This is a genomic window from Rhizobium aethiopicum (assembly GCF_900094625.1).
GTDB lineage: Bacteria > Pseudomonadota > Alphaproteobacteria > Rhizobiales > Rhizobiaceae > Rhizobium > Rhizobium aethiopicum.
This window is the reverse complement of record NZ_FMAJ01000003.1, coordinates 111,714-223,368: the sequence shown is the minus strand read 5'-3', so window position 1 is coordinate 223,368 and position 111,655 is coordinate 111,714. Positions and strand designations below refer to the sequence as shown.

Below are 111,655 nucleotides of genomic sequence, written 5' to 3'. Positions count from 1 at the left end.
GCTTTCGGCGCCCGGCCGGGCATGGTTGGAGACCTCGTAGGCCGGCATGCCCTCGCGGGCCGTGATCTCCTGCGTCGCCTCGTAGAGCAGGGCCGATTGCTCGCCATCCGGCACGATCAGCTTGCCTGATTTGTGCAGGCCGTAGAAGGGCGTGCCTTCCTCGATGGTGAGCTGATAAAGCGAAAGATGATCAACCGCATAGGAGATCGCCTCTTTCAGTTCCTTTTCCCATTCCTCGACCGTCTGGTCCGGGCGGGCATAGATGAGATCGAAGGACATGCGCGGGAAGATGTCTCGCGCCAGCCGGATCGCCTTCAGCGCGTCGGCGACATCATGCAGCCGGCCGAGGAATTTCAGATCCTGGTCGTTCAGCGCCTGCACGCCGAGCGAGACACGATTGACGCCGGCCGTGCGGTAGCCGCGGAAGCGCTCGGCCTCGACGCTCGACGGATTGGCCTCCATGGTGATTTCGATGCCGGCAGGCACATGCCAGTGCCGCGCGATGCCGTCGAGAATGGCCGAGACCGTTTCCGGCTTCATCAGCGAAGGCGTGCCGCCGCCGAGGAAGATGCTCGTCACCGTCTTCGGCCCGCTGAGGGCCCGCACTGCCGCCATCTCCTTCAGGAAGGCCGATGTAAAGCGCTCCTGATCCACCGGTTGATGGCGCACATGACTGTTGAAGTCGCAATAGGGACACTTCGCCGCGCAGAAGGGCCAATGCACGTAGACGCCGAAGCCGGGCTCGCCGGTATCGGGCAAGAGCGCCGCATCGCGCGAGAGGCTTGGCGTATCAAAATTGCCCACGGACAGACCTTATGCCTCCAAGCAGGTTTCGACAAAAAGCTTGAAGGCGCGGGCCCGGTGCGACAGTGCCTGCGGCTTGCCGACGTTCCAGCCGTGTTTTTCCTCGCCGCTCATCTCGCCGAAGGTCACCCCGTAACCTTCTGGCTGGAAGACCGGATCATAGCCGAAGCCCTGCGTGCCGCGCGGCGGCCAGACGACAGTGCCTTCTACCTCGCCGCGGAAAAGTTCCGTATGACCGTCCGGCCAGGCAAGGCAGAGCACGCTGACGAAACGCGCTCCGCGTTCTTCGGGCGTCGTCGCGCCGGCGTCCTGCAGCGCCTTTTCCACCTTGGCCATCGCCATGTCGAAATCACGCGTGCCGTCGGCCTTCTCCGCCCAGTTGGCGGTATAGACGCCGGGATCGCCGCCGAGCGCGTCGACAACCAGCCCGGAATCGTCGGACAGCGCCGGCAGGCCGGCGGCATTGGCCGAGGCGACGGCCTTGATCGTCGCATTCTCCTCGAAGCTCGTGCCGGTCTCGTCGGGCTCGACGAAATTCAGCTCGGCCGCCGATTTGGCGGTGAAACCGAGCGGCCCGATCAATTCCTGGATTTCGCGGATCTTGCCGGCATTGTGACTGGCGACGACGATGGTCTTCGTTTCGAGCTTGCGCATTCAGCTATCCTGTTCGATACCCCAAATTCTAGCCTCCGCGCATTCCAGGCTGTTGCCGGCTGGATCGCGGAAATAGATCGAGCGGCCGCCATTCGGCCAGTGCACTTCGGATTCGATCGCGACGCCGGCCGACTTCAGCCGTTCGGCCATCGCATCGATATTGGGGCCGGAAACCCGGAAGCAGGCATGGCCCTCGCCAGTCGTGCCGTGCGGTGGCACCTGCAGCGCGTCGGGGGCGGGCGGTTTTACTGTTTCCTCGGGATTGAAGATCAAGAGAACCCCTGGTCCGCAGCGGAAAAAGACATGCCGGTTGCTGGCGCGGGTGATCTTCTCAAGCCCGAGCACGTTTTCGTAGAACGCCTCGGCCCGGTCGAGATCGCGCGCGTAGAGCGCCGTCTCCAGCATGCCTTCCAGCATCGGGTTCATCCCGCAATCGCCTCTTTCTGCAGGGCGACGAGTTCGCCGATGCCGTTCTTGGCAAGATGCATCAGCGAGGTGAATTCCTCTTCGCTGAACGGCATGCCTTCGGCCGTGCCCTGGATCTCGACGATGCCGCCGGCGCCGGTCATGACGAAATTCGCATCGGTCTCGGCCGAGGAATCTTCGAGGTAGTCGAGATCGATGACCGGCTGGCTGGCGAAAACGCCACAGGAAATGGCGGCGACATGATCCTTCAGGACCCGGTCGACCTTGATCATGTTGCGGCTTTCCATCCATTTCAGGCAGTCGTAAAGCGCGATCCAGCCGCCGGTGATCGAGGCCGTCCGCGTGCCGCCATCGGCCTGGATGACGTCGCAATCGAGCGTGATCTGCTTTTCGCCGAGCGCCTGCAGATCGACGACGGCGCGCAGCGACCGGCCGATCAGCCGTTGGATCTCCTGCGTGCGGCCGCCCTGCTTGCCGGCGGCGGCTTCACGCTTCATGCGCTCGCCGGTCGCCCGCGGCAGCATGCCGTATTCGGCCGTGACCCAGCCCTTGCCGGTGTTGCGCAGCCATGGCGGCGTCTTTTCCTCGAGGCTTGCGGTGCAGAGCACATGCGTATCGCCGAATTTCACCAGGCATGAGCCTTCTGCGTGCTTGGAAAAATTGCGCTCGAACGAGACCTTGCGCATCTGGTCGGTTTTTCTGCCTGAAGGCCGCATTCTCATCTCCTGGAGTTGTTGACCGCTTCTACGATTGGCGGCGCCCATTTGCAAATTCCCTTTTGCCACGGGTGCGAGTTTGACTATATTTTCGGGAGCATCATCAGTGTGGGTTTGAAAAGGTTCATGGGCATCAGGTCGACGTCGGTTTCGGATGCCGTCGCTGCGCTGGACGAGCGCTCCAGGGAAATTTTCCGCCGCATCGTCGAAGGTTATCTCGACAGCGGCGAGCCGCTCGGCTCGCGCAATCTGTCGCGCCTGCTGCCGATGTCGCTCTCGCCGGCATCGGTGCGTAACGTCATGAGCGATCTCGAGGAGCTCGGCCTCATCTATTCGCCGCATGTCAGCGCCGGCCGGCTGCCGACCCAGATCGGCCTGCGTTTCTTCGTCGACGCCTTCATGCAGGTCGGCGATCTCTCCGCCGAGGAACGCGCCAATATTGACCGCCAGGTGCGGGCCGAAAGCGGCGGCAACCCGGTTGAATCGATGATGAACGAGGCAAGCCGCATGCTCTCCGGCATCTCGCGCGGCGCCGGCCTCGTCATCACCTCGAAGAGCGATCCGGTGCTCAAGCATGTCGAGTTCATCCGGCTCGAGCCGACCAAGGCGCTCGCCGTGCTCGTCGGCGATCACGACCAGGTGGAAAATCGCATTATCGAATTGCCGGCGGGCGTCACCTCTTCGCAGCTGACGGAGGCGGCGAATTTCCTCAATGCACACATGTCCGGCCAGACGCTGCCGGAACTGCGCAAGCAATTAAGCCGGCTGAAGGATGACGTCCGTCACGAACTCGATGCCCTCTCGCGCGATCTCGTCGAGCGTGGCGTCGCCGTCTGGGCCGGCAGCCCGGACGAGGGAAAGCCTGCCCAGCTGATCATCCGCGGCCGCGCCAATCTGCTCGAAGGCCTCGCCGGCGCCGAAGATCTCGACCGGCTGCGCATGCTGTTCGACGATCTCGAAAAGAAGGACAGCCTGATCGAGCTTCTCAATCTCGCCGAAAGCGGTTCGGGCGTGCGCATCTTCATCGGTTCGGAAAATAAGCTCTTCTCGCTGTCCGGTTCCTCGCTCATCGTTGCGCCCTATCGCGACGAGGACGACCGGATCGTCGGCGCCGTCGGCGTCATCGGGCCGACGCGGCTCAATTATTCCCGCATCGTGCCGATGGTGGATTACACCGCCCAGCTCGTCTCCCGCCTGTCGCGCAATCCGCTTTGACGCCACGCTGCCGAAGATCGCGGAATTTTCGCTTCTTCGTCACGCAGACTTGATTTTTTTTGGTCAAACCTCGATATCGGGCGCATCTGAAGACACCAACCGGAGACCGTCATGACCGATGAAACGACGAAAAACGGACCTGACGCAACTGCGGCCGATGCCGCAGCCGACGCCGCCGCCTACGTCGAGACTGAAGCCGCCGAGCAACAGGAGGTAAGCCAGCCGGACCCGCTCGAGCTTGTCAAGGCCGAGAACGCCGAGCTGCGCGATCGCTACCTGCGTCTTGCTGCCGAAATGGATAATCTGCGCCGCCGCACCGAGCGCGAGGTCAAGGACGCCAAATCCTATTCGGTCGCCGGCTTCGCGCGTGACATGCTCGCCGTCTCCGACAATCTGCGCCGGGCACTGGACGCCATCTCTCCGGAGGCCAAGGCCGCGGCTGATGCCGGCCTCACCACGCTGATCGAGGGCGTCGAGATGACCGAGCGCTCAATGCTCTCGGCGCTTGAGCGCCATGGCGTTCGCAAGCTGGAGCCGGTCGGTCAGAAATTCGATCCGAATTTCCATCAGGCAATGTTCGAGGTGCCGAACCCCGAAGTGCCGAACAATACCGTCGTCCAGGTCGTGCAGGCCGGCTTCACCATCGGCGAGCGCGTATTGCGCCCGGCCATGGTCGGCGTCGCCAAGGGCGGCCCGAAGCCGGTCGAGGCCGAAACCAATTCCGTCTTCGACGAGAAGGACGCCTGAGGTCGTTTTTCCCTCCGTCTCGGAGACGAAAGAGAAAGATCAGATGCGGGCGAAGCGTTCGATCAACAGATCGAAGAAACCGTCCGCATCGACATGGCGCATCACCTTGGCATTGCGCTTGCGGTCGGTCACATGCCACCAGTCGACGACGGTCATGCCGACGGTGAGTTCGGACTCGACCTCGATTTCGACATTGCAATCCCGGCCTTGGAAGAGCTCCGGCTTCAGGAGATAGGCGACGACCGTCGGGTCGTGCAGCGGCCCGCCGTCGGAGCCGTATTTCTCGATGTCGAATCGTTCGAAGAACTCCAGCATTTCGACCATGGCCTTAACAGGCGCCGTGCCGATCTCGGCCATGCGCTTGACCCGGTCCTTGCGGGTCAGCAGCTGGTGCGTCACGTCAAGCGGCATCATCACGATCGGGACGCCGGAACGGAACACGATGTCGGCTGCCTCGGGGTCGACATAGATGTTGAATTCGGCCGCCGGCGTGATGTTGCCGCCCTCGAAAAAGCCGCCGCCCATCATCACCAGCTCGCGGATGCGGGGGACGATGTCGGGCGCCTGGCGGAACGCCATGCCGATATTGGTGAGGGGGCCGAGCGTGCAGAGTGTCACCATCCCTTCCGGCTCGCGGCGCAGCGTCTCGATAATGAAGTCGACGGAATGGCCGGGCTGCAGCGCCATTGTCGGCTCGGGCAGATCAGGGCCGTCGAGTCCGGTCTTGCCGTGCACATGTTCTGCCGTCACCAGCTTGCGGACGATCGGCGCGTCGGCACCGGCGAAAACCTTGACGTCGGCGCGGCCGCAGAGCTCGCAGACGATGCGCGCGTTGCGGCTGGTGAGAGACAGCGGCACGTTGCCGGCGACCGTCGTAACCCCCAGCACCTCGAGCTCGTCCGGGCTGCCGAAGGCGAGCATGATCGCAGCCGCGTCGTCCTGCCCCGGATCCGTGTCGATGATGATTTTTCTCACGCTTGTCATTCCGATCGTCCCATCCTCGCCATGTCAGTTGCCGCGGCAGGCAGCATTTCTTCATCTCCCGTCACAAATCGGCACATTCGGCGCGGGCATGTTTTGATGCGAGGCAGCCGGGCCATTGTCAAGCAAGGAGGCGGGCGCCGCCATTTTTAAATTTGAGAGGTGTTGAAGATCGGGGGTCGGCCGCGCCTTGCAGCGCCGGGCGCATGTCCCCATATTAGCGGCATCCGGATGCTGCGCTTGAGGTCCGGGATGGTCGCTTGCATCAAGGACTTGAAAAGAGATGAGCCGCATTACCCCTTTCGCCAGCCCTCTGCTTCTGGGCTTCGACGCCATGGAAAAGACGCTTGAGCGCATTTCCAAGGCGAGCGACGGATACCCGCCTTACAACATCGAACGCATCGCGGCCGATAGCGGTGCCCCGGAACGTCTGCGCATCACGCTTGCCGTCGCCGGCTTCAGCGAGGAGGAACTTGATATCTCCACCGAGGAGAATCAGCTTGTGATCCGCGGCCGCCAGCTGGATCAGGGCGAGCGAGACTATCTTTATCGCGGCATCGCCTCCCGCCAGTTCCAGCGGACTTTCGTTCTTGCCGACGGCATGCAGGTGCTCGGCGCCGGCCTCAAGAACGGTCTGCTCTCGGTCGATCTAATTCGTCCGGAACCCGCGCGCATGGTCAAGAAAATTAACATTTCGGTCTCACAGTAGCACAACGGTTTGTCGAACCGTTGGTCCCTTCTCCCGGAGGAACAGGAATGTTGATGAAAGAAGCCACGTCTCACTTGACCAAATCCGAGCTTGCCCACATCGGCAACGGCGAGGTCGCCTACATCAGGAAAATGCGCACCGAAGAGGTTGCCAAGTGTTTTCCCGAGGCGCCGGATATCGATCCGAACGTCGATCTATGGGCACTTTTCGGCGCCGACGGCACGCCGATCCTTTTGACGGACAACCGCTCCAGCACCTTCTTCAAGGCTGCCGAAGACGAATTGAAGACGGTCAGCCTGCACTGACCGTCCAATAACGCCTGTCGCATTTCGCTGCTCTCGCGGTGCGCGGTCGTTTAGCCGATTGGCGGTGATCGCGACGGATGTCGCGACATAGCTCGCCTTAACAGGTTATGAAAACGAAATGCCATCAGGCATTTGCAGCGATGCTGCTTCGGCATAATCTGATCGTCGTAGGTGCCGTGCGTACGGCGTCACGATCGCCCTTCAACACCTTCCAGCGCCGAATTCAGATCTTCTTGAAGGTCAGATAGGCCGAGGAGCGGCCCTCGCGGCGCGCCTTTGCCTCGTAACGCGTGCTCGGCCAGCCCTGATAGGGCGTCAGCCAGTCCGCCGCATTTTCTGCCAGCCAGTCGAAGCCGCCATGGTCGCGGCATTTGATCAGCGCCCAGTTCACATAGGTGTCGATGTCGGAGGCGAAGCAGAACAGGCCGCCTGGCTTCAGCACGCGATGAAAGCGGTCGAGATTGGTCTTCGAGACGAAGCGGCGTTTCCAGTGCTTCCGTTTCGGCCAGGGATCCGGATAGAGCAGGTCGATCTGGTCGAGCGCGCCGTCCGGCAGCCAGTCGAGCAGTTGCGTCGCATCGTCATTGTAGACGCGGATATTCGAGGCACCCGTCTCGCCGACGCGGGACAGAAGCTTCTGCATTGAATTGACGAAGGGTTCGACGCCGATGAAGCCGGTCGAAGGCGCCTCTAGCGCGCGGTGCATCAGATGCTCGCCGCCGCCGAAACCGATTTCCAGCCGCAATGTCTTGACCGGAACCGGGAAGAGCGATGTCAGCGGCTCCGGGGGAGCCGCCGAGAGATCGATGAGGAATGCCGGGAGCAGGCTGGTGAGTGTTTCGGCCTGCTGTTCGCGCAGGGCCTTTCCCTTGCGGCGACCGAAAAAGGCTTCGGTCGCCCGGCCCCGGCGTTCCATATCCGTCATGCAGCAGCCTTGGTCTTGACGGCTTCCTTGAGCGCCTTGACGAGGTCGGTGCGCTCCCAGGAGAACGAGCCATCGCGGCCGGCCTTGCGGCCGAAATGACCATAGGCCGAGGTCTTGGCGTAGATCGGCTTGTTGAGGTCGAGGTGACGGCGGATGCCGGACGGCGACAGGTCCATGTTCTCGCGGATTGCCGCTTCTACCTGATCCTCGGAAACGCCCTTGCCGGTGCCGTGCAGGTCGACATAGATCGACAGCGGCTGAGCGACGCCGATCGCATAGGAGAGCTGGATCGTGCAGCGGTCGGCAAGGCCGGCGGCGACAACGTTCTTGGCGAGGTAGCGGGCGGCATAAGCGGCCGAACGGTCGACCTTCGTCGTGTCCTTGCCGGAGAATGCACCGCCACCATGCGGAGCAGCACCGCCATAGGTATCGACGATGATCTTGCGGCCGGTCAGGCCCGCATCGCCGTCCGGTCCGCCGATGACGAACTTGCCGGTCGGATTGATGTACCACTTGCAATCGTCGGCAATCTTCAATTCGCCGAGCGCTTCGCGGATATAGGGTTCGACGACGGCACGGACCTTCTTGGAGTCCCAGCTCTCGTCGAGGTGCTGGGTCGAAAGTACGATCGAGGTCGCTTCCGACGGCCTGCCGTCAAGGTAGCGTACGGTCACCTGGCTCTTGGCGTCGGGGCCGAGCTTGGCGACCTCGCCGTCGCCCTTCTTGCGGGCGGCAGCAAGCAGTTGCAGGATCTTGTGGGAATAATAGATCGGAGCCGGCATCAGGTCCGGCGTTTCCTTGCAGGCGTAACCGAACATGATGCCCTGGTCGCCGGCGCCCTCGTCGCCCTGCTGATCGGCGGCGCTGTCGACGCCCTGGGCGATGTCGGCCGACTGCGAGTGCAGAAGCACGTCGATCTTCGCCTTCTTCCAGTGGAAGCCGTCCTGCTCGTAGCCGATATCCTTGATGGCGCGGCGGGCGGCAGCCTTGAACTTCGACGGGTTGATGACGTCCTTGCCGTCCTTGTCCTTCTTCATCAGGCTCGGCGGCAGGCGGACCTCGCCGGCAATGACGACGCGGTTGGTCGTCGCCAGCGTTTCGCAGGCAATGCGCACGCCCCACGGATTGACGCCGGTCTTGGCCGCTTCGCGGTAGACCAGGTCAACGATCTCGTCGGAGATGCGGTCACACACTTTGTCCGGGTGACCTTCGGCAACAGATTCGCTGGTAAAGAGATAATTCGCGCGCATTCCGGGATTCCCCTCAAAGAATAAAAGCCAGCTAGTAGGTACTCAGTTCGGGCGCCGATGACAAGCGCACAAGGACATAAATATATCTTTATATCTGCGGCGAAATGACAAATTTTGCCTCAAAAACGCAAAAAAGGCGGCCTTTCGACCGCCTTTCCATTCTGCAACGGGAGCTGGATCAGTCAGCGTCGGCTTCGGCAGCGAGCGCCTTTACCAGTTCCACGACCTTGCGGCGAACCTTGGGGTCGGAAATTTTGACGAAGGCGCGGTTGAGCTGCAGACCCTCCGAGGAGGAGAGGAAGTCGACGACGTAATTCGAGCTGGAGGCTTCCGCCATGCCGCCGATGGCGCCGGAATGTTCGCCCGGCGCATCCTCGAAGAAGAAGGAGACCGGCACATTGAGGATGCTCGAGATGTTCTGCAGACGGCTTGCGCCGACGCGGTTGGTGCCCTTCTCATATTTCTGGATCTGCTGGAAGGTGATGCCGAGACTTTCGCCAAGCTTCTCCTGGCTCATGCCCAACATCGTTCGGCGAAGACGAATGCGGCTGCCAACATGGATATCGATCGGATTAGGCTTCTTCTTGTTTTCTATCATGGTCGTGCCCTAGCTACGAATTTCAACTGTTTCTAACCGGCATGCCCCTGATCCATCCCAAAACGCCACGTTGTAAGCAGCGGGAACCCGCCGATAAACATACGTTAAGAACGCCGATTGATACCACTATGCAATTTTAGGGGTTTTTGGTCAATTCAACCCCGAAATAAAACCTCCGCGTGAAACTAGCGCAATCAAAATCAGCAGGGCTTCGGTCAACCAGAAGTATGTCTGATGGGGGTATGTTGTTCCGAACCCATTGCCGAGCCCATCAACAGTTGCATCAATAAAGCCGGTCTCACCAAGATCGAGGCCCGCGATAATTTCCCCATGGGCGTTCACCAGCGCTGAAATGCCGTTGTTGGCATCGCGAATCAGCGGCAGGCCGGTCTCGATTGCCCGCACGCGGGCCTGCTGGAAATGTTGATAGGGCCCGGGCGTGATGCCGAACCAGGCGTCGTTGGTGATATTGAGGATCGCATTCGCATCACTTATGTCGCCGGTCATCTCGCCCGGAAAGATGATCTCGTAGCAGATCAGCGGATAGAGATTGAGCCCGCCGGGCAGCGCCAGCAGGTGCCGGCTTGCGGCGGCCGAAAATCCGCCCGGGATCTCGACGACGTTCTGGATGCCGAATTCGGTCAGCATGTCCTCAAAAGGCAGATATTCGCCGAACGGCACGAGATGCACCTTATCGGAGGCGGCGATGATCTGGCCGCGGCCGTCGATCACGTAGATGGAATTGTAGTAGCGCACCGGTGTGCCCGGCCCCATCTCCTCGGCTCGCACGGCGCCGGCGATCAGGAACTGGTTGTCGTCGAGCGTATCGGCGATCCGCGTCAGCGCATCCTGGTTGTCCGTCAGGATGAAGGGGATGGAGGTTTCCGGCCAGACGATGATGTCGGGCTTGCGTCCGCCATTCCTGGGCGCTTCGGTCGAAAGCTTCAGATGCGTTTCGAAAATCGCATTTCGGTCGGCGTCATTGTCCATCTTCGCCGCCTGGTCGATGGCCGGCTGCACCAGCCGCACCACCGGCCGCTTGTCTGCGGGCAATGGGTCGGGCCGCGGCGCGAGATAAAGCGCATAGGCGCCGTAACCGAGATGGGCGGCAAACAGCAGGGCGGCGAGCGCGATACCCGGCTTCGCGCCCTGCCGCGTCCCGATAAGGGCTGGCGCGGAAAAGACGAAGACGGCAAGCGCCGTCACCCCCATCGCGCCGATCACATGCGCCGACTGCATCATCAGCGGAACGGGCATAATCCCGTAGCCGACGGCGTTCCAGGGAAAGCCGGTGAAGATCACGCCTCGAAGCCATTCCATCAGGCCGAAACTTGCGGCAAGTGCGGCGATCCGTCCCATGCCGTCGGACCAGACGATTCGGGCAAGGGCGGTCGCCAGCCCGTAGAAGATCGCAAGACAGGCCGGCAGTCCGAGGACTGCCAAGGGCAGGGCCCAGGCAAAATCCTCCTGATCGACCAGCAACGCATGGCCAAGCCACCAGAGGCCGGCGACGAAATAGCCGAGGCCGAACAGCCAACCGACGGCAAAGGCCGGCCATAGCCTGCCGATCAGGCCGCTTTCAGGAGAAGCCGCCGCGCCGTCGATCAGCCAGACGAGCAGCGTGAAGGAGAGGAACATCGCCGCGAAAAAGCCGAAAGGCGGCAGCGCCAGTACGGCGAATGCCCCGGCGGCGACGGCTAGCAACGACCGTTTGATCCCCCAGACGAGGATAACCCTGTCCGCAAGCCGCTCCATGCGCACTCCCATCAAACCGCGAATCAACCCATTCGCAGTCTTTCAAAAAAGCGGCTCTTTGTCCCGTTACGCATCGGCCCGAATATCGGAATGATGTGCGGGTGATCCGCTAGTTTGCGGTCGATTCGGCAGGCCGGTCGTCGCTCGCTTCGGAGCCGGGCGTGATGTCGCCAGCCTCCTTGGCGCGACGGCGGATCGCGTGGCGCTTGCGGGTGATGCGCAGCCGCTTGATGCGGCGCGGATCGGCGTCGAGGATGTGGAACTCGAAATTCGGCAGGGCCTGGACCACTTCGCCGCGCACGGGGATGCGGCCGAGCGCGGAGAAAATCAGCCCGCCGAGCGTATCGACCTCATCGACCTGTTCGCTGATGTCGAAATCCGGTCCGATCGCTTCGGCGATCTCTTCCAGCTCGACGCGGGCATCGGCGACGAAGACGTCTTCAGCGACGCGCTTGAACATCACCTCTTCGTCGTCATGTTCATCATCGATGTCGCCGACCACCATCTCGACGATGTCCTCGTGCGAGGCGAGACCGTCGGTGCCGCCATATTCGTCGATGACGAGCGCCATCTGCGTGCGGTTCACCTGCATGCGGCGCAGGAGGTCGGAGGCCAGCATCGACGGCGGCACGAACAGGATCTTGCGGATGATGCCGGCCTCGGCCAGCGTCTTCTGCAGGTCGACCCGGGCAAGATCGAAATTCGGCTTGACCGAACGCGGCGGCTTCTGGATGTGTTCGGGCGCGACTTCGATCGCCGGCCCTGCAACGGCCGGCTTTGCCGGGCCGCGGCGTTTGTTGCGCGCCTGCTTGGCGACATAGGAGAGCAGGTCGCGGATATGCACCATGCCGCGCGGATCGTCGAGCGTATCGGCATAGACGGGCATGCGCGAGCGGCCGGATTCCTCGAAAAGGATCATCAGCTCGCCGATTGTGATGTTCTGGTCCACCGCCTCGATATCGGCGCGTGGCACCATCACGTCGGCGACGCGCACTTCGCGAAAGCGCAGGATATTGTGCAGCATTGCCCGTTCGTCGGGCGAAAAGGCGTCGTCGCCGGCCGCATCGGTCATCAGCGCGTCGGCAAGGTCCTCGCGCAGCCGCGAGCCCTGTTGCGGGCGGAGAATGCGGGCGGCGCGCGACCAGAAGGATTGGGATCGGCCGGATGGCCGACTACTACTGCCCGCCTCGTCAGAAGAAGAGGATGGCTCGGAGTCCTTGGCGTCTGCCGCCGGCTTCGTCGTAAAGTCGCTCATGGTTCCATTTTAAGGTCTTGACCCTCATAGGGATCAGATAGGCCGAGCTGCGCCAAAATGCGAGTCTCCAGCCCCTCCATAATTTCGGCTTCGGCATTATTCATATGGTCGTAGCCGAGAAGATGCAAGAAACCATGGACCAGAAGATGGGTCAGGTGATCGTCGAAACTCTTTTCGAGCTCATGGGCTTCGCGCTCCACCGTCTCCCGGGCGATGATGATGTCGCCGAGCATCGGACCGGGCATCTTGCCGGGTTGAACCGGAAAGGCGGGAAAGGAGAGCACGTTGGTCGCCTTGTCCTTGCCGCGCCACTCGGCGTTGATGTCCTGGATCGAGGCATCGTCGGTGAAAACAAGCGAGACCTCGGGCGGCATCTTCGGAAAGGGCTGCTTCTCGCTGTCGCTGAGATAAACCACCGCCGCGCCGAGGACGCGCTCGCAAAAGACCAGCAGCGTCTCCTCGCCCGGCCAGCCGATATTCTCGATGCTGATCTGGATGTCGAGTTCGGCCATCAGTCCTGCCGGCCGATTTCTTCGGCTTCGACAAGATAGGTGGCGTCATAGGCTCTGACGATGCGGCCGACCAGCGGGTGGCGTACGACGTCGGTATCCTTGAAGCGCACGATCGAGATGCCCTCGACGCCGTTCAGCAGTTCCAGGGCTTCGACGAGGCCGGATTTGACGCCGCGCGGCAGGTCGATCTGACTCGGGTCGCCGGTCACGATCATGCGGGCATTTTCGCCGAGACGTGTCAGGAACATCTTCATCTGCATCGACGTCGTATTCTGCGCCTCGTCGAGGATGATGGCGGCGTTGGCGAGCGTGCGGCCGCGCATGAAGGCCAGCGGCGCAATTTCGATGACGCCGGCGGTGATCGCCCGGTCGACCTTGTCTGCCGGGATCATGTCGTAAAGTGCGTCATAGAGCGGACGAAGATAGGGATCGACCTTTTCCTTCATGTCGCCGGGCAGGAAGCCGAGGCGCTCGCCGGCCTCGACCGCCGGGCGCGACAGGATGATCTTCTCCACCGCGCCGCGCTCCAGCAGCTGGGCGGCATGCGCGACGGCGAGATAGGTCTTGCCGGTGCCGGCCGGGCCGACGCCGAAGACGAGTTCGGCGCGTTCGAGCGCCCTGATATAGGCGTCCTGAGTCGGCGTGCGTGCGATGATCGTCTTCTTGCGCGTCGAGATCTGCGCCATCGTCAGCTTGGCCTTGCGCTCCATGGTGGGAAGGCTGAGCTGATCGTCGGCGGCGACCGCCATGCGGATTGCTCCCTCGACGTCGGATCGTTCCACGCTGCCGCCTTTCTGAAGCTTTTCATAGAGATAATCGAGCGTGCGCCGCGCTTGGTTGGTGGTGACGACATCACCCGAGATGACGACGGAATTGCCGCGCGCCCGCGCATCGATATTCAGCCGCTCCTCGAGCAGCTTGAGGTTCTGGTCGAACTGGCCGAAAAGTTCGCTGGCGAACCGATTGTTCTCGAACGTCAGGACGAAGTGATTGGTGTCGCTCGGCGGGCGGGGGTGGCGCGGTGAAGAAGAAACCAATTCTTGTCCGTTCAAGCGGTCGGGCTCCTTGGGTTAGACCGCAGCCTCTGCGCGTTCGGCAAACAGGCTGTTCGTTCCGGTTCCGGTGATTCGCACTTTGATAATGTCACCGATTTGCGATGCTTTTGCATCAACATTCACGGATTGAAGCCAGGGCGAGCGTCCGATCAGTTGGCCGGGCATGCGGCCGGGCTTTTCGAGCAGCAGATCGATCTCCTTGCCGATGCAGGATTCGGCAAATTCCTGCTGCTGCTTCAGAAGAAGCGCTTGCAGGCGTTCCAGCCGTTCTGCCTTGATCTCTTCCGGCACCTGGTCCTTCAGTTCCGCGCCGGGCGTACCCGGCCGAGTAGAGTATTTGAACGAGAAGGCCTGCGCATAGCGAACCTCCGCCACAAGTCCGAGTGTATCCTCAAAATCGGCATCTGTCTCCCCCGGAAAACCGGTGATGAAATCGCCCGATAGCGCAATGTCGGGCCGCACCGCGCGGATGCGCCCGATCAAAGCGAGATATTCGGCCGCCGTGTGGCGCCGGTTCATCGCTTTGAGGATCCTGTCGGAGCCCGATTGCACCGGCAGGTGCAGATAGGGCATCAGCGCCCTCAGGTCGCGATGGGCCTCGATCAGCCGGTCGTCCATGTCGCGCGGGTGGCTTGTGGTATAACGCAGCCGGGCAAGGCCGGGGATCTCGGCAAGGCGGTAGAGGAGGTCGCCGAGGCTCCACGCCTCGCCGCCGGGTCCTGCGCCATGCCAGGCATTGACGTTCTGGCCAAGCAGGGTGATTTCGCGCACGCCCCCCTCGACCAGCTTTTCGGCCTCCTCGACGATCTGGGAAACCGGCCGCGACACTTCCGAACCGCGCGTATAGGGCACGACGCAGAAGGTGCAGAACTTGTCGCAGCCCTCCTGCACCGTCAGGAAGGCGGTGACGCCGCGGGCGCGGATCTTGCGGCTCTCGGCAATCGGCAGATGCTCGAACTTATCCTCGATCGCATATTCCGTATCGACGATGCGCTGGCCCTCCTTGGCCCGGCGCAGCGCCTCCGGCAGGCGGTGGTAGGTCTGCGGGCCGATGACGACGTCGACGGCCGGTGCGCGGCGCAGGATCTCCTCGCCTTCGGCCTGGGCGACGCAGCCGGCAACGCCGATCATCATCTCCCGGCCGTCCGCCGCCTTCTTCTTTTTCATCTCGCGCAGCCGTCCGAGCGCCGAATAAACCTTCTCGGCCGCCTTCTCTCTTATATGGCAGGTGTTGAGGAGGACGAGGTCAGCCTCTTCCATATCTTCCGTCGGCTCGTAACCGTCGCGGGCGAGCGCATCGCTCATGCGTGTGGAATCGTAGACGTTCATCTGGCAGCCGTAGGTCTTGATGAAGACTTTGCGGCTGTTGCTGCCATCGCGGAGAGAAACCTCCGGGGCCTGAAGAAGGGCGCTGTCCTGTGTCATGGCGCGCTATTTAGTGGTTTTTGCCGCCCGAGAAAATCGAAATCTTGTTTTCGAGCAAGTCCAGCAAAAATGTGCAGCGGATTTGTGCGGAAACAATGAGATGGAGCATTCCCGCAATTCGAAGAAAAACGGAAAGGCTTCAGGAGATTTCACGCCCGCGCAGGCAGCTGTTGAGCAGGTTGCGGATGCGGAGAGCGATCGTCGCACTCACTTCCTTGCGCTTGGTGTCGGCGCGGTATTCTACCGCCTCGCCGAAGGAAACCTCCGCATCGATGGCACCGCATCGCACGATATCGATAAGGTGCGGCAGGAGCTCGATATCGCCCGGCCAGGCAGCGAGCGGGCGATGATAGCGCCCCATGGCGATACCGTGCACCCGGGTGTAGGCGATAGCCACCGGCTGCACCACGACCGTTCCGGTCGGCGAAGTGGGCACGGCCATCGCAGCTGCGCCGAACAGAGAGGACTTGACGTCCAGCAGCCGGTTGCCGTCCGACGTCGTCCCCTCGGGAAAGAGCACGACGATCTCGCCGTTGGCCATGCGCCCGGCGATCTCGTTCGCCTGATGGCCGGTCTTGCGCTTTTCCTCACGCACGACGAAAACGCTTTTCTGCAGTTTGGCGAGCGTGCCGAAGATCGGCCAGTCGCGCACCTCGATCTTGGCGATAAAGGCGACGTCGGCAACGGCCGACATCACCATGATGTCCATCCAGGAGGAATGGTTGGAACAGAGCATCAGCGGCCGGCGGTTTTCCAGCCTGCCGGTCACGCGGACGCGAATGCCGAGGCAATAGCAGACGATGCGATGCCAGACGCGCGGAAGCCAACGGCGCAACCGCCAGTCGAAGTGCAGCGCCAGCACCTGCAGCGGCACGAGTACGATGCTGACGGCCAGGATGACGACCGCAGCAGAGGCGATGCGCAGCCAGGCGATCAAATGCGGCACTCCGGGGCTGCCATCGCTTCAGAGATCTTCCTTCTTCAATGGAATGCCGTAGAGCTCCAGGCGGTGGTCGACCAGCTGGAAGCCGTGCTCGCGGGCGATACGCTCCTGCAGCGCCTCGATCTCCGGCGAGCGGAATTCGATGACCGTGCCGGTCTTCAGGTCGATGAGGTGATCGTGATGTTCTTCCGGCACCGTTTCGTAGCGCGAGCGCCCGTCGCGGAAGTCGTGGCGGGCAATGATGCCGGCATCCTCGAACAGCTTGACGGTGCGATAGACAGTCGAGATCGAGATCTTCGCGTCGACCTTCACCGATCGGCGGTAAAGCTCTTCGACGTCGGGATGGTCTTCCGAATCCTCGAGGATGCGCGCGATCACGCGGCGCTGTTCGGTCATGCGCATGCCGCGTTCGACGCAAAGCTCCTCAAGGGTCTTGGCTACATCGGTCATGGCCGCCTCTAGAGATATTCGTGTTTCGACAATGCCTGCGCTGCCATTGCGCCGGGCCGCATGTCATCTCTCCGCCAGGGAACTATCGAAGAACGCGCTTCATGACAAGCGCCGTGGAAAGGGCGCCGTTTTCCTGTTTGTAATAGCCCTGGCGCTCGCCGACTTTTTCAAAGCCGAGCTTGCGATAGAGGCCGAGAGCCGCCGTATTGCCGTTGTCGACCTCGAGAAACATGGTCTCGCCGCCACGCGCCCGCGCCTCGCGCATCGCTGCCTGCATCAGCCGCCAGCCGAGCCCGGAGCGGGCGACCTTCGCCTGCACCGCAACGGTCAGGATTTCGGCCTCGCCGGCGACTTGGCGGGCAAGGATAAAGCCGGGCAGGGGTTTTTTCAGGATGGCATTGGTCTGCCGCGCGACAAAGCCGAACACGGTTTCCTGCGAAAGCAGACTGTGGAATTCGCCGTCGCCCCACGGCCGGGCGAAACGCTCGCCGTGCAGGACGGCGACGTCGCGGCAATCCTCGCGCTCCATGGCGATGATTTCGAATTCCGGCTTCAGCGTCAGATAGGCTTCCAGCATGGTCACACTCGTCGCGCAATCGCATATCCGGCCTGCGGCTTGGCATCCGGTCCGCGCAGATAAAGGGGCTTCGGCTTTCCGGCATCGGCCGAGGCGGCAGCGCCGAGGCGCGCCACCACCGAAATCGGAAAGACATTGACGTGATCGCCATCGGCGCCGGCCTTCAGCAGCGACGTTGCCGAACCGGTGATCTCGCCGTCGAAGCCGGCGGCGAAAGCCTGGGCCTCGGCGACGCTTGCCGCCCGTGGCGCATCGAGCGGCGCGCCGTCGGCCGCAAAGGACTGGAGATAGATTTCGTCGCGCTTGGCGTCCATCGCCGCCAGCACCGCGCGGCCGGGCGTCTTTTCGCGCTGGGCTGATGCCATCACCTCGAGCGTAGTGACGCCGACGACAGGCACATTGAGGGAAAGCGCGAAACCGCGGGCTGCGGCAACGCCGACGCGGATACCGGTGAAGGAGCCGGGGCCGACCGTGACGGCAAGGCGGTCGATATCGGACAGCGCCATTCCCGCCTGCGTGAGTGCGCGGTCGACAATACCAATCAGATGTTCAGCGTGCCCCTTGCCGATCATGTCCGATGCCTCCCCCAGCACCGTATTCCTGCCGCTGTCATAGACGGCGGCAGCGCAATCCACACCTGCGGTGTCGAGCGCCAGAACGATCATGCCATCAATTTCCGAATAAACTGTTGTCGCATAACCATAAACCCGCCCAGCAGAACCTGACATGAACGCCGGGACGAATTCGAGATTTTAAGCGGCAATCACTTCCTGCACTTCGGGAACGAAATGGCGCAGCAGGTTCTGAACGCCGTGCTTCAGCGTCGCCGTCGAAGACGGGCAGCCGGAGCAGGAACCTTTCATGTTCAGATAGACCTTGCCGTCCTTGAAGCCGCGGAAGGTGATATCGCCGCCGTCCTGGGCGACGGCTGGGCGCACGCGTGTTTCCAGAAGCTCCTTGATGGTCAGCACGATCGATTCGTCGCCTTCATCAAAGAACTCATCGCCGGCATCGGCGTCCTCGGAAAGGATGGAGGCATCGCCCATGACCGGTTTGCCGGACATGAAATGCTCCATGATCGAGCCAAGGATAGCCGGCTTAAGATGCTGCCACTCGGCATTGTCTTTGGAGACGGAAATGAAATCATAGCCAAAATAGACGCCGGTGACGCCTGGAATTTCGAACAGGCGGGCGGCGAGCGGCGAGGCCTCGGCCTCTTCCGCGCTGCGGAACTCGGCGGTGCCGTTTTCCATGACGACCTTGCCCGGCAGGAATTTCTGCGTGGCGGGGTTCGGCGTGGCTTCGGTCTGAATGAACATCTGGTTCTCCATGCGGCAGGCGCGAGACCTCGGCCGTCTTTAGAATTCTTCAAAAGAAGATAAGCCCATTGCCTGATCTAATCAAGAGACTTGCACTCAAGAAATAGGCTCAGCAGAGGGCGTCGATTTCCTCGTTGGTCAGCGTATCCGGCAGTACGGTCACGGGAATCGGAAACGCCGCCCCACGTCCGGCGACCGACGAAACCAGCGGTCCCGGACCCTCTTTCGCCGAGCCGGCGGCCAGAACGAGGATGGCCACATCGCGGTCTTCCTCGATCACGGCGTTGATCTGCTCGGCCGCACTGCCTTCGCGGATGACGACCTCAGGCTCGATGCCGATCGTCTCTCGCACGATCTGGGCGATCTTTGCGACGATTGCCTCGGCCTCCTCGCGCGCCTCGGCCCGCATGATCTCCTCGACGCCGAGCCATTGCTGGAAATCGCCGTTGGGGATCACATAGAGCAGCACAAGGCCGCCATTGGAATTTTTCGCGCGCCGGCCGGCATAATGAACGGCGCGCTGGCATTCGGGTGTCCCGTCGATCACTGCCATGAACTTGCGGCGATGACCTTCGAGCCGTGAGAGTCGCTTCGATACCATGGCGCGGACTCTGACACCCGAAGCGGAAAAATTGCAAGCGCAGTTTTTCGCGCCTCTGCCTCTGAGCAAGATCCGCCTCTCACCCGAAGCCAGAAGCGAATATGCGTCTCAGTAAAGGAAGCCGATGACGTCGCGCACCTGGCTCATCGTCGCCTCGGCTCGGGCTCTCGCCCGTTCGCCGCCATTGCGCAGGATCGCATCGATATGGCTGGTATCGGCCATCAACCGGCGCATCTCGCCGGTGATCGGCGCCAGCACATGGATGGCGAGATCGACCAGCGCCGGCTTGAAGACGGAGAATTGCTGGCCGCCGAATTCGGCCAGCACCTCTGCCTTCGATTTGTCGGCGAGCGCCGCATAGATCGCCACCAGATTGTCGGCTTCCGGCCGGCCCTGCAGTCCGTCGACCTCGCTCGGCAAGCCGTCCGGATCAGTCTTGGCTTTGCGGATCTTCTTCGAGATCGCCTCCTCGTCGTCCATCAGATTGATGCGCGAAAGGTCGGAGGGATCGGACTTTGACATTTTCTTGGTGCCGTCGCGCAGCGACATGACGCGCGGCGCCGGTCCGCCGATCAGCGGTTCGACCATCGGGAAATAGGCATGCACCGGCTCGTCGCCGACGGTGATGTCGATGCCGTAGCCGCTCTTGCGAATATGCTCGGCATAATCGAGGTTGAACTTCATCGCGATGTCGCGGGCAAGCTCCAGATGCTGCTTCTGGTCCTCGCCAACCGGCACATGGGTGGCGCGGTAGACGAGAATGTCGGCAGCCATCAGGCTCGGATAGGCGTAGAGACCGAGCGAAGCCTGCTCGCGGTCCTTGCCTGCCTTGTCCTTGAACTGCGTCATGCGGTTCATCCAGCCAATGCGGGCGACGCAATTGAAGATCCAGGCAAGTTCCGCATGCTGCGGAACGGCCGACTGGTTGAAGACGATATGTTTTTCCGGATCGATGCCGGCGGCGATGAAGGCGGCGGCGATCGAGCGCGTCTGGCTCGGCATGTCCTCGTGCACCAGCTGGGCGGTGAGCGCATGCATGTCGACGACGCAATAGATGCAGTCATTGCCTTCCTGCAGCGCCACGAACCGGCGGATCGCGCCGAGATAGTTGCCGAGATGCAGATTGCCGGTCGGCTGCACGCCGGAGAATACGAGTTTCTTGAATTCGCTCATGTCGTCCTCAATAGGCTGGTGGAGGGCCTACAGCGCCGCGCGTCTTTTCAGACGCGCAAAGGACGCTGTAACATTTCGATTTGCTGCATAATTCCTAATTCGATTCCGGTTTAGGAATTATGCAGCGGGTTTCTTCGCCTATGTTGCTAACGCCGCGGCTTATGCACGGGCAACCCGCCGCAATCAAGGGGTTCAGGCTGCGGCATGCTGGATCAGATCGAAGGTGTTGCCATAGGGATCCGCAAAGACCGCGACCGTCCCGTAAACCTCATGCCGCGGCTCTTCCAGAAAGCGCACGCCGGCGCTGAGCATTGCGGCATGATCGCGCGCGAAATCGTCGGTCTTCAGGAAAAAGCCGACGCGACCGCCCGTCTGGTTGCCGATGGCCGCGCGCTGCGTCTCGTTTGCCGCCTGCGCCAGCAGAAAGGCGGCGCCATCCCCACCTTTCGGTTTCACGACCACCCACCGTTTGCCCTCTGGCTGCGGCTCGTCCTGAAGGCAGTCGAAACCGAGGCCATCGCAATAAAATGTCTTGGCACGCTCGTAATCGTCGACGACAAGGGTGACGAGGAATAGAGACTGAATCGTCATGCGGACCCCCTGGTTTGGATGTTTATTCCACCTAGAACGCGAGGAAGGCTCATTTTTAAGCCGAATTGATCAGCGCCTCTAGTTCAAATTGAGTATAAAATTTCACAGAAAAGCTTTTATTGAACTGAAAATCCTCGCCCGCGCGCTGGCGGCCGATCGGTCGCCAGGCTAACCGCCCGGAGGGGACCATGCACAACGTCAGTTTGCTCGCCATGGCAGGCCTTTTCGCCCTACAATCCGCAACCGGCGCCGTCGGTCAAGACAGCAAGAGGCCGGCGATTCATCTTTCCAAGCATGAGGCACGCCTTGCCTACACGGTCCAAACCGTCAGCGTCCGTGCCGGCTGTTTTCCCGCGCGTCTTCGCGCAGTCCTGTCACATATCGCCGCAAAGACCGGCCGCCGGCCGATGATAACCTCGGGCCACCGGCCGCATCCCCGCCGCCACGGCTCCCTGCACGGAAAATGCCTGGCTGCCGATATCAGGATCCCCGGCCTCTCGGAGAAAACGATCGTCGCTGCCGCAAGAAGCGCGCCCGGAATCGGCGGCATCGGCACCTATTGCAACGGCATCGTCCATGTCGATGTCGGGGCGCCGAGGCGATGGGTCGACTGCTGAGGAATCATTCGGCCCGCGTTTTACCATTCCGCTTTAAGGGTCGCCGATTGGGCGGCGGTGAGAAGACCTACCGCGACTGGCTCGATTGGTCGCTCCGGGGCGTCACCGCCACCCGTAGGAGGCGCATGAATAATTTTGTATCCTCATCAAGGCTGGAACCATTCCATTGCGCGTGTTTGATCCCATCCATTGCAGCCATCATGATATTGGCCAGTTGTACAGGCGAGGCCTGCAGCGGTTCGAGATCGATTTCCTTGGTTTCCGCGGCGGCATTCAGCGTCTGTGTCAGCATAGTCAATAGTCGTGCCCGCGCGTCGAGTGTGATATCCGCAGCCAAGGCCATATTGGCGGCAAACAGTTCTTCTGCATCGGAACTGTTGCCAAAAGGGGCGATTAATTCCCGCTGAAACACCGCTATGGCCATTTCCATGCGGTCAAAGGTGTTGTTTCGCTGTCCTGCCAGAGCCGCTGCCACCTTATCCAGTGCGCGAGTATGCGCTCGCATGGAACCGGCTCGGAAAAGCTCTTCCTTGCTGTTGAAGCTCAGATAGAGCGATGCTCGCGAAATTCCTGCGGCGCGCGCAATGTCGGCCATGGCAGTCTTGCGAAAGCCAAACCGCACGAACACAGGCAAGGCAGCATCCAGGATTTGGGAAATTTTTCGGTCATTCTGCGTCATTTGGACAGATTGTCATTTCGTGACCATGCTGTCAAAAGACGAGTAGACAAATAATGATTATCTGTCTAATGCGATAGCGGCGCATCGGTGCGCAATCAGGAGATACCCGTGAGTATCAAGTCAGATAATTCTAGTGATTCCACCGTACTGGTGACCGGCATTGGCGGATTTCTCGCTGGCCACATTGCCTTGCAATTGCTCAAGCAGGGGTATCGGGTCAGAGGAAGTCTGCGCCGTATCAGTACAAGCGCTGCGATAGTAACTCAGCTTGGAACGCACACCGACGGGCAACTGCAGAACCTGAGTTTGGTGCAGGCTGATCTTGACAGCGATGGCGGTTGGGCCGCGGCTGTCGAAGGGTGCGACTATGTCATTCATACCGCATCGCCTTTCCCTCCGGGATATCCCGAGAATGAAAATGCCCTGATCCGGACCGCCCGCGATGGTGCGTTGCGCGTGCTTCGCGAGGCGAATCGGGCACGAGTCAAACGTGTGGTTCTGACATCCTCCATAGCTGCCACCAACCATGGCGACGGGCAGGCGCCCTTTACCGAAGAGAATTGGACCGACCCGGAAAGCTCGCGGGCAACGCCCTATTACAAATCCAAGACGCTGACGGAGCGGGCTGCCTGGGCCTTTGCCCACGAAGTCGGTCTCGATCTGACCGTGATCAACCCAAGCGTGATCCTCGGGCCATTGCTTGGGCCGAATTTCGGGACGTCTGTTGGATTGATCCACCATTTGATGACCGGACGATTCAACGGTATCCCGCGTTTTGGCTTTTCCGTCGTGGATGTGCGCGATACCGCCGATGCCCACATTCGAGCGATGACCAATCCTGCTGCCGGCGGCCAACGGTTCATCATCGGTGGACGGTTTTTCTGGCTCAAGGAGCTGGTGGCTATTCTTGCCCATTCCTTTCCCGACCATGCTTCCCGTCTGCCGTCCGGCGACGTCTCTGACGAGATCGTCAGGGTCATGGCGCAATCCGACCCCAATGCACGAACTATTGTTCATGAGCTCAATCGCGATCTCAGTGTCAGTGCAGCAAAAGCCCACAGCGTCCTCGGGTGGCGCTCACGCCCAGAAGAGCAATGTATCCGCGCCAGCGCTCAAAGTCTCATCGACTTGGGATTGGTGCCGACCTAGCGCTTCGGAAAGCAAGATGCGGTAGATTCAAGTTAGAGCGATACCCGGCAACGCGACGGCCAGTGACTGCATCATGGTCGCCGCCTCTCCTGGGAAAATTGCATTGATCCTTAGCTTTCAATTGGAGAACGGACATGACCATCCCGACCGTAGACGCATCCTCACCGATCAGTGAGGCCAACCTTCTTCGCGAAACGGAGCGTGCGAGGCTGCGTGCCCTGGTGAACGCCGATATTGTTCGGGCGCATCAGCTTCATGCTCCGGACTTCCAGCTGATAACGCCAATCGGTGCCGCGCTTTCAAAGCAGGAATATCTTGGTGCGATCGCCTCCGGGCAGATCAAATACCTAGTCTGGCAGCCCACTGACATTGCCGTGCGCCTTTATGACGGGGTCGCCGTTCTTCGGTATCGTGCTCAGCTGGAGGTTGTCTTCGGCGGCCACAAAGTCGCCATCAACGACTACTGGCACACTGACACGTATGAGCGGCATGACGAACGATGGATGGTTGTCTGGTCGCAAGCCACAGCCATAAAGTAGTCAGCGTCACGGCGGTACGACCGGCCTCACCCGTCCTTTGCCGGCGCCGGCTTGCGGTTCAGATTGCGCCTTATCATGCCGAGATCCGCTCCACCGATGAGAAAGGCGGCGGCGAAATAGACAAGCATGGAGATCGCGATCAGCAGGCCCAGCGTTCCGATCTTGGTCAGAAGCGGCGCGCCGGAGGCAAGCCAGGGCGCAAAATACTGCTTGAGGAAGACGATGGCTGCCCCCATCACTGCAGCAGCGACGATCAACAGGACGGTGCGTTTTGCCAGCGCCCATTCCCATGTGAGATGGCCGCGGCGCAAAAGCGTGCTGAACAGCAGCACGGTGCTGATCCAGCCGGCGGTGGCTTCGGCAACGGCGATGCCGGGCGCGCCCATATAGGGGAAGAGGGTGAGCGCCGTGGCGCAATTGGTCGCAACCGCGATCGCCGAGAAGCGCATTGGCGTCTTGGTGTCCTCGCGCGCATAAAAGCCCGGCTGCAGCGCCTTGATCAGCACGAAGGCCGGCAGGCCGATGCCGTAGACCGCCAGGATCGAGCCGACAACTGCGGTGTTTTCCTGATGGAAGGCGCCGCGCTCGTAGAGCACGCGGATGATTTCGTCGGAGAGGATCCAGAGCGCGAAGGCGGCGGGGATCGTTAGGAACAGCACGAATTCGATCGAGCGGTTCTGCAGGTTTGCGGCCTCCCGCAGCGCCCCGCCCTTCAGTGCTCTGGCCAGTTCCGGCAGCAGCACGATGCCGACGGCGACGCCGACAACGCCGAGCGGCAGCTGATAGATGCGGTCGGCATATTGCAGCGCTGCGATTGCGCCGTCGCGGGAGGAGGCGATCGCCTGGCCGATCAGCTGGTTGATCTGGGTGATGCCGCCGGTGACGGCGGCCGGCACCGCGAGGATCAGCAGCCGCTTGACATTCGCAGTCATTTTCGGAAACCGGAAGCCGATGCTCATCCCGGCCGCCAGCACGCCGATATAGACAACGGCGAGCTGCAGCACACCGGCGGCAAGAACGCCCCAGGAGAGATACCAGGCCGTCGCCAGCGGATCGGCGCCGGTATAGAGCGCATAAAACAGCGCCCCGATCATCACCACGTTGAGGAAGACTGGAGCGATGGCGGCGGCGAAGAAATGATGCAGCGAATTCAGCATGCCGCTCATCATCGCCGTCAGCGACATGCACATCAGGTAGGGGAACATCACGGCCGCCATGCGGATGGTGATCGAGAATTTCTCGGGGTCGTCGGCAAAACCCGGCGCGATGATGAAGCGCACCAGGAGCGGCATCGAGAGCTCCATCACGATAGTGATGAGGAGCAGCACCGAAAACAGCACGCCGAAGACTTCTTCCGAAAAACGCTTGGCCCCTTCCGTGCCGTTCGCCTCGATCTCCTTGGCAAAGAGCGGCACGAAGGCGGCGTTAAAGGCGCCCTCGGCAAACAGCCGGCGAAAGAGGTTCGGAAAGCGGAAGGCGGCGTAGAAGACGTCCGCCATCGGCCCGGTGCCGAGTGCTGCCGCCATCAGCGTTTCACGGGCGAAGCCGAAGATACGGCTGCCGAGGGTGGCGCCGCCGACGGTCGCGAATTTTTTAACGAGGCTCATGCTTGCGGGCTCATGCGGGGGAATCGGCTTTCTTTTCGGCTGCGGGCGACGTCCGGGCGGTGGCGGCGGGTGCGATGATGCCCGACGGCATGCGCTCGCGCAGCTCGTCCTGCTCCTCGGCCATCACGGCCTTCATCCGGGCGGTGATATTGGCGCGCTTGCTGTCACCTGAAATCTTCTGGCCGACGAGGTCGGTGACATAGAAGGTGTCGATAACCTTCTCGCCGAAGGTGGTGATGCGCGCCGACTGGATGTCGAGTGACAGATCGGAGAGCACTGCTGTTATCTCCGACAAGAGGCCGGGCCGGTCGAGGCATTCCACCTCGATGACGGTGAACTTGTTCGACAGGCTGTTGGTGATGTTGACCGACGGGGGAATGACGAAGGCCTTGCTTTTCTTGCGGTTGCGTGCGCGCGTGGCGATGACCTCGGGCAGGCGCTTGCGGCCGGACAGCACGTCCTCGATCATCCGGCCGATCGTGGCGGCGCGGCGCAACTCATCGGCATCGTCGGCAAATTCGCGGCTGACATGAATCGTGTCGAGCGCACGTCCGTCCGATGTCGTGAAGATCTGTGCGTCAACGATGTTGGCGCCGGCCGCAGCACAGGCGCCGGCGATGACGGCAAGCAGGCGCGGATGGTCGGGCGACAGCACGGTGATTTCGGTGATGGCGTGGAAGCTGTCGGTGCGCACCATAGTGGCGAGCGCCTGGCCTGCCTTGTCGGCCTGGCGGATGAACTGGGCGTGGCGGAGCTGGTCTTCCAACGGTACAGAGAGCAGGTAGGGCTGGTAGTGCAGCTTGGTATAGGTGTTGCGGTCCTTCTGGCTCCAGTCGGAAAGCGCGCCGCGCAGCGCATCGGCGGCGGCATGGGCACGCTCCTTGCGCGAAACCTCGGAAAAGCCGCCGGCCAGCAGCAGCTCGGTTTCGTAATAGAGCGTACGCAGAAGCTGACCCTTCCAGCCGTTCCAGACGCCGGGGCCGACGGCGCGAATATCGCAGATCGTCAGGATCAGAAGCATCTTCAACCGGTCGAGCGACTGCACGCGGTCGGCGAAGTCGATGATGGTCTTGCGGTCGGTGAGGTCGCGGGTCTGCGCCACCATCGACATCGTCAGATGCTCCTCGATGAGCCAGACGACCAGTTCCGTCTGCTTCTGCGATAGGCCGAAGCGGGCGCAGAGCTTGCGGGCGACGCGGGCGCCGGCAATCGAATGATCCTCCTGGCGGCCCTTGGCGATGTCATGGAGCAGAACGGCGAGATAGAGGGCCTCGCGGTCCTCTACCCCGGAGATCAGCTTGTTGGCGAGCGGATGCAGATCCTCCGAGCGTGACTTGTCGATCTCGGAGAGAACCTCGACGGTGCGGATCAGATGCTCGTCGACGGTATAATGGTGATACATATTGAACTGCATCATCGCGACGATCTTGCCGAATTCGGGGATGAAACGGCCGAGCACGCCCGCTTCGTTCATCCGCCGTAGGATCAGCGCCGGGTCGCGCTTCGACGTCAGGATCGACATGAACAGGCGGTTCGCTTCGTCGTTTTCCCTGAGCCTGTTGTCGATCAGCGCGAGCGAACGGGTGACGCGTTTCAGCGCGTCCGGATGAAATTCCAGCCCGTTGATATCGGCGACGTGGAAGAGCCGGATGATGCTGACCGGATCGCGCTTGAAGACATCGGCGTTGGCGAGAGCGATGCGGCCGCGGTCTTCGACGAATTCGACGCTCCCTGCAATCTTGCGGTTGCGATGGGTGAAGCGGCTGATGACGCCGGTCAGGCCGGGGATTGACTTGGCCTGCTGGTCTTCGAGGGCGGCGCAGAGGATGCGGGTCAAATCGCCGACATCCTTGGCAACCAGGAAATAATGCTTCATGAAGCGCTCGACGGCCGAGAGGCCCGGGCGGGTGTGATAACCGAAGGCTTCGGCGATCTCGCGCTGGATGTCGAAGGACAGGCGCTCCTCTGCCTTGCCGGTCAGGAAGTGCATATGGCAGCGCACCGCCCAGAGAAAATCATCGGCTTTCTCAAGCAGCCGGTATTCGTGCTTCGACAAGACGCCGAGCTTGACCAGCTCCGCCTGGTCGCGCACATGGTAATAATATTTCGAGATCCAGAACAGCGTGTGCAGGTCGCGAAGCCCGCCCTTGCCCTCCTTGACATTCGGCTCGACGAGATAGCGCGTGTCGCCTGCCTTGCGGTGGCGCTCGTCGCGCTCGGCCAGTTTGGCGGCAATGAATTCGGGGCCGGTGCCGGTGACGATTTCCTTGTCGAAACGGGCCTCCAGCTCGGTTTCCAGCCGCTGCAGACCGCAGATATAGCGCATCTCAAGGATGGCGGTTCGGATCGTCATGTCTGACTTGGCAAGCGCGATGCATTCCTCCACCGTGCGGGTAGCATGGCCGACCTTGAAGCCCATGTCCCATAGCACGTAGAGCATGAACTCGACCGCCTTGTGCGTTTCCTCCGCCGGCCTCGGCAGGAACAGGAAGAGCAGGTCGATATCGGAGCCCGGCGCCAGCGTGTCGCGGCCGTAGCCGCCGACGGCGGTGACCGCGAACTTGTCCTTCTGCAGCGGAAAGATATGGGCGGTGGCGAAATTGTAGAGGACAGTGATGATCTGGTCCTGCAGCCAGGAAATCCGATAGGCGCAGTTGAGACCGCTGCCGTCGGCCGCAAGAGCCTCGCGCGCCTTCTGCCGGCCTTCCGTGCTGGCCTTTTTCAGCGCCGCCAGAAGATCCGCGCGCATGATGTCGGGCCGATTCCGATTGGCTTCGGCAACGGCGTCACACTGTTTCTGCAGCAGCCCGGCGTCGAGGATTTCCGAGAAATCGAGGTCGCGCATCGCTCTCACAGGGATGGTTTCCTGTTCATGACGGGCTGCCGGATCGGGGCTCGCCTCACGTTTCGTCTGCATGCGCTATAACCCCTTTGCCCGGCGATTGACACGGGCCTTCATATTGCAAGAACCTTTAAATTTGGCGAAATGGTGTTGCCATGCTGCGATGCCGGGCGCTTGTCGCAATCGGCGGCCTTTTGAAAAAGCCTCAGCCTGCGGCTTGCGCGCGCAGCAAATACAGCACCTGCCGGGTCTCGCGCAGGATCTCCTCGATCGTTGTCCTGTCACATTCGCGATAACCCGCCTTGGCGATCGACGTCCCGAGTTCCGAGATCATAGCGCAGGAGCGGGTGATTTTCAGCAGGCCGATCGGTGACGTCCAGCCGCGCGCATTGCGATCCTCGTCGGCGCGCCGCATCGTGTCGAGCATCGAGCAGATGAGCGAGAGGCGTTCGGTTTCGCGAACCAGCTTTTCCATGAACATCGCCCACGCGCTCCTATTTCAGCTTCTTCTTGAGGTCGTAGAGCGCGTCCATCGCCTCGCGCGGTGTCATGTCGTCGAGGCTCATTGCCTTCAATGCCTCCTCGACCTTGGACGGGCCGCGGGCCATGTCCTCGCGGCGCACCGCCACCTGAAAGAGCGGCAGATCGTCGATCAGCTGGCTCGCCGGGTTCTTGCGGTCGGCATCTTCGAGACGGGTGAGCACGTCGCGGGCCCGCGCCACGACAGAGGCCGGTAGCCCGGCAAGACGTGCGACCTGGATGCCGTAGGAGCGGTCGGCGGCACCTGGCCCGACCTCGTGCAGGAAGATCACGTCGCCGTCCCATTCCTTGACACGCATCGTGGCGTTCGATAGCCGGCCAAGCTTTTCCGACAGCACGGTCAGCTCGTGGAAATGCGTGGCGAACAGGCCGCGGCAGCGATTGGCCTCATGCAGGTGCTCGACGGCTGCCCAGGCGATCGACAGACCATCGAATGTGGCGGTGCCGCGGCCGATTTCGTCAAGGATGACGAGCGAGCGGTCGCTCGCCTGATTGAGGATCGCCGCCGTTTCCACCATCTCGACCATGAAGGTGGAGCGTCCACGCGCCAGATCGTCGGAGGCGCCGACGCGCGAGAAGAGCCGGTCGACGATGCCGATATGGGCCGATGTCGCCGGCACGAAGGAACCCATCTGCGCCAGGATCGCGATCAGCGCGTTCTGGCGCAGGAACGTCGATTTACCGCCCATGTTCGGGCCGGTCAGCAGCCAGATCGCCCCGTCCTTGTCGCCGGTCTTCGGCGAAAGATCGCAATTGTTGGCAACGAAGGGGCCGCCCGCCTGCCGGCGCAGCGCCTGCTCGACGACCGGGTGGCGCCCGCCTTCGATTGCAAACATCTTCGAGCCGTCGACCTGCGGGCGGCAATAGGCCTGCTCTTCGGCGAGAAGCGCCAGGCCTGCGGCGACGTCGATCACGGCAAGCGCCCGCGCACCCGATTTGATGGCTTCGGCCTGCGCCACGACGGCGGCCGTCATTCTGTCGAAGGCTTCGAGTTCGATCGTCAGCGCCCGATCGGCGGCATTGGCGATGCGGCTTTCGAGATCGGCAAGCTCGGTCGTGGTAAAGCGCATGGCGCTCGCCATCGTCTGGCGGTGGATGAATCGGGCCTTCGCCTCGGCCGTCTCGGTCATCGGAGCGGCACTGCCGGCAGTTACCTCGATGAAATAGCCGAGGATATTGTTGTGCTTGATTTTCAGCGACCGGATGCCGGTTTCCTCGGCATATTGCAATTGCAGCCCGGCAATCACGCGGCGCGACTGGTCGCGCAGTGCCCGGACCTCGTCGAGTTCGGCGCTGGCGCCGTCGCGCAGGAAGCCGCCGTCGCGCTTCAGCAGCGGCAATTCATCGGCGAGCGTCTCGGCAAGCAGGTTTTCGAGCCCCGCGGGAAGAGCCTGCAGCCCGGAGAGTGCTTGATCAAGCTCGTCCGGCAGCATCGCGCTTGCGAGCAGATCGGCAAGTCCGCCGGCCGCTTGCAGGCCCTGGCGTATCGCTGCCAGATCGCGCGGGCCGCCGCGGTCGAGCGCCAGGCGCGACAGCGCACGCGGCATGTCGGGCACATGTTTCAGCGTGTCGCGCAGCTTGCCGCAGAGCGATGGTTCGTCGATCAGAAAGCCGATCGAATCGAGCCGGGCATTGATGCGGGCAGGATCGGTCAGCGGCGACATCAGCCGCTCGGCCAGAAGCCGTGCGCCGCCGCCGGTGATGGTGCGGTCGATCGCCTTCAAGAGCGAACCGTTGCGGTCGCCGGACAGTGTGCGGGCAAGTTCCAGATTGGCGCGGGTGGCAGGGTCGATGAACAGTGTCGATGCCGCGCTTTCCCGCTCGGGCTTGCCGAGCGGCGGCCGCTCGGCGATCTGCGTCTTCTCGACATAAGCGACGGCGGCGGCGGCCGCCGCGAGCTCGGCGCGTGAGAACGTGCCGAAGCCGTCGAGTGTGGCGATGTTGAAATACCGGGCGATCCGGCCTTCGGCGCTGGCGCTGTCGAAGAGTACGGAAGGCTGCGGAACTGCGGTTCGGCCAAGCACGTCGAAGACCGGCTTGAGTTCTGGATCGTGGAAGATCGTATCGGGCAGGATGAGCTCACGCGGGTCGATGCGCAGGATATCGGCAAGCAGCCGCGTGGGTTCGGTCTCGGCTAGCCGGAAGACGCCGGTCGAAATATCGATCCAAGCAAGCGCCAGCAGCGGTTCGGCCCCGCCGCGAATGCGGGCGAGCGCCATCAGATAGTTGGATTCCGATGGCGAAAGCAGCTTTTCCTCGGTGATCGTGCCGGGGGTGACCAGGCGCACGACGTCACGCTTGACGACGGATTTGCCGCCGCGCTTCTTCGCTTCGGCCGGGTCCTCGACCTGCTCGCAGACGGCGACGCGGAAGCCGAGCGAGATCAGCTTCTGCAGATAGTCGTCGGCCGCATGCACGGGAACGCCGCACATCGGGATATCCTGGCCCATGTGCTGGCCGCGCTTCGTCAGGGTGATGCCGAGCGCGCGCGAGGCTTCCAGCGCATCCTCGAAGAACAGCTCGTAGAAATCGCCCATGCGATAGAAGAGCAGCGAACCCGGATTGTTCGCCTTGATCTCGATATATTGCTCCATCATCGGCGTCGCCGAGGCGCGGCTTTCCGCCGTGGCGAGTTCGGCAGCCGAAAAGGCTTCATTCCCAATGTCTATTCGTGCGTTCACGGAGGTGCAGTTTTTCCCAAAAAAACAGGTGCCAACCCTATCCGGGCGCCGCTATAGATGACAACTGCATTTGAGGAAGAGCGAAGCGTCGCCCACAGGACGTTGGAGGATTTATGCCCGATATCGATAAGAAGGACCGGCCGGTGACCTCGGTGACCGATCAGGAGGCGCTCGATTTTCACGCCATGGGCCGGCCCGGCAAGCTGGAGATCAACCCGACCAAGCCGATGGCGACGCAACGCGACCTCTCGCTCGCCTATTCCCCGGGCGTTGCCGTCCCGGTCAAGGCGATCGCCGCCGATCCGCAGACGGCCTATGATTATACCGCGCGCGGCAACATGGTTGCCGTCATTTCCAACGGCACTGCGATCCTCGGCCTCGGCAATCTCGGCGCGCTCGCCTCCAAGCCGGTGATGGAGGGCAAGTCGGTGCTGTTCAAGCGCTTTGCCGACGTCGATTCCATCGATCTCGAGATCGACACGGAAAATGTCGACGAGTTCATCAACTGCGTGCGCTTCCTCGGCCCCTCCTTCGGCGGCATCAATCTCGAAGATATCAAGGCGCCGGATTGTTTCGTCATCGAAAGCCGGCTGCGCGAGCTGATGGACATTCCCGTTTTCCATGACGACCAGCATGGCACGGCAATCATCGCCGCCGCCGGCCTGATCAACGCGCTGGAACTGACCGGCCGCGACCTGAAGACGACGAAACTCGTCTGCAACGGCGCCGGCGCTGCGGCGATCGCCTGCATCGAACTGATCAAGGCGATGGGGTTCGCGCCTGATAACATCATCCTCTGCGACACCAAGGGCGTCATCTACCAGGGCCGCACCGAGGGCATGAACCAGTGGAAATCGGCGCATGCGGCAAAGACCGACGCGCGCACGCTGGAAGAGGCGATGAACGGTGCGGATGTCATTTTCGGCCTGTCGCAGAAAGGCGCCTTCTCAGCCAAGATGATCCGCTCGATGGCCGACCGGCCGATCATCTTCGCCATGGCCAATCCCGATCCCGAGATCACGCCGGAGGAGGTCGCTCGCATCCGCGACGACGCCATTATGGCGACGGGCAGGTCGGACTACCCGAACCAGGTCAACAACGTCCTCGGCTTTCCCTATATCTTCCGCGGAGCCCTCGATGTGCGCGCCTCCACCATCAACGACGCGATGAAGATCGCCGCCGTCAAGGCGCTGGCGAACCTTGCCCGCGAGGACGTGCCCGACGATGTCGTTGCCGCCTACCAGGGCAACCGGCCGCGTTTCGGCGCGCAATATATCATTCCCGTTCCCTTCGATCCGCGGCTGATCTCGGCGATCCCTGTCGCTGTCGCCGAAGCCGCGATCGAAAGCGGCGTCGCCCGCAAGGTCATCACCGACATGGCCGGTTACGCCCGCGAGCTTTCGGCGCGGCGCGATCCGATCGCCTCGACGCTCGCCAGCCTTTACGAGCGTGTCCGCCGCCGCCCGAAGCGGATCGTCTTTGCCGAGGCCGAGGAAGAACAGGTGCTGCGCGCCGCCATGTCCTACGCCAACCAGCAGCTCGGCACCGCCATCCTGCTCGGCCGCGAGGATCTGATCCGGGCGACGGCGGAACGCGCCGGTATCGATCTCAACCGGCCCGGCTTCGAGATCGTCAATGCCCGCATCTCGACCCGCGTCGAGGCCTATATTGATTATCTCTATGCCAGGCTGCAGCGGCAGGGTTATCTCCATCGCGACGCTCAGCGGCTGATCCACAACGACCGAAACCACTTCGCCGCCACGATGGTGGCGCTCGGTGACGCCGACGGCATGGTGACGGGGATTACTCGTAACTATTCGACGGCGCTCGAGGACGTGCGCCGCTGCATCGACGAAAAGCCCGGCCATCGCGTTATCGGTGTGTCTCTGGCGCTCTGCCGCGGCCGCACGGTCTTCGTCGCCGATACGGCGGTGCACGATATGCCGACGGCCGAACAACTAGCCGATATCGCCGAAGAGGCCGCCGGTCTGGCCCGCCGCATGGGCTATCAGCCGCGCGTCGCCCTGCTTGCCTATTCCACCTTCGGCCATCCCTCCGGCGAACGCTCCGAGAGGGTGCGCGAAGCGGTGAAGATCCTCGACAGGCGCCGCGTCGATTTCGAATATGACGGCGAGATGGCGGCCGACGTCGCGTTGAACCGCAAGGTAATGGAGCAATATCCCTTCTGCCGCCTTTCCGGCCCTGCCAACGTGCTGGTGATGCCGGCCTTCCACTCGGCCTCGATCTCGACGAAGATGCTGCAGGAACTCGGCGGCTCCACCGTGATCGGCCCGATCCTGGTCGGCCTCGACAAGCCGGTGCAGATCACCTCGATGGGCGCCAAGGATTCCGACATCGTCAACATGGCGGCGATCGCCGCCTATGGCGGCTCGTAGGGCCATCTGCTGCATAGTGAGCTATTCAGTGACCGGGAGATCGGCGAGATCAGCCCCTCATCCGCCTGCCGGCACCTTCTCCCCGTAAACGGGGCGAAGGAAGCCTGCCGCGACGTCTCAGTTCATCGCAGATCTCTCATAGGGCACGTCCCCTCTCCCCATCATTACGGGGGTCCGAAGGACGGGTGGGAGACCCGTGGCTCGAGCCCGGCAAGGGTTAGGGTGAGGGCTGCCATTGGCGCCCACAGACGGCAGTGCGACGAAGCAGTCAGCTTGCGAAGCGGCCGGCGTCGGCGCCGTAATAGTTCAGGTAGCGGTCGGAAATGCTGGAGATCGGCAGCACGATCAGCACGTCGGTCGTATTAAAGGCGTGATCGATGACCGCGCTGGAGCCGACCATCGCGCCGAGGCGCAGATAACCCTTGATCAGCGGCGGCAGGGCCATCAGCGCCCGCTTCGGGTTGACGGCCTCGGCCGGCATCAGATCCATGTTGCGGGCGAGATGCGGCAGTGCGCCGACGGCCCATTCGTCCTTCGCCAGCACATTGTGGTAAAGGAAGGAGAGCGCCAGCGCGTGGCTTTCGAGATAGACGCCGGGGAAGGAGGCGCAACCGAACATCGCGCTCATGCCGTGCTTCAGGGCATAGGCCCAGTTGCCCTGCCACAGAAGCTCGACGGTGCGTTTGGTGCGGTATTCCGGCAGCACGCAGGAGCGCCCGAGTTCCATGAAACGTTTGTCGGGATGCTTGGCGAGGAGGCTCTCGATCTCGAACTCGGAAGCCGAGTAAAAACCGCCATTGGCCATGGCGATGTCCTGGCGCAGCAGCCGATAGGTGCCGACGATCTGATCTTCCGGATCGCCCTCGAGTGAGCGGTCGAGAACGAGAAGATGGTCGCAGAATGCATCATAGGCATCGAAGTCGCGCTCGCGACGCATCGCTTCCGGCGGCAGCTGCGCCTTCATTTCGTCGACGAAGACCCGGTAGCGCACGGCCTGGGCCGCATCGATCTCGCGTGCCGTGCGGGCAAGGCGGGTTTCCAGATTGCCGATGCGGCCGAGGATGTCGCCGTCCTTCTGCCCGGCAGCCGTCGACGGCCGTGCAGTCTCCGCGGTGACGTCACGATTGAGGATGTCAGTGGAGGACATGGCGATTCTCCCGTTGCCGGCTTATCGACGCCATAAAACACTTCTGTACGACAGGAAAGTGACATATTGCATTTCCCGGCGCAACAAGCCTGCCGGTCCCGACGCACCCTACCGCGCCTCCGCCCGGCGGGCGGAAAGTGCAGCGACCGCCTGAACTTCCGTCAGCAGCCGCACCGGGTCGACCGGTTTTACCATGACGCGGTTGGCGCCGTTGAGCAAGACCTGGCGGCGTGATTCGTCGCTCTTGTCGGCGGTGAGCACGATCACCGGCACCGGGGCGAGGTCGAGCCGCCTTTCGTGGCCGCGCAGCCGTCCGAGCATGTCGATGCCGTTGCCGCCGGGCATTGACAGGTCGCTGATGATGATGTCGGGCCGGGCATTCGCCTCGCCGAGGGCGCAGTCGAGCAGCGTTTCGAAATCCTCGACATGGTGCACCTTGTGTCCGCCCTTTTCCAGAACGACGCGCACCAGCATCGCATTGATCGGATCGTCCTCGCCGAGCAGGATGCGCAGCCCATGTGCGGCAACCGCCGTCTCGGCCATCGACGGGCCGAAACCCGGCTGGTTGTCGTTCAGCGCGTCGCGTTTCTCCATGCCGCGCATGCGCCCGCGCAGCACATCGATCAGCGACTGTTCGCGCAGAGGCCGGATGAGCCAGGCATCGAACAGGTCGAGCGGATGGGCGCTTCGCTCTTCCGGATTGACGAGCAGAACCTTGCGCAGCCCGAGCGCGGCGATTTCGGCGCGATCGGCGAGATGGGCTGAAAATTCGGCCGACATGCGATGGTCAACGATGATATCGGTCGGCCGGCGGCCGCCATTGGCCATCCCGAGTAGCCTTGCCCGCGCCGCCTCGCCGTCCCCGACGAGATGGCATATGCCGCCGAGCGCGGTGATCGTTTCGGCGATGGCGGTGCGCGCTGCACCGGCCGGCGCCAGGAGCACGACGCTGTTGCCGGCAAGCAGCGTGTTTCGCCGGTCGGGCCGCTCGCTGCCGATATCGACGGGGAAGCGGATGGAAAATGTGCTGCCCAGGCCCTTTTCGCTGGCCACCGTCAAGGCGCCGCCGAATTCGCGCATGATACGGGCGGAGATGGCGAGGCCGAGCCCGGTGCCGCTACTCTTGTCGGCAACGGTGCCGCCTTGCTCGAACTCGCCGAAAACCCGGGCCTGCTCCTCCGCCGTCATGCCTGGACCGCTGTCGGCCACGCTGATCAGGAGGTCGCCGGCGTCGAGCGAGACGCGGATGAAGACGCCGCCCACCTGAGTGAATTTCACCGCATTGCCGATGACGTTGAACAGGACTTGGCGCAACCGTGCCGCATCGAAGCTCATATTCTCCGGCACGTCGGAGGACACAGTGGCGCCGATCTCGATGCCCTTTTCATGCGCCCGGTGGGCGAGCATCTCGACGACGCTTTCAAGCAGCTTGCGCAACGATTCAGAGCGCGGGTGCAGCTCGAAGCGACCGACCTCGATGGTGGAAAAATCGAGCAGGTCCTCGACGAGCTGGGTCAGCGCGTGGCCGGATTGGCGGATATTCGCCAGATAGTTCTGCTGCTCCGGCGTCAGCCGCGTCTCCGCGATCAGGTGCGTCATGCCGAGGATGCCCGAAAGCGGCGTGCGCACTTCGTGGCTGACGGTGGCAAGCAGCCTGGATTTGGCGGCGCTGTTATACTCCGCCTTCTGGCGCGCCTCTTCACGGCTCTGGGCCATCAGCCGCTCTTCGGTGACATCGCGAGCAACGCTCTGCAGCAGCAGGCGGCCATTCGCCGGATCACGGGTCACGACGTCGCGCCAGAGGAAGATGCGCTGGCCTTCCGGCGTCGAAATCTCGACGTCGTAACAATGCGGGACGGGGCCCGGGCGGAAGGCAAGGCCGATTTCCTCGCAGCTGCGCCCTTCCGGATGCAGCCGCCCGGTCAGGCGGCGAAATGTGTCGTTGGCGGAGATGATGCGCCGGTCCATGGTGCGGCCGACGGTGATGTCGCCGAGCACGTCGTGCACGTCGGCGAACAGCTTTGCGCTATCGTTCCACTCCGGCCGCGACTGGCGGCGGGGCCGGTTCGACATGCGCCGGCGGACCATCAGGACAGCGTAGCTGGCAATCACCGCAAGGCCGAGAACGACCACGCCGCCCGACAGCAGCAGCGGATCGCCGGCATGGGCAAGCAGCATCAGGATCGTCGCGGCAAGGAGGCCGGCTCCGCCCAGCCAGTAGAACAGCAGACGCCGTGTCGGCGCCGGCCTTTGGCTTTCATCGGTTTTCGCAGGTGCAGCTGTGCGTGGTCGCGGGGAGGGCTGCCCCATCCGCTCCTGAAGCGGCCTGGCGGCGGGTCCGCCGAAGGCGGCGGACAATCTTTCCTGCAACTGTCCCAGGTTGTGCATGCTATCTGGATAACATGAGGCCCGTTCCGAATGCCTTCAGGAATTCGATAAGATTTTAGCGGCCGGCCTTTTTCGGCAGCATCAGTTCCTCGAGAATGACGCAACCGGCGCCGATGGTGATGAAACTGTCGGCGAGATTGAACACCGCAAAGGACCAGCTTTCGGTGTAAAAGAGGATGTAGTCGATCACATGCCCATAGGCGAAACGGTCGACGAGATTGCCGATCGCCCCGGCAATGATCAGCGCGTAACCGAGATGGGCGAGCCAGCGGTCGCTTGCCGTGCGGTACCACAGCCAGATGACGAAGGCGACGATGATGAGCCGCATGCCGACTATGAACCAGCCGTCCATGCCCGACAGCATCGAAAAGGCGACGCCGAGATTATAGGTGCGGTAGAGCGCCAGCATCGGAATGACGGGAACGGCTTCCTGCAGCGGCAGGTAATGATCGACGGCAATCTTGACGACCTGGTCGATGAGAACGGCGAAGAAGATGAAGAAGAGGATCGGTGCCGGGCGAGAAAACAGCGCCGGGCGTGCGTGCGTCGGTTCGGTCATTTGCCCTCGGCAAGTGAGAGGAGATGGCGGCGCGCCTCGAAAAGCATGACGGCGGTGGCGACGGCGAGGTTCAGCGAATCGGCGCGTCCTTGCTGGGGAATGCGGGCAAGCGCATCGGCTTCCCCGGCGAGCTGATCCGGCAGCCCGGATTGTTCGTTGCCCATCAGCAGCACTGTGGGCTTCTTCCGATAGTCGATCGTGCGGTAGTCGACCGCGCCGGCCAGATGGGTGGCGACGACGGAAACGCCGGCCGACTTCCGCCAGGCGAGGAATTCCTCCGCCGTCGCCCGCGCGAGCGGAACGGCGAAGACCGAGCCCATGGTCGCCCGCACGGTCTCCAGCGAGAAGGGATCGGTCGTCTCGCCGATCAGAATGATGCCGGACGCGCCGACGGCATCGACCGTGCGGATGATGGTGCCGAGATTGCCGGGATCGCGCACCCGGTCGAGCGCCACCCACGTCTCGCGCTCCTGCGGCCGGATGCCCTTGAGCGGCGTCCAGCGCTGCTCGAAAATGCCGACGACCATTTGCGGGTTGTCGCGCCGGGTGACCGAGGCAATCACCTTTTCGCTGACTTCGAGCACCAGCCCGCCCGAGGCGACGGTCCTTGCCGCCATCTGCTCGACCAGCGGCTTCCCCTTGGCGGCCTTCGCATAGACGAGCGTTCGGATCGTCCAGCCGAGCTCGATCGCATCGATGACGAGCTTCAGCCCTTCGGCGAGGAAAGTTCCGCTTTCCTCCCGCGACTTCTTGTTCGTCAGCGCCTTGATATCCTTGATGATCGGATTGGCGAGCGAAGTGACTTCCTTCACCTGGCCGACCCTGCGCGGTCCCTGATCGTGGAAGTCCTTGCTCATTTCGGCACCCAGCGGGAAAAGAGGGAGGTGGAAAGCGCGCGGCCCGGCGTCTTGCCATCGAGGCCCGCCTCGCGAATGACCAGCTCGCCGGATTCGACCGCGCCGCCGGCACCGCGCATGGTTTCGCGCATCAGCTCGTGGATCGAATAAAAGCTGGCGCGGATCGAATAGGCCGTCAGCACCAGGCCGGCCGCCCTCGGGGAGAGAATTTCGCGGCAGACATCGAGCATCAGCGGCAGATGCTCGAACAGATGCCAGACTTCGCCGTTCGGGCCTCGGCCGAATTTCGGCGGATCGGTGAGGATGATGTCATACTGGCTGCCGCGGCGTTCCTCGCGCAGGATGAATTTCATCGCATCCTCGCAGATCCAGCGGATCGGCAGCTTCTCCATGCGTCCGAGCGCCTGGTTTTCGCGCGCCCAGCCGATCGCCTTCTTCGACGCGTCGACATGGGTGACCTCGGCGCCCGCGGCGGCGGCGACCAGCGAGGCGACACCGGTATAACCGAAGAGGTTCAGCACCTTCAGCGGGCGGCCGGCCTTTTCAACCTGCTCTTTCATCCAGCTCCAGTGGACGATCTGCTCCGGAAAGACGCCGACGTGACGGAAGGAGGTGAAGCGGCCGAGGAAATCGACGCCGAGCAGGTTGAGCGGCCAGGTTTCGCCGAGTGCGGCCTTCGGGAAGCGCCAGCGGCCGGTGCCCTCCTCATCGGTGTCGCCGGTGAAGGCGGCATCGACCTTCTCCCAGATTTGCGGCGCCAGCGAAGGCCGCCACAGCGCCTGCGCTTCCGGGCGGACGATGCGATAGGGGCCGTATTGCTCGAGCTTTTGGCCGTCGCCGCTGTCGATCAGATGGAAATCGCCGGCTCCAAGCGATTCGAGGATGACCGGCACGCGCTCGAGCGGACGCTCGCCTGTTCGCATCGACAGCGGGCGGCTGACTATGGCCGCGGCGGCCGGGGTCTCGCGCACCGCCTCGCGGGCAGCGGCCGGCCGCGCGACCGGCTTCGCCGGCCGGCCGGCCCGATCGTCCCTGCGGCTTTCACCGGCGGGGCCGGAGGTCTTCTTCTGGCCCGGCCGGCGTTCTCTTTGTTTCAACGTGCTCTTCCGCGTCTCTGTCGGGGTATTCTTATAAGGCTGCGTTCTCGACGGTGCCCCTTGAATTATGCAGTAGCCTAGAAAAGCATGCCGGATCAACTGCGCCTTGGCGCTGGCGTTATATCAAGCCTCCGGGGCTCGTGCGCGCAGCCGATTATCATTACAGAGCTGTGGACGGCGGCGAGATGCAGGGGGCACCTCAGGATTACGTTAGAGATGCCGTACCGCCAATTCTATGCGCCGGTGGATCGCCAGCGCGCAGATAACATTCTCCTCCGGCTTGGCAAAGCGCTTTCCCGTTGGGATAAGATGGGCGAATCGCAGATGGGGCTATCGAATGGATTTCACCGGCGAAGAACTGATCGCCGCGCCGCGGGACGTCGTTTGGGCAGCGCTCAACGATCCGGAGATCATGCGCGGCTGCATTCCGGGCTGCAAGCACATCGAGCGGCTGTCGCCAAACGTGTTCGAGGCGACGATCAAGGTCAAATTCAGCCTGCTTTCCGCCACCTTCCATGGGCTGCTGACGCTTTCCAATGTCGATGCACCGAAGAGCTATACGCTGTCGGCCGAAGGAAAGGGCGGCATTGCCGGCTTCGCCAGGGGCAGCGCCGATATCGTCCTGGAGGAGAGAGGCGACGAGACCATCCTGCATTACCACGCCAGGGCCGAGCTCGGCGGCAAGCTCGCACAGCTCGGCGCACGTCTGCTCGATTCGACTTCGCAGAAGCTCGCCGTAGGGTTCTTTTCGGATTTCAATGCTGCCGTCGTCGCGAAGGCGGCCGGCTGACGCGGCCGGGCGCCCGGCTTTAGGCTTGGCGCAGGCGGCAGCTTGGTTTAAGTCGGCATCATGACATGGACCATCAGGCCGCCGCGGGCGGAAGACCAGGATATGCTCGCGGACATCTATCTTTCCGTGCGGCGCCAGACATTCGTCTGGGTTGATCCCGGAAATTTCCACCGCGAGGATTTTTCCGCTCATACCAATGGTGAGACGATCTTCGTCTGCGAGCATTCCGATGGCAGCCTTGCCGGCTTCCTGTCGCTGTGGCCGGCGGACGACTTCATTCACATGCTATATATAAGGCCGGAATTGCAGGGTCTCGGTGCCGGCACGGCGCTACTCCGGGCGTTGCCGGAGTGGCCGCAACATAAGTATCGGCTGAAGTGCCTGGTGAAGAACCGCCGGGCGAAGGCCTTCTACCTTTCCCACGGTTTTGCGGTGACCGGCAACGGCACGTCGCCGGAAGGCGATTATGAGGAGCTGAGCTTCTTTCCGCTTTGACGCGCCGTTGAGGCGATCTTACCGCGACGGCAGCTGGCCGGCGATGTCCTCTGCGCGGGTTCTGTGGCGGTCGGCCTCGCCCTGCCAGCGAATTGCTTCCTTGGCCTCGGTGCGGGCGCGCTTGCGGTGTTTGCCCTGGGTGAACCAGGTCGCGGCCGAGCCGATCAGCATGCCTGCTATCAGCGCGATGAACAGGAAGACGAAGAAGGGTGCGGAAACCGCAAGGACCGGATCGTCGGGCCGGAACGGATTGAAGGCGAGCGTGACGCTCTGCCGGTTGGCGACGCAGAAGACGATGAGGATGACGCCGAGCGGCAGCAAAATCAGCAGGTTGACGATCTTCTTGGCCATTTGAACTCTCCATGCGCCTTATATGCATCGGCCCGAAAACCGATTCCGATTTTCGGGCCGATGCGCTAGCAGAATAGGAAAACCGCCTTCAAGTTCAAGTGCGGTTTCGCCGCAGGCAGGCTTGCGCCGCCTCAATCCTCTTCGTCGGCCTGGCCAGGATTGAGCCGCTCGCGCAGCTCCTTGCCGGTTTTGAAGAAGGGAACCCACTTCTCCTCGACGAAGACGGTATCGCCGGTGCGCGGGTTGCGGCCGGAGCGGGAAGGACGGTTCTTGACTGAAAACGCGCCGAAGCCGCGCAATTCGACGCGGTTGCCCGCAGCCAGTGCATCGGTGATCTCGTCGAGAACCGCGTTGACGATATTTTCGACGTCGCGATGATAGAGATGCGGGTTGCGTGCCGCAACAATCTGCACCAATTCGGACTTGATCACAGTCGCCCCCTTAAATTATTGATTTCTTATCAATCGTGGCCAACCTGCCAAACTGAAAGCAGCCCGTCAAGAAGCAACTTTGGGGGCAGGATTCCATTGATATCCTGGCCCTTAAGCAGATCATCATAACCCAGGATAGTAATGAGTCGCGAAACAGCTCCGGCGAGCAGAAAAGGCGTATTGCTCTTCTTGTCCCAATCGACCATCGGCAGATCGGCGTCGACGCCGCGCGATTTCAGATAGGCGCGGATTTCGGCGTCGCCGCCGATCGTATCGACGAGTTTCGCCTGCAGCGCCTGCCGCCCGGTATAGATCGTGCCGTCGGCGAGCTTCAACACCTCCTCGCGCGGCAGCTTGCGCCGGTCGGCCACGAGGTCGACGAACCAGCTATAGCTGTCGAGCACCATGTTGCGGATCATCGCCTTGGCTTCCTCGCTCGCCTCGTGGAAAGGCGAGGGCTCGGCCTTGAGCGGCGAGGATTTGATCTCCTGCAGCGATACGCCGATCTTGTCGAGCAGCGGCTGGATCTGCGGATACTGGAAGATGACGCCGATCGAGCCGGTGATCGAGCTGTCGCCGGCGATGATCGTGTCGCCGGCGGTGGCGACCATGTAGCCGGCGGAGGCGGCCAGCGTGCGCACGTCGGAGACAACGGGCTTCTTGGCCGATATCGCCCGGATTGCTTTGAAGACTTTTTCGCCGCCATAGGTCGTGCCGCCCGGCGAGGAAATCGAAATCACCGCGGCCTTCACCTGATCGCTGGTCTCGACCTTCTTCAATCGCTCCAGAAGCTCGTCGTCATCGACGATCAGCCCCGATATTGTCACATGGGCAATATGCGGGCTTGCCGCGCCGGCCTCGCCGAGGGCGAAGCGGTAAAAGGCAAACCCGAGCGCCACGATGAGGGCGGCCGCGAAGATGCGCCAGAAGCCGAGCTTGCGGCGCAGCCGCCGGCGATCCGCGATGATCGAACTGTCCATTGAAACCTCCAGCGCTGGCCCGGCGTCGGCATGGTGCCGACGGATCCGGTGAAATAGATGGCAGCGGCGCGTACGAATGCCACTTTTTCATGTTTTTCCGTTTTGTTGCTTGTTGCAGAAAAAATTCCATATTGGCAAGCCAATGTAATAATGCGAAACGAACTGTGATTGCCGGCCGGCTTTGTTACGCAGGCGAGGCAATCACCGCACATGGAACGAGACCTATGCTCGATACCCTGAAGAACAACGGACATGCCGCTTATGCGGGCTCCGGCAGGAGCCCCTATGGGGATGCGTTGTTCCATTCCGCGCGCGTGCGGCGGCTGAAGATCTTGCTGCCGCTGGCCGCCCTTATCATCGCCGGCGCGCTTGCGACGGTGGCGTTGGTGAGCCTGTACCTGCCCGAAAACGTCAAGTTTGAAGGCGCCAAGATCGAGAACGGCAAGGTCGTGATGGAAAAGCCTGCGATTGCGGGACGCAATTCCGACGGCATCAACTATTCGATGCTTGCCGAAAGGGCGCTGCAGGACATCCGCAATCCTGATCTCATCACGCTCGAGACCATCAAGGCCGCGGTGCCGATGAATGACGGCCTGATTGCCCGCGTCGTCGCGTCGACTGCCGATTATAATCGCGCCACCGACAACCTGCATATGACGGCTCCCTTCACCCTGGTTCTGAGCAGCGGCCTCAATGCGCAATTCCAGTCCGCCCGGCTCGATATCAAGGGCGGCAACATGCGCAGCGATGACCCCGTCACCATCACGAAGGACAATGCCTCCATTGTTGCGAAGACGCTTGAGATAACCGATAAGGGGCGGGTGATCACATTCGAGGGGAATGTTCGCATGAATGTCGATCCATCCACCATCCATAAACAGGGCACCTAACCAGCCGGGTCATCCATGACAAAAGATTGTCGCATCTCCACTTGCAAGACTGGCATTGCATTCATTGCCGGCGCATTTGCCCTTGTTCTGACGGCCTCCGGCGCGGGTGCCCAGTCGACGACCATGTCGGGCATGAAGCTTTCCAACGACCAGCCGATCCAGATCGAAAGCGACAAGCTGGAGATCCACGACCAGGAGCACACGGCCCTGTTCACCGGCAATGTCAAGGTCGTCCAGGGCACGACGACGCTGCAGTCCGGCAAGATGACGGTCTATTACAAGGACAAGGCGGCAAAGCCGGGCGCCGGCGCGGCGGCGCAATCCGACGCCAAACCGGAGCAGTCGGCCTCGCTGGCTTCGGGAAGCGCCGATATCGACAGGATCCTGGTGACCGACAAGGTCTACCTGGTCTCGGGCACGCAGACGGCGACTGCTGACGATGGCAGTTTCGACATGGCGTCGCAGACCTTCATCCTCACCGCGGATCAGGGAAACAAGGTTATTCTGTCGGACGGGCCGAACGTCTTCACCGGCTGTAAGCTGACCGTTCATATGCAAACTGGCCAGGCGCAGCTTGAAAGCTGCGGCGGGCGTGTCCAGATTCAGCTCGATCCGAAATCGCAGCCGAACGCGCAGAAGCAGAACTGAACCGGCCTCCCACGTGAAATTATCATCGCTATCCACCATGTTCGGCCGGCCTGAGCCACAAGCTATAGGTGCCGCCGACAAGAGCCGCTATCAGGGAACGTTGATCGCCCGGGGTCTGACGAAGACCTATGCGACGCGCCGCGTCGTCAACGGCGTGTCCCTGGTGGTGCGCCGCGGCGAAGCTGTCGGTCTGCTCGGCCCGAACGGCGCCGGCAAGACGACCTGTTTTTACATGATCACCGGCCTCGTGCCGGTGGATGAAGGCACGATCGAGATCGACGGCAACGACGTCACGACCATGCCGATGTACCGCCGCTCGCGCCTCGGCGTCGGTTACCTGCCGCAGGAAGCCTCGATCTTTCGCGGGCTGACGGTGGAAGAAAATATCCGTGCCGTGCTCGAGGTGCATGTCAAGGACAAGGCCGAGCGCGAGCAGAAGCTGAACGAGCTGCTGGAGGAATTTCATATCCAGAAGCTGCGCAAGAGCGCCGCCGTCGCCCTGTCCGGCGGCGAACGCCGCCGCCTCGAAATCGCGCGGGCGCTTGCAACCGACCCGACCTTCATGTTGCTCGATGAGCCCTTCGCCGGCGTCGACCCGATTTCGGTCGCCGATATCCAGAACCTCGTCCACCATCTGACGGCGCGCGGCATCGGCGTTCTCATCACCGACCACAATGTGCGCGAGACGCTCGGTCTCATCGACCGCGCCTATATCATCCATGCCGGCGAGGTGCTGACCCACGGCCGGGCGAACGACATCGTCAACAATCCCGAAGTGCGCCGGCTCTATCTCGGCGACAAGTTCAGCCTTTAGAGCCGTTCCCCGTCTGCTTGAACCGTTCTGTGGCTCAAAAGGCCCTCGCTCGGGCGGCCCGTTTCAGCCAGCCCGCCCCCGCAGAATGCTTCAATCTGACCAGGAAAGGCTCCAATCTCGCGGAGATTCACCTTGCCGCGTAGTTCCGCTTGACCAAATGAGATAAAAAAGCAATTTTTGGGCCAACTCGGATTTCCGTGGCCTGAAGCGTGGATCGGGCGCGGTTTCCTGGAGGAGTCTAGGGAGTTTCGCGTCCGTCATGGCACTGTCCGCCAATCTATTTCTGCGCCAGAGCCAGTCCCTGGTCATGACGCCGCAACTGATGCAGTCCATCCAGTTGCTGCAGATGACGCATTTCGAGCTCAACCAGTTCATCGCTCAGGAAGTGGAGAAGAACCCGCTGCTCGAATTTCCGTCGAATGACGGCGAGGCGGGCGACGAACGGGCGGCAAGCGAGGACGAGCAGTTCGCTCATTCGCCGGAGGACGCCGGCTCGGACGATGGCGCCGACAACCGCGCCGAGGCGCTCTCCAGCGACTGGTACGACAATGGCGGCAGCGAAAGCACCGGCCGGCTGAACGACGAGCTCGACGCCAATTATACCAACGTCTTTCCCGATGACAGCGCCCCGCAGCGCCTCGACGCGCCGGAACTCGTCGGTCAGTGGAAGTCGATGCCGGGCAGCGCCGATGGCGCCGACTACGATCTCGACGACTTTGTCGCAGGCCAGGTGTCGCTGCGCGATCATCTCGCGCAGCAGCTCCCCTTCGTCCTGCCGGATATGAGCGACAGGCTGATCGCGCAGAATTTCGTCGATCAACTCGACGATGCCGGTTACATCCAGGTCGATCTTGTCGAGACCGGCGAGCGGCTCGGGACGAGCCTCACACAGGTCGAACACGTGCTCGCCGCCCTCCAGACGCTCGATCCGCCGGGTGTTTTCGCGCGCAGCCTCGCCGAATGCCTGGCGATCCAGCTCAAGCAGAAGGACCGCTATGATCCTGCCATGCAGGCGCTGGTCGAAAATCTCGAACTCCTGGCGCGGCGCGACTTTGCCACGCTGAAGCGCCTCTGCGGGGTTGATGAGGAAGATCTTCTCGACATGCTTGGCGAGATCCGCCAGCTCAATCCGAAACCCGGCAGCGGTTTCGAGACGGGTGTTTCCGAAGCGATCATGCCCGATGTCGTCGTCCGGCCCTCCTCGGAGGGTGGCTGGCTGGTCGAGCTCAATCCGGAGACGCTGCCGCGCGTGCTTGTTAACCAGTCCTATTTTTCCCGCGTGACCAGGAACGGCGAGGACCATGCCTTCCTTTCCGAGTGCCTGCAGAGCGCCAACTGGCTGACCCGCAGCCTCGACCAGCGGGCAAAGACCATCATGAAGGTGGCAAGCGAGATCGTCCGCCAGCAGGACGCCTTCCTGCTGCACGGCGTCGACCACCTGCGGCCGCTGAACCTGAAGACGGTGGCCGAGGCGATCAAGATGCATGAATCCACCGTCAGCCGCGTCACCTCGAACAAATATATGCTGACGCCGCGCGGCCTCTTCGAGCTCAAATATTTCTTCACCGTCTCGATCGGCGCCGTCGAGGGCGGCGACAGCCATTCGGCTGAGGCCGTGCGTCACAAGATCCGCGCGCTGATCATGCAGGAGAGCCCGGACGCGGTGCTATCCGATGACGATATCGTCGACATGCTGAAGAAGGGCGGCGTCGATCTCGCTCGCCGCACCGTCGCCAAATATCGGGAAGCGATGAACATCGCGTCCTCGGTGCAGCGCCGCCGCGAGAAACGGGCGCTCGCCAAGGTCTCAGGCTTCTGACGCGACAGGACGCTTCGACCCTGATCGAAGCATCCGCATCGCAAATTCGCCTGTGGTGTCATCGCCATGACGATCCCCGAAAGGCCGGGCACAACGCAAGCGCGAAGTGCGTGAGGTCATGAAGCAGGCAAAAGCTGGAAGGCGTTTTCCGCAAGGGATTTGCTGCACCTTCTGCGAGCGCATCCGATGCCGATTCGTCGCCCTATTGACTTTTTGGTAACCTCTGGCTAGAAGCCCGCCGCATCCGACGCCGTGATCGGCGTTTTGAAGTTATCCCCATCATCCCAAGGGCGCCGAGGACCCGCAGGCCTACGCCGATCTTGCTTGAGATTGCGCGAAGTGCTTGGATGAACCCGAGGCTTGGCGTAAACTGATACCCGCAAACGACCATAAGAAGGGAAACTCCATGAGTGTGCGTGTATCCGGGAAACATATGGAAATTGGCGAATCCTTCCGTCAAAAGATCGAGGACCAGATTGGTATGGCGATCACGAAATACTTCGACGGGGGGTATTCCGGCCAAGTGACCGTGGTGAAGGCAAGTTCCCGTTTCTCCGCAGACTGCAAGCTCCATCTCGACAGTGGCGTGGTGTTGCATGCGGCCGGCGAAGCGACCGACCCTCAGCTTGCTTTCGACGCCGCTTCCGAACGCATCGAGAAGCGCCTGCGCCGCTACAAACGCAAGCTGAAGGACCATCATGCCGGAAACCACCTGAATGGTTTTGCAGAAGTCTCCTACACGGTTATGGACTCCGTTCCTGATCACGAGGATGAAATTCCCGACGATTTCGCCCCGGCGATCGTCGCTGAAAGCACGAAGCAGCTGAAGACCATGTCAGTCGCCACCGCCGTGATGGCGCTCGACATGACCGACGAGCCGCTTCTCCTGTTCCGCAGTCCCGGCAAGGAACACTTGAACATCGTTTACCGTCGGCACGACGGAAATATTGGCTGGATCGATTCGGCCAATATCAAAGGCTGAGATCAGGGTGGTGAGCGGCGGTATCGCCGCCGCTCCGCGCATTATCTGATCCCGGCGACAGAAGGAAAAAGAAATGGCATTGGCAGATTTGCTCCATCAGGATGCGATCATTCCCGCCCTCAGAGTAAATTCCAAGAAACAGTTGCTTCAGGAATTGGCGGCGAGAGCCGCGAGGATCACCGGGCTGTCCGAACGGGAGATCTTCGACGTCATCCTGCAGCGCGAACGCCTGGGCTCGACCGGGGTCGGCAACGGTATCGCCATCCCTCACGGCAAGCTGGTGAACATTCATTCGATCGTCGGCATCTTCGCCCGGCTGGAGCAGCCGGTCGATTTCGAAGCGCTGGACGACCAGCCTGTCGATCTCGTCTTCCTGTTGCTGGCGCCGGAGGGCGCGGGCGCCGATCATCTCAAGGCCCTGTCGCGCATCGCCCGCGTCCTGCGCGATCACGATCTCGTCGCCAAGCTCCGCGCCACCGATTCCGCCTCGGCGATCTATGCCTTCCTCAACGAAGAGCAGACGTCGAACGCTGCGTGAAGCCGGATCGATTTCTCACGTAAAAAGGCGCCTGATCTCTCAGGCGCCTTTTTGATTTACCAGGCTTAGAGGGACAGGCTCTAAAACTCTTCCCAGCTGTCTTGGGCCAGGGCGGCCGAACCGCGCGACGGGCTGGCGGCGTGGCGGATCGCAGCGCGGGATGATGAAGCCGTGGCTGTGGGGGCTCGCATTTCGCGGGCGACGGCGGTCAGGGCCGCGCCATGGCCTGAACCGGAGACCCTGAAGCGCGTGGCGAGCGCCTTCAGTGTCTGAGCCTCGTCGTTGAGCGCCACGCTGGCGGCAGTCGCCTCCTCCACCATTGCCGCGTTCTGCTGCGTCACCTGGTCCATCTGGTTCATGGCCTGGTTGATTTCCTTCAGCCCGACGGCCTGTTCGCTGGCCGAGGCCGAAATCTGACGGATGAGGCTGTTGATGCCCATCACCTGTTCGGCGATCTTGTGCAGCGTATCGCCGGCGCGGCCGACGAGATCGACGCCTTCCTTGACCTGGACGGCCGAAGTGTTGATCAGCGTCTTGATCTCCTTGGCGGCATTGGCCGAACGCTGTGCGAGTTCACGCACTTCCTGGGCGACGACGGCAAAACCCTTGCCGGCCTCACCGGCGCGCGCCGCCTCGACACCGGCGTTCAGCGCCAGCAGATTGGTCTGGAAGGCGATCTCGTCGATGACGCCGATGATCCGCGAAACTTCCGTCGAAGACTGCTCGATCCCATGCATCGAGGCGATCGCCTTCTGCACCACTTCGCCGGACCGTTCGGCATCCTGGCAGGCGAGGTTCACATTGTCGGCCGCCGTGCGCGCATTCTCGGCGCTGGAGCCGACCTGCGCGGTGAGCTCATTGAGCGCGGCCGCCGTCTGTTCGAGACTTGCAGCCTGCTGTTCGGTGCGCTTGGCGAGGTCGGACGCGCTGTTGCTGATCTCGCCGGTGCCCGAGCCGATATTGGCGACGCTGAGGGTCATCGTGTCGATGGTCTCTTCGAGGCTTGCAAGGGCGGCGTTGAAATCCTGCTTGAGCTTGCCGTATTCGCCGGGGAAGTCGTCGATGATGCGGTGACCGAGATTGCCGCGCGACAGCTCCGAAAGACCGGCCCCGACGATCGAGACGATATGACGCTGCAGCGATACCGATTGCTGGCGTTCCGCTTCCGACCGGCCGCGCTCGGCCTCCGCGGCCTGCCGATCGCGAGTGGCCTCGTCTTCGAGCCGCCGGGCGTCGGCGAGCGTGAAGCGGAAGCCTTCGAGCGCCTTGGCGACCGCACCGACCTCGTCGCTGCGATCCTGGGCTGCGACCGGCTCGCCATACCGGCCGTCGCTGAGCGACTTGACGCTGGCGACAAGGCTGCCGAGCGGCCGCTGCACCAACGAGCGGACGGCAAAATAGAGTGCGAGCATTACCGCGCCGAGCACGATCAGGCCGGTGGCAATCATTAGGTAGGTCTGGTCCTGCACCGGCGCGTTGATCGCCGTGTGCGGGACGTCGACAAGCACGACCCAAGTGGCGTTGACGCCAGGGACTTCGAACGGATAGACGACACGGTCGAAGGGGTCGAGGCCGTCATAGGTGAGGTTCCTGACAAGGCCAGGCTGCTTGTTCGACAGCGCCGCCTTGACGACGTCGGCACCCTCGCCATCGTATTGTTTGGTCATCAGCTCGGAGGTCGGCGCTACGATCCAGTTGCCGGCCTGCGACAGCAGCGTCACCCGGCCGGAGCCGAAAGGATGCAGCGCCTGCAGCTTGTCTGTCAGCGACTTCAGCGAAATGTCAACGCCGCCGACACCGATCATCTTACCACCGGAGATGACCGGATAGGCGATCGAAGTCAGGAGGGTGGGCACGTCGGTGCCCTCGGCCATATAAGGCTTGGTGATCGCGCCCTTGCCGCTGTCGGCGGCGAGCTTCCACCATTCGGCGTTATAATCCTCGTCGAAGGTCGAGTACTGGACGCCGCCATCCTTGGTCTTCGACCAGTAGGGCGTGAAGATGCCGTTCTTGTTGACGCCTTCATCCTTGTTGTTGGCGAGCTCGGTGGTCTTGCCGTCAAGCGCGCCGGGTTTTTCGCAGAGCCAGCTGCCGAAGGCGAAGGCATTCTGTTCGAGATTGGCCTTCAGCACGTTAATCATGCCCTTGCGATCGAGCGACTTGCCGTCATGGGCCCGGCCGAGGACGCCCATCATGCTGCGCGCCGCACTGGCGAGTTCGCCGACATTGGCGGCGATTTCGTTGGCGATCGACTTTGCTTCGAGATTGGCCTGATCCATGGTCAGCGTCTGGACGCGATCCCGGGTCTGGTCGATGAGGAAAAAGTTCGAAACAATGAGAACGAGCGCGATGGCGACGCCGGTGATGACGATCAGCTTCGCCGCAAGCGATTTCATACGAAAAATGAACATGAGGTCCTCGGGCAGGATGCGCCGAACGGGCATTCTCCGGCGCAGGAGCGAAGGCATCGCCCCGTCATGGAGCAGCCGCATGAGCCGCATGATCCGCAAGCGCGACGATCCTGCGATCACCGGGAAGATCGCCGGAGACCTCTTAAATTTGAATGAAATTTTAGTGGCTTACATGAGGAAAACGGCAAAAACCTTCCTTAAAATTGAAGGGGGGTGGCCACGTTTCGCAGGGAAGCCAGCCTATATTCTGTCTGCGACTTCCTCACTCAAAGGAATCGACGGCTGCGCGCCTGATTTGAGGCATGCGAGCGAACCGGCCACCGCCGCACGGCGCAGCGCCGTCGGAAAGTCGAGACCGTCGTCGAGGCTGGCCGCGAAATATCCGCAGAAAGTGTCGCCCGCGCCGACGGTATCGACGGGGTCGATCTTGAGCCCTTGCGCCCTGGAGATGACCCCGTCGCGGATAGCCACGACGCCGTCGCCGCCGAGCGTCACGATCAGCGTCTGGCCGGTCTCCTGATGCAGGCGGACAAGTGCGGCCTCGCGGGCTTGCGTGTCCATGCCGTTCTGTCCGGCGAGCCGCTCGAACTCGGTCTCGTTGGCAATGACGATATCGGCCAGGCGCCCGAGGCGCGGCGCATCGGGGATCAAGGGCGCGAGGTTGAGGATGCTGGTGATGCCCTTGGCACGGGCGGCCGACAGCCCGCGTTCGACGGCTGCGATGGGCACTTCGAGTTGCAGCATCAGGATGTCGCCTTCCGTCATCCTGCCGACGGCCGCATCGGCATCGGCAGCCGTGACCAGGCCGTTGGCGCCGGGAACCACCGCGATCATGTTCTCGCCGTCGCCGCCGACGAGGATCAGCGCCGTGCCTGTGGGACCATCGACGTGTCTGACGAGGGAGAGGTCGGTCCCGGCCTCATCGAGCAGGGCGAGCGCATCGGCGGCGAAGCCATCCTTGCCGACGGCGCCGGCCATGTGCACGTAGCGCCCGGCCCGGCGCGCCGCCAGCGCCTGGTTGGCGCCCTTGCCGCCGGCTGCTGTGGCAAAACCGTTGCCGGCCACCGTCTCGCCGGGCTTCGGCAGTCGCTCGGTCGTGGCGATGAGATCCATGTTAATGGATCCGAAAACTGTGATCATCAGGCTGTCCCGTCTTTCCGAGCATGCGGATGACGCCATGCTCCTGCTATTTCATGGGGCGAGACACTGCCCGAAGCGGTCACTCCTCGTCAACCACCCGAAGTTTGAGAAGGCCGGTGCGGCTTTCCACCGATTTGGCCGGGGTCTCGCCGTCACGGGCCGGCTTGGCGTCTCCGCCTGCCTCGAACTCCAGCGCCTCGATCTTGGCGCCCCGTTTGGTCAGCTTGTCGGCTGACGTGACCACCATGTCGATATCCTTCTGCGCCATGGCGAAATGGCCCTGCAGCTTGCGCACTCGCTCGTCGAGGCGGCCGAGATCGTCCATCAGCAGAGCCACCTCGCCCTGAATCAGATGCGCCTGCGCCCGCATGCGCTGGTCTTTCAGCACGGCCTGGATGACCTGGATCGATAGCATCAGCAGCGACGGCGAAACGATGACGATGCGCGCCCGGTGCGCCTTCTGCACCAGGGCCTCGAAATTCTCGTGGATCTCCGCGAAGATCGATTCCGACGGCACGAACAGAAAGGCGGTCTCCTGGGTTTCACCCTGGATGAGATATTTCTCGGAAATATCCCGGATATGGATCTCCATGTCGCGGCGGAACTGCTGGCCGGCGATCTTGCCGGCTTCGGGGCTGCCGGCGTCGCGGATCGCGTTCCATGCTTCAAGCGGGAATTTGGCGTCGATCACAAGCGGCGGTGCGCCGTTCGGCATGCGGATCGTGCAGTCCGGCCGCGAGCCGTTCGACAGCGTCTGCTGGAAGGCGTAGGCGCCCATCGGCAGGCCGTCGGCGACGATCGTTTCCATCCGCGACTGGCCGAACGCGCCGCGCGTCTGCTTGTTTGAAAGAATGGCCTGCAATCCGACGACGTCCTTGGCGAGCGTCTGGATATTGTTCTGTGCAGCATCGATGACAGCCAGCCGCTCCTGCAGCCGCTGCAGGTTCTCATGCGTCGACTTCGTCTGCTCGGTGATCGTCGAGCTGACGCGCTGAGACATGCCGTCGAGGCGCTGGTTGATCGCCTGGTTCAGTTCGCTCTGGCGCGCGCCGAAAACCTCGGCCATGGCCGTGATGCGGCCTTGCATCTCCGCCTGGATTTTCAAAAGTTCGCCCATGCGGGCCTCGCTTTCGCCAGCGCGCAGGCTCGCCTCCTCGGCCTGCTCACGGCGAAGGCGGGCGCCGCGCAAGAGAAGGACGATCACCAGCACGAGCGCGATGAGAGCGCCGCCGGCAAACGCCAGCATGGCCGGGCTGATCGAGGCGATGGAAAGGGCGAGCGATTCGGAATTGACGGTCATGCCGCAACCATAACAGAAGATACGACGAGATATAGATCAAAACGTGAACGAAATCGGCGGTCCCCAATATCTTCCGAGGCCGCCGCGGCCATGCGGTCGTCGCTGGCCGCCGGGCGGCTTAAGTCGAATATGGCGAAATTCCGGGCGGGGAAGCAAAAAAGCGCGCTCCCCGCCTGCCGGATAATTCCATAGTCGGAAAAGATGGGTTATGGGAACGCCATGACCATCAAGCCACTCATCATTCTTCCCGACCCGATCCTCCGCCAGATATCCAAGCCGATCGAGCGGGTGGATGCCGACCTGCAGCGTCTTGCCGACGACATGCTCGAAACCATGTACGATGCGCCGGGCATCGGCCTTGCGGCAATCCAGATCGGCGTGCCGCGCCGCATGCTCGTCATCGACGTGTCGCGCGAGGGCGAGGAAAAGCAGCCGCAGGTCTTCATCAATCCCGAGATCATCAAGTCCTCGGAAGAGCGCTCGGTCTATGAGGAGGGGTGCCTGTCGATCCCGGACTATTACGCCGAGGTCGAGCGTCCCGCCGTGGTTTCGGTGAAATATCTCGACCGCCACGGCAAGGAACAGTCGGTGGAAGCCGACGGCCTGCTCGCCACCTGCCTGCAGCACGAGATCGACCACCTGAACGGCGTGCTGTTCATCGACCATATTTCACGGCTGAAGCGGGAAATGGTGATCAAGAAATTTACCAAGGCGGCGAAATCCAAGGCGCTCTGACGGCGCGTTGAAAATGCGGCGGAAAGGCATTATGATATCGCTGATATCATAATGGAGGCGCCGAATGGGTGATCTGCTTATCCGGGACGTTCCGGACGCCATGAAGCGGCAGCTTCAGGAAAGCGCGCAACGCAATGGCCGCAGCCTTTCCGAAGAAGCGATCGAAATCATCCGCCGACAAATCGTGGCGGAGCGTTCTGGAGCGCCCGCAGGGCGGCGCCTGCGATCGCTGATGGGAGAGGAAAGATTGAGTGATGACGAAGTGGAGGCTATCGCCGCGTCTCGCCACGAACGTGACCGCGAACCGCCACGTTTCGACGGATGATCGTCCTTGATACGAACGTAATTTCCGAATTGCAGGGAAGGGCCCATAGCGAGCGGATATTGAACTGGCTGGACGCTTACGACGTCGAGATGCTTTTCCTGACGACGATCTCCGTCGGGGAAATGCGCTACGGGCTTGAACTCCTAGATGACGGCAGGCGAAAGACGGCATTGATCTCCGACTTCAACCGGATCGAGTCCGAATTTGCCGGTCGAATACTCGGTTTTTCGCTGAGTGCGGCGAACCGCTACGGCCTGCTGGCTGCGACGCGCAGAAAGGTGGGGCGGCCGGTGGAAACGAAGGATGCCATGATCGCCGCCATCTGCCTTTCAACCGGCGCGACGCTTGCCACCCGCAACACCAGAGATTTCGAGGGGCTTGATCTCAAGCTCGTAAACCCGTTTGAAGACGGCTGATCCTCAACTGGCGAGATAAAATGTCTCTTCGCATCATCTTCATGGGAACGCCGGAGTTCTCGGTCCCGACCCTGCGCCTGCTCGTCGACGCCGGGCATGAAATCGTCGCCGTCTATACGCAGCCGCCGCGGCCGGGCGGCCGGCGCGGGCTCGATCTGCAGAAATCACCCGTGCATCAGGCGGCCGAACTGCTCGGTCTCCCGGTCTTCACGCCGGTCAATTTCAAGGACCCGGCCGAGCGCGAGAGGTTTGCAGCCTTCAAGGCCGATGTCGGCGTCGTCGTCGCATACGGGTTGCTGCTGCCGGAGGCGATTTTGAACGGCACCCGGGATGGCTGCTACAACGGCCATGCCTCGCTGCTGCCGCGCTGGCGCGGTGCGGCTCCGATTCAGCGGGCGATCATGGCGGGCGACGAAAAGACCGGCATGATGGTGATGAAGATGGAAAAAGGACTCGATACCGGCGCCGTCGCGCTGACCCACGAAGTCGAGATCGGCCCGAACATGACGGCGGGCGAATTGCACGACCGGCTGATGCAGGTTGGCGCCAAGGCGATGGCGGAAGCCATGGTCAAGCTTGAGATGAACGACCTGCCGCTGACCCCGCAACCGCAAGAGGGCGTGCTTTACGCCGCCAAGATCGACAAGGGCGAGACGCGGATCGATTTTGCCAGAGATGCGACGGACGTGCACAATCATATCCGTGGCCTCGCCCCGTTCCCGGGCGCATGGTTCGAAGTTGAGATCGGCGGCAAGCCGGAACGGGTGAAGGTGCTGGGCTCGGAGCTGGCGCAAAGGCAGGGCGCTGCCGGAGAGCTGCTGACGGATGATCTCGCGATTGCCTGCGCTTCAGGTGCGGTACGGCTGACACGGCTGCAGAAGGCCGGCGGCAAGCCCCTGGCCGCAGCCGACTTCCTCCGAGGCACACCCCTCGGTGCAGGCACGAGGCTTTCCTGATGCCGCGCTTCCGCATGACCGTCGAATATGACGGCGGGCCCTATGTCGGCTGGCAGCGGCAGGAAAACGGCCCCTCGGTGCAGGCGGCGATCGAGGCGGCGGTGCTGTCGCTGACCGGCGAGACGGTGTCGATCCGCGGCGCCGGCCGCACCGATTCCGGCGTCCACGCCATGGGGCAGGTGATCCATGCCGATCTTTCGAAGGAATGGTCGTCCTATAAACTGCAGAATGCCTTGAACGCCCATCTGAGGCTCGCCGGCGAGCGTGTCTCCATTCTTGACGTCGAGGCGGTTCCCGACTTCTTCGATGCCCGCTTCTCGGCCCTCAGGCGGCATTATCTCTACCGCATCGTCAGCCGACGGGCGCCGCTGGCGCTCGAAGCCGGCAAGGCCTGGTGGGTGCCGAAGGCGCTCGATCACGAGGTCATGCACGCCGCCGCCCAGCGATTGGTCGGCCGGCACGATTTCTCCACCTTCCGCTCCGCCCATTGCCAGGCGAACAGCCCGGTGCGCACGCTCGACCGGCTTGACGTGACGCGCCACGGCGAGCTGATCGAGATCCGCGCCACGGCGCAAAGTTTCCTCCATAACCAGATCCGCTCCTTCGCCGGCACGTTGAAGCTCGCAGGAGAAGGCAAATGGGCGCCTGACGATGTCCAGGCAGCGCTCGAGGCGCAGGACCGCAAGGCCTGCGGCCCGGTGGCGCCGCCCGATGGGCTCTATTTCCTGCAGGTGGATTATCCCGAGGTGATCACCGACCGCCGCAGGCCCGCCGACGAAAACGACGACGATCCCTGATGCTCATGCGATAACCCGGTCAGGCGGGATAGATGCCGAGGAAGTGCTGCAGATATTCCGACAGGATCATCGACGGCACGAGCAGCACCAGCGTCAGCGCCCCAACCATCAGCGCGTGATCGTGGCAGATCATCCTGAGAATGCGCGCCAAAGCGAAGACCTGCGCCAGCATGAAGGCAAGCAGCAGCAGCGAGACGAGGCCGACGGTACCGGGCAGGAAGAACACCAGCGCCAGCAGCAGGCCGTTGATATAGGAGAGCGGCACGCCGAGCCAGTTGACGCTGACGACGACGGGGGCGAAGCGCTCGCCCATGCGGAAGGCGAGCAGCAGCAGCCCGGCAAAAACCAGCGGCACGAACCAGTTGGCGACCTCGACGAAGCCGAGCCTTATATAAAAGGCAACGTTGACATCGGCATGCGGCGGCATCGACCGCAGGAAGGCCTGTCGCCACCAGAGCCAGGAAATGCCCATCGGCGGCAGGCACCAGACCATCGCCCAGAACGAGCGGTTGACGCCGCGCTCCGACAGATCGAGGAAGCGGAAGCCGCGCGGATCCATCCGGATCAGCAGCCAGAGGCCGGCCAGATAATACTGGACTTCCCTAAGACCCGGCATGGGCGAACCAGCGGTCAATGAAGGTCTCGTAGATCGTCGTCAGCGTCTCCAGGTCGGATACCGCGACGCGTTCGTCGACCATGTGCATCGTCTGACCGACGAGCCCAAATTCGACGACCGGGCAATAGTCCTTGATGAACCGCGCATCCGACGTGCCGCCGGTAGTCGAAAGTTTGGGCGACCGGCCGGTCGTGTTCTCGATGGCCGACGACAGCGAGGCGATCAGACCGTTGCTGCGCGTCAGGAAGACGTGGCTCGGCCGGTCGGCCCAGACGACGTCGTATTTCACCGGCTCTCTGCCCGGGCGCAGCTGGCCGTTGCCGGCGGCGGCGTCGAGCCGTCGCAGGATCTCGGCGCGCAGCGTTTCGACGGTCCAGCGATCGTTGAAGCGGATGTTGAAGCTTGCCGATGCCTTGGCCGGAATGACGTTGGTGGCGGGATTGCCGACATCGACCGTCGTCACCTCGAGGTTCGACGGTTGGAAATCGTCGGTGCCGCCGTCGAAGGGCGGATCCATCAGCGCCTGCGTCAGCTGCAGCATGCCGCGCACCGGATTGTCGGCAAGATGCGGATAGGCGGCATGGCCCTGCACGCCTTGCACTGTAATCCTGCCCGACAGCGAGCCGCGCCGGCCGATCTTGATCATATCGCCAAGCTTGTCCGGATTGGTCGGCTCGCCGACGAGGCAGGCATCCCAGCGCTCGCCGCGCTCGGCCGCCCATTGCAGGAGCTTGATCGTGCCGTTGATCGCCGGGCCCTCTTCGTCGCCGGTGATCAGGAATGAAATCGAGCCTTGGGGCGGCCCGTTCTTCTCGATGTGGCGGGCGACGGCGGCGACGAAGCAGGCAATGCCGCCCTTCATGTCGACAGCGCCGCGGCCGAACAGCTCTCCCTTTGATATTTCCGCCGCAAAAGGGGGATGCGTCCAGGCCGCTTCATCACCGACCGGCACGACATCGGTATGGCCGGCGAACATCAGGTGCGGGCCATCGCTGCCAAGCCGGGCATAGAGGTTCTCGATGTCAGGAGTTCCGGCTTCCTCGGCTTTCACTTTGTCGACTTTGAAGCCCAGCGGCGTCAGCATGGCTTCCAGCGCCGTGAGCGCGCCACCTTCGGCTGGCGTGACGGACGGGCAGCGAATCAGTGTCTGCAGATTGGCGACGGGATCGGTAGCGGTCATGGCGGTCGAACTATCCGGCGGGAATGGCAAAGACATGGCAAGGCGGGGCCGCCTCGCGTAAAAGGACGCGGCCTGTTTACCGGATCAACGCGCCGGTGTCATCAATCTCTGAGCAGCTCGTTGATGCCGGTCTTGGAGCGGGTCTGTTCATCGACGCGCTTGACGATCACGGCGCAGTAGAGATGCGGCGCCGGCTGGCCGTTTGCCATCGTCGTATTGGCCGAGGCCATCGAGCCGGCGACGACGACGGAATAGGGCGGCACTTCGCCGTACATCACCTCGCCGGTGGCGCGGTCGACGATCTTGGTCGACTTGCCGATGTAGACGCCCATGCCGAGCACGGAGCCTTCGCGGACGATGCAGCCTTCGACCACCTCGGACCGGGCGCCGATGAAGCAATTGTCCTCGATGATCGTCGGCCCAGCCTGCATCGGTTCGAGCACGCCGCCGATGCCGACGCCGCCGGATAGATGCACATGTTTGCCGATCTGCGCGCAGGAGCCGACCGTCGCCCACGTATCGACCATCGTGCCTTCACCGACATAAGCGCCGAGATTGACGAAGGAGGGCATCAGGATCGCATTCGGGGCGATATAGGCCGAACGACGTACGACGCAGTTCGGCACGGCGCGGAAGCCGGCAGCGCGGAACTGGTTCTCGCCCCAGTTCTCGAACTTCGAGGGGACCTTGTCCCACCAGGTGGAATCGCCGGAGCCGCCCTTGACGACCTCCATGTCGTTGAGGCGGAAGGACAAGAGCACGGCCTTCTTCAGCCACTGGTTGACCGTCCAGGCGCCGTCGGCGCCGCGGGTCGCGACACGCACCTTGCCGGCGTCGAGCAGATCGAGTGCCGCCTCGACCGCATCACGGACCTCACCCTTGGTCGACGTGTTCACATTGTCGCGATTATCGAAGGCAGCGTCGATGGTCTTTTCCAGGGATGCGAGGTCGGTGGCGCTCATGAGAATTCCTTAAACTTCGATCTTTATCGTGGAGACGGCAAGGTCTCCGGAATTGCGGTTGGCGGGATTGCGTCCTGCTCTACAGCATGCGCCCATAGAATGGAATGATTTTTCGGGCAAGTTCACCTGGATTCAAGGCGTTATAGCGACATATCCGGTTTCACGGCCGGCAGTACTGAAAGGCATTTCGACATGGCGAAGGGACGAAACGGCGGTTCTAGGCGCAAGGATGGCGTATGGGATCCGCTGAAGAGCAGCTCGACCGACAGGCAACGCGCCGAGGCCGTGCCGAAGACGCCGCAGACGATGTCGCCGGCCTATCGCCTCGCCTATGTCGATGAGGATTTCCTCTGCCGTGAAGAACTGCGGCCGATCCGCTTGCAGCTGGAACTATTGAAGACGGAGATGATGCTGACCGAACGCGGCATCCGCTCGACCGTCGTCATGTTCGGCGGCGCCCGCATTCCTGCCCCCGGGCAGAGTGCCTGGGCGGCGCGCAACGAGATCCAGCGCGCCAATCTGGAAGCGGCTTCGGTCTATTATGACGAGGCGCGTAAATTTGCCCGTCTCTGCTCGAAATATTCGGCGAGCTTTGATTTCCAGGAATATGTCATCGTCACCGGCGGCGGCCCTGGCGTGATGGAGGCGGGCAATCGCGGCGCGGCCGACGAGGGCGCGCCCTCAATCGGCCTTAACATCGTGCTGCCGCACGAGCAGGCCCCGAACGTCTATGTCACGCCGGAGCTCAGCTTCAATTTCCACTACTTCGCCATTCGCAAGATGCATTTCATGGTGCGAGCCAAGGCGATCGCGGTCTTTCCCGGCGGTTTCGGAACGCTCGACGAATTCTTTGAATGCCTGACATTGATCCAGACCGGCCGGATGGAGCGTCTGCCGCTGATCCTTTTCGGCGAGGCCTTCTGGCGAAGCATCATCAATTTCGAGGCCTTGGCCGAATTCGGCACGATCGCGCCGGACGACGTCAAGCTGATCAGCTTCGTCGACACGGCCGAAGCCGCGTGGAAGATCATCCAGGAATTCTACGAGCACCGCGAATAGGTCGATCGTGAGGCAGGTCTCTTTCCCCGTTGAGCGGGGAAAGAGCAGAGGGCGATGGTTCGTCGGCCTTACAGCAACGGCCGGTCCGGCATGTCGTCGATCGAGATGACGCCGTCCTTGTTTCGGTCCATCCGCGCAAACAGCTTGTCGAAGGCGGCAACGGCTTCCTGTTTGGAAATCTGGCCGTTCTCGTCGGTATCGACCCGGTGCATCAACATCGAGGCGCGCATGAAGTTGCCGCCATGACGCATCCAGCGATGTCCGTCGCGACCTTCATGCCCCTCACGCGGCGGCCGCCCCTGATCGTCATTGTCCAAGATGTCCGGCGCGGCGTTGGCGTCGTTTTCACTGACCTCCTGCTTGCGCTCTTCCTTCATCGCCTTCATCTGCGTTTCCCGGTACTGGCGGATTTCGCCCGGCGTCAGCAAGCCGTCATTATTGGTGTCGATCGCGGCGAAGATCTTGTCCAGGCCCGCGGTCGCCTCTTCCTTGGAGACCTGGCCGTCCTTGTTGGTGTCGAACTGCTTGAGCATTCTCACATAGGTGACTTCGCGGAAGGCGGCCGGACCGGGACGGCCCATGCCGGCATGCGGGCGCGGCCCGTCGCCGGGCGCGGCAAAGCTTGTCCCGGCGGCTGCGCCGAAGATCAGGGCGGAGGAAAGCGCTGCCAGTATCAGCTTGTTGCGGTACATCGTAATTCCTTTCGTAAGGTGTCCCCTCACGAAAGGAGGCTATGCCAGCCGGTCTCAAAGACCCAGTTAAACATCGGTAAGCTGGGTGAAAGTTTGGTAACGTGACCGTCAGCCGCCCGATCTGGTCACCTTGCCGAGAAAGGCGGCGAGGTCGTCGGTGACGAAATCGATGTGATCCTCCTCGCCGCTGGTCTTTTCCCACCATTCGACGACGGTCTCTTCCAGATTGCGCGGCACGAGCAGCACGGTCTGCATGCCGAGCGCCTTCGGGACCGTCAGATTGCGCGGCAGATCCTCGAACATCGCCGCCTTGCCGGTGTCGACACGCTTCAGCGCCGCGAACTTGTCATAGGTCGCCTGCGCCGGCTTCGGCACGTAATCGGCGGCGACGATATCGAAAATGTCGTCGAAATGCTCGAGAATGCCGAGCGCTCCGGCGGTCATTTCGGCATGTTTGACACTGCCGTTGGTGAAGATGAATTTGCGCCCCGGCAGCGCCTTGATCGCCTCGCCGAGCTCGGGCTGTGGCGTCAGCGCCGAATAGTCGATTGCATGCGCCTTTTCGAGGAAGTCATTCGGATCGATGCCGTGATGGATCATCAGGCCCTGCAAGGTCGTGCCGTGGTCGAGATAATACCGCTTCTGCAGCTTGCGGGCTTCCTCCCGCTCCATCTGCAGGAGCGCCGCGACATAGGCGGTCATGTTCTTGTCGATCTGCGCGAAGAGATTGACGTGATGAGGATAGAGCGTGTTGTCGAGGTCGAAAACCCAGTCGGTGACGTGGTCGAAATCGGCTTTTTCAGGCGTGCGGTCGATCTTGGTCATGGCGGACTTATGGCACGGCTGTTGCTCGAAACCAAAGGCTTTTGCTCGGGCGGCCCGCTTGCCGTCGACGCCCGCAAAAAAGCCGCCAGATTTTCACAACTTAAAGGCGTTTTTGGCTGAATATTGCCATTGATCGCTGGTCACTTCTGCCTGCGTCAGACAGGGGGACCCGCAAGGGTAAAGTCGCATGAAGATCGTTCTGATAAATCCGCCGCATACGGCAATCGGCAGCCGTATTCCCGATGATCACCTTCCACCGCTTGGCCTTCTTTCCGTCGGCGGTCCGCTGATCGACGACGGTCATCATGTCGAGCTTATCGATGCCGAGTTCGGGCCGATGACGATTGCCGAAATCGTCGCCCGGGTCACGGATCATAGTCCGGATCTGGTGCTGATCGGCCATTCCGGCTCGACTTCGGCTCATCCCACTGCCCGCGCGATCGCGGACGAGATCAAGCGCAGCGACGCCAAAATCTTGATTATCTATGGCGGCGTGTTCCCGACCTATCATTGGCGGGAGGTGCTGGCCGAAACAAGGGCATTCGACATCCTCGTGCGCGGCGAAGGCGAGGAGACGATGCGGCGGCTTGCCGAAGCTTTGGCGACGAACCGTCCGCTGGCGGCTGTTTCCGGCATTGCCTTCCGCAACGCCACCGGCGACGTTCTGGCAACCCAGCCGGCGCAGGCGATCGCCGATCTCGATGCCTATCGCCTCGGCTGGGAATTGATCGACCATGCCAACTATAGCTATTGGGGCGGCAAGCGGGCCGTTGTCATGCAATTCTCCCGAGGCTGTCCGCATCTCTGCAATTATTGCGGCCAGCGCGGTTTCTGGACCCGCTGGCGTCACCGATCGCCGGAGCTGTTCGCCCGCGAGATCGCCAGGCTCCATCGCGAAGAGGGTGTCGAGCTCATCAATCTTGCCGATGAGAATCCGACCTCGTCGCGAAAAGCCTGGCTGGCCTTCCTAGAAGCGATGATCGCCGAGAATGTGCCCGTCCAGATCGTCGGCTCGACGCGGGCGGACGATATCGTCCGCGATGCCGATATCCTGCATCTTTACCGCGAGGCCGGTGTCGTGCGCTGGCTCCTCGGCATGGAGAACACCGACGAGGCAACTTTGACGCTGATCAAGAAGGGCGGGGCCAAGGCAACCGACCGCGAGGCGATCCGCCTTTTGCGCCAGCATGATATCCTCTCCATGGCGACCTGGGTCGTCGGTTTCGAAGAGGAAAAGTTGAGCGATCTCTGGCGCGGCTTCCGGCAATTGCTCTCGTACGATCCCGACCAGATCCAGGCACTTTATGTCACCCCACATCGCTGGACGCCCTTCTTTCGTATTGCCCGGGACCGGCAGGTGATCGAGACCGATATTCGCAAATGGGATTACAAGCATCAGGTCTTGAAGATGCGCTACCTGAACCCCGTCGTGCTGGTCGCCTGCGTCAAGCTCATCGAGGTTGCTGTCCAGGCGCGGCCGAAGGCGCTGATGCGCATCCTCTTTCATCGCGACCGAAAACAGCGCCACTCGATGCGCTGGTACACGCAGATGGGCCGCCGCGTCTGGTTTCATGAGATCCTCGAATTTCTTTTTCGCCGCCGCCATCTCAAGAATGGCCCGACGCTCGAGAGTTTCTGGGGTGCGCCGCAGGATGCCGAGGAGGAGTCGATGCTGCGCCCGCAACGGCATATGAAAAGCCTCGACGCGGCGGAATAAAATAGACGCCCGATTTTCGGCGGACGCGGCCGGCGTTGGATGTTAGAAAGCGCACATGCTGTTCGAACGCCCCGATGATGATACGCTCTATGATGCCCTGGTCGCGCGCAGCGCCGATTATGAGGGCCAGGCCTATGTCTGCGTGAAGACGACAGGCATCTTCTGCCGCCTGACCTGCCCGGCGCGCAAGCCGAAGCGGGAAAATACGCTGTTCTTCGAGACGATCGCCGCCTGCATGCATTCCGGTTTTCGCCCCTGCCGACGCTGCAGGCCGCTGGAGCAGCCGGGCCGGGAGCCGATCGTCGACGCATTGCTTGGCGCGCTCGACAACGATCCGGCCGTCCGCTGGACCGAGGATGAGCTGATGCGCCGCGGCCATGATCCCTCAACCGTGAGGCGCGCCTTCAAGCGAGCGCTCGGCATGACCTTCCATGACGTTGTCCGTTATATCAGGCTCGGCGAAGCGGCCCGGCAGTTGGCGGATGGCGCGCGCGTCATCGATGCCCAGATCGACGCCGGATACGGCTCTGCGAGTGGCTTCCGGGCGGCCTTCCAGCGGCTTGTCGGCAAGGCGCCGGCGCTCTCGCAGAACCGCGAACTGCTCTTTGCCGACTGGTTCGATACGCCGCTCGGGCCGATGGTCGCGGTCGCCGACAAGGCGCATCTGCATCTTCTTGAATTTCACGACCGCAAGGCGCTGTCGACCGAACTCGAAGCGCTGCAGAAGCGGGTGCGCTCCTCCGTCGCGATCGGCCGCACCCCGGCGATCGATGAGATCGAGACGGAGATCCGCGATTATTTCGCAGGGCGGCTCACCGTTTTCAGAACGCCATTGGCAATCGGCGGCACGCCCTTCGAAAAGCATGTCTGGGCAAAGCTGATGGACATTCCCGTCGGTCAGACGTGCACCTATGGCGATCTCGCCAGGGAGATGGAAAGGCCGGAAGTGGTGCGTGCCGTCGGCCGCGCCAATGGCGCCAACCAGCTTGCGATCATCGTGCCCTGCCACCGTATCCTCGGCGCCGATGGTTCTTTGACCGGGTACGGCGGCGGGCTCTGGCGCAAGCAATGGCTGCTGCGGCATGAAGAGAAAATCAGTACCCAAGCAAGGATGGAGGAGACAGCATGAACCAGACTGAAAAGGCCAAGGCATTCGCCGCGCTTCATAAGAAGGGCGATCCGATCGTGCTCTACAATATCTGGGACGCCGGTACGGCAAAGGCCGTTGCCGATGCCGGCGCCAAGGCGCTTGCGACGGGAAGCTGGTCAGTCGCCGCCGCCCACGGCTTTGCCGACGGCGAGAAACTGCCGATGTCGGTGCTGATAGAGACGGCGAAATCCATTACCGATGCTGTCGACCTGCCGCTTTCGGTCGATTTCGAAGGGGCGTACTCGGCGGAGCCTCAGGGGGCGGCCGCCAATGTCGCCAGGCTGCTGGATGTCGGCGCCATCGGCATCAATTTCGAGGATCGGGTCGTCGCCGGCGATGGGCTCTATCCCATCGAGAGCCAGGCGGCCCGCATCCGCGCCATTCGCGCCATGGCCGACGGCAAAGACATGCCCTTCTTCATCAACGCCCGCACCGACCTCTTTCTGGCCGAGAGCGATCTCTCCAAACATGCGAGCCTGGTGGACGAGGCGATCGAGCGGGGCAGGGCCTATGCGGCGGCCGGCGGCAACGGCTTCTTCGTGCCCGGCCTGATCGATCCCGCCTTGATCGAAAAGATCTGCGCGGCCTCGTCGCTGCCGGTCAACATCATGATGCGGGCGGGCGCCCCCGATGTGAAAACCCTGGCAAAGCTCGGCGTCGGCCGCATCAGCTATGGTCCGGGGCCTTACCGGTCGATGATGGAAAAGCTGAAGCAGGAGGCGGCGACGATTTATAACCTGGTCTGACGCCGATACGTGTGAGGGCCGCATCCGCAGGAAGGCTGCGGCCCGGGATAACGTCCGCCTGCGCTCAGGAACGGAAGCGCAGATTGCGCCGCGTCAGCTGGTCGACCGAGGTGCAGCCCATCAGCTTCATGTCGCGCTCGAGCTCGGTGCGCATCGTCTCCAGCGCCCGTTCGACGCCGGGCTGTCCGGCGGCGGCGAGCGGGAAGAGATAGTAGCGGCCGAGGCCGACGGCCTTCGCCCCGAGCGACAGGGCCTTGAGAACATGGGTTCCGCGCTGCACGCCGCCATCCATCATTACGTCGATGCGGTCTCCGACGGCATCGACGATTTCGGCAAGCTGGTCGAAGGCGCTGCGCGAGCCGTCGAGCTGGCGCCCGCCATGATTGGAAAGCACGATGCCGGTGCAGCCGATCTCGACCGCGCGCTTGGCGTCCTCGACCGACATGATGCCCTTCAGGCAGAATTGCCCATCCCAGGCCTGCACCATCTCGGCCACGTCGTTCCACGACATGGAGGGATCGAGCATTTCGGTGAAGTAGCGGCTGATCGACAACGCGCCGCCGTCCATTTTGACGTGGTTCTCGAGCTGCGGCAGCCGGAAAGCCTCATGCGTCATCCAGTCGATCGCCCAGGAGGGCTTGATCGCAAACTGCATCATGCCGGCGAGATTGAGCTTGAAGGGAATGGCGAAGCCGGTGCGCTTGTCGCGCTCGCGGTTGCCGCCCGTGATGCTGTCGACCGTCAGCATCATCGCCTGCACGCCGGCGGTCTTCGCCCGCACCATCATCTCGCGGTTCAGCCCGCGGTCCTTGTGGAAATAAAACTGGTAGACCTGCGGCCCGTCGCTGATCTGCCTTGCCTCCTCCAGGCTGATCGTGCCGAGCGAGGAAACGCCGAACATCGTGCCGTACTTCGCCGCTGCCGCCGCCACCGCCCGCTCGCCTTGATGATGGAAAAGCCGTTGCAGCGCGGTCGGCGAGCAATAGACCGGCATGGCGAGCTTCTGCCCCATGACCGTCACCGACATATCGACATCGGCCACCCCCCTGAGAACATCGGGCACCAGATCGCAATTCTCGAAGGCCGCCGTATTGCGCCGATAGGTCACCTCGTCATCGGCAGCGCCATCGATATAGTCGAAGATCGGCCCGGGAAGACGCTGCTTGGCCATGCGCCGGAAATCGTGAAAGTTATAGCAGTCTGTAAGGCGCATCTTTTTGCTCGACCCGTTTCGTTTTCGGGCGGCAACCTAAAGCACGATTCGAAACCTTGCCAAGGCTTCATTGTGCGATTTGCGACCTGCTCGAGGGATAATGCCGCTTCGGTCGCTTTAAGCGCAGGTCGCGGTGATCATCAGTCGCGGCAACATCCTTCATCCTGAAGTGCGTGGCCGCGGGGCGAAGCCTCGAAGGACACACCGCAGCGGTGCTCCTTGCACCATCGACCGCCAGCGCACCCGCCCCGCCCTTCGAGGCCCCTTAGGGCACATCTTAGGGTGCGGCCTCGGTGCGTCCACAACCGGCGCATGCGCGCCGGTTGTGTCGACCTACCACCTAGAACGTATCCCGCCCGTCGCTGCGCGGGTCGCCTTCCACGTGGTGCGGGCCGTAGAGCCCTGATCGGGCCTTGCGCCGCCACGGCCGGGAGAGATCGCCGGCATTGTCGTCGATATCCGCAAACGCTATCGCGGGTGCTCCATCCGCCGCGCACTGCGCAGCCCACCGCCCGCCGGGGGCGACGATGCCGGAAGAGGCTGGCTGGCCTTCCGATCCGGGGTAGGTCAGCATCGAGAAGCTCACCCAATAGCTGTTGGTCGCCGCATGTCCCTGCGCCTCGGCGGCGAAGGACGGCTCGTTGGAAGGCGACCCGCCGGTAGTCGAAAACAGCACGCAGTTCACGTCCAGCCGCTCATACTCGGCGAAGATCTCAGGATAATGGCATTCCATGCCGAGCGAGCAGCCGAAGCGGATGCCGTCGATCTCGAATGTGACGGGGATCGAGCCCGGCGTGTACATGAAGGAGATCTTGGTGTTGGAGAGCAGGCGTTCGTCGTAGCGCGTCTCCAGCGCGCCACGATCCGAGACAACGTAGAGGCTGTTGTGCGGCCGGTGCGGCTCGGTCAGCCGGTGCACCGATCCGAACACGATCCAAAGCCCGAGTTCGCGCGCGAGGCTGCGCGTTGCATCCAGTTCCTCGCGCAGCACGTCCCATTCGAACCGACGCCAGTCGGACGGCCCGATCTCCCGCGGGCCGATAGCAGACATGATGCGCTTGTTCGGCGCGCAGGTCGCTCCTTCGGGGAAATGCAGAAGCCGCGCGCCGGCACCGCGCGCCTGCCGCATTAGCCCGCGCATTTCCCGCCCGCTTTCACGAAGCCCGGCAATATCTCGCGGATCGTCATAACACCTGGTCTGTGCCACTGCCAGGCGCAGCCGCCTGGCTGGTGGCGTTTCGTCCTTTGGGGAAGCGCGGCGCACATGCATGAGAGCGGTCGTGTAAGACTCGCCCGTCTTGGCGGCGCGGGCGCGCACGCGGCGTTTGAGGTTTCCGTTTTCGGTCATATCTCGGCCTTTCCGGTCTCGGACGGCTTCCCCGGCAAGCGACCCCGAAACATCAGGGCTGAGGTTGACGACCCGAGACGGAAGTCCCTTTGCCTCCTGCTAAAGACCCTGCCGCGGAGGATCGAAGGAGGTTCGGCGGAAGGTCACGCCAAGCAAAAACATGCCGCCGCCCCGCGATTCGTCAATTCCGATAAAAGGCGGATCGGCCCGCCGCCGGCCCCCCTGATGTCATGTTCAGGGCTGTCCGACAGAGGCAACGTCGCAGCGCTTCCCGCCGCGTACTGTGGGTCGGCCAGCCAATCAAAAGGGAAGTCAGGCGCGCGCTCGCGCAAGCGAATTGCCTCGAACATCGGCGAATCCGGTGCCCTCGGTCTCGCCGGACAAAGGCGAGAGGAGGGACGAGCTGGGCAGACTGCGCGCCGGCGTGAGGAAGATGCGCCCCTCGTGGGGTGAAGGGCGCAGCCTTGATCAGGGAACGATCAGCGTTCCGATGCCGTGCTCGGTGAAGATTTCGAGCAGGACGGAATGGGCGGTCTTGCCGTTCAGGATGACGACGCCCTGCACGCCGGCCTTGATTGCATCGATGCAGGTCTCGACCTTCGGGATCATGCCGCCGGAGATCGTGCCGTCGGCGATCAGCGCATGCGCCTCGGCGACGGAAAGCTCCTTGATCAGCTGACCTTTCTTGTCGAGCACGCCGGGCACGTCGGTCAAAAACAGCAGGCGGGTGGCATTGAGCGCGCCGGCAATGGCGCCGGCGAAAGTGTCGGCGTTGATATTGTAGGTGGCGCCGTCGCGGCCCGGCGCCACCGGCGCGATCACCGGGATCATCTCGGAGCGGGCGAGCAGATCGAGCAGCGTGCGGTCGACCTCGACCACTTCGCCGACGAAGCCGAGATCGAGCACCCGCTCGATGTTGCTATCCGGATCTTTGATGGTCTTGCGCGCCTTTTCGGCGAAGACCATGTTGCCGTCCTTGCCGCAAAGGCCGATCGCCCACTCGCCGGTCTGGTTGATCAGCGCGACGATTTCCTTGTTGATCGAGCCGGCGAGCACCATCTCCACGATCTCGACCGTCTTCTGGTCGGTGACGCGGAGCCCGCCCTCGAATTTCGATTCGATGCCCATCTTGTTGAGCATGGCGCCGATCTGCGGGCCGCCGCCATGAACGACGATCGGGTTGACGCCGGACTGCTTCAAAAGCGCGATGTCGCTGGCAAACGCCTTGCCGAGCTCGGGGTTGCCCATGGCGTGGCCGCCATATTTCACGACAATTGTCTTGTTCTCGTAACGCTGCATGAAGGGCAGCGCCTTGGCCAGAAGCCGTGCCTGAAGTTCGCTTTCGGTTTCGTTCATGGGAACCCCCGCAGAATTGATCGCGGCCTTTTATCGCAAGTTTCTGACAGAGGGAATAATCCAGCGCGCAATAGTTTTCGTATGTGGCACGGAGCCGGATGAGTTCGACCGCCGGGTGAGCGCAAGCAAGATATGAGGAACGGCATGCAGGGCAACGAGATCAAGGACCTGATCGGCCGCGTCGCTGCCCGGAGTTTTGAGGCAGCCTGGGGGTTCATCCTCGGCATGGCTGGCCGCGATTGTACGCAACCGGTCGACCGATCGGTTGCGCGCGCGCAAGCCCGCCGCCGACGGACTCGGCCGCGCTTACGATCTTGCCGGTCCCGAACCCGAGCCGGAAAGGCAGACGGTGACGAAGGATGAAGGAAGGCGGATTGACACCTGCATGGAAGAGTTGGAAGCTGATCGTGCGGTCGCCGTGAAACGGGCTTATGTCGAAGGGCTGAGCTGTCGGGAACTGGCAGATCATCTTGGTGTCCCGCTGAACACGATGCCGACCTGGCTCAGGCGTAGCCTCTTGAAACTGAGAGAGTGCATGGAACGATGACATCGCCCGACAAAAGCAAGGGAGACCGCTCCCGCGACGAGGTTCTCGCCGGCGAATATGTGTTGGGCGTCCTGTCGTTGCAGGATCGCCGGGTGGTGGAAGAGCGCATGCGCCACGATCGGACATTTGCGGCGATCGTCAGCCGCTGGGAAACCAATCTCTCTGCCTTCAACGACGAATATGACGGTGCCGCGTCGAACCGCGAAACCTTCAAGCAGATCGAGTCTCGGCTGTTCGGCGATGCGGCAAAACCCGTATCCTTTTCGCAAGGGCTCTGGAATTCGGCGGTTTTCTGGCGCTCGCTGAGTTTTGCCTGCGTCGTGGTCGCTGCCAGCGCGGTGATCTTCGCCTCCGGCGTGGTGCCGCAGCCGCAGGGGCCGTCACCGCTCGTGGCCGCGCTTTCCGGCCAGAACAACGCCATCAATCTTCTCGCCTCCTACGAGCTGCAAAGCGGCCGGCTGAAGATCGTGCCGGTCGCCGCCGGCGAGCCGGAGGAGAAGTCGCTCGAACTGTGGCTGGTACGGGGCAGCGGCATGCCGAAATCGCTCGGCGTCTTTCAGCCGGGCGAAAGTGGCGAGCTCGTCATTCCGGCCGAATTGCGCAGCCATGTCACGGATGGCGCGACCCTTGCCGTCAGCCTGGAACCCTTCGGCGGCTCGCCGGCCGGGCAGGCGACCGGCCCGGTCATTGCAAGCGGCACGGTGCACCGGCCATAACGGTGCGTCGATCGTAATCAATTTTCCCTGTCTGAAACTCTTCAGCGCGGCCTTCCGTAGTTCGACATGTCCGGACGACGCTCAGACATGATGCCGGCTCGTCTTCTTGCGGAGGGTCGGGATCTCACTCCCTTGAAGCAGGCCTATTGCGCCGCTTCGGTTCTCGGGAAGACGAGGGAGACACTCATGCCGGTGTTGGGGGACGAGGTTACTTCGACCTCGGCGCGGGCGTTCTGTTTCAGCGACTGTATGATCATCGCGCTCAGCTTACCGGGGTTCGGCCACTGCACATCTTGAGGAAGGCCGACCCCGTTATCGGCAACGGTGATCCTGCATCCGGTATCGCTGACGACACAGCGTAGCGTGATTTCACCGCCATCACGCCCTACGAAAGCATGCTTGAGCGTATTCGTCAGGAGCTCGTTTATGACAAGCCCGGCAGGCATGGCCACGTTTATGGAAACCGGCCATGTGTCCACTTTCATGTCGAGCCGGATGCCTTCCACGGCGTGGGCCGCCATTACCGAGGCGGCGATCTGGCTTACATAGCTGCCAAGATCGATGGTGGCGCCCTTTTCTTCCTCCGACAATGAACGATAGAGGAGGGCCAAGGCTTCGATCCGCCCCGCAAGGCGTGCGAACCTCTCGCTTTCTTCGTTCTTTTGGGCATTGCGCGCCTCCATCCGGATGAGCGCCGTTATCATCTGCAGATTGTTCTTCACGCGATGCTGAAGTTCTCTGAGAAGGACGTCTTTCTCAGCCAGAAGGTCGCTGAAGCTCTCGCCGACCGTCACCTCATTGCGAGCAGCAAAAGCCACCAGGCGGAAAAGCGGGATGTCATCATCGTTGACGATCGTGTTCGACCATACGTCGATAATGACACTGTTTCCGGATTTGGCCGTGAGCGAGAAGGCACCAATATATTCCTCCGCCGTGGTCACGGCGGCTGTGAGCGTTGCATCTTCGGAGACAGCGGCGCAATTCAACACGATATCAGACCAGCGCTTTCCCTCGACTTGTGGGGCCGGGAGCCCCGTGAGCCGTTCGAATTCGAGGTTGACGTAAATCAGCGTCTCGCAGGTGCCGCCGAGCTCGGAGACGACTACCGCGAAGGGGACATGATCGAGAAAGTGTCGAAACCGGTCGTCGTCGAGGGCTTCGGCGAGATGGGGCAGGTTGCCGACGCCTTCCGGCGATAGGGCTTCGTCTTTGGTGTCCGTCATGAACGATTGCTCGCGTATGCCGCTGCTCTTCAACAGCATGAGATGAAGCGTTGCTTCAAAAACTGCGACGGCGCAAGCGCAATCAATGTCGCACGTCCTCGACAAGTAATTTCCCGATAAAGCGACGGTCGATCTCCGCAAAACCGCCTGGAATATTTCGATCGACAGGACCCATCGAGCAGCCGATACAAAAATCGCAATGTGTTTAGCAAAGCCCGTTTATGCTCGATCGTAGGTAAACGATGTCAACAGCGTCGTGACGAAATTGCTCGCCCGTTCCTTGACGAGGACTTCCGTCCATTCATCTGTGCCGCGCAGCCGCAAATCGGTGTAAATACTGTCCACGGCCGCCTCTTCGATCCGTTTGATATGTGTCTTGAACGACGCCTCGCCCCCGCCGTGATACATATCTCGGATGACCATGCGCAAAATCTCCTGAATGGCGATCTGCCACGCTGTGTTGATCGACTGAAGTTCTTTCGCATCTTCTGTCATTGCGGCTCCTTTGGTATGAGTGAACTGCTGGCACGGCTCAGGTCCGTACCTATGCCCGCTCCTTCAACCGCACTAACGCATTTTCTGCGAAAATACGGCGTCGGTACACGGCGGCTGCGGCGACGCAAAGGGCTATTCCCGGTCGACGGATCACGACGAACCAATGCAGTCGGCACGGCGCGCACTTGGCCGCGGTCTTGCGTCAGGAGGCCCTGGCGCGCTTAGCAATGAGGGCAGACGTCGCCGACGCCTGGTCATTGCGTTCCTTGGCAAGCCGCGCCTCCCGAAGCCGCAACGTCTTCGCCTGGAGGGATTCAGCGTCGGATTCGCGTTCTTCGACCGCCTTGTTCTTTGCGAAGAACTGCGATTGGACCTTGCCGAAGGCGAGCTCGGCTCGCCGGCGGGATTTGCTGAATGTTTGGGTCATGTGGGCTCCGATGCGAGGCTCGATGCGCGAGCGAAAACAAAAAGGCCAGGCAAATTTGCCTGGCCTTGAATGGATAACGTGCTTCCGGCAGTGCCAGTACATCCGTGGTCAAAGGGAAGCAGATATCGATTTAAGCGTTCTGGAGATTGCAAGCGGACATTTTGCCCGACTTGTTGTCACGCTCAAGGTCGAAGCCGATCTTCTGGCCTTCGACGAGTTCACGCATTCCGGCGCGCTCAACGGCCGAGATGTGAACGAAGGCGTCAGCGCCGCCATTGTCAGGCTGAATGAAGCCGAAGCCCTTGGTGGAATTGAACCATTTAACTGTGCCAGTGGTCATGATGAACCCTTTCATAGCAATATTGAAGAACCGCAGCGCCAAAGCGATACGGATGGTGATAGCGATTTTTGAAAGGAAGTTCGTTCAGGCCGCGGTGCCAGACGCGCGATAACCAAGCCAGCAAGCAAAATTCGGTAACCACTATATAGGTGGGTTAACGCGCGCCGTCAACCGTTAGTTTTCTCCGGTCGGCACAAATAAACTTTTGGCTGTTTCAGCGATTCCGCAACCGCTAGCCCTCCCCAGGGCCCCTATTTCCAGTGGGCTATGCCGACGGTTTCGGCGATCGCCTGGCGCAGATCGTCCAACCCGTCGCCCTTTTCGGACGATGTGGACAGGACATGGGGATAGGCGGCGGGACGCTTGCGGATCTTTTCCGCCGTTTCGGCAAGCAGCTTCGGCACGGCCGGCGCTTTGATCTTGTCGGTCTTGGTCAGCACCAGCTGATAGGAGACGGCCGCCTTGTCGAGCAGATCAAGCACATCGTCGTCGTTCTTCTTGATGCCGTGGCGGCTGTCGATCAGGACGTAGACGCGCTTCAGCGTCGCGCGGCCGCGCAGGTAATCGAAGACGAGCTTCGTCCATTTGTCGACCTGCTCCTTCGGCGCCTGCGCATAACCGTATCCCGGCATGTCGACGATCGCCATCGGCGGCAGATCGCTGCCTTCGCCGGAATAGCCGTCCGGAACGAAATAATTGAGCTCTTGCGTCCGTCCCGGCGTGTTCGACGTGCGCGCCAGGCCCTTCTGCCCGACCAACGCATTGATCAGCGACGATTTGCCGACGTTCGAGCGACCGGCGAAGGCCACTTCCGACGGCCCTTCCGGCGGTAGGAAATTCAGGGACGGGACGCCGCGGATGAAAATCCATGGGTGGCCGAAGAGCGGTTTTTCGGTTTCGGGCATGCGGGGCTCAGCAATCTCCGGGTTCGGTCTCTTGTCGGGCTTCGTGGTTTTGCAGGCGGATGTCAAGCTTTCAGGGAGCCGTTTGGGGGCTTGGCCTGCGTCTTCACGTGCCGGCTGAAATGAAAAGCCCCGCCGGAGCGGGGCTTGAGAAGCGTCATTTCGATGGCGCCGGTTTTCGTCGGAAGAGACCCTTCAGATTGTCGAAAAGCTCGATCTTGACGCCGTGACGTCTCATGATCAGCGACTGCTGCAGCACCGACAGCGTGTTGTTCCAGGCCCAGTAGATGACCAGACCGGCCGGGAAGCTTGCCAGCATGAAGGTGAACACCAGCGGCATCCAGTTGAAGATCATCGCCTGCGTCGGATCGGGCGGTGTCGGGTTCATGCGCATTTGCACGAACATGGTAATGCCCATGACCAGCGGCCAGACGCCGAGATGGAGAATGGCCGGCGCCTCGAAGGGCAGCAGGCCGAACAGATTGACGATCGTCGTCGGATCGGGCGCCGAAAGGTCCTGGATCCAGCCGAAGAAGGGTGCATGCCGCATCTCGATGGTGATGTAGATCACCTTGTAGAGCGAGAAGAAGATCGGGATCTGCAGCGCCACCGGCCAGCAGCCGGCGATCGGATTGATCTTTTCTTCCTTGTAGAGCTGCATCATCGCCTGCTGCAGCCCCATGCGGTCGTCGCCGAATTTCGTCTTCAGCTCCTCCATCTTCGGCTGCACGCGCTTCATGTTCGCCATCGAGGCGTATTGCTTGCTGGCGAGCGGGAAGAACAATAGCTTCACGACGATGGTCGTGCACAGGATCGCCACGCCGAAATTGCCGAAGAAGCGATAGAAGAAGTCCATCAACTTGAACATCGGCTTGGTGATGAAATAGAACCAGCCCCAGTCGATCAGCCGGTCGAACTTCGGGATTGAATAGCTGGCTTCATAGCCGTCGATGACAGGCACTTCCTTGGCGCCGGCGAAGACCAGGTTCTTGAGCTCGATCGATTGGCCAGGCGCAACGGTGAAGGCGTCGTCCTTGTAGTCGGCCTGATAGCGCGGCTGGCCGTCGGCGAAATGCGAGAAGCGCGCTTCATAGGCGGCAGTTTGCGGCGGAATGATCGTCGCGGCCCAGTATTTGTCGGTGATGCCGAGCCAGCCGCCGGTGGACTTCGCCGGCTGCACGGCTTCTTCCTCGACGGCGCTATATTTGGTTTCGATGAGGCCGTCATCGCCGATAACGCCGATGAAGCCCTCATGCAGCACGTAGATCGAAGGCGTCGTCGGCTTGTTGTAGCGCGTCACGCGGCCGTAGGAGGAGAGCGCCGCCGCCGCCTGGCTTTTATTCTCGATCTTGTCGGCGACGGTGAACATGTAGCGGTCGTCGACGGAAATCGTGCGGGTGAAGGTCAGGCCCTTGTCGTTGGTATAGGAGAGCGTCACCGGCGTCTTTTCGGTGAGCTTGGCGCCCTCGGGCACCGTCCAGAGCGTCGTGGGGCCAGGGACGGCGCCGGTGGCGTCGCTGCCGATATAGCCGAGCTCGGTGAAGTAACCATCCTTGGTTTCCGCCGGGCTGAACAGCGTGATGATCGGGCTCGAGTCGTCGACGGTCTCGTGATAGCCCTTAAGCTTCAGGTCGTCGAGGCGGGCGCCGGCAAGATTGATCGAGCCGGAAAGCGCAGGCGTATCGATGGCAATGCGCGGCGATTTTGCCAGCGCCTGCTCGAGCGTCGCCGTCGCGGCCGCCTGGCCGGTAGGCGCCGCACCGCTCGTCTGGGCCGGCGTCTGGCCGCCTGCCGCGGGCTGCTGCGTCTGCTCGGTCTGCTGCTGTGCCTTCTGGGCTTCCTGTGCCTTCCGCTGGGCCTCGATGCGCGGATTCATGTAGAGAAACTGCCAGCCGAGGACGATCAGCACCGAGAGAGCGATCGCAATGAAGTAATTGCGGTTGTTTTCCATCATACGTTCCTGGGGCGTCCGTCTCCGGAGCGCCGGTGTTTCGGCCTGGTTTCCACGCGGGATTTCAATTCCGCGGCCAATTCTTCGAAGGACGCATCAAGCACGTCCCTCCGCGCGACAACCACATAGTCGTGTCCGGGCTGCATTGCAAACCCTGCATGAAGCCGCACCGCCTCTTTCAGGCGCCGCCGCATGCGGTTCCGTTCGACCGCGTTGCCGTGTTTTTTGGTGACTGTGAAACCGACGCGGGCCTGGCTGTCGGGTTCCCTCCGGTCGAGGACTTCGAGGAGGAAGAGGCCGCCGCGGCGCTTTTCGCCTTCGCGCACGGCAAGAAACTGCGGGCGGCTCTTCAGCCGCCCGACAGTGTATTTTTTCTCACTGGTCGTCACTTCGCCCGCCATCTCTTCTCGGGCAACCCGGCCTTAGGCCGAGAGACGCTTGCGGCCCTGCGCGCGGCGGGCAGCGATGACCTTGCGGCCACCCTTCGTGGACATGCGCGCACGGAAGCCGTGGCGACGCTTGCGAACAAGCTTGGATGGTTGGTAGGTACGCTTCATTTATTTAAACACCGCGGAGTGCGGCCCTTCTTGAATTTGCATGATGCAAGGAGCGTTGTTTTTCGAACGGGCGAGCCATGAAGGCTTTAGGTGACCGGACGTGCGGCGGCTTATACGGATGAAGGCCGTCAAAGTCAATTATACCGGCTAATTTCGCTTGCCGTGTCGATCAGGCTTCGGCTTTTCGCACTCTGGTGTTAATAAATTCAGTCTGCTCCGGTAGGTTGTGCCTTCCCCCCGCTGGAGCCGATAGGCTTGATTTTCAACGGTTTGCGCCTGGAGCCGACCCGACATGGCTAATTTTTCGTAGCCATAATCGTAAATATTAGAAATGTAACTTTAAGGAATTTCGCCGATATTCGCATCATCGGCTGGGAATATGCTTTCCAGGCAGTGTGGGGTAGCTAGGAGGCATTGCATTGAAGATCCGCGGCAAGATTAATCTACTGGTATGCGTGATGGGCGCCGTCGCTCTTCTGATCGGCGCAACGGCATTGTCGGCCATGCACGAATACAATCGGAACCTTCAGGCCTATGAGGACGCTGCCGCCCGCGCCTATGCCGGCGAACGCCTCAACCGTTTCGTCACCGCCGTCGTCATGGAGTCGCGCGGTATCTATGCGGCCAAGACGATCAAGGATACGCCGAACTTCGCCAAGGGCATCACGGCCGCTCTCGACGAGATCGACAAGGTTATCGCCGGCTGGGCGCCGCTCGTTACCGAGGCGGAGAAGGAGACTTTCACCAAGCTCGTCGCCCGCGCCGCCGAATTCCGCACTTTCCGCACGGAGACAGCCCGCCTCGGCACCGAAGTCGGCCCTGAGGCCGCCAGCGCGCAAGGCAACAACGAAGCCAACCGCGCCAACCGCAAGGCGTTCCAGGCCGAAATCGACGCGGTCGTTGCCATCGACAAGGCAGCGCTCGAAGCCGTCAATGCCGAGATCGAAAGTTTCCGTTCCTGGATCCTGATGCTTGTCCTCGGCATTACCGGCATCGGCATCGCGATCGGCGTCGGCATGGGCTTCTATATCGGCACCAGCCATCTCAGCCGCCCGATCAAGCGCGTAACGCGTGCGATCAACGAGGTCGCCAACGGCAATTTCGATGCCGAGGTTCCCTTTGCCGGCCGCAAGGACGAAATCGGCGAGATGGCCGCAGCGGTCGCCGTCTTCAAGGAGAACGGCCTTGCCGTCAAGCGCCTGAACGCCCAGGAAGCGGCGATGCGCGCCAAGAGCGACGATCTGCAATCGAGCATGTCCGTCGTCGTGGCCGCGGCCGCGGCCGGCGATTTCAGTCATCGCATCGACAAGGACTATCAGGACGAGAACCTCAATCAGTTCGCCGGCAATATCAACACGCTGCTGTCGAGCGTCGATGCCGGCATCGGCGAGACGCGGCGCGTCATCGCAAGCCTTGCCGAAGGCGACCTTACGCAGACGATGAACGGCAATTTCCAGGGCGCCTTCGCCGAGCTGCAGCAGAATGTCAACAACAGCTTCGTCACGCTGCAGGCGACCATGCGCGAAGTGCGCGAAACGACTGAGGCGATGAACGGCAACACCGCCGAGCTGCGCAATGCCAGCGACGATCTGTCGAAGCGGACCGAACAGCAGGCGGCAGCCCTCGAGCAGACCTCGGCGGCGCTCGATGAAATCACCGCTGTCGTGCAGAATTCCACCGAGCGGGCGCATGAAGCAACCGTCATGGTGTCCGAAGCCAAGGAAAATGCCGGCCGCTCCGGCGTCATCGTCCGCAATGCCGTCGAGGCCATGGGCCGCATCGAACAGGCGTCGCGCGAAATCAGCCAGATCATCAACGTCATCGACGAGATCGCCTTCCAGACCAATCTTCTGGCGCTGAATGCCGGAGTCGAGGCGGCGCGCGCCGGCGAGGCTGGCAAGGGCTTCGCAGTGGTCGCGCAGGAAGTGCGCGAACTTGCCCAGCGCTCGGCGACGGCCGCCAAGGACATCAAGGCGCTGATCACCAAGTCGGGCGACGAGGTCCAGGTCGGCGTCAAGCTCGTCCAGGCGACCGGTGAGGCGCTTTCCGAGATCGGTACCCGCGTCATCGCCATCAACGACCATATCCATTCGATCGCGACAGCCGCGGTCGAACAGTCGACCGGCCTCAAGGAGGTCAATACCGCCGTCAACCAGATGGATCAGGTGACTCAGCAGAATGCCGCGATGGTGGAGGAAACCTCCGCCGCCACGCACCGGCTTTCGGCCGAAGCCAGTGGGCTGGTGCATCTCATCACCCGCTTCAAGCTGTCGGATGCTGCGGCACCCGTGGCGCTCGTGCGCAACGAGCCGCACAGGCAGCCGGTTGCCTCGCCCGCCCGCCGGGCGATTGCCAAGGTCGCCCGCGCCTTTGGGGGCGGCAATGCGGCCGCAGCCGAGCAGAGCTGGGAAGAGTTCTGAGTTCTCGCTGATCACGCGCCTTCGAACGCCGCCTCCGGGCGGCGTTTTGTTGTGGCGACATGACGCTGCTCGCAAAGATTTGAAAGCGGAGCGTCTTGCTCTAATATAAGAACCCGACGGTGAGGGCGGCGAGCGCTGCCGATCGGGCGAGATGACCATGCCGGTTCGAGACCAGGGCGACAATCCTTCGGCGGAAAACCCGGTGGCCGGTGAGGCTGCCAAGGGGCGGTGCCCGTCCGGCCTGTTCGGCGGGCTGTCGGGCAAGCTGCTCTGGCTCACCATGGTCTTCATCATGCTCGCCGAGATCCTGATTTTCTTTCCCTCGGTCGCCAGCATGCGGATGCGCTGGCTGCAGGACAGGCTGAACACCGCCGCTGCCGCCGCCATTGTCATCGACGGGCTGCAGCCGATCGAGCTGCCGCGCGCCCTGCAGAAGGAAACGCTGGAGGCGACCGGCACCAAGGCGATCGTGCTGCGCAAGGAAGGCACTTCGCGGCTGCTGGCCACGACCAGCATGCCGACATCAGTCGACGAATCCTACGACCTCACCGACGTGCCGCCGCTGACGTCGATCCGCGATGCGCTCGACACCTTGATCTTCGGCGGCAGCAGGATCATTCGCGTCTACGGGCCGGTTGGCGAAAACAAGGTCGGCGTCGAGGTCGTGATGAAGGACCGGCCGCTGCGCACGGCGATGTTTGCTTATTCCCGCAACGTGCTGCTGCTTTCGGTGCTGATCTCGCTCTTCACGGCGACGCTGATCTTCTTCGCGATCAACCGCATTCTCATCGGTCCGATTCGCCGCCTGACCGGCAGCATGCAGCAATTCTCCTCCGATCCCGAGAATCCGGCCCATATCTATATCGGCGACGGCGGCCGCGACGAGCTGGCGGTGGCCGGCCGCAACCTCACCTCGATGCAGATGGAGCTGCAGAAGACGCTGAAGCAGCAGAAGAATCTTGCCGCTCTTGGCCTCGCCGTTTCCAAGATCAACCACGACATGCGCAACATACTGGCTTCCGCGCAGCTGATGTCGGACCGGTTGGTCGATGTCGATGATCCGATGGTCAAGAGCTTCGCGCCGAAGCTGTTGCGCACCATCGACCGCGCAGTCGGCTATACCACGGAGGTGCTGTCCTACGGCAAGGCGAGCGAATCGGCGCCGCGCCGCCGTCATGTTCTGCTGCTGAGCCTTACTCAGGACGTCAAGGACATGCTGGCGATCGATCCGCAAAGCGGCATCGAGTTTGTCGAGCAGTTCGCTAGCGATCTCGAGGTCGATGCCGACGGCGAGCAGCTTTTCCGGGTCATTCACAATCTCTGCCGCAACGCCCTGCAGGCGCTGACCTCGCCGGGCGAGGGCGGCCCCGGCACCCTCAGGCGCATCACTGTCTCCGCCCAGCGTGTCGGCAGCGTCGTCAGCATCACGGTGGACGATACCGGCCCCGGCATGCCGTTGAAGGCGCGCCAGAACCTGTTTGCCGCCTTCCGAGGCTCGGCCCGTTCCGGCGGCACCGGCCTCGGCCTGACGATCGCCCGCGAGCTGGTGCTCGCCCATGGCGGCACCATCGCGCTGGTGGAAAAGCCGACAGTCGGCACCCAGTTCCGCATCGAGATCCCCGATCGCCCGGTTTCGCTGGACGATTACCGCAACCGGGCGCACGTCGAAAAATGACAGGGGCTCCTACGGCTCGGATCGGTGCAGACAAACGCGCGATTTTTTCACAAATGCTCTTGCAATGTCCGAAAGGACCCTTTAGAGGATCGCCCACGCAAGCGGCACCGCCGCAATTGCACGCACCCGTAGCTCAGCTGGATAGAGCACCAGACTACGAATCTGGGGGTCAGGAGTTCGAATCTCTTCGGGTGCGCCATTCTTTCCAAAATACCTCAGCAAAGTTATAGGCGCCAGAAATCGCCGTCCGCCATCGCTCTGATCAGCGCCTTCGCTCTTCGGCTTGCCTCCTTGGAGACATAAACCGGAGCAGTCGCCTCAATCCTTGATGGGGATCCCGGCTTCGATCGCAGCTTCGATGAACGCCTGCCGCGCCTCTTCCCGACTTCGTTTCCCAGATATGACATCGGCGCAAACCGCGCAGGCTCTGTCGAGCGCAGGGCCCTCTTCGGTCGGCCAGTCTTCGATCAGCGCCCATGTGGCGGCCTGGGTCGTCTGGATGACTACCCATTGATCCGGGCCTTCAAGGGCAAGCGTTACCGGCTTCTTCCATAGGGTTTGCATGATTGCAGGACTCCACTGCGTATTCTTCGCCGCCTGCTCACATAAGGCAATTCATTCGGCGTGGCGAGGTGGCCGCCTGACCGAGATGTTTTCTGGAGCAGTGAGCTGCTCGTGAAGCACCGGCATATTCGGATTGTCGATCGGGCAATTGCTTCTTTTCACCGCTTGATTCTCAATCCGGATGCAAGAGAGCGAAAGGTATCGAAAGGTCGCCTAGTTGAACTCTTTCTCAAAGTCTTCCCTGTCTTTCTTCCCGGACATGTGTGAGTAAAAGCCGCTGCAAATCAGATAGGAGCACTCATCCGGGTCGCCCATTTCCCATCCCGGCAGGCAGAGCACGACGCGTTGAAACTTGGTGTTGCAGAGTCCGTGATTTGCTAGCAGCCGCGGCTCGTTTCCGAAATAAGCGCTTATAGCTTTCTGACGAGTCCATTCGGGCACGGCTTTCCAATCAGCCTGGCCACCCTCGTCGCTCACATTGGCGATCGCACAGAGCGACCAATTCGATATCATGATTGGCTGATCGCAGGGAAAGGCCTGGACGGCGCTTCCCAGCAAGATTGAAATCAATGCCATCAGCCGCTGGCCGTAGACCATCGCGCCCTTCTTCCTCATGCCGCTCTTTCGCATTCTGGGCCTCCACCGCAATTACCCGCCGTCAGGTGATATCAAAAAACGGTCTAAGATTATTTTCCTAGTTCATGGTACGTTCTTCGCTAGATTGCTCGCCGGTGCAACCAGGGAATGTTGAATGTCGAAGAATTTTGTAGCGATTGGCGATATGGGCGCTTGGGCTGGTCTTTCCCTCCGCATACGTGAAAAACCGAGTTGTTCCGCCATTTCTCGGAAGGATGCGCTGGCAGCCGAGGTGAGAGACTGATGGCGGAATTCGACCCTCGTGATAGAAGCCGCACCAGTGCCGGCAAGATGCAATCGCTTGTGCGTAAACATACAGCGCCGCCGAGCGGAGGCGACGACGGCAGCCTTCGCTGGCAATGGTTGACGATCCAGCTGCTGGAATCGGCTGCGTTCACATCACTGAGCGCGAATGCCAGCCGCGCCTTTTTCCGCATCATCATCGAGCACACCGCGCACGCCGCCCTGGAAAATGGCAGGCTTGTCGTGACTCACGCGCAGTTCGTCTCCTACGGCGTCACCGGCGAATATGTGGCCGATGCCCTCGACGAGCTGGAATATAAGGGCCTCGTCAAGGTTCGCCGCGGCCGGGCGGGCAGCGGTGTTGCGCATCCGAACCTCTTCACGCTGACTTTTGTCGGTAACCATGAAGGCGCGCCGCCTACGGATGATTGGCGGCGATGCACGCCCGAGAGGTGCCGGAAGTGGTCGGAGATAGACCGCAAGCTTGCCGCTGAGAAACGTGGGCGGGTCGGCAGGAAGAAGAAAGCGCCACTTCGGGATCCCGAAATTCCCCCGCTTCGGGATCCCGAAATTCGGCGCGCATCGTGAGAAGTCGTGGCGCGAGAACAACCAATCATTTCAATACCTCAACCAATTTCGGGATTCCGCAGTGCTATATAGATTTTGGTGGGAGTACCTCATGAGTCCGCAAGATCGAACCAGGAGCTGGTGGAGTGGTTGCCGGTTGCCGGTAGAGCCTAGTTTCGCGCAACCTTGCTCGTGTATCCGCGGGCTTGACGATGTTTGACGCGCTTCAGCCGGGGGAATGCATGGCGATGGGAACTTTTCGGGCTTTGGGCGCGGCGGCGACGATGGCCGCCCTTGCCGGCTGCGTCGACCATGCGAACGCACCGGTGCTTTTGCCCATCGGCGTGCCGGTCAATCCGCCTGCCGTCGCCCAGGGCATCTGCGTAACCGACGGCAACGCCATGTATGACGAGGCGAAGAAGCAGTATCATCTGCGTGCGCAGCTGACCGGCTATGCCGAGGCCGATGCGCTGGAAGCGGAAACGACGGCGCGCGCCGCCGCCCATCGCCAATACGTCGCCTGCCTCTCCGGACAGGGTTACCGGGCATTATACGCGAATTGAGAATAGAGAATTCACGTTCTTAGCCAGCACCCTCCGGCCCAGTCTTTCGATCGCGACTTTTCACGTTTTCTCGCGAAGAGCTCACGCCGGATCGCCTGCAATCACGAGTTTTGGAAGTCACATGCGTGCCCGGAACCGCGCATCTGGGAAAGGCATTCTCTCGAGATAAATCCACGAAGGAGGGTTTATCATGAAGATGTTCAATCTTGTCCGCACCGCCGTCGCGCTCAGTGCCCTTCTTACCCTCGCGCCGATCGCTCCAGCTGAGGCCGCTCTCGTTCAAACGGCTTGGCCGCCCAATATTTCAGAAGCAAAAGCAATGCAATACAAGGCGCATTCGGGTCTTTGGCATGGTTATCGAGGCTTCCGAACGGAGCGCCCCGGCACCCGCCGTCATTCCGATGGCTACTGGTATCCGTTTGCCGCGTTCGGTGTCGAAGCGGGCACGACCGGCGCCATTGTCCACCTGCCGGTAAACAGGCCGGCGGCTCCGACAATGTGCAACCCTACGTTTTCGGGATCGATCGGTCCCGGCAGCATGCCCTGTGACAACGGCTATTGAGCCGGCAAATGAAAAAGGCGGCGCGAGCCGTCTTTCTCCTGCTTCGGGCGCTGCTCACTTGTTCGTGACCTCTATTGCGATGCGGTAGATTGTGACAGATCCGCTTCCTAACTCCTCGGCGTAAATTCACCTGATCCTCCCAAGGAGATGACAATGACCACGACGTTCAAGAGCAGTCTGGCGGCCGCGGCCCTCGGCGCGATGCTCGGCCTTTCCGCCTTCGCGGCGCAAGCGGCGCCTCTCCAGTCGAGCGCGACGGAGCAGGGCTCCGTCAAGCAGCCGGTTGTCCAGGATGAGACCCGCGTGCAGCACGACAGGAGCACGACCGGTTCGATCGGTGAAGGCAGCCCGAAGGGCATGGCCTCGCCCTACATGATGAACCCGAAGAAGCCGCTGAACATGGGCTGCAAGCTCGGCTTCAACCCGACGAGCAGCTCCAGCTGCAATTATTAACGCCTCGGCGCCTTGCGGCGGCGACGGACAAATCGAGGTGAGGGGCGGCTTCACGGCCGCCCCTTTTCACATCAGACAACGGCGTTCGACATGTCAAAGCCGCCACAGATGCAAAAATGCCGGACGCCGGTGGGAAAAGAGGTGGAAATGCCGGCCCACAAGGGCGATTGACGTCTCTGCCTTGGAATTGCCATGCTCGCCGCGATGGTCGCATTGATAATCAATTGAATTTCAGACAGGTGGGACAGTCATGACCGCAAAGGCTGCATGCTCGGATTTCCTGCATTTTTTTCGCTCCTGGATCAGCAACCCGCTTCGCGTCGCCGCCATCGCGCCGTCGGGTGATTCACTCGCCAGGATCATGACCAGCGAAATTGCGGCACTCGATGGGCCGATCATCGAACTCGGCCCGGGCACGGGCGTCTTCACCCGCGCGCTGCTCGCCCGCGGTATCGACGAGGCGGATCTGACGCTGATCGAGTACGGTCCGGAATTCATTACCGCATTGCATGCGCGGTTCCCCGCAGCGCGCATATTGCAGATGGATGCGGCCCATCTCGCCCAGGCCGATATTTTCGAGGGCGAACCGGTCGGCGCCGTCGTCAGCGGCTTGCCGCTCCTTTCCATGTCGCCGCGCAAGATCGCCTCAATCCTTGCCGGCGTCTTCACCTATATGCGGCCGGGCGGGGCGGTCTATCAATTTACCTATGGTCCGCGCTGTCCGGTGCCGCGGCCGATCCTCGATCGCCTCGGCCTGAAAGCCGTGCGCATCGGCGGCACCGTTCGCAACCTGCCGCCGGCCTCCGTCTACCGGATTTCGCGCCGCAAGCCGCTGGAACTCACGCGTGATCGCCTGAGATACCGTGACGACGACATCGAAGTCGCCGCCTTTTCCGGCGAAACAGGCGGCTGAACGCGGCTAGGGCTGAGCGGAAGCGACAGGCCTCGACGCAGCCGGCCGATATCGATGCACCGCTGCGGCGCAAGGACGATGTTTTCGACCCTCCCTGTTATCCCCGCGGGGTCGTCCTATATGTCAAGCGTCGCAGCGGCCGCATTCCCGATACCGCCGCAGCGCGCGGATCATCACCATGCCGGGCATCACCAGAACACGGCAGACATTCAGAACCGAAGCCATCCTCGCCAGTCCGGCATCCCCGCGCTGGTGGAGCGGGCGGCTTCGGCCGTTCCATCGACTTTGAATGATTTCATTGACCAGGAGAGCAAAGATCATGTCCAGTCACAACGCAGCCAAGTCGGGCACCTTCAGGATCGGCGGCGAGATCGAGGTCAATCGGCTCGGTTTCGGCGCCATGCGCGTTACCGGCAAGGGGATCTGGGGCGAGCCCGATGACCATGCCGAATCCATCCGGACGCTGAAGCGTCTGCCCGAGCTTGGCGTCAATTTCATCGATACGGCCGATTCCTACGGCCCCGATGTGTCCGAATGGCTGATCAAGGAGGCGCTGCATCCCTATGGCGGCAAATCGGTCATCGCTACCAAGGGCGGCCTGACCCGCCACGGTCCCGACATCTGGCTGCCCGTCGGCCGTCCGGAATATCTGATCCAGCAGGCGCATAAGAGCCTGCGCAATCTGGGCGTCGAGCATATCGATCTGTGGCAGCTTCACCGCATCGACCCGAAGGTGCCGGCCAGGGAGCAGTTCGATGCGATCAAATCGCTGCTCGCTGCCGGCCTCATCCGCCATGCCGGTTTGAGCGAGGTCTCCGTCGCCGAGATCGAGGCGGCCTCGAAACACTTCAAGGTCGCCACCGTCCAGAATCGCTACAATCTCGTCGATCGCACCAGCGAAGACGTGCTCGATTATTGCGCCAGGCATAATATCGGCTTCATTCCCTGGTACCCGCTCGCTGCCGGCGATCTCGCCAAATCAGGCTCGCTGCTCGATACGATTGCCAAAAAGCACAATGCCGTCCCCAGCCAGATCGCGCTCGCCTGGGTGCTGAAGCGCAGCCCGGTGATGCTGCCGATCCCCGGCACCTCCAAGGTCAAGCATCTCGAGGAAAACGTCGCGGCGGTGGATATCACGTTGTCGGATGAGGATTTCGCGGCGTTGGACGCCGAGGGTCGGAAGGTCTTCAAGGCGGCTTGAGGTAATGCGAGCTTGCGGCGGCGGCTGCGTGCGCATGGCCTGCCCCTCACCTGAACCCTCTCCCCGTAAGGACGGGGCGAGACCCGCCGTACGATCCAGGCAGAGGTGGCGGCAGCCGGATGGGGGGGCTAGCGCAGCTGCCAAATCTTTCAGCAAACTTTGACCATCCGGTCAAAGATGCTGCAAAATGAGGCGTGGGCTTGTCATTTGGAGGGCAAGCATTGCATCTAGTGCATTGCTGCATTGCGGTAATTTCGCTATTCCCGATCAAATGAATGGGGTATCACTATCTTCGTAAGCAGCGCACTCCTCCTCCCAAGCGCTCTTACATCGGACCGACAACACTCCTCCTCCCAGTTGTCGGTCAGGATCAAGAGCCTGGCGCACCTCCTCCCGCGCCAGGCTCTTTTCTTTTTCCCATCAGAATTGATCCATTGCTGATACTGCCGACGCCACTGCGCCGGCATTGCATCACCGCCCGCGGTTTGACTCGACACGCATCGTCGGACTATTTGAACTTGTGCCGCCCGTCCGGCGCGTGAACCGATTGGAGTTTAATCATGATCGGCAAATGGCGCGACTCTCGTGCGGCTCTGGCAGGGCTTCTGGTTGCAACGATGATGCTCGCCGGCTGCGGGGGCAGGCCGGTCGGGGTGATGCAGGCGGCCGGCACGGTGCCGCCGGGCACGTCGAAGGTCGATCTCCTGGTGGCGACGACGCGTGCTGCGGATGACAATCCCGCCGTGCTTTTCTCCGGCGAACGCGGCACGGGGCTTGCCGTCAACGCCGTCGATGTTTCGATTCCGCCGGATCCCAATCGCAAGGTCGGCCAGGTGCAATGGCCGAAACGGCTGCCGGCCGACCCGCTCCGCGATTTCGTCACCGTCTCCGTCGACCCGCTCGAGGGCGAGCGGGCAGGCGAGAGCTGGCTGAAGAGCCATATGCCGAAGAGCCGCCGCGTGCTCGTTTTCGTGCACGGTTTCAACAATCGTTACGAAGACGCCGTCTACCGCTTCGCTCAGATTGTCCATGATTCGCACGCCGACGTCGCGCCCGTCGTCTTTACCTGGCCGTCGCGTGCCAGCATCTTCGATTACAATTACGACAAGGAAAGCACCAACTATTCCCGCGATGCGCTGGAGGAGCTGCTGACCCGTACAGCCGCCAATCCCGCCGTCAGTGACATCACCGTCATGGCCCATTCGATGGGCACCTGGCTGACCGTCGAGGCGCTCAGGCAGATGGCGATCCGCAACGGTCATGTCGCCGGCAAGATCAACAACGTCATCCTTGCCTCGCCGGATCTCGATGTCGATGTCTTCGGCCGCCAGTTCGCCAGCCTCGGCAAGGACCGGCCGCATTTCACCATCTTCGTCTCCAGAGATGATCGCGCCCTGGCCCTGTCGCGGCGCATCTCCGGCAATATCGATCGCCTCGGCCAGATAGATCCTTCCGCCGAGCCCTATCGCAGCAAGCTGGAGGCGGCCGGCATCACCGTCCTCGATCTCACCAAGCTCAAGGGCGGCGACCGACTGAACCACGGCAAATTCGCCGAAAGCCCGGAAGTGGTGAAGCTGATCGGCGACCGACTGATTGCCGGCCAGACGATCACCGATTCCAATGTCGGTCTCGGCGAGGCCGTCGGCGCGGTGGCGATGGGGGCGGCTCAGACCGCCGGAAGTGCCGTCAGCGTCGCCGTCAGCACGCCGATCGCGATCTTCGATCCGCGCACCCGGCGCAACTACGATGCCCAGTTGAAGCGCCTCGGCCAGTCGATGGACAACACCGTCGGTTCGGTCGGCGACAGCGTCGGCGCCGGCCTGCCGGCGAGCCAGTAAAAATTCCAGAGTAAATTCAGCAAAAGTGCGTGAGCGGCTTTGCCGGGAAATGCGCAAAGCGGCTCTCCGAGGCAATTGCGTGAAAACATTTTCCGTAATTCCGAGAAACGGAAATTCTCTAGGCAGCACCCACGATCTGATATATCAGGTTGACGAACGGCGATTCCTGTCTGCCGTTGGCGATGGGTTGATGGCATGGCGGAAGAGACGAAGAAGAGGGTGGTCGTCGTCGGCGCGGGCGTGATCGGCGCCTCGATCGCTTTCGAACTGCAGCGGCGCGGGTTGCAGGTGACGCTGATCGACAAGGGTGAACCCGGACGCGGCACCTCTTTCGGCAATATGGCGAGCATCGCGCTCGATTTCGCCGCTGGTTCCGGTCCTTCGACCTGGAAGAAGATCCCCGGCTGGCTCATCGATCCCGAAGGCCCGGTCTGGCTGCGCCCGTCCTATGCCGCCAGGATGCTGCCCTGGTTCCTGCGCTTCCTCGCCGCCGGCCGGCCCTCGCGGTTGCGAGAGATCGAGGATGCCGGCATGAGCCTGTCGCTGCGGGCGCTCGCCGATTTCCGCGAGATGCTGCAGGCAATCGGAGCGTCCGAGCTGCTGACCGAGGAAGGTTGCCTGGCGATCTACGAGACGGAGGCTGAGTTTGCCGCCGATCGCGGTCACCTCGCCATGATGCAGCGCTACGGCCTCGAATTCGAGGTGTTGAGCAACGGCGCCATCCAATATTATGAGCCCGCCCTTTCGCCTGTTATTGCCAAAGCGGTGCTGCTCCCCGACAACAAGTCGGTCCGCGATCCCTACAAGCTGGTGGTCAAGCTGGCCGACGCCGCCCTGGCGGCCGGCGCAACCTTCGTCTCCGGCACCGTCAGGAATATCGAACGCAAGGGCGATGGCACCGTCGTCGTCCTCCTCGGCAATGGCAGCCGTGTCGAGGCGGGTTCCGTTGTGCTTGCCGCCGGCGTCCACACCCGTTTTCTGGCTGCCAAGCTCGGCGAACCCATCCCGTTGGAGACCGAGCGCGGCTATCACACCCAGATCATGAAGCCGGGCATTTCAATGCGTTATTCGGTGATCTGGCCGCGTCGCGCCTTCATGGTAACGCCGACGGCCGGTGGCATCCGCGTCGGTGGCAATGTCGAGCTGGCCGGGCTTGACGCCGCTCCCGATTTCCGCCGTCCGCGGGTGCTGGTGCGCCACGCCCAGCGCGCGCTTCCCGGCCTGAAGGCCGAGGAGACGACGGAATGGATGGGCCATCGCCCGGCCTTGCCCGATACGATCCCGATCATTTCGCCGTCCTCGAAAATGCCGGGTGTTTTTTATGCCACCGGTCATGGCCATCTCGGCCTGACATATGCCGCGACGACAGCGCGGTTGATTGGCGATATGGTGGGCGGAGCAAAACCGCCGGTCGAGATGACCCCGTTCCGCATAGACCGATACTGATTTGGAACCGCGTCGACGGCGTCAGCCGTCGCGTCCGAACTGGAGTTTCGATATGAGATGGAAGCGCACGATCCAGCTGCTGGACGTTCATGCCGAGGGCGAGATCGGCCGCGTCGCCATCGGCGGCGTTCCGAAAATTCCGGGCGATACCATCGCCGCGCAGTTGCACTGGCTGAACACCGATCCGAAAGGCGACGAGCTCCGCCGCTTTCTCTGCCTGGAGCCGCGAGGCGCGCCGATCGGCTCCGTCAACCTGTTGCTGCCGGCAAGGCATCCCGACGCCGACGCTGCTTTCATCATCCTGCAGCCTGACCAGGCGCATGCAAGCTCCGGTTCGAATTCGATCTGCGTGACGACGGCGCTTCTCGAATCCGGCATCGTCGAGATGAAGGAGCCGGAGACGACAGTCACGCTCGAGACCGCGGCCGGCCTCGTCAAGGCGGTGGCCACCTGCCGCGACGGGCGCTGCGAAAAGGTCAGGCTCACCATGGTGCCCTCCTTCGTGCATGAGCTCGACCTCGAGATCGACACGCCGCATTGGGGAGGGATCAAGGCTGATATCTGCTATGGCGGCATCTTCTATGCGCTGGTCGATGTCGGCCAGATCAATCTGACGATCGAAAAGGCCAATGCCGCTGGTCTCGTCCAGGCCGGCATGATCCTCAAAGAGCTGATCAACCGCGACATCAAGGTCGTCCATCCCGAAATCCCGGCGATCTCGGGCGTTGCCTATGTGATGTTTCGCGATACCGAGGCCGACGGCACGGTGCGCACCTGCACCACCATGTGGCCGGGCCGGGCCGACCGCTCGCCCTGCGGCACGGGCAATTCCGCCAACCTCGCCACTCTTCATGCCCGCGGCAAGGCCAAGGTCGGCGATGTCTTCACCTCGAAATCGATCATCGGCTCGCAGTTCGAGGTCGGCCTGCAGGCGGTGACAGAAGTCGCCGGCCGCCCGGCTATCGTCCCCACCATCACCGGCCGCGGCTTCACCTTCGGCTTCACCCAGGTGGCCCTCGACCCCTTCGACCCGCATCCCGCTGGCTTCGCCCTGACGGATGTCTGGGGGCCTTCGGCTGGGGAGATTTGAGCTTTCGAGGGCAGGGATGTGAGCCTCATCGAAACACTATCGGATTGCCGCAGAGAGAGCCGAAATGAGCGAAAATATCGAGACAGTGACCCTGTGGCGTCCGGTCGGGCCTGAGGAGCTGGGGCTTATGCGCTATCCTAAAAACGCAGGGTTTCCGCCGCGTTTGCCTGACCAGCCGGTCTTCTATCCCGTGCTGTCGGAGGATTATGCAGTCAAGATCGCACGCGACTGGAATGTGCCGAGGAGTGGAGCTGGTTTCGTGACGAGGTTTGAGGTGAGGAAAGATTATCTCGCCGGCCACGCGATTCAGGAAGCTGGTGGTCGCGCGCACTTCGAATATTGGATACCAGCCGAGGAGATGGATCTCTTTAACGCAGCGATCGTGGGAGCGATTGAGGTAACGCAGACCTTTCCGTAAGCGCATCACGGCGGCCTCGCCTTGGCGGATGTGTGCGGCCTCATCAGCCGCGATGCAAAATTCTGGCGCCGAGCTGGTCTGCGGCAAGGCTCTCGGCCGGCGCTGGCTTGCCAAGCAGATAACCTTGGCCGATGTCGCAGCCGAGATCCTGAAGCCGTTGAAGTTGGCTTTCCTCTTCGATGCCCTCGGCCGTTATCGTCACGCCGAGTCCCGCGCCGAGAGCGATAATGGCCTTGATCACCTTGTCCTGCTTGTCGTTGGTTTCGAATGAAGAAACGAAACTCCGGTCGATCTTGATTTTGTCGAATCGGTAGTTGGAGAGCTGCGAAAGGCTGGAATAGCCCGTACCGAAGTCGTCGAGAGCAATCCCGACACCGGCGTTGACCAGATCGTCGAGGACGATCCGTGCGGTGACGGCGTCCTGGATGATGGCGCTCTCCGTCACCTCCAGCTCGATTCGATGCGCCGGCAGACCGACATCGCCCAATATCTTGAGAATCCGGAGGCCCAGCAACCGGTCGCTCAGCTGGATCGGAGACAGGTTGAACGACAGGACGAGATGACTTGGCCAGGAGAGCGCATCGCTACAGGCGTGGCGCAGCAGTTGGTCCGTCAGGTCGACGATCAGACCGGCCTCCTCCGCCACGGGAATGAACTCGTGCGGCGGAATGAATTCGCCGGATGCCGTCTTCCAGCGCGCCAGCGCCTCGAAACCGATAATCTCCTTTGTCTTCAGGTCGACGAGAGGTTGGTAATAGGGAACGATCTCGGCGTGCTTGATGGCGGCTCGCAGATCCGCTTCCACCCGGACCCGCTTCGCCAGCTCGTCCTGCATTGCCGGCTCGAAGGGCTTCACCAGATTGCGCCCCTGCTTTTTCGCCACATACATCGCACAGTCCGAATGTCGAATGACCTGGCTTAGGTCATCGCCGTTCTCCGAATAAAGTGCGAAGCCGACGCTGGCGCCGATATCGACGGCGATCCCGTTGAATATGACGGGCTTGCTGATCACGCTCACGATCCGCTCTCCCAAAGCGACAAGATCAGGATTACCGGTGCGCCGCGCCAGAACGACGAACTCGTCGCCACCGAGGCGGAAAACGCGGTCACGGGGAAAGAGGGAAGAAAGTCGCCGAGCGACGGCCTTCAGCACCGCATCGCCATGATCGTGCCCGAGGAGGTCGTTGATCTTCTTGAAGCCGTCGAGATCGATGCTGAACGCGGCAAAGCTTTCCTGTGCCCTTTGATCGACCATCGACTGCGCGCAGACGGACTCCAGAAATCTGCGGTTGGGCAGTTCGGTCAGCGTGTCGTGACAGGCAATCCAGTCCACGTTCTTTTCGGCCTGCAGCCTGCGGTTAACCTCTATCGAGAGGTCCCGGATCCTCAGCACCGAGTAAATCAGCCCGAGAAAGCCGGATATGTTCAGGGCGAGCAGTCCGTGGTCCAGCGGATAGTCATGATTGTTCTCGATGAAGTCATCCAGCCCCTCATGCCAGTTGAAGCGCCAGGACAGGAAGAAGAGAAGCAGGAAGATCAAGAGCCAGGCCAGTATCTCCATCTGCGGTCTGGTGGGTTGGATGCGAGGCATATGAACAGGCTCCTGGTGTGTGAAGAGCCATCATGGCCAACTTGGAGACCGCATCGTCCCCGACAGTTTTCAATCGACAACCCTGTCGTCGTATTGCCGGCATCGGCAGTATCGAAGCCGCCACAACTCATTCGGGCGGCGTAAAAGCATCGGCACTTCTAGCGGGGCATTGATAAGTCCGAGAAGAGTGTGGTCTTCGAAGGTTAACCCCGCGTTTCCGGGGCCGAGGCAGGGATGTTTCGCTGCGCGTAATGGATATCTTCGCCGCAATTCGGACGGGCTGCAGGCGCGACGGGAGCAATGCTGGACGGCTATTGTCGGTGCGACGTCGGCCAGAGGCGACCGCGGGCCGCGACATCGTGAGCACTGCCGTCACCGAAGGTCGGTCAGTTTGACGGGTTTCAACGTTCCACCTCGCGCAGCAGTTCTGCCAGGCGGGCCGCCCATTCCCTGTTGCCATCTCTGAACGGACCGAGCGCATCGGCGGCAGCTTCGGGAAGATCGCTTGCCGTGGCCGCAAAGCGGCGAGCCTGCTGGCAATCTCCGACGGCCCAGTGGCAGCAGGCCTGAATGCGCAGCAGCGCCGGCCAGTCAGGCCGCGCCTTTAGCGCCGTGCGCCCGGTCTCGAGCGCGCCTTCAACGTCGCCGGAAAAGAACCCTGCGAGCATCAGCAGGCTGAACCAGACGCCGTTCTGCGGATCATGGGAGTTGAGTTCGAGGCCGTGGGCCAGCGGTTTGCGCGCGCCGGCCGCATCGCCGGAAAACAGACGGGCCATGCCGAGGACGAGATGCCCCAGGGCGAAGCTCGAACCGAGTTCGATCGACCGCTCCGCCGCCAGTATCGCCTGCTCGGGCCGGCCTGTGTAAGCCGAGACGATCGCCAGCGCATAATGCGAGTACGGATTTCGCGCGTCGAGATAGATTGCCCGTAACGCCGCATCCAATCCTTCCTTGCCGTCTTCCGCAGGGTTATCAGTCCAGCCGTAGGCGATGAGGCCGGCATTCACCCGCGCCAGCCAGATCTGCGCTTCTGGAAGCATGGGATCGAGCTCGGCCGCGTCGCGGAAGAAACGGCGCGCGAGAAGGTGGGTGGGCTGCGTGACCTTGTGAAAATTGAACGTGCCTTGCCGCACGAGATCCCAGGCCGTGATGTTGCCGGTGTGGGGGGCGACCGGAAGCCCATGGCGCAGCAGCAGTTCGGGCTCGACCGCCGCAGCGATCCGCTCGGCGATGGCATCCTGCACCGCAAAGAGCTCGGCCAGCTGGAGATCGTAATGTTCGGACCAGACGGTGGCGCCTTTGGCGGTGTCGGCGAGGTGCACCGATATCCGGATTCGATCGCCGTTCTGCCGGATGGCCCCATCCACCAGGAAATTGACGCCGAGGTCGCGCGCGATAGCCTGCGGATCCTTCGAGCCATTCCTCCTGCTGAAACTCGCCGCCCGTGAGGCGACGCGGAACCATCTGAACCGGGCAAGCGCCATGATCAGGTCGTCGGCGATACCATCGGCGAGATATTGCCGTTCAGCGTCGCCGCCGAGATTTTCGAACGGCAGCACGGCAATCGCCAGGATCGGACTGGTTCCGCCGTGCCGGGCGTTATCGGCTTCGCCGGTGCGGCTCTCCACCTCACCGGAAAATCGGTATCCGACCCGTGGGACCGTGACGATCCATTCGCTGCCGTCCGATGCGGGCCCGAGCAGCTTGCGAAGGGCGGCGATCTGAACGGACAGGTTGCTTTCCTCGACGGCCAGACCCGGCCAAACAGCATCCATCAAGGCGGACTTCGAGACCACACCTCCCTGTGCCGAAAGCAGTGCGTCGAGCAGCGAAGCGCCACGGGCGCCGATGGCGACAGGCCTGTTGTCGCGGAGCAGACATCCGTTTTCAGCAGTGAAATCGAAGTGGCCGAATGCGAGGTGCTGGGTGTGCATGGGGTTCGATGATACGCCGATTTCGCAGCTTTTCGGAATTTTTCGGCCTCGCTTCAGGACTTGTGCCGGTTGAGCGCGCAGAGTGGTTCCATTGCAGCGGTCAAAGTGGTGAGAGCGATGACGAATCAGGCAACGCAACCGAAGAAATCGGAACCATTCCTTGCGAGTGTCGTCCGCGCCGGCGGCAGCCATGTCGCCAGGCAGGGATCGGTCTATCGCTCCGGCGTCTCGGCTGACAGCGCCGGATCGACCATGCTGTGGCTCGGGACGATTTCGCTGCCTGCGGGGCGGCGGACCAGCGCCCATCGCCATGAGGGACACGAGACGGCGCTTTTGATGACCGCGGGGCGGGAAATCGAGATCTGGTCCGGATCAGCACTCGAACGGTGCGAAACGATCCGCCCCGGCGATTACCTGTTCATTCCGGCCGGCGTTCCGCATGTCGCCGTCAACCGCAGCAGCGAAGACGCCGAATTCCTCGGCGCCCGCAACGACCCCGCGGCCAATGAGAGCGTGGTTCTGATGCCGGAGCTCGACGCAAACGTACCCTGAGGCATATCGCCCGGAACCGTGCCGCGGTTCGGGTTGCAAAGTCCTGCCCACTTTGGCGGGTCATGCTCTGATCACACCGGGAGGTGCATTATGGCGATCATCGAACAACGCCTGGCCGAAATGGGTCTGGAACTGCCCGAGCCTTTGAAGGTTCGCGAGGGGCTGCGCATGCCCTTCGCCTGGGTCCGCCTGCGTGGCAAGCGAGCGTATATTTCCGGCCATGTCGCCTGCAACCGCGATGGAACATTGGCAAATCCCCTTGGCAAGGTTGGCGCCGAGGTTTCGCCGGAGGAGGGATACGCGTCGGCGCGGCTCGTTGCACTGGCCCATCTCGCCAGTCTTAAGCGAGCCGTCGGAGACCTCGACCGGGTCACGGCATGGCTGCGCGTCTTCGCCATGGTGAATGTCGCTCCAGGTTTCAACGAAACGCCGCGGGTCACCAACGGCTATTCCGATCTGATCCTGGAGCTCTACGGTCCCGACGCCGGCGCCCACGCCCGCTCCTCCATCGGCATGGCCATCCCTTTGAATGCGCCCGTCAACTGCGAAGCGGAAGTTGAAATAGACGGGTGACGCCGGCAGATAGATTCAGGTCGGAGCGTCCTTTACGTTGCCTATTCAGTAAACGAACGGATCCACTTCGGCCTGCGCACCGGCCTCCTTCGGATAGATCACTCCCTTGCGCAGGATGATGTTGGCGTAGAGCCTGGGCTCGCTGGTCTGGATCAGCGCATGGGCGGCGCGCACCCGACCGTAGAAATCCTGGCCGACCAACGGCACCACCTGCCGGTGCGGCTCGTGGCGGGCGCAACAGTCTATCATCTCCTCATGCACGGGATCGAGCTTGTCGCGCTCGGCCTTGACGGTCGAGCGGAAGATCGCTTCCGGCACGAAATCATCGATCGGCAGCACGCTGAGCACGGCGTTGAGCACCGGAATGAGGCGATGGCCGTCGAGCCGGATCAGGCGGCGGGCATGTTCGACGCCGGGATAATTGCCATCGACGATGGCGATCTCGTCGCCGTGGCCCATGGCCCGAAGCGTGAAAAGCAACTCCGGGCTCAACAGCGGATCAAGTCCCTTCAGCATGGTCTACCTCCTTGAAGAGTACGTTCTGGTCGGTGAGGTAACGCGCAAAGATCGGCAGGCTGGCACCGCCGATGGCGCGTGACTGCGCGCCGACCGCGCCCTCGATGATTTCGGGCATGACGACGCCCTGCAGGTCGAGCTTGGCGGCTTCGTCGATCGTCGCCTGCACGATGCGACTGCGCACCCAATGGGGAAAGCCGCCGTCGATGACGGCGGCGCTGAAGTCGACGATCGAGGCGGCGGCGACGATCGCCTGGGCGAGCGCCTTGGCACTATCCTGTATCCAGGCCTCCATCGGCTCGCCGAAATCCACCCAGTCGTCGGCCGAATACCACAGTGGCTCGGGATCGATGCCGCGCTCGCGCAGCATGTTTTCGAGCACGAAGATCGAGGCGATCTCCAGCAGCTGCTTGGTTTCGCCGTTCCTGTCGCGCACGGGCAGGGGTCCGATCGCTCCTGCCGTGCCGGTACGGCCGGAAAAAATCGACGAATTCAGGACGATGCCGCCGCCGATGAAGGAGCCGATGAAGAAGTAGACGAAGTCGGGATAGGAGGGGCCGACGCCGAAGACAAGCTCGGCGCCGCAGGCGCTGGTCGCATCGTTCTGCAGGAAGACGGGGTGGGAGACACGCGCGGCGATATCGGACTGCAGGTCGACCTCCCGCCAGACCTCCATGGCGCCCGGTGGCGCACCTACCTCTTCGGCCCAGTTCCACAGCTCGAAGGGGGCGGCGATGCCGAGACCGGCAATGCGGCTGCGCTGCTTGTCGTCGAGCCGGCTTTCGATCTCCTCGATGCCCGAGGTGACGAAGGCGAGGATGTCTTGCGGCAGCGGATAGGCATAGGTCTGGTGCAGCTGCATGCGGATGCGGCCGACAAAATCCATCAGCACCAGATCGGCGCTGCGCCGGCCCATCTTCAGGCCGAAGGAATAGACGGCGTCGGGATTGAGATGCATCGGGATCGACGGCTGGCCGACACGGCCGCGCACCGGCGCGCCGCGCGACAGCAGCCCTTCCTTTTCCAAGACCCGCATGATCACCGAGACGGTCTGCGCCGACAGCCCGCTGCGGCGCGCGATATCGGCCTTCGACAGCGCGCCGTAGAGGCGCACCAGCGACAGCACGAGCCGTTCGTTATAGGCCCGCACCCTGACCTGGTTCGCACCGCCGGCCGGATTTAGAATCGGCGGCGGGACCGGCGTGTGTTCCGGTCCATCCAAAGACGACATGGCCGCTCCTCCCGAGCGCTGCCTCCCGCATGATTCCTCCATTGGGATCGATTCGAGGAGAAATCCTGCGGCAGCTCAAAGCGGTACAGCGCCTTTTGCGTCAGAAACGCGCCGGCACTGGACACCCTAATTCGACCGAGCATGCCACATCGAATTAATAATTCAATTGGATTTATTTATTGACAAGCGGATTTCTTTCCCCCTTAATTGCCGTCGTCAAGGGCACAGGCAGCTTCGGAAACCAAGCGCGACCGAAGCGAAGTGTCACATTTCGAAAATTCCGGCCCGCAGGGGCGGCGCCGGCAAACTCTGGGAGGAGTTCATGAAGAAATCAGTTCTCGCTTTCGGCGCGCTCGCGCTCGGTGTCGCTTTTTCCGCTCCGGCGATGGCGGCTGAAGTTTCCGCCTGCCTCATCACCAAGACCGATACCAACCCCTTCTTCGTCAAGATGAAGGAAGGTGCGACGGCCAAGGCCAAGGAACTCGGCGTCTCGCTGAAGTCCTATGCCGGCAAGATCGACGGTGACAGCGAAAGCCAGGTCGCAGCGATCGAAAGCTGCATCGCCGACGGCGCCAAGGGCATCCTGCTGACGGCGTCCGACACCAAGGGCATCGTGCCTGCGGTCAAGAAGGCCCGCGACGCCGGCCTGCTGGTCATCGCGCTCGACACGCCGCTGGAGCCGGCCGATGCCGCAGACGCCACCTTCGCCACCGACAACCTGCTCGCCGGCAAGCTGATCGGCCAGTGGGCCAAGGAAACGCTCGGCGATAAGGCCAAGGACGCCAAGGTCGGCTTCCTCGACCTGACGCCGTCGCAGCCGACGGTCGACGTTCTGCGCGACCAGGGCTTCATGATGGGCTTCGGCATCGACCCGAAGAACCCGGACAAGATCGGCGACGAAGACGATAGCCGCATCGTCGGCCATGACGTGACCAACGGCAACGAGGAAGGCGGCCGCAAGGCCATGGAAAACCTTCTGCAGAAGGATCCGAGCATCAACGTCATCCACACGATCAACGAGCCGGCCGCTGTTGGCGCCTACCAGGCGCTGAAGGCCGTCGGCATGGAAAAGAACGTGCTGATCGTCTCGGTTGATGGCGGCTGCCCGGGCGTCAAGTCGGTCAAGGAAGGCGTCATCGGCGCCACCTCACAGCAATATCCGCTGCTGATGGCGTCGCTCGGTATCGAGGCGATCAAGAAGTTCGCCGACTCGGGTGAAAAGCCGAAGCCGACCGAAGGCAAGTCCTTCTTCGACACCGGCGTCTCGCTCGTCACCGACAAGCCGGTCTCCGGCGTCAAGTCGATCGATACCAAGGAAGGCACGGACAAGTGCTGGGGCTGAGCCCGATCTGTTGAAAGAGCAGACGGCCGGGGCTTGATCCTCGGCCGTTTTGGACGGACGATGGGTCGTCGCTCCACCGGCTAAGCAACGAACGGATGAACAGGAGTGACGGCCTCCGCGCGGGTTCGGCGCGCGGATGCGGAGGAGGAACCATGACCGGAGCACAGGAATTCGAACGCGTCCTCGACGGCAGCGACAAGAACGTCGCCTCTTTCGAGCACCAAGATGTCCCGCTGATCAAGCGCGCCCAGCACTTCTTGCACTCGACGCCGGCCGCCGTGCCGCTGATCGTGCTGGTGCTGGCGATCGTTATCTTCGGGGCAACGCTCGGCGGACGGTTCTTCTCGTCCTACACCCTGACACTGATCCTGCAGCAGATCGCCATCGTCGGCATTCTCGGAGCGGCCCAGACGCTGGTCATCCTGACCGCCGGCATCGATCTGTCGATCGGCGTCATCATGGTGATCTCGGCCGTCATCATGGGCAATGTCGCCATCACCTACGGCATACCGACGCCGATCGCGGTGATTGGAGGCCTGCTGGTCGGCGGCCTGTGCGGCTTGCTGAACGGCTTTCTCGTCGCCTTCATGAAGCTGCCGCCCTTCATCGTCACGCTCGGCACCTGGAATATCGTCATGGCGACGAATTTCATTTATTCCGCCAATGAGACGATCCGCGACACCGATGTCGACGAACAGGCGCCGCTGCTGCATCTTTTCGCCGCCAGTTTCAGGGTCGGCAGCGCCGTGCTCACCCTCGGCGTCATCGCCATGGTGCTGCTCGTGCTGCTGCTCTGGTATGTGCTCAACCACACCGCCTGGGGCCGGCATGTCTATGCGGTCGGCGACGATCCGGAAGCGGCCAAGCTTTCCGGTATCCAGACGAAGAAGGTGCTGCTCACCGTCTATACCCTGTCGGGCGTCATCGCCGCCTTCGCCGCCTGGGTGTCGATTGGCCGCAATGGCTCGATCTCGCCGTCCTCGGCGGTGACCGATTATAACCTCCAGGCGATCACCGCGACCGTGATCGGCGGCATCTCGCTCTTCGGCGGCCGCGGCTCCATTCTCGGCACGCTGTTCGGCGCCATGATCGTCGGCGTCGTGTCGATGGGCCTCAACATGCTCGGCGCCGATCCGCAATGGAAAGTCCTTTTGACCGGCGTGCTGATCATCGCCGCCGTCGCCATCGATCAGTGGATCAGAAAGGTTTCGGTATGACCATGGCTGTCGAACCCATTCTCACCGCCCGCGGCCTCGTCAAGCGTTATGGACGCGTGACCGCGCTCGACAATGCCGATTTCGACCTCTACCCGGGTGAAATCCTTGCCGTCATCGGCGATAACGGCGCCGGCAAGTCGTCGCTGATCAAGGCGATTTCGGGCGCGGTCACTCCCGACGAGGGCGTGATCACGCTCGAAGGCCGGCAGGTGCATTTCCGTTCGCCGATGGAGGCGCGCGAAGCCGGCATCGAAACCGTCTACCAGAACCTCGCGCTGTCGCCGGCGCTATCGATCGCCGACAACATGTTCCTCGGCCGCGAGATCCGCAAAAAAGGTCCGCTCGGCTCGCTGTTCCGCATGCTCGACCGGCCGGCGATGGAAAAGCTGGCGCGCAACAAGCTCTCTGAACTCGGCCTGATGACGATCCAGAACATCAACCAGGCGGTGGAGACGCTGTCCGGCGGTCAGCGCCAGGGTGTTGCCGTCGCCCGCGCCGCCGCCTTCGGCTCGAAGGTCATCATCATGGACGAACCGACGGCAGCCCTTGGCGTCAAGGAAAGCCGGCGCGTGCTGGAACTGATCCTCGACGTGCGCGCCCGCGGCCTGCCCATCGTGCTGATCTCGCACAACATGCCGCATGTCTTCGAGGTGGCCGACCGGATCCATATCCACCGTCTCGGCCGGCGGCTGACGGTGATCAATCCGAAGGAATACACCATGTCGGACGCCGTCGCCTTCATGACTGGCGCCAAGGCGGTGCCGACGGAGCCCGTTGCGGCATGAGCGTCCGCATCGACGACATCGCCGGCGAGGTGCTATCCCGCGCCGGCGATGCCAGACGTTTCCTGATCGCCGTCGCCGGGCCGCCCGGGGCGGGCAAGTCGACCATGGCCGACAATCTGGCGGCGGCGCTGAAAGCTAAGGGCGAAAGCGCCGCAGTCCTGCCGATGGACGGCTTCCACATGGACAACGCCATCCTGATCGAACGCGGCCTCTTGGCGCGCAAGGGCATCCCCGAGACCTTCGATGTCAGGGGATTTCTCGATATCATCCGCGCCGTCCGCCGGGCCGACCAGGAGGTTCTGGCGCCGGTCTTCGACCGCTCGCGCGAACTCGCCATCGCCTCGGCCCGGCCGATCGATCCCAAGGACCGTTTCATCATCGTCGAGGGCAATTATCTGCTGTTCACGCAGGGTAAATGGGCCGAGCTCGACGGCATCTTCGATTTTTCGATCATGCTGGCGCCGCCGATCGAGGTGCTCGAGGAGCGGCTCTGGGCGCGCTGGCGCGGTTACAATCTCAGCGAGGAGGCAGCGAGCGCCAAGGTCTACGGCAACGACCTGCCGAACGGCCGGCTGATCCTCGAAAACCGCCGCCCGGCGGATGTGACGCTGGAGATCGCGCTGGCGTGACGCCGCGACAATTGTTTTCTTCAGGGGTATAGTGCTATCAGGCCGCAGACGCATCGCTTCGGAGGCCTGCCATGAAATCGATCACCATCCGCCGTCCCGACGACTGGCACCTGCATCTGCGCGACGGCGCCATGCTGGAAGGCGTGATCGCCGATACGAGCCGCACCTTCGCCCGCGCCATCATCATGCCCAACCTCGTGCCGCCGGTCGTCACCACCGCGGATGCGAAGGCCTATCGCGAGCGCATTCTCAAGGCGTTGCCGGATGGCCACCGTTTCCAGCCGCTGATGACGCTTTATCTGACCGAACATACCAGCCCCGACGATGTCGAGCAGGGTGCGAAGAGCGGCCTCATCACCGCCGTCAAGCTTTATCCCGCCGGCGCCACCACCAATTCGCATGGCGGCGTGCGTGACATGGAAAAGGCGATGCCCGTGCTGGAGCGCATGGCTGAGATCGGTCTGCCGCTCTGCGTCCATGGCGAGGTGACGACGCCTGACGTCGATATCTTCGACCGCGAGGCGGTCTTCATCGACACCGTGCTTGATCCCTTGCGCCGGCGCCTGCCCGAGCTGAAGGTGACGATGGAGCATGTGACGACCGCGGACGGCATCGATTACATCCAGGCCGCCAAATCAAATCTCGCCGGCTCGATCACCACCCACCACCTGATCATCAACCGCAATGCCATCCTGGTCGGCGGCATCCGCCCGCATTATTACTGCCTGCCGGTCGCCAAGCGCGAAAACCACCGGCTGGCGCTGCGCGCCGCCGCCGTGAGCGGCGACGCCCGCTTCTTCCTCGGCACCGATTCCGCCCCGCATGTCGATCCGCTGAAGGAATGCGCCTGCGGCTGCGCCGGCATCTACACTTCGATCAATACGATGAGCTGCCTTGCCCATGTCTTCGAAGAGGAGGGCGCGCTCGACAGGCTCGAAGCCTTCGCCTCGCTGAACGGCCCGGCCTGGTATGGGCTGTCGCCGAACGAGGAACGGATCACACTGTCGAAGCAGGCCCAACCGGTCGTCTTTCCCGCCAAGATAGAAACCGGCGCCGGTCCCGTGACGGTTTTCGATCCGATGTTTCCCCTGCATTGGCAGGTGGTGGCCTAGTGTTATCCCGGCTGCGTTTTCTATTTTAAATAGAATATTCATTTTAAGTGCTGCACGCGTGTTAAGCGCCTAACATTTTCATTGTGCGGTGCATCATTTGTTAACGGATGCATAAGACATTCCTCGTCGCGGACCCCCATCGCTGCCGATCGTCCGGCGCGACACCGCTGCGGAGACTGAAGAAGCATGATGCTTGACTACAACTCCCTCTTGCTGGCGCTCGGCGTCTCCGCGGCCTGCCTGGCCGTGACCCTGATGGGCAGTTGGCTGGTTCGCCGGGCCGAGACCGTGCTCCTCACCGCCACCATCGGTCTCGTCCTCGTCGTCAGCGGCATTTTTGTCTACAGCGCCTATGTCAACCGGCCCGACATGGCCTTCGCAATCGGCAGTTTCATGCTGTTTCATGCCGGCTTCGCCACCATCTGGGGTGCCGGCAAACAGTTTCTCACCGGCCGCCTGTCGATTGCCGCCATCGCCATGCGGGCGCTGGCAGCAATGGCCTTTTCCATCGTGCCGATGCTATCAGGCTATGACGGCCTCGCCTTCATCGCCGAAAATCTCGCCATCGCCCTGCTGCTCTTTGCTACCGCCCGGCAATATTGGCTTGCCCGGGCCGAAGCGCCGGCGCCGCTCCTCGGCATTGCCGCGCTTTATACGCTGACGGCGATCTCCTTCGTGCTTTGTGCCGGTGTGCTGATTGCCGATGGTACGCTGGTGCTCGGAAAGGCGCCGAGCAACTGGGCCGAAGACCTGAGCCTCGCCGTCTGCATTGCCGGCATGACCGGGATCGGAGCGCTGTCGCTGGCGCTGCATCAATGGCGGCTCGCCGCCCGCCATCGCCTGGAGGCGATCACCGACCCGCTGACCGGCCTGCTCAACCGCCGCGCCGTCTTCGATCAGTACGGCACGCGCCCAATGGGATCGACCACCGCCATCATCGTCTTCGATATCGACCATTTCAAATCCGTCAACGACCGCTATGGCCATGCGAGCGGCGACCGCGTGATCACCGTCTTCGCCGAGGAACTCGCCGCCAATTGCCGCCCTGGCGATACCGCCGCGAGGCTCGGGGGCGAAGAATTTGCGCTGGTGCTGAAGGAAGTCATGCCAGGCAGGGCCGAACTGACGGCTGAGCGGATCCGCAGGGCCTTCGAGGCGCGAGAGATTCCGATCGACGGTGAGGTGTTGAGATGCACTGTGAGCGTCGGCGTTGCGCCAGGCCGCTCGCAGACACTGGATTTCGACACTATGCTGAGTGCCGCCGACAAGGCGCTTTACGTCGCCAAGCGCGCCGGCCGCAACCGCGTCGAGCTTGCCGGCCACCTGCAGGCTGTGCCCCTCGAGGCATCTCGCACGGCGTCTTGATCTCGGACCGCGCCGGCAGGCGAGATTTCCTCAATCTATCCGGCGCAGACTATCCGCAAAGACACCGAGACTTGTGCCCCGCCCCGCAACGGCGATCCGCCATCCCGGTCCAAGTTCTCGCCTGATATCATCACGGACGCGGCAAATTTCGTCGAATATCATCGGAACACCTTCAACCTGAACCGGTGTCGGACATTTTGAGTCGCCCCGGCCATAGGGATCGACGACGGTGAAGGAAAGCACCTGATGGCCGGCGATCAAGGCGAATAGCATCGGCACGGCAATGATGACGAGATGCTTTCCGAGGAAATAGCCGGCGACCGGAGCGAGCAGCAGGCCGAAACCCTTCTTCACGCCGTCAGTCTCGCCTTTGCTCCTCAGGATTAGCCAGACCGGCAATGCCGCAGAAACCAGGCCGACGGCAAGAGCAGGAAGGCCGGCCATGGACGTCCACTCGTTCGACGGCAGAAAGTTGAAGCCGGATCTCTTCACGAAAACGGCAAGTACAGTCGGCAAATATAATACGGTCAGAAGGATCCCGCCCGGTCTACCAAGCGGCCACTCGACATTCTTTTCCTTCGACCCCATGGGGCAACATACCGCTCTTTAGATCGCAATCTATCAACCCATCTGTGACACATTACGGCTGGAGGCTTCAAGGGCACGTCCAGCGCAGTTCACCGCGGCGATGTCTTGTTCGGCCGGGATAGGTGAGAAGCAGTTATGATGAAGGTCCACAAGCGGAAATGCCGCCGACAAGGCGCTCTACGCCGCCAAGCGCGGCGGCCACCTGCAGGCTGTGCCCCTCGAGGCGTCGCGCACGGCGTCTTGATCCCGGACGACGCGTCTCATAGTATCGCCCTCGGCCGGATGCGGCCAGCCGCCCCGCGACGCATCAGCGTTATGGTGAATGCATCCAGATACATCCTTCACATCCCTTGCCGTTTGGCGACCGATGGCGAACGGATCAGCAGACGCGGGCACTGATCGTCCTGTTTGCCGCCGACGGAAGGATCCACGATGCGCGATTTTCGCGATGCCAAGCTCATGGCAAAGACATTGCGGCAGGCCCTGGCCGACCGCAATATTTCTCTCACCCATAGCGAGACGCTCGAAATCGTCGCCCGGCAATTCGGGCTGGAGCAATGGAATATACTCTCGGCCAAGATCGACGCGGCGGGTTCTGGCCGCGACGCCATCGGCATCGCGCCGCCGATGCCGATCTTCCGCATCTTTTCTGTCGAAAAGGCCATGGAATTCTATTGCGGTTTCCTCGGCTTCACGCTCGACTGGGAACATCGCTTCGGCGAAAACTTCCCGCTCTATTGCCAGGTCTCGCGTGAGGGCATGGCGCTGCACTTGAGCGAACATTCCGGCGACGCCAGTCCGGGCGCCAAGGCCTTCGTCCGCGTTGCCAATGTGCGCGCCTATCACGCAGAACTCGCCGGCAAGGATTACCGCTATATGAAGCCCGGCGTGGAGGAAGCGCCCTGGGGGTTGGAGATGACTGTCGTCGATCCCTTCAGCAATCGTATCGCCTTCTGCGAGCAGACGTAGTCGTCAGCGCAGCCCGGCTTGTCGGTGACAAAGAGGATGTCGGCGCTTGCATCTCCGTTCTTGAAACCTACAGTCACACCATCGACCTTGTTTCGATGGAAATGGGTCCTGGCGGGCAGGTTGGGAACCACATGAAATATGTTTCGGTCCTGATTTTAGCGTTCATGTCGATAGTCTTCGGATGGTTATTCTATGAACGGTACTGGAAGTTCCGACATTGCATATCGCAAGCCTTATCCAGCTGCCTCACTCCCGACGGTGACAACCTGACACAAGGCGGTTCTCTGTGGGCTGGTTTGGCAGGCTTGTTCTTGCTGCTCGCCGTGATCTCCGCCTGGCGGGCTTTCCGGAGCCGGTGACCGAAGCGGGAGCGGGAGCGAAGCTGCACCCGCCCCAATCCGCCTCATCCAGAGGTGGGATCCGCAGGATCGCCTCGAAAGACGCGCCGCCACGCTGTTCCTTGAACGCCTCCGCCTTTTTTCAGACGATCATCAGCGCCCGCACGAAGGCGACGGAGGCGAGCAGCGAGGCGATGGTCCGCACATGGTTCCATCTCGTCCAGTCCCTGACATAGGTGGTCCAGAGCTGAACCGCATCCGGGTCGTTGCCGCCGACCTTCGCCAGCGCATCGTTCATCGGCACATTGAAGATGATGGTCGAGGCGAAGGAAGCGAGGAGATAGAGGGCGGCGCCAGCCAGCATCAGCGCGGATGCCCCACCGCGCCAGTCGATCAGGGCGAGCACGGCGATGAGGAGGCAGAGGACCGCCGTCGGCACGAAGAGGCCCATGAAGGGCGAACGGACGATCGTCACGTTGATCGAGTTCATCGCCGCAATACCCTGCTCGGCCGGGATCCGCGAGAAGGCGGACATGATGAAGGTCGAGAAGGCGAAGAAGATGCCGGCGACCACGCCGCTGCCGATCGCCGCGGCCACGAGGGAGAGGATCAGGATGATCTGCATGGTCAGGCCTTCCATGTACCGGTTGCCGCGGTCCGGCGGGCATATTCGCTGAAATCGGTGGCGGGACGGCCGAGAATTTCGGCGACACCGGTGACCACGTTGGAATTGCGCCCATTGAGCACTTGGCCGAAGAGCTCCTCCAGCAGATCGATCAGGCCCTGCGGCAGGCCGGCATCCGCAAGCCCGCCGGTGAAATCCGCCATCGACACCTGCTCATATTCGATCGGCCGCCCGGCGGCTGCGGCGATTTCGGCGGCCGCCGCGCGAAATGTCAGCGACCGCGGGCCGGTCAGTTCGTAAGTCCTGTTGCGATGGCCGGGATCGGTCAGGGCGACGACGGCGGCATCGGCAATGTCGTCAGCATCGATGAAAGGTTCGCTGATCTCGCCCGCCGGCAATTGCAGCCGGCCAGCGCGGATCTGCTCCAGAAAGGCGCCCTCGCTGAAATTCTGGCAGAACCAGGAGGCGCGCAGGATCGTGGCGTTTATGCCGGAGGCTATCAGCGCCGCTTCGCTCCGCCGTGCGCCCTCTTCGCCGCGGCCGGACAGCAGCACGATATGCTCAAGGCCGCATTCCACAGCGACCTTTGCGAGCGCTTCGATCGCTTCCGCCGCCCAGGCGACGGCAAGGTCCGGCTGGAACGCGACATAGGCGCTCGATGCGCCGTCAAGCGCGCCGCGCCAGGTCGACCTGTCCTCCCAGTCGAAGGGCCTTGCGCTGGAGCGCGATGCCGCGCGGATGATGAGGCCCCGCCCTTCCAGACGCTTGATGATACGCCCACCCGTCTTTCCGGACCCACCGACGAGGACAATTTCGGAAGTTTGCATTAGAACTCCTCCCACGCTTTAAAAACAAGAGAAACTCTCTCATTTGCAAAATGAGATAATCTCTCTTATTTTGTTTGTCAACTTCGAAAAGGAGAGAGAATGTCCGAGCAACCGGTCGCAACGCGCAGGCGCCAGCAGGAGTCAACTGGCCAGCCTCGCCGTATCCCGCGTCAGCAGCGCGGCCGCGACCGCTTCGAAAAGATCCTCGCCGTCGCCGCCGAATTGATAGAAAGCCATGGCAGCGACGGCCTGAAGATGAGCGAGATCGTCGAAAAGGCCGGCCTCTCCTTCGGCGCCCTCTACCAGTATTTCCCCGACAAGAGCGCGATCATCCGGACCTTGGCCGAGCGCTTCAATGAGGAGGGCAGGCGGTGTGTCGAGGCTGAACTGGCCAAGGTTGGCGGCGCCGAGGCCCTGCCGGGCGCGCTCGCGAACATTGTCGACGAGTATTATGCCTTCTTCCGCCGAGAGCCTGTCATGCGCGATATCTGGCATGCGACCCATACCGACAAGTTGCTACAACAGGTCGATGCCGAGGACATGGAATTTCATGCGCAAGCCTTACTCGCCGTGCTCGTCCGCCTGTGGCCGCAGCGTGAAAGCAGGGAGCTCTTGGCGATCGCGCGGCTGACTATGCAGCTTGTGGCTGCCGCCGTTCGGTATGCCGTTTCGTTGGAAAAGGAAGAGGGGGCCCGGGCGATCGTTCTGTTCAAGAAGATGCAGGTCGCCGATATCTCCCGCCTGCTGAAGTGAATAGCTTCGGCTGTGTCTGGAAACCGCCGGCTCTTGCTGCTATTGCCGCAGGGATACAAAGCCGAAGGAGAGCCGCATGATCCAGACCGCATTTCCCGACCGCGCCCTGATGGCCGAACTTGTGGCCAAGATGCTCTGGGAGATCAAGGCCGTTCATTTCAATGCGGCTCAGCCCTATAAACTCTCCTCCGGCATGGCGAGCCCGGTCTATATCGATTGCCGCAAGCTCTTGTCCTATCCGCGCATCCGCTCGACGGTCATGGATTTTGCCGCCAGCACGCTCTTGCGCGATGCCGGTTTCGAGCAGTTCGATTGCATCGCCGGCGGCGAGACCGCCGGCATCCCCTTTGCCGCCCTGCTTGCCGACCGCCTCGGCCTGCCGATGATCTATGTCCGCAAACAGCCGAAGGGTCATGGCCGCAACGCGCAGATCGAAGGCGCTATGCCGGAAGGTTCGCGCGTGCTCGTCATCGAGGACCTGACGACGGCGGGCGGCAGCATGTTCAAATTCATCGACGCCATCCGCGCCGCCGGCGGCATTGTCGATCACGGCATCGCTCTGTTCTTTTACGGCATTTTCGGCGATCAGCGTTTTACCAACGGCAAGGTCCGGCTGCATTACATTGCCACCTGGCGCAATGTTCTGGCCGTCGCCAGGGAGCAGAAGCTTTTCGACGAGAAGACCCTTGAAGAGGTCGAGGCCTTCCTCGATGCGCCGCTCGCCTGGTCGGGGCGGAATGGTGGAGTGAGTGAGCTTTCGCTCTAGGCAGTTGACAAAAGCTCACTTAAGCGGTTGATGAAGATATAAATGCTGTTGGGAGGAATCCGATGATTTTGTGCTGCGGCGAAGCCCTGATCGACATGCTGCCGAGGGATACCACCCGTGGTGAAAAGGGCTTTGCGCCCTATGCCGGCGGCGCGATCTTCAATACCGCCATCGCGCTTGGCCGCCTCGGTATCCCCACTGCCTTCTTCACCGGCATCGCCGATGACATGATGGGCGAAATTCTGCTGACGACGCTCAAGGCAGCCAACGTCGATTACAGCCCATGCGCCATCACCGCGCGGCCCTCGACGATCGCCTTCGTCAAGTTGGTCAACGGCCAGGCGACCTATGCCTTCTATGACGAGGGCACGGCCGGCCGCATGATCACCGAGGCCGACCTGCCGACGCTTGGCGATGATTGCGAAGCGCTGCATTTCGGCGCGATCAGCCTGATCCCGAGCCCCTGCGGCGAAACCTACGAAGCCCTGCTCGACCGCGAAGCGTCCACCCGCGTGATCTCGCTGGATCCGAACATCCGCCCCGGTTTCATCAAGGACAAGGCAGCGCATATGGCCCGCATCAAGCGCATGGCCGCCAAGTCCGATATCGTGAAGTTCTCCGACGAAGACCTCGAATGGTTCGGCCTTTCAGGCGATCATGATGCGCTCGCCGCCCATTGGCTCGATCATGGCGCCAAGCTCGTCGTCATCACCAAGGGCGCGGAAGGCGCTTCCGGCTATACCAGGGAGCGCAAAGTGACGGTGCCGAGCCAGCGCGTTGCGGTCGTCGACACGGTCGGCGCCGGCGACACTTTCGATGCCGGCGTGCTGGCTTCGCTGAAGATGGATAATCTGCTAACCAAGCGGCAGGTCGCTTCGCTTGACGAACAGGCACTGCGCAACGCCCTGACGCTAGGCGCCAAAGCCGCCGCCGTCACCGTCTCCCGCGCTGGCGCCAATCCGCCCTGGGCGCATGAGATCGGGCTTTAAGGCTTAAGCGAGCATCAGCCCCTCATCCGCCTGCCGGCACCTTCTCCCCGCTTGCGGGGCGAAGGGGGATAGCCGCGATCTCTCCGTTTCCCCCGCCAACATTGCGTGTGGCACGTCCCCTCGCCCCGTTTACGGGGAGAGGGTTAGGGTGAGGGACATTTTTAACGCTTTCGCCAGTGCCGCAGCCAGCCCTTGCGTCGTGGCCTTCGACGACTCATGCGGACGCCGATCGATCAGGAGGAGGCTGCCTGGGGAGCCACGCTACGGCCGAGCTCTGGAGCGGTCACCAGGTCTCGCAGGAAGGCTTCGCACCACAGCGAGACGTCGTGCGAGAGCAGATGTTCCATCATCATGCTCCAGCGGTCGCGGCGCTCCGCAATCGACATGGCGAGCCCCCTGGCAAGGGCATTGGCAGTGCCCTCGACATCGTAAGGGTTGACCAGCAGCGCGCCCTTCAACTCGCGTGCCGCGCCGGCGAAGCGCGATAGCACCAGGACGCCCGGCCGGTCCGGATCCTGGGCGGCGACATATTCCTTGGCGACGAGATTCATGCCGTCGCGCAACGGCGTGACCAGCCCGATGGTTGCCAGGCGGTAGAGGCCGGCGAGCACGTTGCGGCTGATCGATCGGTTGACATAGCGGATCGGCACCCAGTCGACCGTTCCGATAGCGCCGTTCACGCGGCCGGCCTGTTCGGCGACCATCTTCTGCATATGCTCGTATTCGGGGACTTCCGATCGCGATTTCGGCGTGACCTGCAGATAGGTGACCTTGTTCTGGTAGGCAGGATTGCTGGTGAGGAAGCGTTCGAAGGCTTCCAGCCGCTGAATGATGCCCTTCGAATAATCGAGGCGATCCACCCCGATGATCATATCGCGGCCTTCAATGCTGCGCCGGGTCTTCTGCACCATGACATTGTTTGCCGCGCTCTCGGCGAATTCGGCGAAAGCAGCGGTCTCGATCCCGATCGGATAGGCGCCGGCCTTGAAGATCCGCCCGTGGGAATCGAACAACCCGTTTCCGAGGTCGTCGCCGATGCCCTCGCGTCTCAGGTAACCGGCGAAGTTCTGCAGGTCGTAATCGGTCTGGAAGCCGACGAGATCGTAATGGGAGAGGCCGCGCATGATTTCTTCATGGACCGGCATGGTGACGAGAATATCGGCCGGCGGCCAGGGAATGTGCAGGAAGAAGCCGATCCGGTTCTTCAGCCCCATTTGCCGCAGTTCGGCCGCCAGCGGAATCAGGTGGTAATCATGAACCCAGATGATGTCGTCAGGTTCGATCATCGGCGCCAGCCGGTGCGCGAAGAAACGATTGACGCGGAAATAGCCGGCCATTTCCTTCCGGCCATATTCGGCAAGATCCAGGCGGTAGTGACAGATCGGCCAGAGAACGCGGTTTGCAAAGCCCCGATAATATTCCTCGACGTCGGTGTCGGTG

Annotated in this window: 112 protein-coding genes, 1 tRNA gene and 2 pseudogenes (2 of these 115 only partly in view); 52 read left to right on the top strand and 63 right to left on the bottom strand. The window is 62.1% G+C overall.

What is annotated here, in order from left to right:
- The 4 genes in view from hemW to rph are tightly spaced (at most 9 nt apart) and all read right to left on the bottom strand, a layout consistent with a single transcriptional unit that may run on beyond the window.
- On the bottom strand, positions 1-804 hold the 5' portion of the coding sequence (hemW, locus tag GA0061105_RS08170) for a radical SAM family heme chaperone HemW (RefSeq protein ID WP_064693544.1). The gene continues 399 nt to the left of window position 1, outside the view; only the first 804 of its 1,203 coding nucleotides appear in the window; the start codon lies at positions 802-804; the stop codon falls past the left edge of the window.
- A 9-nt stretch (positions 805-813) separates the two neighbouring features.
- Complete coding sequence (rdgB, locus tag GA0061105_RS08165; RefSeq protein ID WP_064693545.1) at positions 814-1,458, bottom strand: RdgB/HAM1 family non-canonical purine NTP pyrophosphatase; 645 nt, start codon at positions 1,456-1,458, stop codon at positions 814-816.
- Entirely contained in the window at positions 1,459-1,884 is a 426-nt protein-coding gene (locus GA0061105_RS08160; RefSeq protein WP_064693546.1) for a VOC family protein, read from the bottom strand.
- Entirely contained in the window at positions 1,881-2,600 is a 720-nt protein-coding gene (gene rph, locus GA0061105_RS08155) for a ribonuclease PH (protein ID WP_064693547.1), read from the bottom strand. Before rph ends, GA0061105_RS08160 begins: the two co-directional genes overlap by 4 nt.
- A 126-nt stretch (positions 2,601-2,726) precedes the next feature.
- Here rph and hrcA point away from each other — a divergent pair, with 126 nt between their 5' ends.
- Both hrcA and grpE read left to right on the top strand, forming a co-directional pair.
- Positions 2,727-3,815, top strand: coding sequence for a heat-inducible transcriptional repressor HrcA (hrcA, locus tag GA0061105_RS08150; RefSeq protein WP_064693548.1), 1,089 nt, complete (start codon positions 2,727-2,729; stop codon positions 3,813-3,815).
- Positions 3,816-3,926: 111 nt separating this feature from the next.
- On the top strand, positions 3,927-4,562 hold the full coding sequence (gene grpE, locus GA0061105_RS08145; RefSeq protein ID WP_064693549.1) for a nucleotide exchange factor GrpE: 636 nt from the start codon (positions 3,927-3,929) through the stop codon (positions 4,560-4,562).
- Positions 4,563-4,601: 39 nt separating this feature from the next.
- On the opposite strand, the gene GA0061105_RS08140 is transcribed toward grpE, so the two are convergent.
- Complete coding sequence (locus GA0061105_RS08140; RefSeq protein WP_064693550.1) at positions 4,602-5,546, bottom strand: nucleoside hydrolase; 945 nt, start codon at positions 5,544-5,546, stop codon at positions 4,602-4,604.
- 280 nt (positions 5,547-5,826) lie between these two features.
- Here GA0061105_RS08140 and GA0061105_RS08135 point away from each other — a divergent pair, with 280 nt between their 5' ends.
- Both GA0061105_RS08135 and GA0061105_RS08130 read left to right on the top strand, forming a co-directional pair.
- Positions 5,827-6,252, top strand: coding sequence for an Hsp20 family protein (locus tag GA0061105_RS08135; protein ID WP_064693551.1), 426 nt, complete (start codon positions 5,827-5,829; stop codon positions 6,250-6,252).
- A gap of 47 nt (positions 6,253-6,299) precedes the next feature.
- Positions 6,300-6,557 (top strand): BQ00720 family protein, encoded by a 258-nt coding sequence (locus tag GA0061105_RS08130; protein ID WP_008524631.1) that lies wholly within the window; start codon positions 6,300-6,302, stop codon positions 6,555-6,557.
- A 223-nt stretch (positions 6,558-6,780) separates the two neighbouring features.
- Here GA0061105_RS08130 and trmB read toward each other — a convergent pair whose 3' ends face one another.
- The 16 genes from trmB to GA0061105_RS08050 all read right to left on the bottom strand — a co-directional run bounded on the left by trmB (position 6,781) and on the right by GA0061105_RS08050 (position 20,986).
- Positions 6,781-7,482 carry a tRNA (guanine(46)-N(7))-methyltransferase TrmB gene (trmB, locus tag GA0061105_RS08125; protein WP_064693552.1) on the bottom strand — a complete coding sequence of 234 codons (702 nt, stop codon included), beginning with the start codon at positions 7,480-7,482 and terminating at the stop codon, positions 6,781-6,783.
- Complete coding sequence (gene metK / locus GA0061105_RS08120; protein ID WP_064693553.1) at positions 7,479-8,732, bottom strand: methionine adenosyltransferase; 1,254 nt, start codon at positions 8,730-8,732, stop codon at positions 7,479-7,481. The genes trmB and metK overlap by 4 nt, the downstream gene beginning before the upstream one ends.
- Before the next feature lie 178 nt (positions 8,733-8,910).
- Positions 8,911-9,330, bottom strand: coding sequence for a helix-turn-helix domain-containing protein (locus GA0061105_RS08115; protein ID WP_004679846.1), 420 nt, complete (start codon positions 9,328-9,330; stop codon positions 8,911-8,913).
- Positions 9,331-9,480: 150 nt separating this feature from the next.
- Positions 9,481-11,085 (bottom strand): apolipoprotein N-acyltransferase, encoded by a 1,605-nt coding sequence (gene lnt / locus GA0061105_RS08110; protein WP_064693554.1) that lies wholly within the window; start codon positions 11,083-11,085, stop codon positions 9,481-9,483.
- Positions 11,086-11,194: 109 nt separating this feature from the next.
- Complete coding sequence (locus GA0061105_RS08105; protein WP_064693555.1) at positions 11,195-12,340, bottom strand: hemolysin family protein; 1,146 nt, start codon at positions 12,338-12,340, stop codon at positions 11,195-11,197.
- Positions 12,337-12,852, bottom strand: a complete 516-nt coding sequence (gene ybeY, locus GA0061105_RS08100) for an rRNA maturation RNase YbeY (RefSeq protein WP_064693556.1) — start codon at positions 12,850-12,852, stop codon at positions 12,337-12,339. Before ybeY ends, GA0061105_RS08105 begins: the two co-directional genes overlap by 4 nt.
- A complete protein-coding gene (locus tag GA0061105_RS08095) occupies positions 12,852-13,904 on the bottom strand; it encodes a PhoH family protein (RefSeq protein WP_064693557.1) in 1,053 nt (350 codons plus the stop codon). The genes ybeY and GA0061105_RS08095 overlap by 1 nt, the downstream gene beginning before the upstream one ends.
- 18 nt (positions 13,905-13,922) lie before the next feature.
- A complete protein-coding gene (gene miaB / locus GA0061105_RS08090; protein ID WP_092749305.1) occupies positions 13,923-15,332 on the bottom strand; it encodes a tRNA (N6-isopentenyl adenosine(37)-C2)-methylthiotransferase MiaB in 1,410 nt (469 codons plus the stop codon).
- Between the two features lie 139 nt (positions 15,333-15,471).
- On the bottom strand, positions 15,472-16,269 hold the full coding sequence (gene olsA, locus GA0061105_RS08085) for a lyso-ornithine lipid O-acyltransferase (protein ID WP_092749742.1): 798 nt from the start codon (positions 16,267-16,269) through the stop codon (positions 15,472-15,474).
- Positions 16,270-16,296: 27 nt separating this feature from the next.
- Positions 16,297-16,725, bottom strand: a complete 429-nt coding sequence (locus GA0061105_RS08080; RefSeq protein WP_064693559.1) for a Fur family transcriptional regulator — start codon at positions 16,723-16,725, stop codon at positions 16,297-16,299.
- Positions 16,726-16,807: 82 nt separating this feature from the next.
- Positions 16,808-17,302, bottom strand: coding sequence for a GNAT family N-acetyltransferase (locus GA0061105_RS08075; RefSeq protein WP_064693560.1), 495 nt, complete (start codon positions 17,300-17,302; stop codon positions 16,808-16,810).
- A 2-nt stretch (positions 17,303-17,304) separates the two neighbouring features.
- Positions 17,305-17,967, bottom strand: coding sequence for a tRNA (adenosine(37)-N6)-threonylcarbamoyltransferase complex dimerization subunit type 1 TsaB (tsaB, locus tag GA0061105_RS08070; RefSeq protein WP_092749303.1), 663 nt, complete (start codon positions 17,965-17,967; stop codon positions 17,305-17,307).
- 87 nt (positions 17,968-18,054) lie between these two features.
- Positions 18,055-18,621, bottom strand: a complete 567-nt coding sequence (locus GA0061105_RS08065) for a NifU family protein (RefSeq protein WP_064693562.1) — start codon at positions 18,619-18,621, stop codon at positions 18,055-18,057.
- Between the two features lie 109 nt (positions 18,622-18,730).
- Positions 18,731-19,222: a universal stress protein gene (locus GA0061105_RS08060; protein ID WP_064693563.1), complete on the bottom strand. Its 492-nt coding sequence runs from the start codon at positions 19,220-19,222 to the stop codon at positions 18,731-18,733.
- A gap of 108 nt (positions 19,223-19,330) precedes the next feature.
- Positions 19,331-20,395, bottom strand: a complete 1,065-nt coding sequence (gene trpS, locus GA0061105_RS08055) for a tryptophan--tRNA ligase (protein WP_064693564.1) — start codon at positions 20,393-20,395, stop codon at positions 19,331-19,333.
- Positions 20,396-20,587: 192 nt separating this feature from the next.
- Positions 20,588-20,986 carry a VOC family protein gene (locus GA0061105_RS08050; RefSeq protein WP_092749301.1) on the bottom strand — a complete coding sequence of 133 codons (399 nt, stop codon included), beginning with the start codon at positions 20,984-20,986 and terminating at the stop codon, positions 20,588-20,590.
- Positions 20,987-21,174: 188 nt separating this feature from the next.
- Between GA0061105_RS08050 and GA0061105_RS08045 the strand changes: the two genes are divergently transcribed.
- A complete protein-coding gene (locus GA0061105_RS08045; RefSeq protein ID WP_092749299.1) occupies positions 21,175-21,603 on the top strand; it encodes a YcbK family protein in 429 nt (142 codons plus the stop codon).
- Between the two features lie 67 nt (positions 21,604-21,670).
- Here the strand turns inward: GA0061105_RS08045 and GA0061105_RS08040 are convergent, their stop codons facing one another.
- Positions 21,671-22,282, bottom strand: a complete 612-nt coding sequence (locus tag GA0061105_RS08040) for a TetR/AcrR family transcriptional regulator (protein WP_092749297.1) — start codon at positions 22,280-22,282, stop codon at positions 21,671-21,673.
- A 108-nt stretch (positions 22,283-22,390) separates the two neighbouring features.
- Here GA0061105_RS08040 and GA0061105_RS08035 point away from each other — a divergent pair, with 108 nt between their 5' ends.
- Both GA0061105_RS08035 and GA0061105_RS08030 read left to right on the top strand, forming a co-directional pair.
- The gene (locus GA0061105_RS08035) at positions 22,391-23,431 is read left to right on the top strand and encodes an SDR family oxidoreductase (protein ID WP_092749296.1); all 1,041 of its coding nucleotides are present in this window, start codon (positions 22,391-22,393) and stop codon (positions 23,429-23,431) included.
- Positions 23,432-23,565: 134 nt separating this feature from the next.
- Positions 23,566-23,970 (top strand): nuclear transport factor 2 family protein, encoded by a 405-nt coding sequence (locus GA0061105_RS08030; protein ID WP_092749294.1) that lies wholly within the window; start codon positions 23,566-23,568, stop codon positions 23,968-23,970.
- Positions 23,971-23,996: 26 nt separating this feature from the next.
- On the opposite strand, the gene murJ is transcribed toward GA0061105_RS08030, so the two are convergent.
- The 4 genes from murJ to mutS form a co-directional block, all read right to left on the bottom strand.
- Complete coding sequence (gene murJ / locus GA0061105_RS08025; protein ID WP_092749292.1) at positions 23,997-25,577, bottom strand: murein biosynthesis integral membrane protein MurJ; 1,581 nt, start codon at positions 25,575-25,577, stop codon at positions 23,997-23,999.
- A 10-nt stretch (positions 25,578-25,587) separates the two neighbouring features.
- A complete protein-coding gene (locus tag GA0061105_RS08020) occupies positions 25,588-28,494 on the bottom strand; it encodes a [protein-PII] uridylyltransferase (protein WP_092749290.1) in 2,907 nt (968 codons plus the stop codon).
- Between the two features lie 130 nt (positions 28,495-28,624).
- Entirely contained in the window at positions 28,625-28,900 is a 276-nt protein-coding gene (locus GA0061105_RS08015) for a hypothetical protein (protein ID WP_064693572.1), read from the bottom strand.
- 13 nt (positions 28,901-28,913) lie between these two features.
- Positions 28,914-31,640, bottom strand: coding sequence for a DNA mismatch repair protein MutS (gene mutS / locus GA0061105_RS08010; RefSeq protein ID WP_092749288.1), 2,727 nt, complete (start codon positions 31,638-31,640; stop codon positions 28,914-28,916).
- Positions 31,641-31,753: 113 nt separating this feature from the next.
- Between mutS and GA0061105_RS08005 the strand changes: the two genes are divergently transcribed.
- Positions 31,754-34,036 carry an NADP-dependent malic enzyme gene (locus GA0061105_RS08005; protein ID WP_064693574.1) on the top strand — a complete coding sequence of 761 codons (2,283 nt, stop codon included), beginning with the start codon at positions 31,754-31,756 and terminating at the stop codon, positions 34,034-34,036.
- A gap of 268 nt (positions 34,037-34,304) precedes the next feature.
- Here GA0061105_RS08005 and olsB read toward each other — a convergent pair whose 3' ends face one another.
- The 5 genes from olsB to GA0061105_RS07980 form a co-directional block, all read right to left on the bottom strand.
- Positions 34,305-35,183, bottom strand: coding sequence for a l-ornithine N(alpha)-acyltransferase (gene olsB / locus GA0061105_RS08000; protein WP_092749286.1), 879 nt, complete (start codon positions 35,181-35,183; stop codon positions 34,305-34,307).
- A gap of 108 nt (positions 35,184-35,291) precedes the next feature.
- A complete protein-coding gene (locus GA0061105_RS07995) occupies positions 35,292-37,571 on the bottom strand; it encodes a PAS domain-containing hybrid sensor histidine kinase/response regulator (protein ID WP_092749284.1) in 2,280 nt (759 codons plus the stop codon).
- A gap of 55 nt (positions 37,572-37,626) precedes the next feature.
- On the bottom strand, positions 37,627-38,130 hold the full coding sequence (gene lspA, locus GA0061105_RS07990) for a signal peptidase II (RefSeq protein WP_064693577.1): 504 nt from the start codon (positions 38,128-38,130) through the stop codon (positions 37,627-37,629).
- Positions 38,127-38,987, bottom strand: a complete 861-nt coding sequence (locus GA0061105_RS07985) for a TrmH family RNA methyltransferase (RefSeq protein ID WP_092749282.1) — start codon at positions 38,985-38,987, stop codon at positions 38,127-38,129. Before GA0061105_RS07985 ends, lspA begins: the two co-directional genes overlap by 4 nt.
- Positions 38,984-40,084, bottom strand: coding sequence for a class I SAM-dependent methyltransferase (locus GA0061105_RS07980; RefSeq protein WP_064693579.1), 1,101 nt, complete (start codon positions 40,082-40,084; stop codon positions 38,984-38,986). The genes GA0061105_RS07985 and GA0061105_RS07980 overlap by 4 nt, the downstream gene beginning before the upstream one ends.
- A 337-nt stretch (positions 40,085-40,421) precedes the next feature.
- On the opposite strand from GA0061105_RS07980, the gene GA0061105_RS07975 reads away from it, so the two are divergent.
- Positions 40,422-40,874 carry an SRPBCC family protein gene (locus GA0061105_RS07975; RefSeq protein ID WP_092749280.1) on the top strand — a complete coding sequence of 151 codons (453 nt, stop codon included), beginning with the start codon at positions 40,422-40,424 and terminating at the stop codon, positions 40,872-40,874.
- Between the two features lie 60 nt (positions 40,875-40,934).
- The gene (locus tag GA0061105_RS07970) at positions 40,935-41,369 is read left to right on the top strand and encodes a GNAT family N-acetyltransferase (protein ID WP_064693581.1); all 435 of its coding nucleotides are present in this window, start codon (positions 40,935-40,937) and stop codon (positions 41,367-41,369) included.
- A gap of 18 nt (positions 41,370-41,387) precedes the next feature.
- Here the strand turns inward: GA0061105_RS07970 and GA0061105_RS07965 are convergent, their stop codons facing one another.
- The 3 genes from GA0061105_RS07965 to sppA form a co-directional block, all read right to left on the bottom strand.
- Positions 41,388-41,720, bottom strand: coding sequence for a LapA family protein (locus GA0061105_RS07965; protein WP_064693582.1), 333 nt, complete (start codon positions 41,718-41,720; stop codon positions 41,388-41,390).
- A gap of 131 nt (positions 41,721-41,851) precedes the next feature.
- Positions 41,852-42,151 (bottom strand): integration host factor subunit beta, encoded by a 300-nt coding sequence (locus GA0061105_RS07960; RefSeq protein ID WP_003544934.1) that lies wholly within the window; start codon positions 42,149-42,151, stop codon positions 41,852-41,854.
- A 29-nt stretch (positions 42,152-42,180) separates the two neighbouring features.
- Entirely contained in the window at positions 42,181-43,131 is a 951-nt protein-coding gene (gene sppA / locus GA0061105_RS07955; protein ID WP_064693583.1) for a signal peptide peptidase SppA, read from the bottom strand.
- 224 nt (positions 43,132-43,355) lie between these two features.
- Between sppA and lptC the strand changes: the two genes are divergently transcribed.
- The 6 genes and pseudogenes from lptC (at position 43,356) to ptsN (ending at position 48,822) form a co-directional block, all read left to right on the top strand.
- Positions 43,356-44,021 carry an LPS export ABC transporter periplasmic protein LptC gene (lptC, locus tag GA0061105_RS07950; protein ID WP_064693584.1) on the top strand — a complete coding sequence of 222 codons (666 nt, stop codon included), beginning with the start codon at positions 43,356-43,358 and terminating at the stop codon, positions 44,019-44,021.
- Positions 44,022-44,036: 15 nt separating this feature from the next.
- Entirely contained in the window at positions 44,037-44,669 is a 633-nt protein-coding gene (locus GA0061105_RS07945; RefSeq protein WP_092749278.1) for an LptA/OstA family protein, read from the top strand.
- Positions 44,670-44,745: 76 nt separating this feature from the next.
- Positions 44,746-45,483: pseudogene (gene lptB, locus GA0061105_RS07940) on the top strand (LPS export ABC transporter ATP-binding protein); the annotation flags it as partial.
- Positions 45,484-45,742: 259 nt separating this feature from the next.
- Positions 45,743-47,302 (top strand): RNA polymerase factor sigma-54, encoded by a 1,560-nt coding sequence (gene rpoN, locus GA0061105_RS07935; RefSeq protein ID WP_064693587.1) that lies wholly within the window; start codon positions 45,743-45,745, stop codon positions 47,300-47,302.
- A gap of 406 nt (positions 47,303-47,708) precedes the next feature.
- Complete coding sequence (hpf, locus tag GA0061105_RS07930; protein ID WP_004674094.1) at positions 47,709-48,284, top strand: ribosome hibernation-promoting factor, HPF/YfiA family; 576 nt, start codon at positions 47,709-47,711, stop codon at positions 48,282-48,284.
- Positions 48,285-48,357: 73 nt separating this feature from the next.
- Positions 48,358-48,822 (top strand): PTS IIA-like nitrogen regulatory protein PtsN, encoded by a 465-nt coding sequence (gene ptsN, locus GA0061105_RS07925; protein ID WP_003570770.1) that lies wholly within the window; start codon positions 48,358-48,360, stop codon positions 48,820-48,822.
- Between the two features lie 80 nt (positions 48,823-48,902).
- On the opposite strand, the gene GA0061105_RS07920 is transcribed toward ptsN, so the two are convergent.
- The 3 genes from GA0061105_RS07920 to GA0061105_RS07910 all read right to left on the bottom strand — a co-directional run bounded on the left by GA0061105_RS07920 (position 48,903) and on the right by GA0061105_RS07910 (position 53,673).
- On the bottom strand, positions 48,903-51,233 hold the full coding sequence (locus GA0061105_RS07920) for a methyl-accepting chemotaxis protein (protein WP_092749740.1): 2,331 nt from the start codon (positions 51,231-51,233) through the stop codon (positions 48,903-48,905).
- Positions 51,234-51,473: 240 nt separating this feature from the next.
- Positions 51,474-52,373, bottom strand: coding sequence for a ribokinase (locus GA0061105_RS07915; protein WP_092749276.1), 900 nt, complete (start codon positions 52,371-52,373; stop codon positions 51,474-51,476).
- Positions 52,374-52,452: 79 nt separating this feature from the next.
- Positions 52,453-53,673 (bottom strand): DNA recombination protein RmuC, encoded by a 1,221-nt coding sequence (locus GA0061105_RS07910; protein ID WP_092749274.1) that lies wholly within the window; start codon positions 53,671-53,673, stop codon positions 52,453-52,455.
- Positions 53,674-53,892: 219 nt separating this feature from the next.
- Here GA0061105_RS07910 and def point away from each other — a divergent pair, with 219 nt between their 5' ends.
- The 5 genes from def (at position 53,893) to truA (ending at position 56,902) form a co-directional block, all read left to right on the top strand.
- Complete coding sequence (gene def / locus GA0061105_RS07905; protein ID WP_092749738.1) at positions 53,893-54,408, top strand: peptide deformylase; 516 nt, start codon at positions 53,893-53,895, stop codon at positions 54,406-54,408.
- 64 nt (positions 54,409-54,472) lie between these two features.
- Complete coding sequence (locus tag GA0061105_RS07900; protein ID WP_092749272.1) at positions 54,473-54,733, top strand: FitA-like ribbon-helix-helix domain-containing protein; 261 nt, start codon at positions 54,473-54,475, stop codon at positions 54,731-54,733.
- On the top strand, positions 54,730-55,149 hold the full coding sequence (locus GA0061105_RS07895; RefSeq protein WP_092749270.1) for a type II toxin-antitoxin system VapC family toxin: 420 nt from the start codon (positions 54,730-54,732) through the stop codon (positions 55,147-55,149). The genes GA0061105_RS07900 and GA0061105_RS07895 overlap by 4 nt, the downstream gene beginning before the upstream one ends.
- 20 nt (positions 55,150-55,169) lie before the next feature.
- The gene (gene fmt / locus GA0061105_RS07890; RefSeq protein ID WP_092749268.1) at positions 55,170-56,105 is read left to right on the top strand and encodes a methionyl-tRNA formyltransferase; all 936 of its coding nucleotides are present in this window, start codon (positions 55,170-55,172) and stop codon (positions 56,103-56,105) included.
- The gene (gene truA / locus GA0061105_RS07885) at positions 56,105-56,902 is read left to right on the top strand and encodes a tRNA pseudouridine(38-40) synthase TruA (RefSeq protein ID WP_064693594.1); all 798 of its coding nucleotides are present in this window, start codon (positions 56,105-56,107) and stop codon (positions 56,900-56,902) included. Before fmt ends, truA begins: the two co-directional genes overlap by 1 nt.
- 19 nt (positions 56,903-56,921) lie before the next feature.
- Here the strand turns inward: truA and GA0061105_RS07880 are convergent, their stop codons facing one another.
- The 3 genes from GA0061105_RS07880 to dapD all read right to left on the bottom strand — a co-directional run bounded on the left by GA0061105_RS07880 (position 56,922) and on the right by dapD (position 59,660).
- Positions 56,922-57,518 (bottom strand): hypothetical protein, encoded by a 597-nt coding sequence (locus GA0061105_RS07880; RefSeq protein ID WP_064693595.1) that lies wholly within the window; start codon positions 57,516-57,518, stop codon positions 56,922-56,924.
- The gene (gene dapE / locus GA0061105_RS07875; protein WP_092749267.1) at positions 57,505-58,698 is read right to left on the bottom strand and encodes a succinyl-diaminopimelate desuccinylase; all 1,194 of its coding nucleotides are present in this window, start codon (positions 58,696-58,698) and stop codon (positions 57,505-57,507) included. Before dapE ends, GA0061105_RS07880 begins: the two co-directional genes overlap by 14 nt.
- 101 nt (positions 58,699-58,799) lie before the next feature.
- On the bottom strand, positions 58,800-59,660 hold the full coding sequence (dapD, locus tag GA0061105_RS07870; protein ID WP_092749265.1) for a 2,3,4,5-tetrahydropyridine-2,6-dicarboxylate N-succinyltransferase: 861 nt from the start codon (positions 59,658-59,660) through the stop codon (positions 58,800-58,802).
- Between the two features lie 192 nt (positions 59,661-59,852).
- Here dapD and GA0061105_RS07865 point away from each other — a divergent pair, with 192 nt between their 5' ends.
- Complete coding sequence (locus GA0061105_RS07865) at positions 59,853-60,719, top strand: LOG family protein (protein WP_064693598.1); 867 nt, start codon at positions 59,853-59,855, stop codon at positions 60,717-60,719.
- Positions 60,720-60,787: 68 nt separating this feature from the next.
- Here the strand turns inward: GA0061105_RS07865 and GA0061105_RS07860 are convergent, their stop codons facing one another.
- Positions 60,788-61,411, bottom strand: a complete 624-nt coding sequence (locus GA0061105_RS07860) for an EF-hand domain-containing protein (protein WP_092749263.1) — start codon at positions 61,409-61,411, stop codon at positions 60,788-60,790.
- A 108-nt stretch (positions 61,412-61,519) separates the two neighbouring features.
- Positions 61,520-62,236: a pyrimidine 5'-nucleotidase gene (locus tag GA0061105_RS07855; RefSeq protein ID WP_064693600.1), complete on the bottom strand. Its 717-nt coding sequence runs from the start codon at positions 62,234-62,236 to the stop codon at positions 61,520-61,522.
- A 187-nt stretch (positions 62,237-62,423) separates the two neighbouring features.
- Between GA0061105_RS07855 and bchE the strand changes: the two genes are divergently transcribed.
- From bchE to GA0061105_RS07840, 3 genes are read left to right on the top strand one after another with little or no spacing between them, the layout of a single operon-like run.
- Positions 62,424-63,953 carry a magnesium-protoporphyrin IX monomethyl ester anaerobic oxidative cyclase gene (gene bchE, locus GA0061105_RS07850; RefSeq protein ID WP_092749261.1) on the top strand — a complete coding sequence of 510 codons (1,530 nt, stop codon included), beginning with the start codon at positions 62,424-62,426 and terminating at the stop codon, positions 63,951-63,953.
- Between the two features lie 55 nt (positions 63,954-64,008).
- The gene (locus tag GA0061105_RS07845; RefSeq protein WP_092749259.1) at positions 64,009-65,082 is read left to right on the top strand and encodes a bifunctional transcriptional activator/DNA repair enzyme AdaA; all 1,074 of its coding nucleotides are present in this window, start codon (positions 64,009-64,011) and stop codon (positions 65,080-65,082) included.
- Positions 65,079-65,849 carry an isocitrate lyase/PEP mutase family protein gene (locus GA0061105_RS07840; RefSeq protein ID WP_092749257.1) on the top strand — a complete coding sequence of 257 codons (771 nt, stop codon included), beginning with the start codon at positions 65,079-65,081 and terminating at the stop codon, positions 65,847-65,849. The genes GA0061105_RS07845 and GA0061105_RS07840 overlap by 4 nt, the downstream gene beginning before the upstream one ends.
- A 64-nt stretch (positions 65,850-65,913) precedes the next feature.
- Here GA0061105_RS07840 and GA0061105_RS07835 read toward each other — a convergent pair whose 3' ends face one another.
- The 3 genes from GA0061105_RS07835 to argB all read right to left on the bottom strand — a co-directional run bounded on the left by GA0061105_RS07835 (position 65,914) and on the right by argB (position 69,766).
- Entirely contained in the window at positions 65,914-67,062 is a 1,149-nt protein-coding gene (locus GA0061105_RS07835) for an alpha-hydroxy acid oxidase (protein ID WP_092749255.1), read from the bottom strand.
- A gap of 340 nt (positions 67,063-67,402) precedes the next feature.
- Entirely contained in the window at positions 67,403-68,410 is a 1,008-nt protein-coding gene (locus tag GA0061105_RS07830; RefSeq protein WP_092749253.1) for a carbon-nitrogen hydrolase family protein, read from the bottom strand.
- 468 nt (positions 68,411-68,878) lie between these two features.
- Positions 68,879-69,766 carry an acetylglutamate kinase gene (gene argB, locus GA0061105_RS07820; RefSeq protein WP_092749249.1) on the bottom strand — a complete coding sequence of 296 codons (888 nt, stop codon included), beginning with the start codon at positions 69,764-69,766 and terminating at the stop codon, positions 68,879-68,881.
- A 208-nt stretch (positions 69,767-69,974) separates the two neighbouring features.
- Between argB and GA0061105_RS07815 the strand changes: the two are divergent.
- Both GA0061105_RS07815 and GA0061105_RS07810 read left to right on the top strand, forming a co-directional pair.
- A pseudogene (locus tag GA0061105_RS07815) lies at positions 69,975-70,313 on the top strand (sigma-70 family RNA polymerase sigma factor); the annotation flags it as partial.
- Positions 70,310-71,029, top strand: coding sequence for an anti-sigma factor (locus tag GA0061105_RS07810; protein WP_092749247.1), 720 nt, complete (start codon positions 70,310-70,312; stop codon positions 71,027-71,029). The pseudogene GA0061105_RS07815 and the gene GA0061105_RS07810, both read left to right, overlap by 4 nt.
- A gap of 143 nt (positions 71,030-71,172) precedes the next feature.
- Here the strand turns inward: GA0061105_RS07810 and GA0061105_RS07805 are convergent, their stop codons facing one another.
- From GA0061105_RS07805 to rpmH, 8 genes are all read right to left on the bottom strand, one after another.
- Positions 71,173-72,252, bottom strand: coding sequence for a sensor histidine kinase (locus tag GA0061105_RS07805; RefSeq protein ID WP_092749736.1), 1,080 nt, complete (start codon positions 72,250-72,252; stop codon positions 71,173-71,175).
- A gap of 219 nt (positions 72,253-72,471) precedes the next feature.
- The gene (locus tag GA0061105_RS07800; protein ID WP_092749245.1) at positions 72,472-72,747 is read right to left on the bottom strand and encodes a hypothetical protein; all 276 of its coding nucleotides are present in this window, start codon (positions 72,745-72,747) and stop codon (positions 72,472-72,474) included.
- A 202-nt stretch (positions 72,748-72,949) separates the two neighbouring features.
- A complete protein-coding gene (locus GA0061105_RS07795; RefSeq protein WP_092749243.1) occupies positions 72,950-73,174 on the bottom strand; it encodes a hypothetical protein in 225 nt (74 codons plus the stop codon).
- A 130-nt stretch (positions 73,175-73,304) separates the two neighbouring features.
- Positions 73,305-73,514 (bottom strand): cold-shock protein, encoded by a 210-nt coding sequence (locus GA0061105_RS07790; RefSeq protein WP_003588915.1) that lies wholly within the window; start codon positions 73,512-73,514, stop codon positions 73,305-73,307.
- Between the two features lie 251 nt (positions 73,515-73,765).
- Positions 73,766-74,419: a ribosome biogenesis GTP-binding protein YihA/YsxC gene (gene yihA / locus GA0061105_RS07785; RefSeq protein WP_092749240.1), complete on the bottom strand. Its 654-nt coding sequence runs from the start codon at positions 74,417-74,419 to the stop codon at positions 73,766-73,768.
- Between the two features lie 154 nt (positions 74,420-74,573).
- Complete coding sequence (gene yidC / locus GA0061105_RS07780) at positions 74,574-76,367, bottom strand: membrane protein insertase YidC (RefSeq protein ID WP_092749238.1); 1,794 nt, start codon at positions 76,365-76,367, stop codon at positions 74,574-74,576.
- On the bottom strand, positions 76,367-76,768 hold the full coding sequence (gene rnpA, locus GA0061105_RS07775) for a ribonuclease P protein component (protein WP_064693610.1): 402 nt from the start codon (positions 76,766-76,768) through the stop codon (positions 76,367-76,369). Before rnpA ends, yidC begins: the two co-directional genes overlap by 1 nt.
- A gap of 21 nt (positions 76,769-76,789) precedes the next feature.
- Positions 76,790-76,924 (bottom strand): 50S ribosomal protein L34, encoded by a 135-nt coding sequence (gene rpmH / locus GA0061105_RS07770; protein ID WP_008524438.1) that lies wholly within the window; start codon positions 76,922-76,924, stop codon positions 76,790-76,792.
- 419 nt (positions 76,925-77,343) lie between these two features.
- On the opposite strand from rpmH, the gene GA0061105_RS07765 reads away from it, so the two are divergent.
- The 3 genes from GA0061105_RS07765 (at position 77,344) to GA0061105_RS07755 (ending at position 81,218) form a co-directional block, all read left to right on the top strand.
- Positions 77,344-79,344, top strand: coding sequence for a HAMP domain-containing methyl-accepting chemotaxis protein (locus tag GA0061105_RS07765; protein ID WP_092749236.1), 2,001 nt, complete (start codon positions 77,344-77,346; stop codon positions 79,342-79,344).
- Between the two features lie 157 nt (positions 79,345-79,501).
- A complete protein-coding gene (locus tag GA0061105_RS07760; RefSeq protein WP_064693612.1) occupies positions 79,502-81,019 on the top strand; it encodes an ATP-binding protein in 1,518 nt (505 codons plus the stop codon).
- 122 nt (positions 81,020-81,141) lie between these two features.
- Positions 81,142-81,218, top strand: a tRNA-Arg gene (locus tag GA0061105_RS07755).
- 119 nt (positions 81,219-81,337) lie between these two features.
- On the opposite strand, the gene GA0061105_RS07750 is transcribed toward GA0061105_RS07755, so the two are convergent.
- Together GA0061105_RS07750 and GA0061105_RS07745 are read right to left on the bottom strand one after the other, a co-directional pair.
- The gene (locus tag GA0061105_RS07750) at positions 81,338-81,583 is read right to left on the bottom strand and encodes a DUF982 domain-containing protein (protein WP_064693613.1); all 246 of its coding nucleotides are present in this window, start codon (positions 81,581-81,583) and stop codon (positions 81,338-81,340) included.
- 213 nt (positions 81,584-81,796) lie between these two features.
- Positions 81,797-82,213 (bottom strand): hypothetical protein, encoded by a 417-nt coding sequence (locus tag GA0061105_RS07745; protein ID WP_092749234.1) that lies wholly within the window; start codon positions 82,211-82,213, stop codon positions 81,797-81,799.
- A gap of 249 nt (positions 82,214-82,462) precedes the next feature.
- Between GA0061105_RS07745 and GA0061105_RS07740 the strand changes: the two genes are divergently transcribed.
- The 10 genes from GA0061105_RS07740 to GA0061105_RS07690 all read left to right on the top strand — a co-directional run bounded on the left by GA0061105_RS07740 (position 82,463) and on the right by GA0061105_RS07690 (position 91,513).
- Complete coding sequence (locus tag GA0061105_RS07740) at positions 82,463-83,050, top strand: hypothetical protein (protein ID WP_092749232.1); 588 nt, start codon at positions 82,463-82,465, stop codon at positions 83,048-83,050.
- A 221-nt stretch (positions 83,051-83,271) separates the two neighbouring features.
- Positions 83,272-83,592, top strand: coding sequence for a hypothetical protein (locus tag GA0061105_RS07735; protein WP_064693757.1), 321 nt, complete (start codon positions 83,272-83,274; stop codon positions 83,590-83,592).
- A 190-nt stretch (positions 83,593-83,782) separates the two neighbouring features.
- The gene (locus GA0061105_RS07730) at positions 83,783-84,154 is read left to right on the top strand and encodes a hypothetical protein (RefSeq protein ID WP_064693616.1); all 372 of its coding nucleotides are present in this window, start codon (positions 83,783-83,785) and stop codon (positions 84,152-84,154) included.
- Between the two features lie 153 nt (positions 84,155-84,307).
- On the top strand, positions 84,308-84,607 hold the full coding sequence (locus GA0061105_RS07725) for a hypothetical protein (protein WP_092749230.1): 300 nt from the start codon (positions 84,308-84,310) through the stop codon (positions 84,605-84,607).
- Between the two features lie 250 nt (positions 84,608-84,857).
- On the top strand, positions 84,858-85,520 hold the full coding sequence (locus GA0061105_RS07720) for a class I SAM-dependent methyltransferase (protein ID WP_092749228.1): 663 nt from the start codon (positions 84,858-84,860) through the stop codon (positions 85,518-85,520).
- Positions 85,521-85,839: 319 nt separating this feature from the next.
- Positions 85,840-86,721, top strand: a complete 882-nt coding sequence (locus GA0061105_RS07710) for an aldo/keto reductase (protein WP_092749226.1) — start codon at positions 85,840-85,842, stop codon at positions 86,719-86,721.
- A gap of 560 nt (positions 86,722-87,281) precedes the next feature.
- Complete coding sequence (locus GA0061105_RS07705) at positions 87,282-88,559, top strand: alpha/beta hydrolase (protein ID WP_092749224.1); 1,278 nt, start codon at positions 87,282-87,284, stop codon at positions 88,557-88,559.
- Positions 88,560-88,754: 195 nt separating this feature from the next.
- Positions 88,755-90,005 carry an NAD(P)/FAD-dependent oxidoreductase gene (locus tag GA0061105_RS07700; RefSeq protein WP_092749222.1) on the top strand — a complete coding sequence of 417 codons (1,251 nt, stop codon included), beginning with the start codon at positions 88,755-88,757 and terminating at the stop codon, positions 90,003-90,005.
- A 52-nt stretch (positions 90,006-90,057) separates the two neighbouring features.
- Positions 90,058-91,095: a proline racemase family protein gene (locus tag GA0061105_RS07695; RefSeq protein WP_092749220.1), complete on the top strand. Its 1,038-nt coding sequence runs from the start codon at positions 90,058-90,060 to the stop codon at positions 91,093-91,095.
- A gap of 64 nt (positions 91,096-91,159) precedes the next feature.
- Positions 91,160-91,513: an ADP-ribosylation/crystallin J1 gene (locus tag GA0061105_RS07690; RefSeq protein WP_092749218.1), complete on the top strand. Its 354-nt coding sequence runs from the start codon at positions 91,160-91,162 to the stop codon at positions 91,511-91,513.
- A 43-nt stretch (positions 91,514-91,556) separates the two neighbouring features.
- Here the strand turns inward: GA0061105_RS07690 and GA0061105_RS07685 are convergent, their stop codons facing one another.
- On the bottom strand, positions 91,557-93,104 hold the full coding sequence (locus tag GA0061105_RS07685) for a putative bifunctional diguanylate cyclase/phosphodiesterase (RefSeq protein ID WP_092749216.1): 1,548 nt from the start codon (positions 93,102-93,104) through the stop codon (positions 91,557-91,559).
- Between the two features lie 401 nt (positions 93,105-93,505).
- Positions 93,506-95,038, bottom strand: a complete 1,533-nt coding sequence (locus GA0061105_RS07680; RefSeq protein WP_092749214.1) for a winged helix-turn-helix domain-containing tetratricopeptide repeat protein — start codon at positions 95,036-95,038, stop codon at positions 93,506-93,508.
- A 117-nt stretch (positions 95,039-95,155) separates the two neighbouring features.
- Between GA0061105_RS07680 and GA0061105_RS07675 the strand changes: the two genes are divergently transcribed.
- Together GA0061105_RS07675 and GA0061105_RS07670 are read left to right on the top strand one after the other, a co-directional pair.
- On the top strand, positions 95,156-95,590 hold the full coding sequence (locus tag GA0061105_RS07675; RefSeq protein WP_064693626.1) for a cupin domain-containing protein: 435 nt from the start codon (positions 95,156-95,158) through the stop codon (positions 95,588-95,590).
- Positions 95,591-95,680: 90 nt separating this feature from the next.
- Positions 95,681-96,163 (top strand): RidA family protein, encoded by a 483-nt coding sequence (locus GA0061105_RS07670; protein ID WP_092749212.1) that lies wholly within the window; start codon positions 95,681-95,683, stop codon positions 96,161-96,163.
- 45 nt (positions 96,164-96,208) lie between these two features.
- Here the strand turns inward: GA0061105_RS07670 and GA0061105_RS07665 are convergent, their stop codons facing one another.
- Positions 96,209-96,679 carry an RbsD/FucU family protein gene (locus GA0061105_RS07665; protein ID WP_064693628.1) on the bottom strand — a complete coding sequence of 157 codons (471 nt, stop codon included), beginning with the start codon at positions 96,677-96,679 and terminating at the stop codon, positions 96,209-96,211.
- The gene (locus GA0061105_RS07660) at positions 96,663-97,910 is read right to left on the bottom strand and encodes an ROK family transcriptional regulator (protein WP_064693629.1); all 1,248 of its coding nucleotides are present in this window, start codon (positions 97,908-97,910) and stop codon (positions 96,663-96,665) included. The genes GA0061105_RS07665 and GA0061105_RS07660 overlap by 17 nt, the downstream gene beginning before the upstream one ends.
- A gap of 322 nt (positions 97,911-98,232) precedes the next feature.
- Here GA0061105_RS07660 and GA0061105_RS07655 point away from each other — a divergent pair, with 322 nt between their 5' ends.
- The 6 genes from GA0061105_RS07655 (at position 98,233) to GA0061105_RS07630 (ending at position 104,360) form a co-directional block, all read left to right on the top strand.
- Positions 98,233-99,252 carry a sugar ABC transporter substrate-binding protein gene (locus GA0061105_RS07655; RefSeq protein WP_064707889.1) on the top strand — a complete coding sequence of 340 codons (1,020 nt, stop codon included), beginning with the start codon at positions 98,233-98,235 and terminating at the stop codon, positions 99,250-99,252.
- 152 nt (positions 99,253-99,404) lie between these two features.
- Positions 99,405-100,469, top strand: coding sequence for an ABC transporter permease (locus GA0061105_RS07650; protein WP_064693631.1), 1,065 nt, complete (start codon positions 99,405-99,407; stop codon positions 100,467-100,469).
- Positions 100,470-100,471: 2 nt separating this feature from the next.
- The gene (locus GA0061105_RS07645) at positions 100,472-101,254 is read left to right on the top strand and encodes an ATP-binding cassette domain-containing protein (RefSeq protein WP_064707825.1); all 783 of its coding nucleotides are present in this window, start codon (positions 100,472-100,474) and stop codon (positions 101,252-101,254) included.
- A complete protein-coding gene (locus tag GA0061105_RS07640) occupies positions 101,251-101,883 on the top strand; it encodes a nucleoside triphosphate hydrolase (RefSeq protein WP_092749210.1) in 633 nt (210 codons plus the stop codon). Before GA0061105_RS07645 ends, GA0061105_RS07640 begins: the two co-directional genes overlap by 4 nt.
- Before the next feature lie 71 nt (positions 101,884-101,954).
- Complete coding sequence (pyrC, locus tag GA0061105_RS07635; RefSeq protein WP_092749208.1) at positions 101,955-102,995, top strand: dihydroorotase; 1,041 nt, start codon at positions 101,955-101,957, stop codon at positions 102,993-102,995.
- A 186-nt stretch (positions 102,996-103,181) separates the two neighbouring features.
- A complete protein-coding gene (locus tag GA0061105_RS07630; RefSeq protein ID WP_092749206.1) occupies positions 103,182-104,360 on the top strand; it encodes a GGDEF domain-containing protein in 1,179 nt (392 codons plus the stop codon).
- Positions 104,361-104,390: 30 nt separating this feature from the next.
- On the opposite strand, the gene GA0061105_RS07625 is transcribed toward GA0061105_RS07630, so the two are convergent.
- Positions 104,391-104,804, bottom strand: coding sequence for a hypothetical protein (locus GA0061105_RS07625; RefSeq protein ID WP_245304231.1), 414 nt, complete (start codon positions 104,802-104,804; stop codon positions 104,391-104,393).
- Positions 104,805-105,380: 576 nt separating this feature from the next.
- Between GA0061105_RS07625 and GA0061105_RS07620 the strand changes: the two genes are divergently transcribed.
- Entirely contained in the window at positions 105,381-105,917 is a 537-nt protein-coding gene (locus GA0061105_RS07620; protein ID WP_064693637.1) for a glyoxalase superfamily protein, read from the top strand.
- Between the two features lie 480 nt (positions 105,918-106,397).
- Here GA0061105_RS07620 and GA0061105_RS07610 read toward each other — a convergent pair whose 3' ends face one another.
- Positions 106,398-106,895 carry an anthrone oxygenase family protein gene (locus tag GA0061105_RS07610; protein WP_208601632.1) on the bottom strand — a complete coding sequence of 166 codons (498 nt, stop codon included), beginning with the start codon at positions 106,893-106,895 and terminating at the stop codon, positions 106,398-106,400.
- Positions 106,883-107,707, bottom strand: a complete 825-nt coding sequence (locus tag GA0061105_RS07605) for a Rossmann-fold NAD(P)-binding domain-containing protein (RefSeq protein ID WP_092749202.1) — start codon at positions 107,705-107,707, stop codon at positions 106,883-106,885. Before GA0061105_RS07605 ends, GA0061105_RS07610 begins: the two co-directional genes overlap by 13 nt.
- Before the next feature lie 99 nt (positions 107,708-107,806).
- On the opposite strand from GA0061105_RS07605, the gene GA0061105_RS07600 reads away from it, so the two are divergent.
- The 3 genes from GA0061105_RS07600 (at position 107,807) to GA0061105_RS07590 (ending at position 110,215) form a co-directional block, all read left to right on the top strand.
- Entirely contained in the window at positions 107,807-108,460 is a 654-nt protein-coding gene (locus tag GA0061105_RS07600) for a TetR/AcrR family transcriptional regulator (protein ID WP_092749200.1), read from the top strand.
- A 76-nt stretch (positions 108,461-108,536) separates the two neighbouring features.
- Positions 108,537-109,226, top strand: a complete 690-nt coding sequence (locus GA0061105_RS07595; protein WP_064693640.1) for an orotate phosphoribosyltransferase — start codon at positions 108,537-108,539, stop codon at positions 109,224-109,226.
- 62 nt (positions 109,227-109,288) lie between these two features.
- On the top strand, positions 109,289-110,215 hold the full coding sequence (locus GA0061105_RS07590) for a carbohydrate kinase family protein (protein ID WP_092749198.1): 927 nt from the start codon (positions 109,289-109,291) through the stop codon (positions 110,213-110,215).
- Positions 110,216-110,448: 233 nt separating this feature from the next.
- On the opposite strand, the gene otsA is transcribed toward GA0061105_RS07590, so the two are convergent.
- A protein-coding gene (gene otsA, locus GA0061105_RS07585) for an alpha,alpha-trehalose-phosphate synthase (UDP-forming) (protein ID WP_092749196.1) crosses the window boundary here: on the bottom strand, positions 110,449-111,655 show its 3' portion. Its footprint extends 212 nt past the window's final position; the window shows 1,207 of its 1,419 coding nt (coding positions 213-1,419); the start codon falls outside the window, past its right edge; it ends in the stop codon at positions 110,449-110,451.

Coding starts and splice junctions, on each gene's coding strand:
- rdgB (WP_064693545.1), bottom strand. CDS start 1,458: ATGCGCAAGCTCGAAACGAAGACCATCGTCGTCGCCAGTCACAATGCC.
- GA0061105_RS08160 (WP_064693546.1), bottom strand. CDS start 1,884: ATGAACCCGATGCTGGAAGGCATGCTGGAGACGGCGCTCTACGCGCGC.
- rph (WP_064693547.1), bottom strand. CDS start 2,600: ATGCGGCCTTCAGGCAGAAAAACCGACCAGATGCGCAAGGTCTCGTTC.
- hrcA (WP_064693548.1), top strand. CDS start 2,727: ATGGGCATCAGGTCGACGTCGGTTTCGGATGCCGTCGCTGCGCTGGAC.
- grpE (WP_064693549.1), top strand. CDS start 3,927: ATGACCGATGAAACGACGAAAAACGGACCTGACGCAACTGCGGCCGAT.
- GA0061105_RS08140 (WP_064693550.1), bottom strand. CDS start 5,546: ATGACAAGCGTGAGAAAAATCATCATCGACACGGATCCGGGGCAGGAC.
- GA0061105_RS08135 (WP_064693551.1), top strand. CDS start 5,827: ATGAGCCGCATTACCCCTTTCGCCAGCCCTCTGCTTCTGGGCTTCGAC.
- GA0061105_RS08130 (WP_008524631.1), top strand. CDS start 6,300: ATGTTGATGAAAGAAGCCACGTCTCACTTGACCAAATCCGAGCTTGCC.
- trmB (WP_064693552.1), bottom strand. CDS start 7,482: ATGACGGATATGGAACGCCGGGGCCGGGCGACCGAAGCCTTTTTCGGT.
- metK (WP_064693553.1), bottom strand. CDS start 8,732: ATGCGCGCGAATTATCTCTTTACCAGCGAATCTGTTGCCGAAGGTCAC.
- GA0061105_RS08115 (WP_004679846.1), bottom strand. CDS start 9,330: ATGATAGAAAACAAGAAGAAGCCTAATCCGATCGATATCCATGTTGGC.
- lnt (WP_064693554.1), bottom strand. CDS start 11,085: ATGGAGCGGCTTGCGGACAGGGTTATCCTCGTCTGGGGGATCAAACGG.
- GA0061105_RS08105 (WP_064693555.1), bottom strand. CDS start 12,340: ATGAGCGACTTTACGACGAAGCCGGCGGCAGACGCCAAGGACTCCGAG.
- ybeY (WP_064693556.1), bottom strand. CDS start 12,852: ATGGCCGAACTCGACATCCAGATCAGCATCGAGAATATCGGCTGGCCG.
- miaB (WP_092749305.1), bottom strand. CDS start 15,332: ATGACACAGGACAGCGCCCTTCTTCAGGCCCCGGAGGTTTCTCTCCGC.
- GA0061105_RS08080 (WP_064693559.1), bottom strand. CDS start 16,725: ATGACCGATGTAGCCAAGACCCTTGAGGAGCTTTGCGTCGAACGCGGC.
- GA0061105_RS08075 (WP_064693560.1), bottom strand. CDS start 17,302: ATGCTGGAAGCCTATCTGACGCTGAAGCCGGAATTCGAAATCATCGCC.
- tsaB (WP_092749303.1), bottom strand. CDS start 17,967: ATGATCGTTCTGGCGCTCGACACCGCAGGTGTGGATTGCGCTGCCGCC.
- GA0061105_RS08065 (WP_064693562.1), bottom strand. CDS start 18,621: ATGTTCATTCAGACCGAAGCCACGCCGAACCCCGCCACGCAGAAATTC.
- GA0061105_RS08060 (WP_064693563.1), bottom strand. CDS start 19,222: ATGGTATCGAAGCGACTCTCACGGCTCGAAGGTCATCGCCGCAAGTTC.
- trpS (WP_064693564.1), bottom strand. CDS start 20,395: ATGAGCGAATTCAAGAAACTCGTATTCTCCGGCGTGCAGCCGACCGGC.
- GA0061105_RS08050 (WP_092749301.1), bottom strand. CDS start 20,986: ATGACGATTCAGTCTCTATTCCTCGTCACCCTTGTCGTCGACGATTAC.
- GA0061105_RS08045 (WP_092749299.1), top strand. CDS start 21,175: ATGCACAACGTCAGTTTGCTCGCCATGGCAGGCCTTTTCGCCCTACAA.
- GA0061105_RS08040 (WP_092749297.1), bottom strand. CDS start 22,282: ATGACGCAGAATGACCGAAAAATTTCCCAAATCCTGGATGCTGCCTTG.
- GA0061105_RS08030 (WP_092749294.1), top strand. CDS start 23,566: ATGACCATCCCGACCGTAGACGCATCCTCACCGATCAGTGAGGCCAAC.
- murJ (WP_092749292.1), bottom strand. CDS start 25,577: ATGAGCCTCGTTAAAAAATTCGCGACCGTCGGCGGCGCCACCCTCGGC.
- GA0061105_RS08020 (WP_092749290.1), bottom strand. CDS start 28,494: ATGCAGACGAAACGTGAGGCGAGCCCCGATCCGGCAGCCCGTCATGAA.
- GA0061105_RS08015 (WP_064693572.1), bottom strand. CDS start 28,900: ATGTTCATGGAAAAGCTGGTTCGCGAAACCGAACGCCTCTCGCTCATC.
- GA0061105_RS08005 (WP_064693574.1), top strand. CDS start 31,754: ATGCCCGATATCGATAAGAAGGACCGGCCGGTGACCTCGGTGACCGAT.
- olsB (WP_092749286.1), bottom strand. CDS start 35,183: ATGTCCTCCACTGACATCCTCAATCGTGACGTCACCGCGGAGACTGCA.
- GA0061105_RS07995 (WP_092749284.1), bottom strand. CDS start 37,571: ATGCACAACCTGGGACAGTTGCAGGAAAGATTGTCCGCCGCCTTCGGC.
- lspA (WP_064693577.1), bottom strand. CDS start 38,130: ATGACCGAACCGACGCACGCACGCCCGGCGCTGTTTTCTCGCCCGGCA.
- GA0061105_RS07985 (WP_092749282.1), bottom strand. CDS start 38,987: ATGAGCAAGGACTTCCACGATCAGGGACCGCGCAGGGTCGGCCAGGTG.
- GA0061105_RS07975 (WP_092749280.1), top strand. CDS start 40,422: ATGGATTTCACCGGCGAAGAACTGATCGCCGCGCCGCGGGACGTCGTT.
- GA0061105_RS07970 (WP_064693581.1), top strand. CDS start 40,935: ATGACATGGACCATCAGGCCGCCGCGGGCGGAAGACCAGGATATGCTC.
- GA0061105_RS07965 (WP_064693582.1), bottom strand. CDS start 41,720: ATGGCCAAGAAGATCGTCAACCTGCTGATTTTGCTGCCGCTCGGCGTC.
- sppA (WP_064693583.1), bottom strand. CDS start 43,131: ATGGACAGTTCGATCATCGCGGATCGCCGGCGGCTGCGCCGCAAGCTC.
- lptC (WP_064693584.1), top strand. CDS start 43,356: ATGCTCGATACCCTGAAGAACAACGGACATGCCGCTTATGCGGGCTCC.
- GA0061105_RS07945 (WP_092749278.1), top strand. CDS start 44,037: ATGACAAAAGATTGTCGCATCTCCACTTGCAAGACTGGCATTGCATTC.
- rpoN (WP_064693587.1), top strand. CDS start 45,743: ATGGCACTGTCCGCCAATCTATTTCTGCGCCAGAGCCAGTCCCTGGTC.
- hpf (WP_004674094.1), top strand. CDS start 47,709: ATGAGTGTGCGTGTATCCGGGAAACATATGGAAATTGGCGAATCCTTC.
- ptsN (WP_003570770.1), top strand. CDS start 48,358: ATGGCATTGGCAGATTTGCTCCATCAGGATGCGATCATTCCCGCCCTC.
- GA0061105_RS07920 (WP_092749740.1), bottom strand. CDS start 51,233: ATGTTCATTTTTCGTATGAAATCGCTTGCGGCGAAGCTGATCGTCATC.
- GA0061105_RS07915 (WP_092749276.1), bottom strand. CDS start 52,373: ATGATCACAGTTTTCGGATCCATTAACATGGATCTCATCGCCACGACC.
- GA0061105_RS07910 (WP_092749274.1), bottom strand. CDS start 53,673: ATGACCGTCAATTCCGAATCGCTCGCCCTTTCCATCGCCTCGATCAGC.
- def (WP_092749738.1), top strand. CDS start 53,893: ATGACCATCAAGCCACTCATCATTCTTCCCGACCCGATCCTCCGCCAG.
- GA0061105_RS07900 (WP_092749272.1), top strand. CDS start 54,473: ATGGGTGATCTGCTTATCCGGGACGTTCCGGACGCCATGAAGCGGCAG.
- GA0061105_RS07895 (WP_092749270.1), top strand. CDS start 54,730: ATGATCGTCCTTGATACGAACGTAATTTCCGAATTGCAGGGAAGGGCC.
- fmt (WP_092749268.1), top strand. CDS start 55,170: ATGTCTCTTCGCATCATCTTCATGGGAACGCCGGAGTTCTCGGTCCCG.
- truA (WP_064693594.1), top strand. CDS start 56,105: ATGCCGCGCTTCCGCATGACCGTCGAATATGACGGCGGGCCCTATGTC.
- GA0061105_RS07880 (WP_064693595.1), bottom strand. CDS start 57,518: ATGCCGGGTCTTAGGGAAGTCCAGTATTATCTGGCCGGCCTCTGGCTG.
- dapE (WP_092749267.1), bottom strand. CDS start 58,698: ATGACCGCTACCGATCCCGTCGCCAATCTGCAGACACTGATTCGCTGC.
- dapD (WP_092749265.1), bottom strand. CDS start 59,660: ATGAGCGCCACCGACCTCGCATCCCTGGAAAAGACCATCGACGCTGCC.
- GA0061105_RS07865 (WP_064693598.1), top strand. CDS start 59,853: ATGGCGAAGGGACGAAACGGCGGTTCTAGGCGCAAGGATGGCGTATGG.
- GA0061105_RS07860 (WP_092749263.1), bottom strand. CDS start 61,411: ATGTACCGCAACAAGCTGATACTGGCAGCGCTTTCCTCCGCCCTGATC.
- GA0061105_RS07855 (WP_064693600.1), bottom strand. CDS start 62,236: ATGACCAAGATCGACCGCACGCCTGAAAAAGCCGATTTCGACCACGTC.
- bchE (WP_092749261.1), top strand. CDS start 62,424: ATGAAGATCGTTCTGATAAATCCGCCGCATACGGCAATCGGCAGCCGT.
- GA0061105_RS07845 (WP_092749259.1), top strand. CDS start 64,009: ATGCTGTTCGAACGCCCCGATGATGATACGCTCTATGATGCCCTGGTC.
- GA0061105_RS07840 (WP_092749257.1), top strand. CDS start 65,079: ATGAACCAGACTGAAAAGGCCAAGGCATTCGCCGCGCTTCATAAGAAG.
- GA0061105_RS07835 (WP_092749255.1), bottom strand. CDS start 67,062: ATGCGCCTTACAGACTGCTATAACTTTCACGATTTCCGGCGCATGGCC.
- GA0061105_RS07830 (WP_092749253.1), bottom strand. CDS start 68,410: ATGACCGAAAACGGAAACCTCAAACGCCGCGTGCGCGCCCGCGCCGCC.
- argB (WP_092749249.1), bottom strand. CDS start 69,766: ATGAACGAAACCGAAAGCGAACTTCAGGCACGGCTTCTGGCCAAGGCG.
- GA0061105_RS07810 (WP_092749247.1), top strand. CDS start 70,310: ATGACATCGCCCGACAAAAGCAAGGGAGACCGCTCCCGCGACGAGGTT.
- GA0061105_RS07805 (WP_092749736.1), bottom strand. CDS start 72,252: ATGACGGACACCAAAGACGAAGCCCTATCGCCGGAAGGCGTCGGCAAC.
- GA0061105_RS07800 (WP_092749245.1), bottom strand. CDS start 72,747: ATGACAGAAGATGCGAAAGAACTTCAGTCGATCAACACAGCGTGGCAG.
- GA0061105_RS07795 (WP_092749243.1), bottom strand. CDS start 73,174: ATGACCCAAACATTCAGCAAATCCCGCCGGCGAGCCGAGCTCGCCTTC.
- GA0061105_RS07790 (WP_003588915.1), bottom strand. CDS start 73,514: ATGACCACTGGCACAGTTAAATGGTTCAATTCCACCAAGGGCTTCGGC.
- yihA (WP_092749240.1), bottom strand. CDS start 74,419: ATGCCCGAAACCGAAAAACCGCTCTTCGGCCACCCATGGATTTTCATC.
- yidC (WP_092749238.1), bottom strand. CDS start 76,367: ATGGAAAACAACCGCAATTACTTCATTGCGATCGCTCTCTCGGTGCTG.
- rnpA (WP_064693610.1), bottom strand. CDS start 76,768: ATGGCGGGCGAAGTGACGACCAGTGAGAAAAAATACACTGTCGGGCGG.
- rpmH (WP_008524438.1), bottom strand. CDS start 76,924: ATGAAGCGTACCTACCAACCATCCAAGCTTGTTCGCAAGCGTCGCCAC.
- GA0061105_RS07760 (WP_064693612.1), top strand. CDS start 79,502: ATGCCGGTTCGAGACCAGGGCGACAATCCTTCGGCGGAAAACCCGGTG.
- GA0061105_RS07750 (WP_064693613.1), bottom strand. CDS start 81,583: ATGCAAACCCTATGGAAGAAGCCGGTAACGCTTGCCCTTGAAGGCCCG.
- GA0061105_RS07745 (WP_092749234.1), bottom strand. CDS start 82,213: ATGCGAAAGAGCGGCATGAGGAAGAAGGGCGCGATGGTCTACGGCCAG.
- GA0061105_RS07740 (WP_092749232.1), top strand. CDS start 82,463: ATGGCGGAATTCGACCCTCGTGATAGAAGCCGCACCAGTGCCGGCAAG.
- GA0061105_RS07735 (WP_064693757.1), top strand. CDS start 83,272: ATGGCGATGGGAACTTTTCGGGCTTTGGGCGCGGCGGCGACGATGGCC.
- GA0061105_RS07730 (WP_064693616.1), top strand. CDS start 83,783: ATGAAGATGTTCAATCTTGTCCGCACCGCCGTCGCGCTCAGTGCCCTT.
- GA0061105_RS07725 (WP_092749230.1), top strand. CDS start 84,308: ATGACCACGACGTTCAAGAGCAGTCTGGCGGCCGCGGCCCTCGGCGCG.
- GA0061105_RS07720 (WP_092749228.1), top strand. CDS start 84,858: ATGACCGCAAAGGCTGCATGCTCGGATTTCCTGCATTTTTTTCGCTCC.
- GA0061105_RS07710 (WP_092749226.1), top strand. CDS start 85,840: ATGTCCAGTCACAACGCAGCCAAGTCGGGCACCTTCAGGATCGGCGGC.
- GA0061105_RS07705 (WP_092749224.1), top strand. CDS start 87,282: ATGATCGGCAAATGGCGCGACTCTCGTGCGGCTCTGGCAGGGCTTCTG.
- GA0061105_RS07700 (WP_092749222.1), top strand. CDS start 88,755: ATGGCGGAAGAGACGAAGAAGAGGGTGGTCGTCGTCGGCGCGGGCGTG.
- GA0061105_RS07695 (WP_092749220.1), top strand. CDS start 90,058: ATGAGATGGAAGCGCACGATCCAGCTGCTGGACGTTCATGCCGAGGGC.
- GA0061105_RS07690 (WP_092749218.1), top strand. CDS start 91,160: ATGAGCGAAAATATCGAGACAGTGACCCTGTGGCGTCCGGTCGGGCCT.
- GA0061105_RS07685 (WP_092749216.1), bottom strand. CDS start 93,104: ATGCCTCGCATCCAACCCACCAGACCGCAGATGGAGATACTGGCCTGG.
- GA0061105_RS07680 (WP_092749214.1), bottom strand. CDS start 95,038: ATGCACACCCAGCACCTCGCATTCGGCCACTTCGATTTCACTGCTGAA.
- GA0061105_RS07675 (WP_064693626.1), top strand. CDS start 95,156: ATGACGAATCAGGCAACGCAACCGAAGAAATCGGAACCATTCCTTGCG.
- GA0061105_RS07670 (WP_092749212.1), top strand. CDS start 95,681: ATGGCGATCATCGAACAACGCCTGGCCGAAATGGGTCTGGAACTGCCC.
- GA0061105_RS07665 (WP_064693628.1), bottom strand. CDS start 96,679: ATGCTGAAGGGACTTGATCCGCTGTTGAGCCCGGAGTTGCTTTTCACG.
- GA0061105_RS07660 (WP_064693629.1), bottom strand. CDS start 97,910: ATGTCGTCTTTGGATGGACCGGAACACACGCCGGTCCCGCCGCCGATT.
- GA0061105_RS07655 (WP_064707889.1), top strand. CDS start 98,233: ATGAAGAAATCAGTTCTCGCTTTCGGCGCGCTCGCGCTCGGTGTCGCT.
- GA0061105_RS07650 (WP_064693631.1), top strand. CDS start 99,405: ATGACCGGAGCACAGGAATTCGAACGCGTCCTCGACGGCAGCGACAAG.
- GA0061105_RS07645 (WP_064707825.1), top strand. CDS start 100,472: ATGGCTGTCGAACCCATTCTCACCGCCCGCGGCCTCGTCAAGCGTTAT.
- GA0061105_RS07640 (WP_092749210.1), top strand. CDS start 101,251: ATGAGCGTCCGCATCGACGACATCGCCGGCGAGGTGCTATCCCGCGCC.
- pyrC (WP_092749208.1), top strand. CDS start 101,955: ATGAAATCGATCACCATCCGCCGTCCCGACGACTGGCACCTGCATCTG.
- GA0061105_RS07630 (WP_092749206.1), top strand. CDS start 103,182: ATGATGCTTGACTACAACTCCCTCTTGCTGGCGCTCGGCGTCTCCGCG.
- GA0061105_RS07625 (WP_245304231.1), bottom strand. CDS start 104,804: ATGGCCGGCCTTCCTGCTCTTGCCGTCGGCCTGGTTTCTGCGGCATTG.
- GA0061105_RS07620 (WP_064693637.1), top strand. CDS start 105,381: ATGCGCGATTTTCGCGATGCCAAGCTCATGGCAAAGACATTGCGGCAG.
- GA0061105_RS07610 (WP_208601632.1), bottom strand. CDS start 106,895: ATGGAAGGCCTGACCATGCAGATCATCCTGATCCTCTCCCTCGTGGCC.
- GA0061105_RS07605 (WP_092749202.1), bottom strand. CDS start 107,707: ATGCAAACTTCCGAAATTGTCCTCGTCGGTGGGTCCGGAAAGACGGGT.
- GA0061105_RS07600 (WP_092749200.1), top strand. CDS start 107,807: ATGTCCGAGCAACCGGTCGCAACGCGCAGGCGCCAGCAGGAGTCAACT.
- GA0061105_RS07595 (WP_064693640.1), top strand. CDS start 108,537: ATGATCCAGACCGCATTTCCCGACCGCGCCCTGATGGCCGAACTTGTG.
- GA0061105_RS07590 (WP_092749198.1), top strand. CDS start 109,289: ATGATTTTGTGCTGCGGCGAAGCCCTGATCGACATGCTGCCGAGGGAT.